The sequence below is a fragment of the Actinokineospora spheciospongiae genome, from assembly GCF_000564855.1.
GTDB classification, from domain to species: Bacteria; Actinomycetota; Actinomycetes; order Mycobacteriales; family Pseudonocardiaceae; genus Actinokineospora; species Actinokineospora spheciospongiae.
In genome coordinates this window covers 1-103,207 of record NZ_AYXG01000165.1, presented here as the reverse complement: position 1 = coordinate 103,207, position 103,207 = coordinate 1, and the positions used below count along the sequence as shown (strand labels likewise).

At 73.3% G+C, this 103,207-nt stretch carries 97 protein-coding genes, 2 pseudogenes and 1 CRISPR repeat array; of the genes and pseudogenes, 60 read left to right on the top strand and 39 right to left on the bottom strand.

Features of this window, described 5'->3' with window-relative positions; all coding sequences use genetic code 11:
* Positions 1-466: 466 nt before the first annotated feature.
* The 3 genes from UO65_RS21840 to UO65_RS21830 all read right to left on the bottom strand — a co-directional run bounded on the left by UO65_RS21840 (position 467) and on the right by UO65_RS21830 (position 4,207).
* Positions 467-1,867 (bottom strand): fibronectin type III domain-containing protein, encoded by a 1,401-nt coding sequence (locus tag UO65_RS21840; protein ID WP_035285649.1) that lies wholly within the window; start codon positions 1,865-1,867, stop codon positions 467-469.
* Positions 1,868-2,061: 194 nt separating this feature from the next.
* Positions 2,062-3,348 (bottom strand): helix-turn-helix domain-containing protein, encoded by a 1,287-nt coding sequence (locus UO65_RS21835; RefSeq protein WP_052021515.1) that lies wholly within the window; start codon positions 3,346-3,348, stop codon positions 2,062-2,064.
* Between the two features lie 427 nt (positions 3,349-3,775).
* Positions 3,776-4,207, bottom strand: coding sequence for a L,D-transpeptidase (locus UO65_RS21830; RefSeq protein ID WP_233427787.1), 432 nt, complete (start codon positions 4,205-4,207; stop codon positions 3,776-3,778).
* A 304-nt stretch (positions 4,208-4,511) separates the two neighbouring features.
* Between UO65_RS21830 and UO65_RS36040 the strand changes: the two genes are divergently transcribed.
* The 4 genes from UO65_RS36040 (at position 4,512) to UO65_RS21810 (ending at position 11,032) form a co-directional block, all read left to right on the top strand.
* Complete coding sequence (locus tag UO65_RS36040; RefSeq protein WP_035285647.1) at positions 4,512-5,705, top strand: MFS transporter; 1,194 nt, start codon at positions 4,512-4,514, stop codon at positions 5,703-5,705.
* The gene (locus UO65_RS21820) at positions 5,705-6,811 is read left to right on the top strand and encodes an aminotransferase class V-fold PLP-dependent enzyme (RefSeq protein WP_110082361.1); all 1,107 of its coding nucleotides are present in this window, start codon (positions 5,705-5,707) and stop codon (positions 6,809-6,811) included. Before UO65_RS36040 ends, UO65_RS21820 begins: the two co-directional genes overlap by 1 nt.
* Positions 6,812-7,079: 268 nt before the next feature.
* Entirely contained in the window at positions 7,080-9,599 is a 2,520-nt protein-coding gene (locus UO65_RS21815; protein WP_035285645.1) for a hypothetical protein, read from the top strand.
* The gene (locus UO65_RS21810; RefSeq protein WP_035285643.1) at positions 9,596-11,032 is read left to right on the top strand and encodes a leucyl aminopeptidase; all 1,437 of its coding nucleotides are present in this window, start codon (positions 9,596-9,598) and stop codon (positions 11,030-11,032) included. Before UO65_RS21815 ends, UO65_RS21810 begins: the two co-directional genes overlap by 4 nt.
* A gap of 22 nt (positions 11,033-11,054) precedes the next feature.
* On the opposite strand, the pseudogene UO65_RS21805 reads toward UO65_RS21810, so the two are convergent.
* Positions 11,055-11,633: pseudogene (locus UO65_RS21805) on the bottom strand (TetR/AcrR family transcriptional regulator); the annotation flags it as partial.
* A gap of 114 nt (positions 11,634-11,747) precedes the next feature.
* Between UO65_RS21805 and UO65_RS21800 the strand changes: the two are divergent.
* Genes UO65_RS21800 through UO65_RS21785 form a run of 4 tightly spaced genes read left to right on the top strand, consistent with a single transcriptional unit; the run spans position 11,748 to position 16,604 of the window.
* Positions 11,748-12,641 carry an SDR family NAD(P)-dependent oxidoreductase gene (locus UO65_RS21800; RefSeq protein ID WP_052021511.1) on the top strand — a complete coding sequence of 298 codons (894 nt, stop codon included), beginning with the start codon at positions 11,748-11,750 and terminating at the stop codon, positions 12,639-12,641.
* Positions 12,641-14,248: an AMP-binding protein gene (locus UO65_RS21795; protein ID WP_035285639.1), complete on the top strand. Its 1,608-nt coding sequence runs from the start codon at positions 12,641-12,643 to the stop codon at positions 14,246-14,248. Before UO65_RS21800 ends, UO65_RS21795 begins: the two co-directional genes overlap by 1 nt.
* Positions 14,245-15,132: a patatin-like phospholipase family protein gene (locus UO65_RS21790; protein ID WP_035285637.1), complete on the top strand. Its 888-nt coding sequence runs from the start codon at positions 14,245-14,247 to the stop codon at positions 15,130-15,132. The genes UO65_RS21795 and UO65_RS21790 overlap by 4 nt, the downstream gene beginning before the upstream one ends.
* On the top strand, positions 15,129-16,604 hold the full coding sequence (locus UO65_RS21785) for a flavin-containing monooxygenase (protein ID WP_035285636.1): 1,476 nt from the start codon (positions 15,129-15,131) through the stop codon (positions 16,602-16,604). The genes UO65_RS21790 and UO65_RS21785 overlap by 4 nt, the downstream gene beginning before the upstream one ends.
* Before the next feature lie 55 nt (positions 16,605-16,659).
* On the opposite strand, the gene UO65_RS21780 is transcribed toward UO65_RS21785, so the two are convergent.
* The 3 genes from UO65_RS21780 to UO65_RS21770 form a co-directional block, all read right to left on the bottom strand.
* Positions 16,660-17,508 (bottom strand): peptidoglycan-binding domain-containing protein, encoded by an 849-nt coding sequence (locus UO65_RS21780; protein ID WP_084176058.1) that lies wholly within the window; start codon positions 17,506-17,508, stop codon positions 16,660-16,662.
* 86 nt (positions 17,509-17,594) lie between these two features.
* Positions 17,595-18,368: a GAF and ANTAR domain-containing protein gene (locus UO65_RS21775; protein ID WP_152552202.1), complete on the bottom strand. Its 774-nt coding sequence runs from the start codon at positions 18,366-18,368 to the stop codon at positions 17,595-17,597.
* Positions 18,369-18,494: 126 nt separating this feature from the next.
* Complete coding sequence (locus UO65_RS21770) at positions 18,495-19,577, bottom strand: branched-chain amino acid aminotransferase (RefSeq protein WP_035285632.1); 1,083 nt, start codon at positions 19,575-19,577, stop codon at positions 18,495-18,497.
* Between the two features lie 704 nt (positions 19,578-20,281).
* Between UO65_RS21770 and UO65_RS21765 the strand changes: the two genes are divergently transcribed.
* Positions 20,282-21,220, top strand: a complete 939-nt coding sequence (locus tag UO65_RS21765) for an alpha/beta hydrolase (RefSeq protein WP_035285630.1) — start codon at positions 20,282-20,284, stop codon at positions 21,218-21,220.
* Positions 21,217-22,587 carry an aminotransferase-like domain-containing protein gene (locus UO65_RS21760; RefSeq protein WP_084176057.1) on the top strand — a complete coding sequence of 457 codons (1,371 nt, stop codon included), beginning with the start codon at positions 21,217-21,219 and terminating at the stop codon, positions 22,585-22,587. The genes UO65_RS21765 and UO65_RS21760 overlap by 4 nt, the downstream gene beginning before the upstream one ends.
* Here UO65_RS21760 and UO65_RS21755 read toward each other — a convergent pair.
* Positions 22,571-23,662, bottom strand: coding sequence for an alpha-hydroxy acid oxidase (locus UO65_RS21755; RefSeq protein ID WP_035285627.1), 1,092 nt, complete (start codon positions 23,660-23,662; stop codon positions 22,571-22,573). The two genes, UO65_RS21760 and UO65_RS21755, sit on opposite strands and share 17 nt — an antisense overlap.
* Positions 23,663-24,016: 354 nt before the next feature.
* On the opposite strand from UO65_RS21755, the gene UO65_RS21750 reads away from it, so the two are divergent.
* From UO65_RS21750 to UO65_RS21710, 9 genes are all read left to right on the top strand, one after another.
* Entirely contained in the window at positions 24,017-25,402 is a 1,386-nt protein-coding gene (locus tag UO65_RS21750; protein WP_233427786.1) for a class I adenylate-forming enzyme family protein, read from the top strand.
* 25 nt (positions 25,403-25,427) lie between these two features.
* The gene (locus UO65_RS21745) at positions 25,428-25,691 is read left to right on the top strand and encodes an acyl carrier protein (protein WP_035285623.1); all 264 of its coding nucleotides are present in this window, start codon (positions 25,428-25,430) and stop codon (positions 25,689-25,691) included.
* Between the two features lies 1 nt (position 25,692).
* The gene (locus tag UO65_RS21740; RefSeq protein WP_052021509.1) at positions 25,693-25,944 is read left to right on the top strand and encodes a hypothetical protein; all 252 of its coding nucleotides are present in this window, start codon (positions 25,693-25,695) and stop codon (positions 25,942-25,944) included.
* Positions 25,937-26,992 (top strand): beta-ketoacyl synthase N-terminal-like domain-containing protein, encoded by a 1,056-nt coding sequence (locus UO65_RS21735; protein ID WP_200873420.1) that lies wholly within the window; start codon positions 25,937-25,939, stop codon positions 26,990-26,992. Before UO65_RS21740 ends, UO65_RS21735 begins: the two co-directional genes overlap by 8 nt.
* Entirely contained in the window at positions 26,989-27,531 is a 543-nt protein-coding gene (locus tag UO65_RS21730; protein WP_200873419.1) for a beta-ketoacyl-[acyl-carrier-protein] synthase family protein, read from the top strand. Before UO65_RS21735 ends, UO65_RS21730 begins: the two co-directional genes overlap by 4 nt.
* The gene (locus UO65_RS21725; protein WP_035285621.1) at positions 27,528-29,150 is read left to right on the top strand and encodes a class I adenylate-forming enzyme family protein; all 1,623 of its coding nucleotides are present in this window, start codon (positions 27,528-27,530) and stop codon (positions 29,148-29,150) included. Before UO65_RS21730 ends, UO65_RS21725 begins: the two co-directional genes overlap by 4 nt.
* The gene (locus UO65_RS21720) at positions 29,147-30,421 is read left to right on the top strand and encodes a beta-ketoacyl-[acyl-carrier-protein] synthase family protein (protein ID WP_035285619.1); all 1,275 of its coding nucleotides are present in this window, start codon (positions 29,147-29,149) and stop codon (positions 30,419-30,421) included. The genes UO65_RS21725 and UO65_RS21720 overlap by 4 nt, the downstream gene beginning before the upstream one ends.
* A 64-nt stretch (positions 30,422-30,485) precedes the next feature.
* Entirely contained in the window at positions 30,486-31,505 is a 1,020-nt protein-coding gene (gene hppD / locus UO65_RS21715; protein WP_035285617.1) for a 4-hydroxyphenylpyruvate dioxygenase, read from the top strand.
* 15 nt (positions 31,506-31,520) lie between these two features.
* The gene (locus UO65_RS21710; protein WP_035285615.1) at positions 31,521-32,435 is read left to right on the top strand and encodes a phytanoyl-CoA dioxygenase family protein; all 915 of its coding nucleotides are present in this window, start codon (positions 31,521-31,523) and stop codon (positions 32,433-32,435) included.
* A 62-nt stretch (positions 32,436-32,497) separates the two neighbouring features.
* Here UO65_RS21710 and UO65_RS21705 read toward each other — a convergent pair whose 3' ends face one another.
* Genes UO65_RS21705 through UO65_RS21690 form a run of 4 tightly spaced genes read right to left on the bottom strand, consistent with a single transcriptional unit; the run spans position 32,498 to position 35,703 of the window.
* Positions 32,498-33,262, bottom strand: coding sequence for an ABC transporter permease (locus tag UO65_RS21705; RefSeq protein ID WP_035285613.1), 765 nt, complete (start codon positions 33,260-33,262; stop codon positions 32,498-32,500).
* Between the two features lie 37 nt (positions 33,263-33,299).
* Positions 33,300-34,256 (bottom strand): daunorubicin resistance protein DrrA family ABC transporter ATP-binding protein, encoded by a 957-nt coding sequence (locus UO65_RS21700; protein WP_035285610.1) that lies wholly within the window; start codon positions 34,254-34,256, stop codon positions 33,300-33,302.
* Complete coding sequence (locus UO65_RS21695) at positions 34,256-35,464, bottom strand: glycosyltransferase (protein ID WP_035285607.1); 1,209 nt, start codon at positions 35,462-35,464, stop codon at positions 34,256-34,258. The genes UO65_RS21700 and UO65_RS21695 overlap by 1 nt, the downstream gene beginning before the upstream one ends.
* A complete protein-coding gene (locus UO65_RS21690; RefSeq protein WP_052021507.1) occupies positions 35,461-35,703 on the bottom strand; it encodes a phosphopantetheine-binding protein in 243 nt (80 codons plus the stop codon). Before UO65_RS21690 ends, UO65_RS21695 begins: the two co-directional genes overlap by 4 nt.
* Positions 35,704-35,909: 206 nt before the next feature.
* Between UO65_RS21690 and UO65_RS21685 the strand changes: the two genes are divergently transcribed.
* Genes UO65_RS21685 through UO65_RS21645 form a run of 9 tightly spaced genes read left to right on the top strand, consistent with a single transcriptional unit; the run spans position 35,910 to position 44,413 of the window.
* Positions 35,910-37,256, top strand: coding sequence for a condensation domain-containing protein (locus UO65_RS21685; RefSeq protein WP_035285603.1), 1,347 nt, complete (start codon positions 35,910-35,912; stop codon positions 37,254-37,256).
* A complete protein-coding gene (locus tag UO65_RS21680; protein ID WP_084176054.1) occupies positions 37,253-38,272 on the top strand; it encodes a 3-oxoacyl-[acyl-carrier-protein] synthase III C-terminal domain-containing protein in 1,020 nt (339 codons plus the stop codon). The genes UO65_RS21685 and UO65_RS21680 overlap by 4 nt, the downstream gene beginning before the upstream one ends.
* Complete coding sequence (locus UO65_RS21675) at positions 38,269-38,541, top strand: phosphopantetheine-binding protein (RefSeq protein ID WP_035285600.1); 273 nt, start codon at positions 38,269-38,271, stop codon at positions 38,539-38,541. Before UO65_RS21680 ends, UO65_RS21675 begins: the two co-directional genes overlap by 4 nt.
* The gene (locus tag UO65_RS21670; RefSeq protein ID WP_052021506.1) at positions 38,541-39,416 is read left to right on the top strand and encodes a hypothetical protein; all 876 of its coding nucleotides are present in this window, start codon (positions 38,541-38,543) and stop codon (positions 39,414-39,416) included. Before UO65_RS21675 ends, UO65_RS21670 begins: the two co-directional genes overlap by 1 nt.
* Positions 39,413-40,066 (top strand): 4'-phosphopantetheinyl transferase family protein, encoded by a 654-nt coding sequence (locus UO65_RS21665; RefSeq protein ID WP_052021504.1) that lies wholly within the window; start codon positions 39,413-39,415, stop codon positions 40,064-40,066. The genes UO65_RS21670 and UO65_RS21665 overlap by 4 nt, the downstream gene beginning before the upstream one ends.
* The gene (locus tag UO65_RS21660) at positions 40,063-40,965 is read left to right on the top strand and encodes an aminoacyl--tRNA ligase-related protein (protein ID WP_052021502.1); all 903 of its coding nucleotides are present in this window, start codon (positions 40,063-40,065) and stop codon (positions 40,963-40,965) included. Before UO65_RS21665 ends, UO65_RS21660 begins: the two co-directional genes overlap by 4 nt.
* Positions 40,962-41,975, top strand: a complete 1,014-nt coding sequence (locus UO65_RS21655; protein ID WP_233427785.1) for a thiamine pyrophosphate-dependent dehydrogenase E1 component subunit alpha — start codon at positions 40,962-40,964, stop codon at positions 41,973-41,975. The genes UO65_RS21660 and UO65_RS21655 overlap by 4 nt, the downstream gene beginning before the upstream one ends.
* Positions 41,976-41,999: 24 nt before the next feature.
* Positions 42,000-42,983 (top strand): alpha-ketoacid dehydrogenase subunit beta, encoded by a 984-nt coding sequence (locus UO65_RS21650; protein ID WP_035285597.1) that lies wholly within the window; start codon positions 42,000-42,002, stop codon positions 42,981-42,983.
* On the top strand, positions 42,980-44,413 hold the full coding sequence (locus tag UO65_RS21645; RefSeq protein ID WP_152552201.1) for a condensation domain-containing protein: 1,434 nt from the start codon (positions 42,980-42,982) through the stop codon (positions 44,411-44,413). The genes UO65_RS21650 and UO65_RS21645 overlap by 4 nt, the downstream gene beginning before the upstream one ends.
* 184 nt (positions 44,414-44,597) lie before the next feature.
* On the opposite strand, the gene UO65_RS21640 is transcribed toward UO65_RS21645, so the two are convergent.
* A complete protein-coding gene (locus UO65_RS21640; protein ID WP_035285594.1) occupies positions 44,598-45,902 on the bottom strand; it encodes a condensation domain-containing protein in 1,305 nt (434 codons plus the stop codon).
* 202 nt (positions 45,903-46,104) lie between these two features.
* On the opposite strand from UO65_RS21640, the gene UO65_RS21635 reads away from it, so the two are divergent.
* The 7 genes from UO65_RS21635 (at position 46,105) to UO65_RS21605 (ending at position 52,213) form a co-directional block, all read left to right on the top strand.
* Positions 46,105-47,691, top strand: a complete 1,587-nt coding sequence (locus tag UO65_RS21635) for a CocE/NonD family hydrolase (protein WP_052021498.1) — start codon at positions 46,105-46,107, stop codon at positions 47,689-47,691.
* A 67-nt stretch (positions 47,692-47,758) separates the two neighbouring features.
* Positions 47,759-48,061, top strand: a complete 303-nt coding sequence (locus UO65_RS21630) for an urease subunit gamma (protein ID WP_035285592.1) — start codon at positions 47,759-47,761, stop codon at positions 48,059-48,061.
* Positions 48,062-48,072: 11 nt separating this feature from the next.
* Positions 48,073-48,384 (top strand): urease subunit beta, encoded by a 312-nt coding sequence (locus tag UO65_RS21625; RefSeq protein ID WP_035285677.1) that lies wholly within the window; start codon positions 48,073-48,075, stop codon positions 48,382-48,384.
* Entirely contained in the window at positions 48,381-50,096 is a 1,716-nt protein-coding gene (locus tag UO65_RS21620; protein ID WP_035285590.1) for an urease subunit alpha, read from the top strand. Before UO65_RS21625 ends, UO65_RS21620 begins: the two co-directional genes overlap by 4 nt.
* 14 nt (positions 50,097-50,110) lie before the next feature.
* Positions 50,111-50,779 carry an urease accessory protein UreF gene (locus UO65_RS21615; RefSeq protein ID WP_035285588.1) on the top strand — a complete coding sequence of 223 codons (669 nt, stop codon included), beginning with the start codon at positions 50,111-50,113 and terminating at the stop codon, positions 50,777-50,779.
* Positions 50,769-51,482, top strand: coding sequence for an urease accessory protein UreG (gene ureG / locus UO65_RS21610; RefSeq protein WP_035285586.1), 714 nt, complete (start codon positions 50,769-50,771; stop codon positions 51,480-51,482). The genes UO65_RS21615 and ureG overlap by 11 nt, the downstream gene beginning before the upstream one ends.
* Positions 51,482-52,213 (top strand): urease accessory protein UreD, encoded by a 732-nt coding sequence (locus UO65_RS21605; RefSeq protein WP_035285585.1) that lies wholly within the window; start codon positions 51,482-51,484, stop codon positions 52,211-52,213. Before ureG ends, UO65_RS21605 begins: the two co-directional genes overlap by 1 nt.
* A 64-nt stretch (positions 52,214-52,277) precedes the next feature.
* On the opposite strand, the gene UO65_RS21600 is transcribed toward UO65_RS21605, so the two are convergent.
* A complete protein-coding gene (locus UO65_RS21600; protein ID WP_035285582.1) occupies positions 52,278-52,532 on the bottom strand; it encodes a hypothetical protein in 255 nt (84 codons plus the stop codon).
* Between the two features lie 185 nt (positions 52,533-52,717).
* Here UO65_RS21600 and UO65_RS21595 point away from each other — a divergent pair, with 185 nt between their 5' ends.
* On the top strand, positions 52,718-53,497 hold the full coding sequence (locus UO65_RS21595; RefSeq protein ID WP_233427784.1) for a type 1 glutamine amidotransferase domain-containing protein: 780 nt from the start codon (positions 52,718-52,720) through the stop codon (positions 53,495-53,497).
* Positions 53,498-53,643: 146 nt separating this feature from the next.
* Here the strand turns inward: UO65_RS21595 and UO65_RS21590 are convergent, their stop codons facing one another.
* Together UO65_RS21590 and UO65_RS21585 are read right to left on the bottom strand one after the other, a co-directional pair.
* Complete coding sequence (locus UO65_RS21590; RefSeq protein ID WP_052021496.1) at positions 53,644-55,227, bottom strand: MFS transporter; 1,584 nt, start codon at positions 55,225-55,227, stop codon at positions 53,644-53,646.
* 496 nt (positions 55,228-55,723) lie between these two features.
* Positions 55,724-56,179, bottom strand: a complete 456-nt coding sequence (locus tag UO65_RS21585) for a MarR family winged helix-turn-helix transcriptional regulator (protein ID WP_035285576.1) — start codon at positions 56,177-56,179, stop codon at positions 55,724-55,726.
* 95 nt (positions 56,180-56,274) lie between these two features.
* On the opposite strand from UO65_RS21585, the gene UO65_RS21580 reads away from it, so the two are divergent.
* Positions 56,275-57,492, top strand: coding sequence for an amidohydrolase family protein (locus UO65_RS21580; protein ID WP_035285573.1), 1,218 nt, complete (start codon positions 56,275-56,277; stop codon positions 57,490-57,492).
* A 245-nt stretch (positions 57,493-57,737) separates the two neighbouring features.
* Here UO65_RS21580 and UO65_RS21570 read toward each other — a convergent pair whose 3' ends face one another.
* Positions 57,738-58,478, bottom strand: coding sequence for a DJ-1/PfpI family protein (locus UO65_RS21570; RefSeq protein ID WP_052021494.1), 741 nt, complete (start codon positions 58,476-58,478; stop codon positions 57,738-57,740).
* A 496-nt stretch (positions 58,479-58,974) separates the two neighbouring features.
* On the opposite strand from UO65_RS21570, the gene UO65_RS21565 reads away from it, so the two are divergent.
* Positions 58,975-60,348, top strand: a complete 1,374-nt coding sequence (locus tag UO65_RS21565) for a glutamate decarboxylase (protein WP_035285567.1) — start codon at positions 58,975-58,977, stop codon at positions 60,346-60,348.
* 4 nt (positions 60,349-60,352) lie between these two features.
* The gene (locus tag UO65_RS21560) at positions 60,353-61,516 is read left to right on the top strand and encodes a cytochrome P450 (RefSeq protein ID WP_052021492.1); all 1,164 of its coding nucleotides are present in this window, start codon (positions 60,353-60,355) and stop codon (positions 61,514-61,516) included.
* A gap of 73 nt (positions 61,517-61,589) precedes the next feature.
* Here the strand turns inward: UO65_RS21560 and UO65_RS21555 are convergent, their stop codons facing one another.
* The 3 genes from UO65_RS21555 to UO65_RS21550 form a co-directional block, all read right to left on the bottom strand.
* Complete coding sequence (locus UO65_RS21555) at positions 61,590-62,078, bottom strand: MarR family winged helix-turn-helix transcriptional regulator (protein ID WP_052021490.1); 489 nt, start codon at positions 62,076-62,078, stop codon at positions 61,590-61,592.
* Positions 62,079-62,292: 214 nt separating this feature from the next.
* Positions 62,293-63,236: a CRISPR direct-repeat array (repeat unit 28 nt; unit sequence GGAACAGCCCCGCTCGCGCGGGGAAGAC).
* Positions 63,237-63,635: 399 nt separating this feature from the next.
* Positions 63,636-63,806, bottom strand: a complete 171-nt coding sequence (locus UO65_RS39030; RefSeq protein ID WP_084176051.1) for a DUF397 domain-containing protein — start codon at positions 63,804-63,806, stop codon at positions 63,636-63,638.
* Entirely contained in the window at positions 63,784-64,644 is an 861-nt protein-coding gene (locus tag UO65_RS21550; RefSeq protein ID WP_052021488.1) for a helix-turn-helix domain-containing protein, read from the bottom strand. Before UO65_RS21550 ends, UO65_RS39030 begins: the two co-directional genes overlap by 23 nt.
* A 488-nt stretch (positions 64,645-65,132) precedes the next feature.
* On the opposite strand from UO65_RS21550, the gene UO65_RS21545 reads away from it, so the two are divergent.
* Entirely contained in the window at positions 65,133-65,930 is a 798-nt protein-coding gene (locus UO65_RS21545; protein WP_035285564.1) for a Scr1 family TA system antitoxin-like transcriptional regulator, read from the top strand.
* Positions 65,931-65,963: 33 nt separating this feature from the next.
* Here UO65_RS21545 and UO65_RS21540 read toward each other — a convergent pair whose 3' ends face one another.
* The 5 genes from UO65_RS21540 to UO65_RS21520 all read right to left on the bottom strand — a co-directional run bounded on the left by UO65_RS21540 (position 65,964) and on the right by UO65_RS21520 (position 69,637).
* On the bottom strand, positions 65,964-66,374 hold the full coding sequence (locus tag UO65_RS21540; RefSeq protein ID WP_035285561.1) for a DUF3037 domain-containing protein: 411 nt from the start codon (positions 66,372-66,374) through the stop codon (positions 65,964-65,966).
* Complete coding sequence (locus UO65_RS21535) at positions 66,358-67,116, bottom strand: HipA family kinase (RefSeq protein WP_035285558.1); 759 nt, start codon at positions 67,114-67,116, stop codon at positions 66,358-66,360. The genes UO65_RS21540 and UO65_RS21535 overlap by 17 nt, the downstream gene beginning before the upstream one ends.
* Before the next feature lie 102 nt (positions 67,117-67,218).
* Positions 67,219-68,001: a class I SAM-dependent methyltransferase gene (locus UO65_RS21530; protein WP_035285555.1), complete on the bottom strand. Its 783-nt coding sequence runs from the start codon at positions 67,999-68,001 to the stop codon at positions 67,219-67,221.
* Between the two features lie 77 nt (positions 68,002-68,078).
* Positions 68,079-69,293 carry an RNA polymerase sigma factor gene (locus UO65_RS21525; protein WP_035285552.1) on the bottom strand — a complete coding sequence of 405 codons (1,215 nt, stop codon included), beginning with the start codon at positions 69,291-69,293 and terminating at the stop codon, positions 68,079-68,081.
* Positions 69,290-69,637: a YciI family protein gene (locus UO65_RS21520; protein WP_035285550.1), complete on the bottom strand. Its 348-nt coding sequence runs from the start codon at positions 69,635-69,637 to the stop codon at positions 69,290-69,292. The genes UO65_RS21525 and UO65_RS21520 overlap by 4 nt, the downstream gene beginning before the upstream one ends.
* A gap of 276 nt (positions 69,638-69,913) precedes the next feature.
* Between UO65_RS21520 and UO65_RS33525 the strand changes: the two genes are divergently transcribed.
* The 3 genes from UO65_RS33525 to UO65_RS21505 all read left to right on the top strand — a co-directional run bounded on the left by UO65_RS33525 (position 69,914) and on the right by UO65_RS21505 (position 73,043).
* Positions 69,914-71,725: a DUF2637 domain-containing protein gene (locus tag UO65_RS33525; protein ID WP_052021486.1), complete on the top strand. Its 1,812-nt coding sequence runs from the start codon at positions 69,914-69,916 to the stop codon at positions 71,723-71,725.
* 71 nt (positions 71,726-71,796) lie between these two features.
* Complete coding sequence (locus UO65_RS21510) at positions 71,797-72,546, top strand: siderophore-interacting protein (protein WP_052021485.1); 750 nt, start codon at positions 71,797-71,799, stop codon at positions 72,544-72,546.
* A gap of 59 nt (positions 72,547-72,605) precedes the next feature.
* Positions 72,606-73,043 (top strand): MarR family winged helix-turn-helix transcriptional regulator, encoded by a 438-nt coding sequence (locus UO65_RS21505; protein WP_200873418.1) that lies wholly within the window; start codon positions 72,606-72,608, stop codon positions 73,041-73,043.
* Positions 73,044-73,166: 123 nt separating this feature from the next.
* Here the strand turns inward: UO65_RS21505 and UO65_RS21500 are convergent, their stop codons facing one another.
* The 3 genes from UO65_RS21500 to UO65_RS21490 form a co-directional block, all read right to left on the bottom strand.
* The gene (locus tag UO65_RS21500; RefSeq protein ID WP_035285543.1) at positions 73,167-74,267 is read right to left on the bottom strand and encodes a glycoside hydrolase family 3 N-terminal domain-containing protein; all 1,101 of its coding nucleotides are present in this window, start codon (positions 74,265-74,267) and stop codon (positions 73,167-73,169) included.
* A 105-nt stretch (positions 74,268-74,372) separates the two neighbouring features.
* Positions 74,373-75,914 (bottom strand): ArnT family glycosyltransferase, encoded by a 1,542-nt coding sequence (locus UO65_RS21495; RefSeq protein WP_052021483.1) that lies wholly within the window; start codon positions 75,912-75,914, stop codon positions 74,373-74,375.
* A gap of 445 nt (positions 75,915-76,359) precedes the next feature.
* A complete protein-coding gene (locus tag UO65_RS21490; RefSeq protein ID WP_035285541.1) occupies positions 76,360-76,995 on the bottom strand; it encodes an HNH endonuclease family protein in 636 nt (211 codons plus the stop codon).
* Positions 76,996-77,117: 122 nt separating this feature from the next.
* Here UO65_RS21490 and UO65_RS21485 point away from each other — a divergent pair, with 122 nt between their 5' ends.
* The 8 genes from UO65_RS21485 (at position 77,118) to UO65_RS21455 (ending at position 86,354) form a co-directional block, all read left to right on the top strand.
* Positions 77,118-77,972 carry an exodeoxyribonuclease III gene (locus UO65_RS21485; protein ID WP_035285539.1) on the top strand — a complete coding sequence of 285 codons (855 nt, stop codon included), beginning with the start codon at positions 77,118-77,120 and terminating at the stop codon, positions 77,970-77,972.
* Between the two features lie 243 nt (positions 77,973-78,215).
* On the top strand, positions 78,216-78,311 hold the full coding sequence (kdpF, locus tag UO65_RS34040; RefSeq protein WP_063935990.1) for a K(+)-transporting ATPase subunit F: 96 nt from the start codon (positions 78,216-78,218) through the stop codon (positions 78,309-78,311).
* Positions 78,311-79,924, top strand: a complete 1,614-nt coding sequence (gene kdpA, locus UO65_RS21480; protein WP_035285537.1) for a potassium-transporting ATPase subunit KdpA — start codon at positions 78,311-78,313, stop codon at positions 79,922-79,924. The genes kdpF and kdpA overlap by 1 nt, the downstream gene beginning before the upstream one ends.
* Positions 79,921-81,963 (top strand): potassium-transporting ATPase subunit KdpB, encoded by a 2,043-nt coding sequence (kdpB, locus tag UO65_RS21475; RefSeq protein WP_035285536.1) that lies wholly within the window; start codon positions 79,921-79,923, stop codon positions 81,961-81,963. The genes kdpA and kdpB overlap by 4 nt, the downstream gene beginning before the upstream one ends.
* Positions 81,964-81,968: 5 nt before the next feature.
* Positions 81,969-82,511 carry a potassium-transporting ATPase subunit C gene (locus UO65_RS21470; protein ID WP_035285655.1) on the top strand — a complete coding sequence of 181 codons (543 nt, stop codon included), beginning with the start codon at positions 81,969-81,971 and terminating at the stop codon, positions 82,509-82,511.
* Positions 82,501-84,978 (top strand): sensor histidine kinase, encoded by a 2,478-nt coding sequence (locus tag UO65_RS21465; protein ID WP_052021481.1) that lies wholly within the window; start codon positions 82,501-82,503, stop codon positions 84,976-84,978. Before UO65_RS21470 ends, UO65_RS21465 begins: the two co-directional genes overlap by 11 nt.
* On the top strand, positions 84,975-85,652 hold the full coding sequence (locus UO65_RS21460) for a response regulator (protein WP_035285531.1): 678 nt from the start codon (positions 84,975-84,977) through the stop codon (positions 85,650-85,652). The genes UO65_RS21465 and UO65_RS21460 overlap by 4 nt, the downstream gene beginning before the upstream one ends.
* Positions 85,653-85,820: 168 nt before the next feature.
* On the top strand, positions 85,821-86,354 hold the full coding sequence (locus tag UO65_RS21455; protein ID WP_161784492.1) for a PH domain-containing protein: 534 nt from the start codon (positions 85,821-85,823) through the stop codon (positions 86,352-86,354).
* Here UO65_RS21455 and lysA read toward each other — a convergent pair whose 3' ends face one another.
* Positions 86,355-87,650 (bottom strand): diaminopimelate decarboxylase, encoded by a 1,296-nt coding sequence (gene lysA, locus UO65_RS21450; protein ID WP_035285528.1) that lies wholly within the window; start codon positions 87,648-87,650, stop codon positions 86,355-86,357.
* Positions 87,651-87,929: 279 nt separating this feature from the next.
* Here lysA and UO65_RS21445 point away from each other — a divergent pair, with 279 nt between their 5' ends.
* Positions 87,930-88,586: a hypothetical protein gene (locus UO65_RS21445; RefSeq protein WP_035285525.1), complete on the top strand. Its 657-nt coding sequence runs from the start codon at positions 87,930-87,932 to the stop codon at positions 88,584-88,586.
* 84 nt (positions 88,587-88,670) lie between these two features.
* On the opposite strand, the gene UO65_RS21440 is transcribed toward UO65_RS21445, so the two are convergent.
* Entirely contained in the window at positions 88,671-89,636 is a 966-nt protein-coding gene (locus UO65_RS21440; RefSeq protein WP_233427783.1) for an amidohydrolase family protein, read from the bottom strand.
* Positions 89,633-90,331, bottom strand: coding sequence for an SDR family NAD(P)-dependent oxidoreductase (locus tag UO65_RS21435; protein ID WP_035285522.1), 699 nt, complete (start codon positions 90,329-90,331; stop codon positions 89,633-89,635). The genes UO65_RS21440 and UO65_RS21435 overlap by 4 nt, the downstream gene beginning before the upstream one ends.
* A 72-nt stretch (positions 90,332-90,403) precedes the next feature.
* On the opposite strand from UO65_RS21435, the gene UO65_RS21430 reads away from it, so the two are divergent.
* Positions 90,404-90,967: a TetR/AcrR family transcriptional regulator gene (locus UO65_RS21430; protein WP_035285519.1), complete on the top strand. Its 564-nt coding sequence runs from the start codon at positions 90,404-90,406 to the stop codon at positions 90,965-90,967.
* A gap of 110 nt (positions 90,968-91,077) precedes the next feature.
* Here the strand turns inward: UO65_RS21430 and UO65_RS21425 are convergent, their stop codons facing one another.
* A complete protein-coding gene (locus tag UO65_RS21425) occupies positions 91,078-91,665 on the bottom strand; it encodes a TetR/AcrR family transcriptional regulator (protein WP_035285517.1) in 588 nt (195 codons plus the stop codon).
* 78 nt (positions 91,666-91,743) lie between these two features.
* On the opposite strand from UO65_RS21425, the pseudogene UO65_RS21420 reads away from it, so the two are divergent.
* Positions 91,744-93,210: pseudogene (locus UO65_RS21420) on the top strand (FAD-dependent monooxygenase); the annotation flags it as partial.
* 294 nt (positions 93,211-93,504) lie between these two features.
* On the opposite strand, the gene UO65_RS21415 reads toward UO65_RS21420, so the two are convergent.
* Both UO65_RS21415 and UO65_RS21410 read right to left on the bottom strand, forming a co-directional pair.
* Positions 93,505-93,687 (bottom strand): DUF397 domain-containing protein, encoded by a 183-nt coding sequence (locus UO65_RS21415; RefSeq protein ID WP_035285513.1) that lies wholly within the window; start codon positions 93,685-93,687, stop codon positions 93,505-93,507.
* Positions 93,684-94,529 (bottom strand): helix-turn-helix domain-containing protein, encoded by an 846-nt coding sequence (locus UO65_RS21410; RefSeq protein ID WP_035285510.1) that lies wholly within the window; start codon positions 94,527-94,529, stop codon positions 93,684-93,686. The genes UO65_RS21415 and UO65_RS21410 overlap by 4 nt, the downstream gene beginning before the upstream one ends.
* 188 nt (positions 94,530-94,717) lie before the next feature.
* On the opposite strand from UO65_RS21410, the gene UO65_RS21405 reads away from it, so the two are divergent.
* Both UO65_RS21405 and UO65_RS21400 read left to right on the top strand, forming a co-directional pair.
* Complete coding sequence (locus tag UO65_RS21405; RefSeq protein WP_035285507.1) at positions 94,718-95,512, top strand: helix-turn-helix domain-containing protein; 795 nt, start codon at positions 94,718-94,720, stop codon at positions 95,510-95,512.
* 221 nt (positions 95,513-95,733) lie between these two features.
* Positions 95,734-96,204 (top strand): hypothetical protein, encoded by a 471-nt coding sequence (locus tag UO65_RS21400; protein ID WP_035285505.1) that lies wholly within the window; start codon positions 95,734-95,736, stop codon positions 96,202-96,204.
* Between the two features lie 10 nt (positions 96,205-96,214).
* On the opposite strand, the gene UO65_RS21395 is transcribed toward UO65_RS21400, so the two are convergent.
* Complete coding sequence (locus UO65_RS21395; RefSeq protein WP_035285503.1) at positions 96,215-96,664, bottom strand: VOC family protein; 450 nt, start codon at positions 96,662-96,664, stop codon at positions 96,215-96,217.
* Positions 96,661-97,044, bottom strand: a complete 384-nt coding sequence (locus UO65_RS21390) for a PPOX class F420-dependent oxidoreductase (RefSeq protein WP_035285502.1) — start codon at positions 97,042-97,044, stop codon at positions 96,661-96,663. The genes UO65_RS21395 and UO65_RS21390 overlap by 4 nt, the downstream gene beginning before the upstream one ends.
* A gap of 90 nt (positions 97,045-97,134) precedes the next feature.
* On the opposite strand from UO65_RS21390, the gene UO65_RS21385 reads away from it, so the two are divergent.
* Together UO65_RS21385 and UO65_RS33520 are read left to right on the top strand one after the other, a co-directional pair.
* Positions 97,135-97,590 (top strand): winged helix-turn-helix transcriptional regulator, encoded by a 456-nt coding sequence (locus UO65_RS21385; RefSeq protein ID WP_035285500.1) that lies wholly within the window; start codon positions 97,135-97,137, stop codon positions 97,588-97,590.
* A 368-nt stretch (positions 97,591-97,958) separates the two neighbouring features.
* Positions 97,959-99,152, top strand: a complete 1,194-nt coding sequence (locus UO65_RS33520; protein WP_052021478.1) for an ATP-binding cassette domain-containing protein — start codon at positions 97,959-97,961, stop codon at positions 99,150-99,152.
* On the opposite strand, the gene crcB is transcribed toward UO65_RS33520, so the two are convergent.
* The 3 genes from crcB to UO65_RS38705 are packed head-to-tail and all read right to left on the bottom strand — an operon-like array spanning position 99,106 to position 100,815.
* Complete coding sequence (crcB, locus tag UO65_RS21375; protein WP_035285499.1) at positions 99,106-99,453, bottom strand: fluoride efflux transporter CrcB; 348 nt, start codon at positions 99,451-99,453, stop codon at positions 99,106-99,108. The two genes, UO65_RS33520 and crcB, sit on opposite strands and share 47 nt — an antisense overlap.
* Positions 99,450-99,812 (bottom strand): fluoride efflux transporter FluC, encoded by a 363-nt coding sequence (locus UO65_RS21370; RefSeq protein ID WP_035285497.1) that lies wholly within the window; start codon positions 99,810-99,812, stop codon positions 99,450-99,452. Before UO65_RS21370 ends, crcB begins: the two co-directional genes overlap by 4 nt.
* Before the next feature lie 37 nt (positions 99,813-99,849).
* On the bottom strand, positions 99,850-100,815 hold the full coding sequence (locus UO65_RS38705) for a zinc-binding dehydrogenase (RefSeq protein ID WP_035285494.1): 966 nt from the start codon (positions 100,813-100,815) through the stop codon (positions 99,850-99,852).
* 105 nt (positions 100,816-100,920) lie between these two features.
* Between UO65_RS38705 and UO65_RS21360 the strand changes: the two genes are divergently transcribed.
* Together UO65_RS21360 and UO65_RS21355 are read left to right on the top strand one after the other, a co-directional pair.
* Complete coding sequence (locus UO65_RS21360; RefSeq protein ID WP_035285492.1) at positions 100,921-101,547, top strand: TetR/AcrR family transcriptional regulator; 627 nt, start codon at positions 100,921-100,923, stop codon at positions 101,545-101,547.
* A 205-nt stretch (positions 101,548-101,752) separates the two neighbouring features.
* Positions 101,753-103,174, top strand: a complete 1,422-nt coding sequence (locus UO65_RS21355) for an alpha/beta hydrolase domain-containing protein (protein ID WP_233427782.1) — start codon at positions 101,753-101,755, stop codon at positions 103,172-103,174.
* The last annotated feature ends 33 nt before the right edge of the window (positions 103,175-103,207 follow it).

Genomic DNA, 103,207 nt, shown 5'->3' with positions numbered 1-103,207 from the left:
GGCAGGCTTGCACATGATCGCTTCCCCCACCCAAGCACATCCACCCACCCGGGCGTTTTCGTAGCCGGGCCGGCGGTTGCGGGGGTGGTCGGTTTTCGCTGCGCCGATGAGGTTCGGCGTGGCGGGCCGCCCGGCCGGTGGTTGGTGGGGTGGTCGGCGGCTGCGCCGCTGCGGGTTCGACGTGGGGGCCGCCCGGCCGGTGGTTGGCGGCGGCGCCGCTGGCGGTTCGGCGTGGGGGCCGCCTGGCTGGCGGTTGGTGGGGTGGTTGGCCGCTGTGCCCGGTGGGATCGCGGGTGGCGGGCCGCCTGGCTGGCGGGTGGCGGGTGGTTGGCGGCTGCGCCGCTGAGGGTTCGGCGCGGTTGGGCGCCCGGCCGGCGGGTGGCGGGGCGGTCTGCGGCTGCGCGCGGTGGTGCTTTGCGTGGCTGGTTGTTGCTGCGCCGGTGGTTGCGGCTGTCGGGGACCGGGTCTACGACCCGGGGGTCGTCAGGGTGAGGTCGAGGGTGTTGCCGGTGCCCGCCGCCATGCTGCTGATCATCGCCGTCATGCCGCCGCAGCCCGCCAGGGGCGGGATGGTGTAGGTGCTGGAGAGGGTGCCGCCGTCGGCGAGGTCGAACGTGCCGTCGGAGTGCAGGGTGATGTCGGCCGGGACGCTGGTGCGGCAGGCGGGGCCGGTGCTGACCGGGTAGCCGAAGACGCTGATGCCGGGGAGGCGGATGGTGATCCGGGTGGCCACCGACAGGCCCTCCTCGGACAGGGTTCCGGTGGTGGCACCGGGTTCGAAGGCGACCGTGGCGGTGACCGGGAGCACCCCGTACAGCCGCACCCGCACCGTCGTCGGGTGCAGGCTCAGGTCCACCGTGGAGATGCCGGTGGCCAGGTCGATCTCCGCGTGGGCCTCGCCGGTGAAGCGCAGGGAGACGTCCGAGGCGACGTTGTGGGTGACCGCCGCGATGTCGTAGCTGCGGTTCACCGTCCCCCTGCGGGTCCGGGCGGTGACCGGGTCGCTGGTGCGGGAGCGGCCGCCGGTGTCGTCGCGGGCCTGGATGGCGAAGGTGTACTCGGTGCCGGGGGCCAGGCCGTCGACCGTCGCCGTGGTGCCGGTGACGGCGGTGACGACCTCGTCGCCGCGGCGGACGTCGAAGCCGGTGACCGGGCGGCCCGCCGGGGGCGCCCAGGACAGGGTGACGCTGTCCGCGGTCGTCCCGGTGACCGTGACGTCGGTGGGGGCGGCCCAGTCGACCGCCGCGGAGACCTCGGTGGTGCCCAGGGCGGTGGTGGCGCCCGCGTCCGGGGCGCAGGCCACCTCGACCGGGCCCGCGTCCACGCCCGCCCAGCCCGGCGCCGAGTCCGGGGCCAGGCTCAGGGTGATGGCCGCGATCGCGACCTCGGCCAGGCCGGGGACGGGCAGCACCTGCTCGGGGAAGGTGCCGGTGGCCACGACCGTCAGCTCCCCGTCGGCGGGGACGGCGACCTCGGTGATCGCCGCGGCCACGTGCACGGTCCGCGGCCCCTCCGGGCCGGTGACCGCGGTGTCGACCCTGGCGGAACCGGCGAGGCGGCCGGTGCCCGCCAGCACCAACGCCCGGGTCACCCCGTCGGGCACGGTGAGCGCCGCGGCGACCGCGAAGCCGTCGGACGGGGCGCCCAGCGGCACCGCGACGGGCAGGTCGGCGCCGACGACCACCCGCACCGGCTGCGCGCCGATCACCGGGAAGTCGCAGGTGTAGGGGATCGGCGCGGTCGGGATCGGCGCCCTGGCCACCGGGGCGGCCTGCTCGGTGGACGCCGGTGGCTCGGTGGCCGCGGCCGGGAGCGCGGGCAGCGCCAGCAGCGCCGCCGCGAGCAGTGTCGACAGTCGTCGACCCATCACACACCCCCCTCGGAGCCCGGGTGCGCACCGCCGACCGAGAGAGGTCGGGGTGGGGAAACCGTGCCGTCACGAATCGTATTTTCGGCTGTCACCGGTCGGCAATACCGCGCAGGGTAATTGTCAGCAAACAGCACCCGGATGTGGGGAACCACGTCGGGGAGAACAAACGAACGGAAAAAGGCGAATATGTCTCAGGCTTTGTCGGACGGTTCGCGCATCCGCCGTGACCGCAGCGCGATCTCGATGGTGAACCGGGCGTCCGGGTCGGTGAGCCGGTCGCCGAGCAGCGCCTCCACCTGGTGCATGCGGTAGCGCACGGTCTGCGGGTGCACGTCGAGCCGGGCGGCGATCTCGGCGACCCCGCCCCGGGTGTCCAGCCAGGCCAGCAGGGTGGTCTCCAGCCGCTCGCGCTGCCGCTCGGTCAGCGCGTCGAACGGGGCCAGCGCGGTGGTGGCGATGTGGTCGACCAGGAACTCGTCCGCGGTCAGCGCCAGCTCGGTGAAGTGCTCGCCGGAGCGCACCAGCGGGGTGGCGCCGCGCAGCAGCCCGCGCCCGGACAGCTCCAGCACCCGCCGGGCGACGGCCAGCGACCGCCCCGCCTCGGCGGCCGGGACGCTCGGGCCCAGGGCGCCGACGCCGCGGGTGGCCGGGGTGGCGCCGCCGAGCCAGCGGGACACCTCGGCCAGGGTGGCCTCGTCCGGGTCCGGCAGCAGCACGCACGGGACGTCGCTCTCCAGGTCCAGCAGGCTCTCCGGACCGAACGGGGCACCCTCGACCGCGGGCACGGCGCGCCGGTCGAGCGCGAGCACCGCGACCCGATCCGGCACGACCCAGTCGGCGGTCGCGGCGAACGAGGCCACCGTCGACGGCGCCGCGGCGGGGGAGCCGAGCAGCAGGTCCAGCAGTTGGCGGCGGCGGCGCTCGCGGGCGCCGGAGGCCTCGCCCTGCGCGTCGGTGTAGCCCTCGATGGCGATGGCCGACAGCTCGTCGACGTAGACGAACAGCGCGTCGGCGATGCCGAAGAGGGTGTCGGCGGGGACGCCCGCGTGCTGGCCCTCGACGCTGAGCAGCCGCCAGGCCACCCGGGTGCCGATGCGGACCGCGGTCTGCAGGGCGTCGCTGGTGCGGCCCTCCTGGAACTCGACGCGGCCCGCGCGGTGGAACTCCGCGCGCCAGCGGGCGTCCGGGGCGGTGGGGTCGATCAGGTGCTCGAAGGCCTGGCGCACGGCGAGTTCGACGCGGGCGGTGAACACGTCGCCGAAGCGGCCCTCCAGCGGCTGGCGGTAGGCGGGCACCGAGCGGCGGATCTCGCGCATGGCCTCGGCGGTCACCCGGCCGGTCAGCGCGCGCAGCCTGCCCGCGAAGGCCGGGGGCACGACCGCCCCGACCGGGGTCCGGTCCGGACCCGCCTGCGCCGGGACGCGCGCGAGGGCCGAGGTGATTCCCTGGCCGACGTCGACGATCCGTTCACTGCGCATTCAGGCCCGCTCCCGTGTGACAAATGGACGACGAATGTCTACTCGTGCTGGTGCTGTTCCGGGCGGCGACACTAGGGAAGTCGCCACGATCGTGTCAATGATGCACCGAACAGTAGTCGATCGCCTACTCGGTGCCGCTGTCCGGGTCTCGGTGAACGGACAACTTCTCGCAGGTCAACCCGAAAGTGGGACACCGTCCACAGCGGAACGTGAGGCAATCCGCCAAACCGGTGAACCTCCACCCCCAATGTACAGCCACAATGGCGGTGAATGCTCGGTGACGCGGATCATTGCGAACACCGGTGTCGAAATACCGCGAGCATTGGGATGCCCCGGATTTTCGGCGCCTTCCGTTTTCGAGTGCGATATGCAAGAAGCAGGCCGCAGCTTGCGCTGCGGCCTGCTCCCCGGATCGCCCCGCTGCCGGTTACGGCACCACCTGGACCACGTCACCGGGCTGCAGCGAATCGAAGTACAGCTTCGCCGCGGCCTGCGAGAGGTGGATGCAGCCGTGCGACGCCTGCGTCAGGCTGCCCTCGTGGAACGCGATGCCGCTCTCGGTGAAGAACACCGCGTACGGCATGGGCGCGTCGTAGGCCTTGCTCCAGTGGTCGATGTTCTTGAAGGTCACGTGGTAGGTGCCCGGGGGCGTCTCGTACCCCGGCTTGCCGCTGGTGATCGGCACACCGCCGTAGTAGGCGACCCCGTCGGCCATCAGCCACGTCGTCCGGGTGCTCAGCGAGACGCACGCCTTGGCCTCCGGCGCGCACACCCGGCCCTGCTCGGCGGCGCTCGCGGCCGGGGCCCCGAGCGTCACCGCGGTTCCGACCGCCGCCGTCGCGGCGGCGATCCCTGCCATCCTCCGCAGCGTTCCCATCGGATTCCTCCCATCCGCCCGCCGGGGCGGGCTCGTGATCGGTGCTGCTTGCCGGTTACCTACCACCGTGGAGCGGCGGCATAACGCCAAACTTTCACGCAGCGTGTCAGCGGACGCCGTCGCGGCGGACGACTCGCCGCTGTCGGTCGCACCGACCGGGGGTATCCGGATGATCTCCGGCAACGGGTGGTGATGATCGTGTCCACACCGGGCCGACGGGCGGAACGCCGGCCGGTTGTCGCGCGAAACCCTGTGCCCCGCGGCCGGTTGCCGGTTTGATGTGCCGATGACCTCCGCGGTGAAGGCCCGACCGGGCCGCGGGCAGCTCGGTGCGCTGCTGGCGGCCAAGGCCGTCTCGGACATCGGGTACGCGCTCGACTTCGTCTGCCTGTCGGTGTTCGTCTGGGAGCGCACGCGCTCGGCCCTGGCCACCGGCCTGGTCAGCGTGCTGCTCTACGCGGGCGCCATCGTCGGCGGCAGGCTCGGGCACGCCTTCGGCGACCGGTGGGACCGCCGCACCGCCATGATCACCGCCGACGTGCTGCGGCTGGTGGTGCTGGGGCTGCTCGCGGTGCTGCCGGACGGGGCGCAGCGGTGGTGGCTCTACCCGGCCGTGTTCGCCGTGGGGATCGGGCGGTCGGTGTTCGAGGGGACGCTGTCGGCGGCCACGCCGGTGCTCGCCGGGGAGCGGGCGCAACTGGTCAACAGCGTCCTGGCCGGGCTCAAGGGCGTGGCGTTCCTGCTCGGCATGGGGCTCTCGGCGCTGGTGGTGCCGCTCGTCGGGTTCCGCGGGGTGTTCGCCCTGGACGCCGCGACCTACGCGCTGTCGGCGGCGGTGCTGCTGGCGCTGCGGGTGCGGCTGCGCGAGGACGACCCCGGGGCGGTGGGCACCGCGCGGGTGGCGGCGTGGCCGGTGGTCGTGGCGGCCGGGCTGGTGCCGCTGTTCGCGCTGCGCGCCCTGGACGCCTTCGGCAGCTCCTCGCAGCACGTGGGCATCCCGATCCTCGGCGGCGCGCTGTCGGCGGACGGCGCCGAACGCGTCGCCGGGCTGCTCTGGGGCGGGTGGGCGGCGGGGCTGCTGCTGGGCAGCTTCGCGCTGCGACCACTGGCCAACCGGCTCATCGCCCGCGCGCCCGGACTGGTGTTCTGCCTGTCCACGGTGGTCATGTCGCTGGGGTTCATCGGGCTGTTCCAGGCGGACACCTGGGGGCTGCGGATCGCGGCGGGGGTGGCCGCGGGCATCGGGGACGCGTTCAGCGAGATCGCGTTCAAGCAGGCCGTGCAGCGGCTGCCGGACCGCGAGCGCGGGTCGGTGTTTGGGCTGTCGCAGGTGGTGGTCAACAGCGGGTTCATGGCGGGCCTGGTGGTCACCAGCGCGGTCCTCGCCCCGTCCCGGGTGGCCGAGTGGGTGCTGCTGCTGCACGGCGTGCCGCTGCTGGCGGCGCTGGGCGTCGCCCTGCTCCGGCGCCGGGCGGCGTGATGGAATCCTACTTGGACTACGCCGGTCTCGGGCGGCTGCGGGAACCGGCGCGGGTGGCCATGGCCGCGGCTCTGAACGACGTGTTCCCCTTCGGCAGTGCCGAGATCGGGCGGGTCTTCCCCGCGCGGCGCCGGGCGCGCGCGCTCGCCGCGGGCCTGCTCGACTGCCGGGAGGACGAGATCGCGTTCGTGCCCAACACCTCCACCGGGTTGCAGTTGGTGGCCGACGGGATCGACTGGCGCCCCGGCGACGAGGTGGTGGTGTTCGAGGGCGACTTCCCGGCGAACGTGCACCCGTGGCGGCGCCTCGACGGCGTGCGCCTGCGCTGGGTCCCGCTGCGCGGCAACGGGTACCGGCTCGACGACGTCGCCGCGGCGCTCGGCCCGCGCACCCGGCTCGTCGCGGTGAGCCACGTCCACTTCGCCACCGGGTTCCGGGTGGACCTCGACGCCGTCGTGGCGCTGGCGCACGCGGCGGGGGCACTGGTGTGCGTGGACGCCGTGCAGAGCCTCGGCGTGGTGCCGCTGTCGCTGCGGGCGACCCCGGTGGACTTCCTCGCGGCGGGCGCGCACAAGTGGCTGTGCGGTCCCACCGGCACTGGGATCTTCTTCTGCCGCGGGGAAAGGCTCGACGAGCTGCGGCTGCCCTGCGGGTGGGTCGGGTACGAGGGGGCCAACGACCTGTTCGACGGACCCGGCCTGCTGCGCTACGACCTGCGCCCGCGCCCGTCCGCCGCCAGGGTCGAGGGCGGCATGTACGACGTGCTCGCCATGGTGGGCCTCGCCGAGACCCTGGCCGAGCTGGCCGGGATCGGCCTGGGCGCGGTGGCCGCCCGGGTCCGCGGGCTCACCGCGAGGCTGCGCGCGGGGCTGCTGGAGGCGGGCTGCGAACTGGCCACCCCGGGCGAGCCGTCGGCGGACGAGTGGTCGGGGATCGTGGCGTTCCGGCACCCGGCGCGGACCGGCGGCGACCTGGTGGCCGCTCTGCTCGCCGACGGGCACCACGTGTCGCACCCGGACGGCTGGGTGCGCGCCGCCCCGCACCACTGGACCGGTGACGCGGAGATCGGACGATTCCTCACGGCCGTCACCCGCCGGGTTTCTTGACAGGACGGCCCCGGTGACCGTCTTGTCGGACGTGTTTCCCGCTGCTATGTTCCGCTCACGTTCGCCGTCGGGAAAAAGGAGCGCGAAATGTCCTACGAGTCCTGGGAATCCCTGGCCGACGAGGTCGAGATCAGCACCGGTGCCGCCGACTGCTGGGTCTGCCTCGTCGACGCCTGAGCCACCGCGCTCAAGAAGGCACAACACGTCCGGGAGCCACCGCGGCGGGTGCACCGCCGCGGTGGTCGAACCGGTCCGAGGGGGAGTCGTCGTGGACCGCTGGGAACGCGCCCGCGGCCGGACCGGGGTGCAGGCCCCGAGCTGGCTGACCTTCGAGCTGTACCGCCCGTACCTGGATGGATCGGACTCACCGGCGGCCCCGGTGCACGCCCGCTCGCCGCTGTTGGCGGCCCGCCTGTTCGAACTGCGGGCACCGCTCGCGCCGCGCTTCGGCATGAGCATGCCCGCGAGCTTCCGCACCCTGCTGCACCGGGAGTCGGGGCTGCGCGAGCACCGCGCGACCGACCCGACCGGCCTCCCGGGACCGCTCGCGGGTGCTGATTGGCGGAAACTCACCACCGCATTCGTCCGAAAAGACGAACTGGATTCCGTCGACCGCGTCGGTTTGGCCTATTGGCTGATCGCCGTCTGTCTGCATTCCGCCGTTCTGGACGTGGTTCCGGCGGACCTCGCCGACAATGAATGCGCCGACCCGGTGCTGGCGAACCTGCAATTGGCGCGGGCCACCGCCCTTTTCGCCGTCGAGGGCTTGGGCGAGCGCACCCGCGCCGCCTACGCTCGGCTCGTCGACCACCCGCTGCCCACCCCGGCGCACGCCCAGGCCCTCGCCGCGTACGGCTACCTGCTCGCCCGGCACGCCGACAGCGACGCCGACGCCCCGCTGCACCTCGGCCGCGCCGCCGACCTGCTCAAGCGGATGGTCACCGACCTGCCCGCCTTCGACCACACGCTGCTCACCGCCCGGCTGCGGCTGCGCGAGTCGCTGCACGCCGAGCGCGCCCACGACCTGGACAGGGCCACCGGGGTCCTCGCCGACGCCGCCGCGCTGACCGCCGCGCTCACCCCGGAGTCGCCGGAGGAGTCCCTGCTGGCGCTGGAGATGCGCCGCCGCGTCCTGGACCGCCGGGCCGACATCGCGGCGAAGTCCGGCGACCGCGCCGCCGAGGACGCGGTGCTCGCCGAGGCGGTGGCTCTGGACCCCACCGACATCAAGGTGCGGGTGCAGCTCGCCCAGGCCGCCGAGCGCGACGGCGACGACGAGACCGCCCTCGCCGGGTGGCTGCACGCCGCCCGGCTCGGCCCGTACGGGACGGCGTTCGCCCTCCTCGGCGCGGTCGGCGCGGCGCGGCGGCTGGGCCACGAGGAGTTCGCCAGGGTGCTCGCCGAGCGCGCCTTCCGCGCCGCCCCCCGCTCCACCCGCACCCGCGAAGTCCTGCTGGGCCTGTGCGCCGACGACGAGCCGCTGGCCGAGGTCGTCCGCCGCGCCGCCGCCCCGGACCCCGGCCGCCCGCACACCGGCAACTGGCACCACCGGATGCACGCGGCCTACTTCGACCTCGGGCAGTCCCTCTCACCCGGCCTCTACGCCGACCTGCCGACCCTGGCGCACGGGTTCGCCGAGCGCGGCACCCCGCCGGAACCCCACTGGCAGCGGCTGATGCCGCCCGCGTTCCGCGCCAACCTGGTCCGCGAGTCCGGCCTCGACGAGTTCGCCGTCGACCACCCCGCGCAGCTCCCCGCGCACCTGCGCACCCCCGCCTGGGACCGGCTCTGCGCGTGGGTCGAGGAGTTCCCGGGGGCCGACGCCGAGCGCCGGTACCTGACCGCGGCGGTGCTGTTCCGGCTGGGCTTCGGCAAGGTCGTGCTCGACCTGCTGCCCCCGGTCCCGGTGGCCGACCTCGGCGCCGACCCGGCGGAGCTGCGGCTGCGGCACTGGCGCGACGTCGTGGCCTACGTCGGCGGCGTCGGCACCGCCGTGGTGACCCCCACGGCGTCGTTCGAGATCGCCGGGCACCCCGCCTGCCCCACGCACCTGCGGTTCGTGATCGCGGTGTTCGCCGTGGTCTTCCACGCCCGCGAGACCCGTTCCCCCGACGAGGCCCAGGCCTGGCGCGACACGGCGGAGGCCGCGCTGGTGGAACTGCTCGCCGACGACGGGTACTCCGACTTCGAGAAGAAGATGATGGAGAGCCGCTTCTACCGCAGCGTCACCTACGTGCCGTTCCTGCGCGGGGACCGCGACCGGCTCACCCGGGAGATGGACCGCGCCGAGGAACTGGCCCGCGCCCTGGTCCCGAGCACCCCGTACGAGGAGTTCCTGGCCCGGGAGAACCTGCGCGCCTGCCTGGAGAGCCGGTCCAAGGAGGCCTTCGCCCTCGGCGACACCGCCCTGGGCGCGCGCCGGGTGGCCGAGGTCCTGGCCCTGGACCCGTACGAGCCCAAGACCCACATGGAGGTCGCCGAGGCCATCCTGATGGGGGAGGACCCCGACACCTACGCCGCCGCCGAGAGCTACCTGCGCACCGCCCGCCTCGGCCCGATCGCCACCGCCCGCGGCTACGCGCTGGCCGGGGAGTGCTTCGAGCGCGCGGGCCAGCCCGTCCTCGCCGAGGACTGCTACCTGCAAGCCCTGCGGGTCGACCCGTACGCGATCACCGCCGCCCGCGGCTGGCGGCGCGTCGGCGGCGCCTGCGGCATGGGTGGGCTGGCCGACGAGTACGCCACAACCCTGGAGGCATGGGGCGCGGGGAGGCAGACTCGACGGCCATGAGCATCGAGTGGGACCTGGTCCGGCGCCCGCCCGCCACCGCGGCGGCGGCCGTCGTCGGGGTCTTCGCGGGCGAGGGCGCCGACGCCGTCACCCCGGAATTCCTCCGCGCCGCGGGTTTCGACGCCTCGGTCGGGCAGGTCCTGCCGATCCCCGGTCTGGGCCGCACGGAGGTGCTGGTCGGCCTGGGGCCGCGCGGGCGGGTCGACGGCGCGGTCCTGCGCCGGGCGATGGCGGCGGTGGCCAGGGCCGTGACCGTGCCCAGCCTGGCCGTGACCGTGCCGGGGGAGGTGCCCGCCCCGGTCGCCGTCCGCGCCGTCGTCGAGGGCCTGCTGCTGGGCGGCTACCGCTTCACCCGCTACCGCTCCGACGCCGTGGAGCCGATCCTGGCCAGGGTGGACATCGTGGTCGCCGACGAGCGGGAGACCCGGGCGGCGCTGGCGGTCGCCCAGGTGCTGGGTTCGGCCGTGCTGCTGGCCCGCGACCTGGTCAACGAGCCGGGGGAGGACCTGACCCCGGGGGTGTTCGCCGACCGGGCCCGGTCGATGGCCGCCGAGACCGGTGTCCGCTGCGAGGTCTGGGACGTCGAGCGGATGACCGAGGAGGGGCTGGGCGGCCTGCTCGGCGTCGGCCGGGGCTCACCCAGGCAGCCGCGCCTGGTGCGGCTCACGCACGAACCCGAGTCGCCCCGGGCGACGGTGGCCCTGGTCGGCAAGGGGGTGACCTTCGACGCGGGCGGCCTGTCGCTCAAGCCCACGGCCCAGTTGGTCGACATGAAGGCCGACATGGCGGGCGCCGCGGTCGTGCTCGCGGCGGTGTCCGCGCTGGCGGTGCTGGACTGCCCGCTGCGGGTGGACGCCTGGCTGCCGCTGACGGAGAACATGCTCGGCGCCGACCCGATCCGCGTCGGCGACGTGCTCACCCTGCGCGGCGGGCGCACCGTGGAGGTCCGCAACGCCGACGCCGAGGGCAGGCTGATCATGGCCGACGCCCTGGTGCTCGCCGGGGAGCGGGAACCGGACGCGATCGTGGACATCGCCACCCTGACCGACGCCGCGGCGGTCGCGCTGGGGCGCGAGGTGGCGGCGGTGATGGGCACCTCGCCGGTCTGGACCGACGCCGTGCGCCGCGCCGGGGCGCGGGCCGGGGAGGGGATCTGGCCGCTGCCGCTGCCGGGTTCCTACCGCGCGCAGCTCGCCTCGCCGATCGCGGACCTGGTGAACTACACCACAGGGGTGCGGCACGGGACGGCGTTGCTGGCGGGGCTCTTCCTGGCCGAATTCGTCCCCGAGGGCATCCCCTGGGCGCACCTGGACATCCAGGGGACGGCCGTGGCGGACACCGACAACGGGGAGTGGGTGCGCGGCGGGACCGGTTTCGGCGTGCGCACCCTGGTGGAGCTGCTGATGGCACCCCTGCCGGACTTCGGAGTCTGACCCGCAGATCAGAGCCGGTGGATCAGTCCTTCACCGGGTGCCGGGGGATGACCGCCAGCGTGGTCCGGATGATGTCGACCAGGCTGTCCGCGGTCACCTTGGGGTCGATCACCCGCCGGGTGGCGAGCCCGATCGCCAGGTTGACCCCGGCCTCGACCAGCAGGCGGACCGGCACGGCCCCGGTGTCGGCCCCGATGGCGGTCAGCCGCTGCTCGATGACCTCGGTGAGGAAGTCCACCGTGGAGCGCTGCCGGTCGGCCTCGACCCGCACCAGCGCGTCCTCGGTCCGCGCGTCTAGGGCGAACTCCAGCTCCAGCCGGGGCCAGCCGCAGGTCATGGCGCCGTTGGCCCACTCGCGCAGCCGGTCGAGCTGCTCGTCGAGCTCCAGCGGTTCGGCGATCATCGCCCGCAGCGCGCCGAGTTGCTCGCCGTGGATGTCGCGCAGCACCAGCAGCGCGATCTCGGCCTTGCCCTCGAAGTTGGAGTAGACCGCGCCGGTGCTGAACCCGGCGGTCTCGGCGATCCGCGCGATGGAGGTCGCGTGGTAGCCGTCGGCGAGGAACATCTGCCGCGCGGTCCGCAGCAGCGACTCGCGGTTGCGGGTCTGGCTCTCGACCCGGGTCAGACGCGACATGTGCTCAACTCTACAGGTTGACAAGGAATGGATCGTACGGGTATTCAAATTCCCATATTATCCCAACGGCGGGCGGGGAACATGGCAGGCATCAACCCGGTGCTGGCGGCACTGACCCGGGGCCCGGTGGCGGATTGGCTGACCAATCCGCGCGGTGGGGTCGACGAGCGGGCATTGCGCGACGCGGTCCACGGCAAGATCGTACTGGTGACCGGCGCCTCCTTCGGGTTGGGTGAGGCCACGGCGCGCCGCCTGGCCCACGCGGGGGCCACCGTGCTCCTGGTGGCCAGGACCCGCGACGCGCTGCGGGAGGTGGTCAAGGACCTCGCGGACGCGGGCAGCACCGCCCACGCCTACCCCACCGACCTCACCGACATGGACGCCGTGGCGGCGCTCACCGAGCGGGTGCTGGCCGAGCACGGGCACGTGGACGTGGTGGTCAGCAACGCGGGCAAGTCGATCCGGCGGTCGATCTCGGACTCCTACGACCGGATGCACGACTTCGAGCGCACCATGGCGATCAACTACCTCGGCCCGGTCAAGCTCCTCCTCGGCCTGCTGCCGTCGATGCGCGCGCGCGGCGAGGGGCACCTGGTCAACATCTCCACGATCGGCGTGCGCATCCCGCCCGCCCCGCGCTGGGCGGCCTACCAGGCGTCCAAGACCGCCTTCGACGTGTTCTTCCGCAGCGTCGCCTCGGAGGCGGCCAGCGACCACGTCACCGCCACGTCCATCTACATGGCACTGATCAAGACGCGGATGTCCGCGCCCACCAAGACCTTCGACAACATCCCCGGCATGAGCCCCGAGGAGGCCGCGGAGATCGTCTGCCGTGCCATCGTGGACCGCCCGGCCAAGATCAGTCCGTGGTGGGCGGACGTGGCCGAGGTCGCCACCGCCGCGGTCCGCAGGCCGCTGGAAGCGGTCGTGAGCAAGCGGTTCGCGCTCGGCCGCAGGCGAAAGGAACTCCGCTGATGCCCCTCCCCCCGACCGCGGCGGTGCTGGGCAACGCCGTCGCCGCGCTCGCCTCCACCGGCCTGGCCCGGCAGGCCAGACCCCGGCACCTGCGCGCCTCGGCCCGCGCGCTGCGCACCACCGGCACCTCCGCGGCCACCCTGCTCGCCCTCGCCGCCGAGCACCGCCCGGACGCCCCCGGCCTGGTCGACGACGCCGGGTCGCTCACCTTCGCCCAGCTCGACGACCTGGCCGCCCGGCTCACCCAGGGCATCGCCGAGCGCTACCGCCCCGCCCAGGGCGCCACCGTGGCCATCCTGTGCCGCAACCACCGCGGCTGGGTGGCCGCCACTGTCGCCGCCGCCCGGCTGGGGGCGAACGTGGTCTACCTGAACACCGAGTTCTCCGGCCCGCAGCTCGCCGGGGTGTGGGAGCGGGTCAAGCCCGACCTGCTCATCACCGACGCGGAGTTCCTGCCGCTGGTGCCCACCGGCGAGGTCCCCACCCTGGTCGGCTGGCACGACGGCGAGGACCTGCCGGTGCCCACCATCGACGAACTCGCCGCCGAGCACACCCCGTTCGTGCCCCAGGGCAAGGTCCCCGCGGGCAAGGTCACCATCCTCACCTCGGGCACCACCGGCACCCCCAAGGGCGCCGCCCGCAAGCTCAGCCCGATGGCCGTGCTCAGCCCGGCGGTGACCATCATCCGCCGCACCGGCCTGCGCTCCGGGGACCCGGTGTCGGTGGCGGTGCCGCTGTTCCACGGCTTCGGCCTGGCGATCTGGGCGCTGGCGCTGTTCGTGCGCTGCCCGGTGGTGCTGCGCCGCCGGTTCGACCCGGAGCAGGCGCTGGCCGACGTCGCCGCGCACCGGGTCGCGTTCGTGGCCATGGTCCCGGTCATGCTGCAACGGGTGCTCGCCCTGCCCGAGCCGGTGCGCCGCGCGCACGACCGGCGCAGCCTGCGCACCGTCCTGTCCGGCGGGTCGGCGCTGCGCCCGGAGCTGGCCGAGCGGTTCATGGCCGAGTTCGGCGACGTGCTCTACAACGGCTACGGCTCCAGCGAGATCGGCATCGCCGCCCTGGCCACCCCGGCCGACCTGCGCGCCGGGGCGGGCACGGTGGGCAGGCCGACCATCGGCGTGCCGGTGCGCATCCTCGACGACAACCGCGTCCCGGTCCCCGACGGCCGCTCCGGCACCATCTTCGTCGGCGGGCAGGGCCACTTCGAGGGCCACACCACCGGGGCCACCAAGGAGGTCGTCGACGGCCTGATGGACACCGGCGACCTGGGCAGGCTCGACGCGGCGGGCAGGCTCTACGTCGAGGGCCGCGCCGACGACATGATCGTCTCCGGCGGGGAGAACGTGTACCCGCAGGAGGTCGAGGACTGCCTGGCCCGCCACCCCGCGGTCGCCGACGTGGCCGTGCTCGGCGTGGACGACGAGGAGTACGGGCAGCGGCTGGTCGCCTTCGTCGTGACCAGGGGCGAACAGCCCCCCGCCGAGGAGTTGACCGCGCACGTCAAGGCGAACCTGGCCCGGTACAAGGTGCCCAGGGAGATCCGCTTCCTGGGCGAACTGCCGCGAACACCCACCGGGAAGCTGCTGAAGAGGGAGCTGCCGTCATGACCCGACGCGGACTGGTGCTCGGCTGCGGCGGCACCCTGGGCCTGACCTGGTCGGTGGCCGCGCTGCACTCGCTGCGCCGGGAACTCGACTGGGACCCCGCCTCGGCGGAGGTCGTCGTCGGCACCTCCGGCGGCGCGGAGCTGGCGGCGATCCTGGCCGCCGGGTTCGACCTCGACGACGTCCTCGCCGCCCGGCTCGGCGACCCCGGTGCGCCCGCGCTGCTGCTGGAGCACTTCGCCGCGGGCCCGAGCGGGGTGCCGCCGCTGCCGCGCCCCGGGTTCGCCGCCCCCGGCCTGCTGCGCGCCCGCGCCCGCGGCCGGGTCGACGGCACCGCCGCCGCGGCCGGGCTGCTGCCCATCGGCACCGGCGACGCCTCCTGGCTGCTGCGCCTCGGCGAGGCGCTGGCGCCGTCGGTGCGCCACCCCAACCTGATGCTGGTGGCCGCCGACCGGCGCACCGGCAAGCGGGTGCCGCTGCGCGAACCGCTGGGCCACGCCATCGCCGCGTCCTGGGCCATCCCCGGCTGGTTCCCACCGGTGACCGTGGGCGGGCGGGAGTACATCGACGGCGGGGTGGTCTCACCCACCTCGGCGGACCTGCTCGTGCCGTTCGGGCTGGACGAGGTGGTCGTGGTCGCGCCGATGACCTCCTCCGGGCCGGTGCCCGCGCGCGGGATCGACCGGGTCGAGCGGGTGCTGCGGCGCCCGATGACCCGGCGGCTCGACGCCGAGGTGGCGGTCCTGCGCGAGACCGGGACGCGGGTGCGGCGGGTCGAACCGACCGCGGAGGCCCTGGCCGTGATGGGGCCCAACTTCATGGACCGGCGCCGCGTTCCGGCGACGCTGGAGGCAGCGCTGCGCACCACGGTCACGGGGGAGAGATGAGCCGGTCGTTCGAGGTCCTGGTCGTGGGCGCGGGGTGCTCCGGCATCGGCGCCGCCGTGCGGCTCAAGCGGCTGGGGGTCGACTTCGCCGTGCTGGAGAAGGCCGACGACTTCGGCGGCACCTGGCGGGCCAACACCTACCCCGGCTGCGCCTGCGACGTCCCCTCGGCGCTGTACTCCTACAGCGACGAGCCGAACGCCGACTGGTCCAGGGTCTACGGCACGCAACCGGAGATCCTGGCGTACCTGCGGGACGTGGCCCGCCGCAACGGGATCGCCGAGCACACCCGGTTCGGCGTGGAGATGTTCGGCGCCCGCTGGGACCCGGCGGCGGCGCGCTGGCGGCTGGAGACCACCGACGGCGAGTACGACGCCCGGTTCCTGATCGCCGCGCCGGGACCGTGGAACGAGCCGCTGGTGCCCGACATCCCCGGGCTGGCGGGCTTCCCCGGGGAGATCTTCCACTCCGCCCGCTGGAACCACGACTTCGACCTGACCGGCAAGCGGGTCGCCGTGCTGGGCACCGGGGCCTCAGCGGTGCAGTTCGTGCCGGAGATCGCGCCCAGGGTGGCCGCGCTGCACCTGTTCCAGCGCACCGCGCAGTGGGTGCTGCCCAAGCCGGACGTGCGGGTCGCGCGGGCGGTGCAGCGGCTGATGGGGGCGTTCCCGGTCGTGCAGCGGTGGCTGCGCGGGGCCGAGTACGGGGTGATGGAGGCCCTGGGCACCGGCTTCCGCCACCCCGGCCTCATGCGCGCCATCCAGGCCATCGGCCGCGCCCACCTCCGGGCGCGGGTGCGCGACGACGCCCTGCGGGCCGCGCTGACCCCCGACTACACCATCGGGTGCAAGCGGCTGCTGTTCTCCAACACCTACCTGCCCGCGCTGACCCGGCCGAACGTCACCGTGGTCCCCAGCGAGGTCGCCGAGGTGCGCGGCGGCACCGTGGTCGCCGCCAACGGCGACACCGCCGAGGTCGACGCGATCATCCTGGGCACCGGCTTCCACATCCTCGACATGCCCCTGGCCGACCTGCTCCGCGACGGCGGGGGCCGCACCCTCGGCGAGCACTGGCGGGGCAGCCCGCAGGCGTACCTGGGCAGCGTGACGGCCGGGTTCCCGAACGCGTTCACCCTACTGGGGCCGAACCTGGGCACCGGCCACTCGTCGGCGTTCATGATCCTGGAGGCGCAACTGGACTACGTCGGCGACGCCATCGCCCACGCCAGGGCGCACGGCTGGCAGACCATGTCGGTGCGCCCCGAGGTGCAGGACGCCTACAACGCCGAGGTCCAGGAGGCCGTGGCCACCACGGTCTACAACACCGGCGGGTGCCGCAGCTACTACCTCGACGCCAACGGCCGCAACAGCTTCATCTGGCCCTGGTCGACCCCGCGCCTGCGCCGCCGGGTCGGCACCTTCGACCCGCGCGCCTTCACCCCCACCACCGCCGACGAACCGGCCCAGGCGGGCTGATCCACCGTGGACGCGGGAGCGCCCGCACCGGCGAGCGGTGCGGGCGCGTCGGCGGTCAGCGCTGGTACTCCTCCCAGGTGACCTTCGGGGTGACCACCGGACCGTCGTCGGCGCCGTGGTTCGCCAGGCCGTTGAAGCCCAGGTAGTAGTCGCCGGACTGGTGCTGGGCGGGGGTCGACTGGTCCGGGTCGCCCAGGGCCACCGCGTGGATGTGGTAGGCCCAGTCACCCTGGGCGGGGGTGCGCACCCAGGCGGCGAAACCGACCTGGCGCAGCACCCTGGCCACCGAGGTGCGGGTCGCCGCGGTCATGCCGGACACCGACAGGTCCACCACACCGCCGCCGTCGTGGGTGCCCGCGGAGGTGGGGTCACCGCCGGGGTTGTACGAGCCCTGGGTGATGACCAACTGCCGGTTCAGCAGGCGCTCGGCCTCCACCAGCATGGCCCTGGTGCGGGTGTTCACCGTGGCGCCGCGGAAGGTGACCCTGGTGCCCGCGGTGACGACCCTGGTCACCGTGTACCGGTTGGTGCCCAGGCTCTTCAGCGAGGTCTGACCGGGCAGGCCGGAGGCGTCGATGCCGGTGTAGCCCAGCGAGCGCTGGTAGGCGGCGTACGCCTCCACCGTCTTCGTGCCGAAGTGCCCGTCGACGTACCCCGAGGTGAGCAGCCCCTTCGCGTTCAGCGCCCGCTCGACCAGCAGGACGCTGTCCTTGCTGCCCGGTGTCAGCGCCGAGTCCGGCCTGCGGGGGTCGATCTGCGCGGCCTTGAGCACCGCCTCCATGTCGACCACCCCCACGTCGACCACCCCCACGTCCACTGCCTTCACGTCCATCCCGGGCGGGGCCGCCTGGGCGGGCGTGCCCAGCCCCACCACACCCAGCAGCGCGGTCAACACCAGAGCCATCCGTCGTCCCGACATGTCCGCCAGCCAAGCGAGTCCGGCGGAGCCGGGCAAGGGGCCGTAGGGGTCACGCGCACCGGTTCAGTGGGTCACTGGAGTTCGCCGCCGCGGTGGGCGAGGGCCTCGGCGATCTCGAACAGCTTCACGTTGAGCTGCTGGGAGGTCCGCCGCAGCACCTCGTAGGCCTCGTCGGCGTCGATGCCCCTGCGCTGCATGAGGATGCCCTTGGCCTGGCCGATCACGTCCCGGGTCTCGATCGCCCGGGTGAGCTGGGCGACCCGCAGCTCGGCGAACTCCACCGCCTGGGTGTGCGCCAGGGCCAGGGAGGCGTGCGTGGCCAGCAGGAGACCGGTGTCGATGTCGGTCGGGGTCAGGGTGCCGCGGCCCCCGGAGTAGACGTTGAGGGCGCCGGACACGGGGCGGTTGTCGGTCAGCAGGGCCACCGCGAACATCGAACCGTAGCCGCGCTCCGCCGCCGCCCGCCCGAACCGCGGCCAGCGCGGCTCGTCGGCCATGTGGTCGCTGAGGGTGTAGGCGGGCCCCTCCGGGTCCGCCGCGTCCACGCAGGGCCCCTCACCCAGGGCGTACTGGAGTTCGTCGAGCTGCACCGCCACCGGGTCGGTCTCCACGGGGGTGTGGAAGCTCCCGTCCGGGCCGCGCAGCGTCACCGACACCACGTCCGCCGCCGGGATGACCTCCTTGGCGGCGGCCACCACCCGCCGCAGCACCTCCGCCACGCTCCCCGCCGCCACCAGCGCCCTGGTCAGCCCGGCGAACTGCACCGCCAGCATCCCGGCGCTGACCTCGGCGTCGTCCATCCCCGCGGTCAGCGGCATCCCGAGCACGCCCTCGTTCCCAGCCATCCTTCACCTTTCGCCCCCGCACACCCTACGTGCCCGCCCACCCGGAACCGCAGCGACGAGCGACACGCCCGCGCGCCCCGCCCGGCGCCGTCTGCGCAGGTGGGGGCGGTTCTCCCCGGGCAACGCTCAGACGACCCGGCGCAGCCACCCCCGGGTGTCCGCCACTCGGCCGTACTGCAGGTCCAGGATGTGCTCCCGCAGCGCCAACGTCGTCTTCCCCGGAGCGCCACCGCCCACCCGGACGTCCAGGTCGGCCCCCTTGAACCCGACGATCGGCGTGATCACCGCGGCGGTCCCGGCCGCGAACACCTCGGTGACCGACCCGTCCGCGCACCGCTCCCGCAACTCGGTGACGCTCACCGGCCGCTGCACGGCGGTCAGCCCGTGCTCACCGGCCAGCGCCAACACGCTGTCGCGGGTGACGCCCTCCAGGATCGTCCCCAGCGGCGGGGTGACCAGCTCACCGTCGGAGGTCACCAGGCAGACGTTCATCGTGCCCGACTCCTCCAACCACTCGTGCTCCACACCGTCGACGTAGAGGACCTGGTCGCACCCGTGCTCGTGCGCCTCGGTCTGGGCGGCCAGGCTCGCCGCGTAGTTGCCGCCGCACTTGGCCTCCCCCGTGCCCCCCGCCGCCGCCCGGGTGAAGGTCGTGCTGATCCACAGCGTCACCCCCGACCCGGAGGAGAAGTACATCCCCGCCGGGCAGGCGATCACCGAGTACTCCACCCGGTGCGCGGGCCGCACGCCCAGGAACGTCTCACTGGCGAACATGAACGGCCGCAGGTACAGGCTCTGCTCCCCGCCGAACGCGGGCACCCACGCCTCGTCGGCCCGCACCAGTTCCTCGACGCTCGCCAGGAACTCCGCCTCGGACACCTCCGGCAACGACAACCGCCGCGCCGACCGGGCGAACCGGGCGGCGTTGATCTCCGGGCGGAACAGCCAGACGCTCCCGTCGGCGTGCCGGTACGCCTTGAGCCCCTCGAACACCTCCTGCGCGTAGTGCAGCACGGCGGCGCCGGGGTGCAGGGTGTACGGGGTGACGGGGCCGATCCGGTGGCCGTGCCAGCCCGCGTCGGGGGTCCAGGTGGCGGAGGCCATGTGGTCGGTGAAGTGGGTGCCGAAACCCGGGTCGGCCAGGATCGCGTCCCGGTCCGGGGCGGGGGTCGGGCGGGTGGTGCGGTGCAGCGGGAAGACGGCGGTCATGGGCGAATCCTAGCGGTGGGGGTGGGCGGGGGATGCGAGCTGGTGATCGGTATTTTCTATTTCCTATCTTGATAGCCGGTGGTCCTGAGTGGGGTAGAGGTGGGGTGGGGTGATCCGCTCGGCGCAGCCGCAGCCGCAGCCGCAGTCGGGCGATTGGCGGGATGGTGGGTTGGCCGGGTGGGAGGTTGGCGGGGTGGGCGGTTTAGGAGTGGGAGGTTGGCCGGGTGGACGGTTCGGGGGGCGGGAAGTTGACCGGGTGGGCGGTGGCTGCGCTCGGTGGGGTTTCGGGTGGTTTGCCGCCGGGGCGGCGGTTCGGGGGTGGGATCGTCGGGTGGTCGGGCAGTGCCGGGGTGGTTGGGTGGCGACTGTTCGCGGGGTGGGTTGGTGGGGAGGTTTCGGGATTGTCGGTCCGGGCTGGTCCCCCTGGTGGAACAGATGGGGAAGGTGTGTCCACAATGGATGGATGGGCTGTTCGGCTCAGTGGTGGGGTTGCTGTTTTCGGCGTATCGACCGGGGTGTCGGGACCCGCATATACTCACGCGGCAGTTGACCGTGCTCCGGTGTGGGCGGGAGGTGTTGTCGATGCGCAGCGTCCGCGAGGTCTGAGTTCCCTTCGGTCCACACCACTTGTGTGACCGGGTGCGGTGTGGGTGTGGTCGCGGCGCACGCGTGGTCGCACCCGCACTTCTCCCGGGAGTTCTCCCATGCCTTTGGATTCGCAGGTTCTCCGCCACCGCGAGCTTCGGGCGGAGAACGGGGTCGTTCCGCTCTACGAGTTGTCGTTGGCCGAGGCGCGGGCGGAGGACCTTCGGTCCATTCGGGACAATGAGGGTGCTCGGGAGGCCGTGGCCGAGGTGGGGGAGCGGGAGATCGCGGGGCCGGGCGGGGCGATCCGGCTTCGGGTCTACCGGCCGGGGGCGGGGGTGCTCCCGGTGCTCGTCTACTTCTTCGGCGGGGGGTGGACGCTGGGGACGATCGAGACGGCGGACGCCATTTGCAGGCGGTTGGCGAACGCGGCGGGGTGTGTTGTCGTTTCCGTGGGGTACCGGTTGGCCCCGGAGCACAGGTTCCCCGCCGCTGTGCACGATTGTGCTGCGGCGACTGCCTGGGTGGGGGAGCACGCCGGGGAGTTGGGGGTGGATGCGGGCCGGGTGGCCGTGGGTGGGGACAGTGCCGGGGGGAACCTGGCTGCGGCGGTGACCCTGGTGGCTCGGGAGCGGGGGGTCGGGCTGGTGCACCAGTTGCTCGTCTACCCCAACACCGAGTATGGGGCGGACACCGCTTCCCTGCGGGAGAGCATCGATCGGTACCTGTTCAACCGGGACTCCGTGGCCTGGTACTGGGGGCACTACCTGGCTTCCCCCGAGGACGGGGAGAACCCGCTGGCCTCACCGCTCAAGGAGCCGGACCTCTCCGGCCTGCCCCCGGCCACGATCATCACCGCCGAGTACGACCCGCTGCGCGACGAGGGGGAGCGCTACGCCGAACGCCTGCGGGAAGCCGGGGTGGCCGTCGACCTGACCCGGTACGACGGGATGGCGCACGGGTTCTTCGCCATGTTCGGCACCGTCGACGCCGCCGGGCACGCCATGCGGGCCGCCGCCGACCGGCTGCGCGAGGCGTTCGCGGCGGACGCGGGATGACCGGCCTGGTTCCCGGCCCCGGCCCCCGCGCGGCCGACCCGCACCCCGACGGCAGGCCCACCGCCGATCTCCACGCCGCTGAACCCCGCGCCGCTGATCTGCGGCTCGCGGAGCTGCACCGCAGCCTGTCCGATCCGCTGCTGTCGGCCATGACCTTCCTCAACGAGGTCACCGCCCGCTTCCCCGAGGCCATCTCCTTCGCCCCGGGCAGGCCGTACGAGAAGCTCTTCGACCCGGACAGCATCGCTGAAAACCTCGCCGCCTACCGCGACCACCTGCACGCCCAGGGCCTGGACCGGGGGCAGGTGCGCACCGCGCTGTTCCAGTACGGCCGCACCAAGGGGCAGATCCACGACCTCATCGCCCGGACCGTGGCCAACGACGAGGGCATCCACGTCCCGGCCGACGCCGTGGTGGTGACGGTGGGGGCGCAGGAGGGGATGCTGCTGGTCCTGCGCGCGCTGTTCGCCGACCCGGATGACGTGCTGCTGGTCGCCTCCCCCTGCTACGTCGGGATCACCGGGGCCGCTCGGCTGTTGGGCATCCCGTTCGAACCCGTGCCGGAGACCGACGCGGGGTTGGACGTGGGGCGGGTGGCCGAGGCGGTCGGGCGGGTGCGGGCGGCGGGGCGGCGGCCGAGGGCGCTGTACGTGGTGCCCGATTTCGCCAACCCGTCGGGGGCGAGCATGTCGGTGGCGCAGCGGGAGCGGTTGCTGGCGCTCGCGGCGGCCGAGGGGCTGCTGGTGGTGGAGGACAACCCGTACGGGTTCTTCACCGGTGCCGACGTGCGGGTGCCGACGCTCAAGGCGCTCGACCGGGATCGGTCTGTGGTGCACATCGGGTCGTTCGCGAAGACCTGCTTCCCCGGTGCCCGGCTCGGGTACGTGCTCGCCGACCAGCGGGTGGTGGCCGCCGATGGGTCGACCTCGCTGCTGGCCGACGCGTTGGCGCAGGTGAAGAGCATGACCACGGTGAACACCCCGTCGTTGAGCCAGGCGGTGATCGGGGGGTTGCTGGTGCGGTCGGGGTGTCGGTTGCGGGAGGCGAACGCGGAGGGGGTCGCGTTCTACCGGCGGAACATGGCGTTGTTGCTCGCGGAGTTGGGGCGGCACTTCTCGCCGGGGTCGGGGGTGCGGTGGAACACCCCGGCGGGTGGGTTCTTCGCCGTGCTGACCGTGCCGTTCGCGGCGGACGCCGCCGCGCTGGAGGTGTCGGCGCGGGAGTTCGGGGTGCTGTGGACGCCGATGGAGTCCTTTCACCTCGACGGTGGTGGGCGGGACCGGTTGCGGCTGTCGTGCAGCTACGTCGACCCGGAGGAGTTGGTGGAGGGGGTGCGCAGGCTGGCGGCGTTCATCGGGTCCCGCTGACCGCGCTGCGGTCGAGGTCGGCGAGGGTCGGTCGGCCGGTGAGGGTCATGGCCTCGGTCAGCTCGTCGACGACCAGGTTCAGCACCGCGCGGACGCCGTCCGCGCCCGCGTGCGCCAGGCCCCAGACGACGGGGCGGCCCAGCAGCACGGCGCGGGCGCCCAGGGCCAGGGCGACCAGGGCGTCCCGGCCGCTGCGCACGCCGCCGTCGAGCAGCACCGGGAGTCCGGCTGCCGCGTCGACCACCTCGGTGAGGGCGTCGACGGTGGCGGGGGCGCCGTCGAGTTGGCGGCCGCCGTGGTTGGACACGATGACGGCGTCGACGCCGTGCGCGCGGGCGAGTCGGGTGTCCTCGGCGGTCAGGATGCCCTTGAGCACCAGGGGCAGCGGTGACCGCTCGCGCAGCCAGGCCAGGTCGGCCCAGGTGGTGGTCTGGTCGAACTGCTCGCGCGAGTGCCGTTCGATCGCGGAGCTGCCGTCCTGGGCGACGTGGCTGCTCGCCATCACCGACGCGGCCACGTTCACCGCCGCGACGCCCGGGGGCACGGTGAACCCGTTGCGCGCGTCGCGGGGCCGCCGGGCCACGGTGGGGGTGTCGACGGTCAGGACCAGGGCGTCGAACCCGGCGGCCTCGGCGCGGCGGACGAGGTCGAGCAGCACGGCCCGGTCGCGCAGCCAGTAGAGTTGCATCCACAGTGGACCGGACGCGGCGGCGGCGATGTCGGCGAGCGGGGTGCTGGCGAACATGCTGACGACGTGCAGCGCGCCCGCCGCGCCGGTGGCGGTGGCGACCTCGCCGTCCGGGTGGACCAGGCGGTGGTAGGCGGTGGGGGCGATGCCGACCGGGTGCGGCAGGGCCGCGCCGAGCAGGGTGGTGGCGGGGGACACTCGGGACACGTCGGTGAGCACCCGGGGGCGCAGGGTGCGGCGGGCGAAGGCGGCGGTGTTCTCCCGCAGTGTCCACTCCGCACCGGCCCCGCCGTCGAGGTAGTCCCACACCTCACCCGGCAGGGTGGCGGCCGCCGCGGCGGCGAAGTCGGCCAGTCGGTCGGGTTTCGCCTTTTTCCCGCCGCCCATTGCGCCGTTCGGACGCACAATGCCCTCCAGTAAAGAGAATGGTCGATATCCGGTTAATTCCACACGGTTGCGGGGGTCGGCCACGCACCGCTCCCCCCGGTCACTCTACGCTGCTCGGCGTGGGCGGGGTCGGACCGTGGACACCCTGCCGCAACTGGGAAAACGGTCGTACGGGCGAGTGTGGGCTACTCCTTACGGTCGACATTGACGCGGGCTGGTCGCTATGCGATTGTTCCTGCCAGTCGGACGGTAATTGAGTCGATGCGACATTCGGCCCACCCGGGTCAATGAAAGGTTTCGATGACGCACGCCGATTTATCCTCGGACCCGTCCCCGTTTTCCGCCGGGGAATGGGTGGACACCGTTCTGCTCGCCGGGGACCCCGGCGAGGTGTGCCTGCGGCTGGTGTCCCCGGTCGACCGGGCGGCGCTGCGCGCGGTGGTCGGTGAGCGGGAGGCGGCGCTGCGCGCGGCGGGGTTGGGCGCGGGTGGCACCGTCGCGTTGCGACTGCCGCCGTCGTTGGAGTTCGTGGCCGTGCTGCTCGCCGGGTGGCGGATCGGCGCCCAGGTGGCGCTGCTGGACCACCGGTTGACCGAGCACGAGGTGGCGGGCGCGCTCGACCGCGTCGCCGCCCAGTTCGTCGTGGGCGTCGTCAGTTCCCGGGGGCACCGGTTGTGCGGTTACGCCGAGGTCGTGTCCTCGGTCACCGCGCGCCCCGGCGGTCTGCCCGCGCGCATGCCGCACGCCCTGGTGCAGTTCAGCTCCGGGTCCACCGGCGCCTCCAAGGTCATCGCCCGCACCGCCGGGGACCTGGTGGCCGAACTCGACCGCTACGACCGGCTGCCGGGGTTTCCCCGGCGCGGTGAGCGGGTCGTGGTGCTGGCCTCCGTGGTGCACGTCCTCGGCCTGGTCGGCGGTCTGCTCAACGGGTTGCACGCGGGTGCCGAGCTGGTGTTCCCGCGCAGGCTCACCGCCGAGGGCATCCTCGCCGCGGTCGCAGGCGGGGACACGCCCGCGACGGTGCTCGGTGTGCCGTTCCACGCCGAGTTGCTGACCTCCGGCCCGGAGCCCGCGCCCGTGCCGCTGCTGCGCCGCATGGTCGTGGCGGGGGAGTTGGTGCGCCCGGAGGTGCCGCCGCGCTTCCGCGAGCGCTTCGGGGTGCCGCTGGGCACCATGTACGGGATGACCGAGGTCGGGGTGATCGCCACCGACCTCGACGGCGACCTGTGGCCCGCGGTGCGGCCCGCGCACGGCGTGGAGCTCAAGGCCGACGGCGGCGAGCTGTGGTTGCGGGTGCCCGCTTCCCCGTACCTCGGGCTGGCCGACCCGACCCGGTTCGTCGACGGCTGGCTGCGCACCCGCGACGCGGGCGCGGTCGACCCGGGCACCGGGGACGTGACCGTGCTGGGGCGGCTGGACTCGCAGATCTCCGTGGGCGGCCTCAAGGTCGACCTGACCGAGGTCGAGCAGGTCCTGTCCGGGGTGGACGGTGTCGCGGAGGCGGTGGTGCTGTTCGACGGCACCGTGCGCGCGTACCTGGCGCTGTCCGGGGGTGGCGCGGTCGAGGCGGTGGAGGCGGCGCTGGCCGGGCGGCTGGCGGCGTTCAAGCGCCCGCGCGAGCTGGTGGTGCTGCCCGTCCTGCCCAGGACGGCCACCGGGAAGATCGTCCGCGACCCCGTGGTCCTGCGCGCCGCGCGGGACCGGGCGGACGCGGTGGCGGCGACCGCCGCCCAGGCATGAGGTCCGGCACGAGGGAGGACACCCGATGAGGGACAAGGTGCGCGAGTTCGTCGTGGCCGCGCTGGCGGACATGAACTACGACGTCGGCGACGTGACCGGGGACAGCGAGCTGGGTCCGGCGGGCCTGGACATGGAGTCGCTGGGGATGGCCGAGCTGGCGGTGCGGGTCGAGGACGAGTTCGGGGTGGCCTTCGACGACGAGGAGGCCGAGGGGTTGGCGCTGATGACCCTCGACGAGTACGCGGCGGCGGTCGTGGCGCGGTTGCCGGTCGTCGAGGCGTCCGCCTGAGATGGCCGCCGCGCAGATCCCGCCCCCCGACCGCGACGCGGTGCTGGCCATGGTCGCCGGTTACCGCGACCGCGCGCCGGGCGAGGTCGGCGAGAAGCTGGACTCGCTGGAGCTGACCTGGCTGGTGGCGCAGGTCGAGCAGCGCTACGGCGTGGAGCTGGAGCTGACCGACGAGGTGTTCGCGGGCATGGCCACGGTCACCGGGGCGGTGCACGCGCTGCGCGCGGTGCTCCCGGCGGCGACCGGTGGCTGAGCGGGTGGCGGTGGCGGCGATGGCGGTGCGCACCGGCTTCGGCCGGGGCGGCGCCGGGCTGCTGGGCGCGGGGTTCGCGGGCACGCCCGCGTTCGCGCCGGTCACCCGGTTCGACACCGCGGGCCGCCGCACCGACCGGGCCGCCACCCTGCCCGGGTGCCCGGACCTGGCCGAAGAGTTGACCGGGGTGGTCGCGGAGGTCTGCGCCGGGCTCACCGCGGCGCAGCGGGCCGCCACCCCGGTCCTGCTCGCCGCGCACGCCGACGCGGCGAACGCCGAGGTGGCCGCCGCGGTGGTCGCCGGGACCGGGGTGGCGGGGGTGCCCAGGACCTACACCAACGCCTGCGTCGCGGCGAGCACGGCGGTGGCCGACGCCGCCACGGTGCTGCGCACCGGCCGGGCGGAGCGGGTGGTGGTGGCGGCGGGGTACCTGGTGGAGCCTGCCATGTTCGGCCTGTTCGACGCGGGCCGGGCGCTGGCCCGCGACGGCCGGGCGCGGCCGTTCAGCCGGGGCCGCCAGGGCATGGTCCTCGGCGACGGGGTGGCCGCCGTGTTGCTCACCCCGGACACCGGCAGTCCACTCGCGACCATCGAGGGCTGGGGGCGGACCGGGGACGGGCACCACGTGGTCAAGCCCGCCCCGGATGGCAGCGGGCTGGCCCGTGCGATCGGGACCGCCCTGGAGCGCGGTGGGGTCGACCCGGCGGAGGTCGGCTACGTCAACGCCAACGGGACCGGCACCGAGTTCAACGACGCCGCCGAGGTGGCCGCGCTGCGCCGGGTGTTCGCCCGCGCGCCGGTGCCGGTCAGCTCCACCAAGTCCGTGCACGGGCACGCGCTGGAGGCCTCCGGGCTGGTGGAGCTGGTGGTGACCGTCCTCGCGCTGGGCGAGGGCAGGCTGCCGGTGAACGCCGGGTACCTCGGCCCGGACCCGGCCTGCGAGCTGGACCTGGTCCTCGAACCCAGGACCGCCGCGCCGCGCTACGCGCTGACCCTGAACTCCGCGTTCGGCGGGGCCAACACCGCGCTGCTGGTCGGTGCCCCGTGACCGGCACCCGGAGCACCGCCGAGGCGACCCTGGGCGCCCGGGTCGTCGACGCCAGGTGGCCGGAGTCCGATGTGGACACCCTGCCGTCGATCCCCGGGTTCATCCTGTCGGACTTCACCCCGCTGGTGGCCGCGGTGGCCGAGCGCTGCCTGCGGGTGCACCACGGCGAGCCGCCCGCCGACCCGGCGCGGGCCGCGCGCACGGGGCTGGTGCTGGCCAGCGCGCGCGGGGACACCACGACCCTGCGGATCGTGACCGAGGCGGTGGCGGCCGGGCGCCGGGTGCCGCCGCTGCTGTTCTTCCAGTCCAACCCGAACGCCGTGCTCGGGCACGTCGCGGCCCGGTGGGGACTGGGTGGTCCGGTGGTGTGCGTGAGCCCCACCGGCGACCCGATGGCCGACGCGCTGGCGTGCGCGGAGCTGCTGATCGACGCCGGTGACGCGGACGAGGCGGTGGTCGTGGTGGCCGAGCTGGGCGAGGACGGGGATCAGACCGGTGGCGCGGAGGCGCTGCTGGTGACGGCGGAGGGACGGGCATGAGGAGCATCCGGGCGGCACTGGCCGCCGAGACCGGGTTGGGCGCGGGCAACGTGCTCACCACGCTGGTCGAGCGCGACCTCGACCTGGACCGGCCCGCGCTCACCTTCGACCGCGAGGTCGACGGGGTGCCCGCCGGGACGGCCGTCACCGTGCGCCGCCTCGACGAGCTGGTCCGCGCCCGCGCCGCCACCCTGCACGCCCGTGGCATCGGGATGCGCGACCCGGTGGGGGTCACCGCGAGCAGCGTCGGGGAGAACGTCCTGACCTTCCTCGCCCTCGCCCGCTTGGGGGCGATCCCGGCGCTGGTCAACGCCGGGGTGTCACCGGAGATCACCGCCCGGTACCTCAACCGGGTCGGCGTGGTCACCGTGCTGGCCGACGCCGCCCGCCGCGCCGCGCTGTCGAGCACCGAGCTGTCGACCTCTGCGCTGTCGGGGCTGACCCCCGTCGAAACCCTGGGCACCGGCGACCCCGCCGACGCCCCCGAGCCGTACCGGTTCCACGGGGACGACCCGGTGGCGATCACCCACTCCTCCGGGACCACGGGGGTGCCGAAGGCGGTCGCGCACTCGCACTCCAGCCTCTTCGCCGCGATCCGCCACCGCCTGCGGATGCCGAAGGCCCAGGGCATCGAGCGCGTCCTGTCTGCCCTGCCCGCCCCGCACGCGGCCACGCTGATCGCGCTCAACCTCGCCCTGTGCAGCGGCAGCGAGCTGTTCGCGCTCTCGGAGCAGACCGGCCGGTCGGTGGTGGAGGCGATCGAGCGGTGGCGCCCGAGCGGGGTGTTCGGCTTCGCCGCGACCTGGTCGGAGATGGCCAGGACCGACCTGCGCGGCCGGGACCTGGACTCGGTGGCGCTGTGGTGGAACACCGGCGACTGCGCGCACGAGGCGCACATCCGCAGGTTGATCTCCCACGGCCACCGCACGGTGTTCACCCGGGAGGGTCGGGTCCGGCTGCCCGGGTCGGTGTTCATCGACGGCCTGGGTTCCAGCGAGATGGGGCACTCGCACTTCCACAACACCCACACCACCGAGACCGACCGCTACGGCCGCTGCATCGGCCGCGCGCACGCCTTCGCCGAGCCGATCGTGGTGGACGCCCGGGGCAACGAACTTCCGCACGGGGAGGTGGGTGAGCTGGCGACGAAGTCGCCGACGCTGTCACTGGGGTACTGGAACGACTCGGTGAGCACCCACCGCACCCGCGTCCGCGGCTACTTCCTCACCGGCGACGCGGTCTACCGGGACGCCGAGGGCTACTTCTACCACGTGGACCGGGTCGTGGACTCGGTCGACCTCGGCGGCGGGAAGCGGCTGCACACCGCCATGTCCGAGGAGCGCGTCCTCAACGCCTGCCCCGACGTCGCCGACTGCACGGTGGTGGCGGTGCGGACGGGAACCGGGGTGGTCACCGACGTGCTGGTGCAGCTCGACGCCGCCGCGGACCCCGCGCTCGACCGCACCGCCGCCGTCCGCGCGGCCCTGGGCGAGGACGTCGCGGCCACGCTGCGCGAGGTGGTCGTGGTCGACGACGCGCAGATCCCGCTCGGCCCCACGGGCAAGGTGCGCAAGGTGGCGCTGCGCGAGCGGTACCTGGCCGACCTGGGCGCCCGGTGAGCCGAGCGGGGGCGGTCACCGGCATCGGGCTCGTCACCCCGGTCGGCCGCAAGCCGGGCGAGGTGTTCGACGCGCTGTGCGTCGGGCGCACCGGGATCGTCACCCCACCCGAGGGGCACCCGCTGGCCGGGCTGGTGGAGGCGGCCGGGATCGGGCCGGAGGTCGACGCCGCCGAGGTGCTGCCGCCCCGGGAGTCGCTGGCGGTCGACCGGTTCGTGCGCTACGCCATGGCCGCCGCCGACGACGCGCTCGCCGACGCCCGGATCACCGTGGGCACCGACGTCGACCCCGAGCGGGTGGCCGTGGTGGTCTCCACCGGCGGGGCCGGGTTGGAGACCTACGACCGGTACGCGCGGCTGCGGGCGGCAGGCGGTCGGGCCAAGGTGACCCCGTACCTGCTGCCCGGGATGCTGGCGAACATGGCCGCCGCCCGGATCGCGATCAAGCACGGCGTGCGCGGCCACAGCGCCTGCCTGGCCACCGCCTGCGCGGCCGGGACCCAGTCCATCGCCGAGGCGCTGCGGCTGCTGCGCTCCGGGGACGCGGACGTGGTGGTCTGCGGCGGTGTCGACACCCCGCTGCACCCGACGGTCGCCGCCGCGTTCGGCAACGCCCGCGCGCTCGCCCGGGGCTGGGCCGAGGACCCCGGCCGGTCCAGCAGGCCGTTCGACAGGCGGCGCAACGGTTTCGTGCTCGCCGAGGGCGCCGGGGTGCTGGTGGTGGAGCGCCCGGAGTTCGCCGACGCCCGCGGCGCCGCCGCCTACGCCGGGCTGCTCGGCTGGGGGGTGACCACCGACGCCCACCACCCGACCACCCCGCGCCCGGACGGCGCGGGCGCCGCCGCGGTGATGCGCCGGGCCCTGGCCGACGCGGACCTGCGACCGTCCGACGTGGACCACGTCAACGCCCACGGCACCTCCACCCCGCTCGGCGACGCGGCGGAGGCGCTGGCGCTGCGCGCGGTGTTCGGCGACGACGGGCCCGCGGTCAGCTCCATCAAGGCGCTGACCGGGCACATGCTCGGCGGTTCCGGCGCGGTCGAGGCCGCCGCCACCGCGCTGAGCATCGCCGAGGGCGTGCTGCCGCCGACCCACCACCTCGACGACCCCGACCCGGCCTGCCCGCTCGACCACGTGCGCGGCGCCCCGCGCACCGGCGCGGTCCGGGCGGCGCTGAGCAATTCCTTCGCCTTCGGCGGGCACAACGTGAGCCTGCTCCTGGGCGCCCCCACCACCACCCGCACCCGCACCACGGCACCGACCCCGGACTGACCCCGCCCGACCCCACCCGACCCCGCCACACCGACCGCAGCAGCGCAGAGCAAGAGGAACAGCCATGCACGTTCACACCATCGACCACGTCGAGTTCCACGTCGGCGACGCCGACGACGCGGCGGCCACCTTCTGCGCCGACTACGGCTTCCGGGTGCGCGGCGGGCTGACCGGGCCGGGCAGCCGGTCGGTGCTGGTGACCCAGGGCGCCATCCGCGTCCTGCTCACCGAGGCCACCGACGCCGGGCACCCGGCGGCGGCCTACGTGGCCCGCCACGGCGACGGCCTGGCCACCATCGCCCTCGCTGTGGACGACCCCGACGCGGCCACCGCCGAGGCGGTGCGGCTGGGCGCGGTCGTCGGGCCCGGCGGGCGGATGGGCGGCTTCGGCGACGTGGCGCACACCTTCGTCCGCGCCGACGCGCTGCTGGGGCGGGTGGAACCGGTCGACGGGGGCGCGGACAGCCCGCTGGAGCTGCTGGAGACCATCGACCACGTCGCGGTGTGCGTGCCCGCCGGTGAGCTGCTGTCCACGGTGGCCCACTACGAGCGGGTCCTCGGGTTCGGGCAGGTGTTCACCGAGCACATCCAGGTGGGGTCGCAGGCGATGAACTCCATCGTGGTGCAGAGCCCCAACGGCCAGGTGACGCTGACCCTGTTGGAGCCCGACACCACCGCCCGGCCCGGCCAGATCGACGCGTTCCTGGCCGCGCACGAGGGGGCGGGCGTGCAGCACCTGGCGTTCGGCACCGCCGACATCGCCACCGCCGTGCGCACCCTGGCCGGGCGCGGGGTCCGCTTCCTGTCCACCCCCGGCGCCTACTACGACGAGCTGGAGCGCCGGGTCGGGCGGGTCGCGGTGCCGGTGGACGTGCTGCGCGAGCTGAACATCTTGGTCGACCAGGACACCGAGGGTGAGCTGTTCCAGATCTTCGCCCAGAGCACGCACCCGCGCCGCACCCTCTTCTTCGAGCTGATCGAGCGGCTGGGTGCGCTGACCTTCGGCAGCGCCAACATCAAAGCCCTCTACGAGGCCGTCGAACGCGAGCGGGCCGCCGCCCCGACACCGACCGCGACCCGCTGACCGGGGAGGACCCCCATGACCGCAGACCTCACCGACACCCACGGCCTGTCCGACGTCGAGGCGGCGCTGCTGCCCACCGACGCCGAGGTGGCCGAGTACGCGCGGCGCGGCTGGTACCTCAGCCGCAAGCTGTTCACCGACGACGAGGTCGCCGCCCTCATCGACGCCAGTGAACGGTTCTACGCCCACGGCGCCGACCGCGAACTCCCCGTGCGCCCGCCGAACCTTGCCTACTGGACCCCGGAGGACGGCCCGGACGTGCAGCGGCACAACGACTACGTCCACCACCTGCACGACGAACTGGGCTCGATCCTGCGCAAACCGCTGATCGGCGCGGTCGCCGCCCGGCTGGCCGGGGCCCAGGAGATCCGCATCTGGCAGAGCACGCTGATCCTCAAGCCGCCGCGCCCGCACGAGCCGTCGAACCTGGTGCCCTGGCACCTGGACCGGCACTACTGGCAGACCTGCACCTCCGAGCGGATGCTGACCGCGTTCATCCCGTTCCACGACTGCGCGGTCGTCAACGGCACCATCACCATGGTCGACGGCAGCCACCGGTGGGCGGAGGTCCCCGGCGACGACTCCACCCGGCACTTCGCGGCCCGCGACAAGGCCGAACTGGAGGCGCTGCTGGCGGCCAACGCCGCGCACAACGGCGCCGAGGTGTCCCGGGTGCCCGTGCTCATCCCCGCCGGGCACGTGAGCTTCCACCACTGCCGCACCTACCACGGCAGCGGCCCGAACCTGGCGGCCTCCCCGCGCCGGGCGGTGTCGCTGCACCTGCAGGACGGCGACAACCGGTGGCGGCAATACCACCGGCCCGACGGTTCACCGGTCGTCTACAACCACGACGTCCTCGTCCGCCGCGACGCCGCCGGGAATCCCGACTACACCGACCCGGAATTCTGCCCCGTCCTCTGGCGGGCCTGACCCGGGAAAAGCGGAAAAGCCCGGCCGGAAGTCGGCCGGGCTGTTTCCGCGCGACAATTCCGCTATCGGATCTGCCTGGCGAACATCCGGGTCGCCCAGAACACCGAAAGGGCGGCCAGCGCGATCACGATCAGCATTCCCTGCCACACCACCGGGTCGCCGGGGGAGCCGGTGAACAGCGCCCGGGTGCCGTTGGTCGTCCAGTAGATCGGGTTCCACTCGGCGATGCCCACCAGCCACGCCGGGGCCAGCGTCAGCGGCAGCAGCACCCCCGACAGCAGCGACAGCGGCTGCGACACCGCGTTGATGATCGGGCCCAGCGCGGCCGGGCTGGGGATCAGCATGGCCATCGCGTAGGACAGCGCGCACGCCATCAGGGCCATCAGCGCCAGCATCAGGTACGCCAGCAGCAGCCAGCCGACGTTGACGCTGAGCCCGAACGGCAGCGCGATCACGGTGATCACCACCGCCTGCCCCATCAGGGTCGTGACCTCGGAGAACGCCCGGCCCAGGATCAGCGCGGGCCTGCTCACCGGGGTCACCCTGGACCGCTCGATCACCCCCGAGCGCAGCTCGGCGAGCAGGCCGAACCCGGCGAAGAAGCCGCTGAGCAGCACCAGCACCACCAGCAGGCCGGGCACGTAGACCCGGTACGCCTCGGCGTAGGTGGTGGCGCCGGTGGGGGCCAGCGCCGTCTTCAGCAGCGGGGCGAACAGCACCAGGTAGGTGATGGGCTGCACGAACCCGATCACCAGCCGCGCCGGGGTGCGCAGCACGAGCAGCATCTGCCGCTGGTAGACGAGCCAGGTGTCGCGGAGGAACTTCATGTCCGGGGGTCTCGCTTCCTCGTCGTCGTGCCCGCTGCTACTTGTCGCGCAGGGAGCGGCCGGTCTTGATCAGGAACACGTCGTCGAGGCTGGGCCGGTGCAGCTCCAGGGTGTCGAAGGCGATGTCGTCGGCGTCGAGGGCGCGCATGATCTGCGGCATGGCCGTGGTCGCGTCGTCGACGTAGAGGCGCAGCCCGCCGCGCTCGTCCAGGTCGAGCTTGCGCACGTAGGGGCGGTCGCCGAACAGCTCCCTGGCGCGTGGGCCGGAGCCGTTGACCCCGACGGTGACCACGTCACCGGCCACCTCGTGCTTGAGCTGCGCCGGGGTGCCGCCCGCCACGACCTCGCCGTGGTCGATGATCGCGATCCGGTCGCACAGGGCGTCGGCCTCGTCCAGGTAGTGGGTGGTGAGGAAGACGGTCATGCCCTCGTCGCGCAGCCTGCGCACCTCGTCCCACAGGTGCGCCCGGGACTGCGGGTCCAGGCCGGTGGTGGGTTCGTCGAGGAAGAGCACCCGGGGGCGGTGGATGATGCCCATGGCGATGTCCACCCGGCGCCGCTGCCCGCCGGAGTAGGTGCGGCAGAGCCGGTCGGCGAAGTCGGCCAGCTCGAAGGCCACCAGCGCCTGCTCGGTGCGCTCGACCGCCTCGGCCTTGCCGATGCCGTACATCCTGGCCTGCAGCACCAGTTCCTCGCGGCCGGTGACCTCGTCGGTGGTCGTGCCGCCCTGGGCGACGTAGCCGACCCGCCTGCGCACCAAGCCCGGCTCCCTGCGCAGGTCGGCGCCCGCGATGGTGACCGTGCCGCCGTCGGGTTCGAGCAGGGTGCACAGCATCCGCAGGGTCGTGGTCTTCCCCGCGCCGTTGGGGCCGAGGAAGCCGAAGACCTCGCCCTCGCCCACCGACAGGTCCACCCCGCGCACCGCATCGACCTCGCGGGTCTTGCCCCGCTTGCCGACGCTGAACGACTTGCGCAACCCGCTGACCTCGATCATCACGCGCTCCTGCTCCGGCAGGCCGCGGCCTGCTCTGTGGGTTCGGGTGGCGGTTCGGGTGCCGCCGCGCCCGCGAGTGCGGCCAGGTGCCGGGCGGCGGCCGGTGCCCCGCCCGCCGCGGCGAGGGTGTCGCGGACCGCCGCCGCGCCCGCCCGCGGCGCCGGGTCGTCGAGCACCCCGGTCAGCGCCGCGCGCAGCACCGGCGCGGTCGAGCGGGCGAAGTTGACCCGCACCCCCGCCCCGGCGCCGACGACCCGCGCGGCGTTGATCGGCTGGTCGTGCCGGATCGGGGCCACCACCAGCGGCACCCCCACGGCCAGGGCCTCGCTGACGGTGTTGAGCCCGCCGTGGGTGAGCACCGCCGACATGCGCGGCAGCAGGTCCAGCATCGGCACCCGGCGCCGGGCCAGCACGTGCGCGGGCAGCGGCGGCAGCGCCTCCGGCGGGGCGACCACCACCGCCCGCACCCGCTCGCCCAGCGGGGCCAGCGCCGCGACCGCCTCGCGCAGGAAGCGCGCGGTGATGTCGTCGGCCAGGGTGCCCATCGACACCAGCACCCCGGCCCGCCCGTCCAGCCACTCCCAGGGGAAGTCCGGTTGGTCCGGGCGGGTGCCCACGGTGGGGCCGACCAGGGCGAAGTGGTCCGGGAACGGGCCCGGTCCGGCGAGCGGGCCCGCCGCGCAGGACAGCACCAGGTGCGGGGAGAAGCGCGGGTCGGTGTAGGCGTGCGCGGGCAGGCCCGCCTTCGCCCACAGGCCGCGCAGCCGCTCCTCGATCCACGCGGTGACCTGCGGCATCGCTGAGAGCGGGTGCCCCAGGTCCATGGTGGAGGCGACCACGGTGGCCCAGGTCAGGCCCAGCCGGTGGGCCACCAGCGCGCCCGCCGGGCAGTGCTGGTCGACCACCAGCACGTCCGGGCGGAACTCGCGGGCGGCCCGCTCGACGGCGGGCAGGGTGAAGGTGGCGAACGGGACGATGAACCGCTCCCAGACCGACTTCACCGCCGCCAACCCGTGGTCGGACTGCGGGCGCAGCAGCCGCGACCCGGTCGGGAAGACCACCGCCCCGGCGCCCAGCAGCGGGCGCAGCACCGCCTCCGACCCGCACCAGGCCACCTCGTGCCCGGCGGCGAGCAGTGCGTCGGCGATGCCCTGGGCCGGGTTGACGTGCCCGGCCAGCGGCGGCACGACCAGCAGGAACCGGCTCATCCGGCGACCGCCGCGCGCACGTGGTCGACGACGTCGGCCACGGTCAGCCCGATGATCGCCTCCAGCGGCAGTGAGTTGACGTGCGCGGGCAGGTCCACCCCCGGCCCGAATCGGCGCGCCAGGGCCGCCTGGAGCGCGGCCAGGTCGACGCTGTCGAACCGCAGGTCGCCCTCCAGAGTGGCGTTCGGCCCAATCTCCGGCACCTGCCCGCCGCAGGACTGCGCGACCTGTCGGACCATTCCGGCGATCTCGTGGGAAATGCACACCGCCAAACCCTTTCCCTCGCTTGCGCGGAACGTACCCCAGGACTCGCGCGGCCGTCACGGGAAAGTTCACCGGCGCCGCCATTCGGCACTTCCCGGCTGGCGATCGGTGTATTGACACGGTCGGAGTCCGCTGCTGAGAATGCCCCGGAGAACGCATTGTCCGGCGGGGGAGAAATCACATGGCCGACACCATCCTCGTCGATTTCCACGGACCGGGCGCCGGGGTGGGGGAGCTGACCTGGGGGCAGCGCACGGTGTGGCGGGCGATCGCGCTCACCGGGGAGTCCGAGACCATGGGCGGCATCGTGGAGCTGCCGCCGGGGACCACCGTCGAGCACACCACCCGGGTCCTGCGCTACGTCATGGGCAGGCACCAGTCGCTGCGCACGCTGCTGCGGTTCGACGCCCCCGACGGCGGCCCGCGCCAGGAGGTCCACGCCCGCGGCACGATCGGCCTGGAGGTCGTCGACGCCGGGGGCCGCGACCCGGCGGCGGTGGCCGCCGAACTGCGCAAGCGCTACGAGACAACGGGTTTCGACTCCGCGAAGGAGTGGCCGGTGCGGATGGGCGTGGTCGTCGTCGACGGCGCCCCCACCCACTCGGTGGCCGTCTACAACCACCTCGCGCTCGACGCGCACGGCATGGAGGCGCTGATCGCCGACCTGGCCACCATGGACCCCGAGACCGGTGAGGCCACGGTTCCGCTGACCGCCGTGCAGCCGCTTGAGCTGGCCCGCCAGCAGCAGCGCCCGCACGTGCGCCGCAACAGCGCCTCCGCCCTGGACTACTGGGAGCGGGTGCTGCGCACCGTGTCCCCGCTGCGCGTCGAGGGCACCTCCGAGGACCCGCGCTCCCCGCGCTGGGGCACCGTCGAGTTCACCTCGCCCGCCGCCCTGCTCGCGGGCCGCGCGGTCGCCGCCCGGCTGGCCACCGACACCTCCCCGGTGCTGCTCGCCGCCTTCGCCACCGCGCTGGCCACCACGATCGGCAACAACCCGGTGGCACTGCAACTGGCCGTCGGCAACCGCTTCCGCGACGCCGTGCGCGACTCGGTGTGCACCATGGCCCAGACCTGCCCGCTGCTGATCGACCTCGCGGGCGCCACCTTCCCGGAGGCGGTCGCCCGCGCCCGGCAGGCGGCCGTGGTGACCTACAAGTACGCCTACTACGACCCCGAGCAGCGCGCCGCCATGGTCGCGGCGGTCAAGGAGGACCTGGGCGTGCCGGTGGAGCTGGACTGCTACTTCAACGACCGCCGCCCGCCCGGCAGGCAGGAGCGGTTCACCGAGGTCGCCACCCCCGCCGAGATCGAGGCCGCCCGCGCGCTGTCGATCCACGAGTGGACAGAGTGGACGGACGCGCCCAGTCCGCTGCTCTACCTCAACATCGACGAGGAACCCGGCGCGCTGCGCTTCGGCCTGACCGGCGACACCCACCGGGCCGCACCCGCCGCCCTGCTCGGGGTGCTGACCGAGGTGGAGTCGGTGCTCGTGGCCGCCGCCGATCCCGGCGGGGTCGGCGCGTGACGGCGCTGCTGGAGGTCGCCGCGCACCTGCCGTCGACCCGGTTCCCGATCGAGGACCTGGCCGAGCGGCTGGGCCTGCACGACCGGCAGGTCCGGCTGTTCCGCCGCTTCCACGGCCTGGCCGAGGTCCGCCTCGCCCCGGGCGGCTCACTGCTGGACCTGCTGCTCGCCGCCGCCGCGCGCCTCGACGGCCTGGCGGGCAACGAGCACCGGGTCCGGTACGTGGTCCACGCCAGGGGGATGCCGGTCGCGGTGCCCTACCCGCACAACCCGCTGCGCGAGCTGTGCCGCGCGCTCGGGCTCGAGCACGCCCTGTCGTTCACCCTGACCCACCAGGCTTGCGCCACCGGCCTGCTGGCCGTGGACGCGGTGGGCCGGATGCTCGCCGCCGACGGCGACCCGGACGCGCTGGCCCTGGTGCTGGCGGGGGAGAAGACCTACACCCCGGACGCGCAGCTCGTGCCGGAGACCGCGATCTTCGGCGAGGGCGCCGCCGCCGCCCTGGTGTCCACAGGGGACGGACCGGGGCGCGGTGACCGGTTGCTCGCCTACGCCACCAGCGCGCACGGCGAGTTCGACGGCAGGCTCCGGCTCGACCGCGACCTGGCCGTGCGGTTCCAGAACGAGTATCCGCGACTGCTGGCGGAGGTGCTGCTGGCCGCCGTGGACAAGGCCGGGCTGACCTTGGACGACATCGCGCTGCTGCTGCCGCACAACGTCAACGCCGTCTCCTGGCGGCGGGTGTGCAAGCGGATCGGGTTCCCGGTGCGGCGGGTGGTGCTCGACAACGTCGCCGTCGTCGGCCACAGCTTCGCCGCCGACCCGTTCCTCAACCACCGCACCGCCGTCGACGGCGGGCGGCTGGCACCGGGGGACCGGTACCTGGTCGGCGCCGCGGGCCTGGGCGCCACGTTCTCGGCCATGGTGCTGCAACACGACCCGACCGGACCGACCCACAACAGCACAGACCAGGACAACACAGACCAGGACGGCGTGAGAGCGAGAGGGAACCGATGACACAGGTTGCGGACCTGCGCGGGCAGGTCGTGGAGAGCATCGGCCTGCTGCTGCCCAGGGTGCTCAAGCGCGAGGTCCCCGACCTCACCCCGGACACCCGGCTGTTCAGCGAGCTGGGCCTCAGCTCGGCGGGCACGCTGGAACTGCTGCTGGAGCTGGAGGACACCCTGGAACTCCAGATCGACGTGGAGGAGATCGACCAGGCCGACCTGGAGACCGTCGCCACCCTGGCCGAGTACGTCGCCACGCACACCGTCGCGGACGAGTGATGCTGACCGTCGGCCCGCCCCCCGCGATGGCCGCCGCCGCGCCCCGGCTGTCCGGCGCGGTGGGCAGGGTGTTCACCGGCACCTCGCCGACGGCGTGGGACCCGGCGCTGCGCCCGTTCCTCGCCGACCTGGTCCGCCCGTTCGGCACCGGCCTGCGCGAGGACTTGCTCGTCGACGGCGCCGGGCACTCCTTCGGCGAGATGGCCGAGGCGCTGCTGCCCGACCTCGTCGACGACCGGGAACCGGTGGACCTGCTCGTCCTCGCCTACGCCCTGCACGACCTGCGGCTGGGCCGCTCCACCGCGACCCACCTCAGCGACCGCTGCCCCGGCCGCCCGGCCGCGTTCGCCGTGTGCGACCAGGGATCGGCCGCGCCCTTCACCGCCGTGCGGCTGATCGAGTCCTACTTCGCCGGCGGTGCCTGCTCCCGGGCGGTGCTGCTGGTGGTGGAGCAGTCCGCGCTGCACTACGAGCTGGCCGCCCCCGCGCCGCTGCCGGACCGGCACACCGCCGTCGGGCTGCGCTTCGACACCGACGGCGCCCCGCTGACCGTCCGCCAGCGCACGGCGGTCGAACCCGCGCACGTCGCGGCGGTGCTGGCCGCCGAGGTCGCGGCGCTGCGCGGCGACCGCGCCGACACCACCCTCATCGCCTGCGCCCGGCTCGCCGGGCTGCTGCCCCCGGGCATCGCGCACGTGGTCGCCGCCGAGGGGCAGCCCTGCACCGGGGTCTGGTACGAACTGGCCACCGGGCGCCCGGAGGGCCTGGTGCTGCTGGCCGAGTACACACCGGAAGTGGGCGTGCTCAGCCTGTCCGCGCTCGACGTGCCCGCCCCGGCCCGCCCACTGGCCGACGCGCGGGCGGTGGCCGGATGACCAGCGTGCACGTCTGGCTCGTCCCCGACCTCCCCGACGCCGTCCTGGACCGGCTGGAGGGCGTGCTCGACCCCGAGGAGCGGCGCCGGGCCGCGGCGCTGGACCGGCCGCACCGCCGGGAGTTCGTCGCCGCGCACGGCGCCGCGCGGGCCGTCGTCGGCAGGCGCCTGGGCCTGGCCCCGGCCGAGGTGCGCTGGCGGATCGGCGCGCACGGCAAACCGGAGGTGCCGGGGGTCAGCGTGAGCCTGTCCCGCTCCGCCGGGGTCGCCATGGTGGCGCTCACCCGCGACCGGCCGCTCGGCGTGGACCTGCAACGCCTGCTGCACACCGACGCGGTCCGCACCGCCGAGAGGTTCTTCGCCGCCGAGGAGGCGCACCGGGTGCGCGCCGCCGCCGCGGCCGAACGCCCCGCCCTGCTCACTCGCCTGCTCACCCGCAAGGAGGCCTGCGTCAAGGCCTCGGGTGGGCGGCTGTTCCCCGGCCTGCGCCGTCCGGTGCTCGACCGGGACGTGGTCGGGGAGGCGGACGGGGGCCGGTACCGGGTCCGCGACCTCACCGCACCCGCGGGCTTCGCCGCCGCCGTCGCCGTCGGGGGCGCGGCGCCGTACCGGGTGCGCGCACACCGATGGCACGAACGGGAGACCCCATGACCAGCACCATCCCCAGCGCGAACCCCACCGCCCCCGTGCCGCCCCGGGTTCCGGAGAGCGGTCTGCCGATCCCCACCGCCGTCCCCGGGGTCTTCCTCTACCCGGAGGCGTTCGAGCGGGTGGTCGACGCGCTGCGCGCCGGGGTGGCCCGGCTGGCCGCGACCGAGCCGTTCCAGCGGCTGGTCGTCCCGCCGGTGATCTCCCGGGCCACCATCGAGCGCGCGGGCTACGTCGAGGCGTTCCCGCAACTGCTCGGCACCGTGCACGGCTACCGGGGCACCGCGTCGGGCTGGGCCCGGCTCCGCCCGCTGGTCGGTACGGGCGGCGACTGGCACGCCCAGCAGGAGATCCGGGACCTGGTGCTGCTGCCCGCCGCCTGCTACCCGGTCTACGCCGCGCTCGCGGGGACCGCCGTCGACACCCCGGCCAGGGTCACCGTGCAGGCCACCTGCTTCCGCGACGAGGCCACCGGCGAGGCCGGGCGGCTGCGCTCGTTCCGGATGCTGGAGCTGGTCACCGCCGGGGCCGAGGAGCACTGCCTGCGTTGGCGGGCGGACTGGCTCGACCGGGTCGGCCGGTGGTTCACCGACCTGGGGCTGGCGCCGGTGGTCGAGGCCGCCGACGACCCGTTCTTCGGGCCGGGCAAGAAGGTCTTCCAGGCCGCGCAACGCCTCCAGGAACTCAAGTTCGAGCTGAAGGTCCCGGTGGCCGACGGCGTGGTGCAGGCGGTGGCGTCGGCGAACCACCACAAGGACCACTTCGGCGTCGCCTTCGACCTGACCGCCGACGCTGCCCCCGCGCACACGGCGTGCCTGGCCTTCGGCCTGGAACGGCTGGCCATGGCGTTGATCCACGCGCACGGCGACGATGCGGCGGCCGTGCTGGAGGCGACCACGTGAGCGTCCTCGACGAGGTGCCCGCCACCGAGGCCGACAGCGCGGTGCCGGACAGCGCGGCGCTCTACCGGACGATCCGGTTCATCCGCCGCTTCGAGGAACGCGCGGTCGAGTTGGTCAAGGCGGGGGAGATCCGCAGTGGCATCCACCCCTGCATCGGGCAGGAAGCCGTCGCCGCCGGTGCCGTCGCCACCCTCGACGCCGACGACGTCGTGCTCTCCAGCCACCGCGGCCACGGACACCTGCTGGCCAAGGGCTGCGACCCGGCCCGGCTCATGGCCGAGCTGGCGGGCCGCGCCACCGGGATCGACCGCGGCCGGGGCGGGTCGTTCCACCCCTCGGACTTCTCCGCGAACGTCTTCAACGCCACCGGCACCGTCGGCCACGGCGCCGCCATCGCCGCGGGCATCGGCTGGGCGGCGGCCACGGCGGGTTCCCCGCGCGTGGTGCTGAGCTTCTTCGGCGACGGCGCGGTCAGCCAGGGCGCGCTGCTGGAGGGCTTCAACCTCGCCGCCCTGTGGCGGCTGCCGGTCGTCTACGTGTGCGAGAACAACGGCTACGCCACCACCCTGCCCGCCGGGGCCGCCATCGCGGGCACGGTCGTCGGCCGCGGCGAGGCGTTCGGCATCCCCTCGTCCTCCGTGGATGGTCAGGACGCGGAAACCGTGTACGCCGCCGTGCGCGAGGCGGTGGTCCGCGCCAGGTCCGGCGGTGGTCCCTCGCTGCTGGAGATGCGTACCTACCGCTACCACGGGCACCACACGTTCGAGCTGAAAACCCGGCTCAGGTACCGCGAACAATCTGAAGTGGACTCGTGGCTGGGCAGGGACCCGCTGCTGATCCAGGCTGCCCGGGTCGCCGAGGACGAGCGCGCCCGCGTCGACGCCGAGGTGGAGGCGCGGCTCGACGAGGTGGTCCGGTTCGCCGTGGCGAGCCCGTACCCCGACCCGGCCACCGCCACCGACCACCTGCACGCCGACGGACTCCGCCCGCGCCCCGGGTCCGCCCGATGAGCCCCGCCGGGGAGGAGTGACGCCGTGCCCAAGCTGTCGTACCTCAAGGCCCTGCACCGCGCGCTCCGCGACGAGATGGACCGCGACGAGTCGGTGTTCGTGCTGGGCGAGGACATGAACTTCGCCCTCACCAACACCACCTCCGGCTTCCTGGACCGCTTCGGCGCCGACCGGGTGCTGGAGATGCCGCTGTCGGAGCAGGGCTTCACCAACTTCGCCACCGGCGCCGCGCTGGCCGGTCGGCGCCCGGTGGTGGAGTTCCAGATCCCGTTCCTGCTGCTGCTGGTGTTCGAGCAGATCACCAACCAGGCCAACAAGTTCCTGCTCATGAGCGGCGGGCAGCGCAGCGTCCCGGTCACCTACCTGATGCCCGCGGGCGGGCACCGGCCCGGCTGGGGCGCCCAGCACTCCGACCAGCCCTACAGCCTGTTCGCGCACATGGGCGTCAAGACGGTCCTCCCGGCCACCCCCACCGACGCCTACGGCCTGCTCACCACCGCGATCCGCGACGACGACCCGGTGGTGGTGATCGGCCCGCTGGCCTGCCTGGGTGTCCGCGAGGACGTCGACCACGCCGACCTGGTCCCGGTCCCGCTGGGGAAGGGCCGCATCCACCGCGCGGGCACCGACGTCACCCTGGTGGCCACCGGGCACCTGGTGCACGAGGCGATCGCGGTCGCCGACGACCTCGCCGGGGACATCTCGGTGGAGGTGTTCGACCCGCGCACGGTGTACCCGTTCGACTGGGACCTGCTGGCCGAGTCGGTCGGGCGCACCGGGCGCCTGGTCGTCGCCGACGACACCAACCGCTTCTCCGGCCTGGGCGCGGAGGTCCTGGCCACCGCCGCGGAGGAGCTGCCGCTGCGGGTGCCGCCGAAGCGGGTGAGCAGACCCGACGGCGCGGTCGTGGGCGCCGCCCCCGAACTGGACGCGGTGTTGCAGCCGACCCGCGAGCAGATCGCCGACGCCGTCCGCTCGGTGCTCAAGGAATCGGGGTGGGGCGCGTGAGGACGACACTCCCGGTGGTGGAGCGGGTGCCGGTGCCGTTCCGCGGCGACGGCGCGGGCACCGGACCGCTGACCTGGGGGCAGATCGGCATCTGGCAGGCCATCGCCGGGTCCGGCGAGTCGCGGACCATGGGCGGGTCCACCTCGATCGCGGGCCTCGGGCTCACCGTGGCCGACCTCACCGACCTGCTGGCCTACGTCATGCGCAGGCACCCGGCGCTGCGCACCCGGCTGGCCCTGCGCGCGGGCGCCGACCCGCTCCAGGTCTGCTCGGCGGAGGGCGAGGTGCCACTGGAGGTCGTCGACGCGGGCAGCGCCGACCCGGCCGAGGTCGCCGCCGCCCTGGAGGAGCGCTACGCCGCCGTCCCGTTCGACTACGAACACGAGTGGCCGGTGCGGATGGGCGTGGTCCGCGTCGGCACCGAGCTGACCCACATGGTCGCGGTCTACCTGCACCTGTCCATGGACGCCGGTGGCCTCGCCGCGCTCATCGCCGACATGGCCGCCCGCGACCCCGCCACCGGGGAAGGCCCCGACCTCGACGCCATGCCGCCGCTGGAGCAGGCCGCGCAACAACAGCGACCCGCCGCGCTGCGCCAGTCCGCTGCCGCGCTGCGCCACTTCGAGCGGGTGCTGCGCACCGCCCCGGTGAGCCGGTTCGGCCCACCCCGGCACACCGACCCGCGCCCGTACCGGATGGTCCGCTACCGCTCGCCCGCCACCCGGCTCGCCGTGGACGCGGTGGCCCGCCGCTCCGGGGTGAGCACGTCGGCGGTGCTGCTGGCCTGCTTCGCGGTCGGCCTGGCCCGGGTCACCGGGTCCAACCCGGTGCTGGCGATGCTCATGGTCGGCAACCGCTTCCGCCCCGGCTTCGCCCGGTCGGTGAGCACCCTGGTCCAGATCAGCCCGTACCTGATCGACGTCGGCGACACCACCGTGGCCGAGGCGGTCGCCAGGGCGGCGCGCAGCACGATGAACGCCTACAAGCACGCCTACTACGACCCCAACCACCAGGACGAGGTCCTGGCCCGGGTCAACGGCGAGCTGGGCACCCCGTTCGACTACTCCTGCTTCTACAACGACCGCCGCGCCGCCGACCGCGTCGCCGAGGACGCCCCCGACCCCACCCCGGAGCAGATCGCCGCCGCCCTGGCGCGGTCGGAGGTCCACTGGGAGGACGAGCCGGGGATGCCGAGGCAGAAGCTGTACCTGCACCTCGACGACCCGGTCGACCCGGTCACCGGGGAGGTGGTCGTCGACTTCGCGCTGTCGGTGGACACCCGGTACTTCACCGCCGCCGACACCGAGGCCGTGGTGCGCGCGATCGAGGCCGCCGCCGTGCAGGCCCACACCGACCCGGGAGCCCGCACGGGCGTTCCCGCCACCCCCGCCGAGCACCCCGGCCAGGCACCCGAGGAGGTGTCCGCATGATCGAGATCAAGTGACCCCGCCGCGCGGGCCGAACCCACCGTCCCCGCCGAGCACGCGGGCCAGATCCCCGGGAGGTGCGCACATGATCGAGATCAAGTGAGTCAGGCGAGCGCCGGGCGCAGGCCCGGCCCGTCGACACCGGTTGTGGGGGCGTGCCCCGCCCGCCCCCACAACACCCGGCCGCTCAACAGGTCCTGAGCACCCCGATCGCGGCCTCGGCGATCACCGTCTCCATGATGACCGGCAGTTCCAGCAGTTCCTCCGGGCTCAGGTGGTCGGTGTCGCCGCACACGGTGAACACCGTGCCCGCGTCGGTGTCGTCCACGTGCAGGTACAGCGTTTCCCCGGGAGGCGCCGGGAACGGCCAGGGCTCCCACTGCGCCGTCGCCCGCCCGAGGGCCGCCCGGACCTCCTCGGCGGAGGCGGTGGCCGGGGTGTCCCGGACGCGCCTGCGGTCGTTGAACAGCACGTCGGTGTGCACCTGCTCACCGCGTTCGGCGGACACCGAATCCAGCAGCGCCAACCGTTGCACCGGGTCGTGGTAGGCGTTCTTGTACGCGTGCAGCGAGGCCCGCCAGGCGTTGCCGACCACCGCGCGGAAGTCGGCGCCGGTGTCGATGGCGCACAGGCCGAACTGGCTCACCGCGCCGACCGACCCGGCCAGGTCCGGGCGGAACCGGTTGTGCACCACCAGCCGCACCACCGCCGTCGCCACCCCGGTCAGCCGGGCCACCGCCACCGCGTACGCCGCCAGCAGCACGTTGCCCGTGCCCTGCCCGGTGTTCTCGGCCAGCACGGCCGCCCCCAGCGCGGCGGCGGGGGAGGTGTGCAGCAGCTTGCGGTAGCCCACCCCCGGACCGCCGCGCCCGCGCGGGAAGCGGCGGGCGGGCGCCCCGCGCAGCAGGGTGCGCCAGCGCCGCAGCGCCCGGTCGCTCTGCGCGGTCCCGGCGGGGGAGTTCTGCCACCGCGCCTGTTCGCGCGGGGTCCGCCCGGTCGCGGGGTCCTTCCCGGCGACCTGGGCCAGGAGCAGGTCGAGGCCGCCGAGGTCGATGGCCAGGTGGTTGTAGAACGCCACCGCGTGGGTGAGCACACCGCCGTCCACCACCATCGCGGTGCGGATCGGCCAGTCGTTGACGCAGTCCACCCCGCGCTCGTCGTACCGGGCGAGGACGCCGCGCGCGGTCGCCTCCCCGTCCCCGTCCACGACGGGCACGACCTCCATCTCCACCTCACCTTCGGCGGCCACGGCCTGCTCGGCCAGCGAACCGCCCGCGCCGACGGTGAAGCGGGTGCGCATCGCCTCGTGCCGCACCAGGTCCCGCAGCACCCGGGCGCCGTCGTCGACGGTCGTGCCGGGCGGCAGCGGGACCAGCCCGCGCAACGAGATCACCGTCCCGGGGCCGCCGATGCACCACACCTCCCGCTGCCCCCACGACGACGGCGCGGACCCGCCCGGCAACCCCTCGAACGCGACCCGGACCGTCTCCACGGCGACCTCCGTCCTCCCCCGGTCACCCTCCCGCGTCCCCGGCGCACCGACAAGACTCCACTCAGCCGCAGCGGACCCGGGGCGCGGGCTCCACACCGGAGCGGTTCCCGGTCTCGAATTCCGGCGACCCGGCCGGTACCGTGGACCGGAACATTCCAGATAATGACACTATCTCGATGGTGCGTCGGTTTCGGGAGGTCCTGTGCGGGGACGGTTGGTCCGGGTCGCGGTGGCGGCGCTGGCGGTGCTCGGGCTGGCCTTCGCGGTGCCCACCGGGGGTCCGGCGTCCGCGCTCGGCTTCGACGCGAAGATCCAGATGATCCCGGTCGATGGCGGGGTGTCGCTGGAGGCGCTCGTGCTGCGCCCGTGGGGCAGCGGACCGCACCCGCTGGTGGTGTTCATCAGCCCGTGGTCGATGGACTGGACCGAGAACACCCTCCCCGCGCTCACCCTGGCGAACAAGGGCTACACCGTCGTCAGCTACGTCACCAGGGGCTTCAAGAACTCCGGCGGCGAGGTCGGCGTGGCGAGCCCGACCGACGTGCGCGACACCAGCACCGTTCTCGACTGGTCCCTGGCCAACACCGCCTCCGACGCCACGCGCATCGGCGTCTACGGCCTTTCCTACGGCGCGGGCATGGGCATCCTCGCCGCCGCCAAGGACAGCCGCATCAAGGCCGTGACCGCCCTCAGCGGCTGGTACGACCTGCCCGCCTCCTTCGCCCGCGACGACGTGCGCAGCGCCTCGGCCGGGAAGCTGCTCCACGACTCCGGCCGGGCGGGTGGGCGCCTCAGCGCCGAGACCGACCTGCGCCTGCGCCAGGTCATCGACCCGGCCCTGTCCGACGCCGACTACGCCGACCTGGTGGCGTGGGCGGAGATCCGCTCACCCAAGACGTACCTGGCCGAGCTGAACGCCAACAAACCGGCGATCCTCATCGAGCAGGCCTGGGGCGAGACGGCCTTCCCGCCCGGCCCCATGCTCGACTTCTACAACGCCTACCGGGGCCCCAAGCGCGTCGAGTTCCGCCCCGGCGACCACGCCACCCCGGAGATCCCCGCCCTGATGGGCCTGCCCACCGGCGTGCTCGACCCGGTCTACCGCTGGCTGGACGCGTACGTGGCGGGCACCGACAGGTCGATCACGACCGAACCGAACCTCCAGTACACCCCGCGCCCGGTGGCCCGCGGCACCGAGAGGTACACCGACACCGCCTCCGCCTTCGGCACCCCCAGGCGCTACCGGCTCACCGAGAACGCCCTGACCACCTCGACCGCGACCGGCCCCGCCTGGTCGAAGTCCATCGCCACCGACACCGACAGCGCGGTCTCCGGCGGGCAGGCCATGGTCACCGGCACCCTCCAGACCTTCCTCCTGGAACCCAGCCCGATCGACGTCAGCGCCCTGGACCGCACCGTCGCGGCGGTCTGGTCCGCCGAACCCACGTGGACGGCCACGACCCGCATCCGCGGCGCCGCCGCCCTGCACCTGCCCCACACCCCGTCGGCGGCCAAGGGCACCCTGATCGCCTACCTCCTCGACGTCGACCACCTGGGCAAGGCCCGCATCATCGGCTACGCCCCGCACGCCTGGGCGAACGCCGCCCCCGGCCAGCCCCGCGCGGCCGACTTCGCCTTCCAGCCCACCGCCTACGACCTGGACCCCGGCCACCGCCTGTCGGTCGTGGTGGACGGCAAGGACACCCTCTTCGTCGACGCCAACCAGCCCGGCAGCGGCGTCACCCTGACCAACACCGGCGGCGCCCACCTGGACCTCCCTGTGAGGTGAGCCGGGGCCGGTTAACAACATGTGTCCGGGACGTTCGCGGCGGCTCCGCGGTGATAGACCTTGGCCCATGCACCTGACGCCGCACGAGCGGGACAAACTGCTCGTCCACGTCGCCGCCGACGTCGCCAGGCGGCGGCTGGAACGCGGGGTGATCCTCAACCACCCCGAGGCGGTCGCGCTGATCACCGACCACGTGCTCGAAGGCGCGCGGGACGGGCGGTCGGTGGCCGAGCTGATGTCCAGCGGGCGGTCGGTGCTCTCCCGCGAGCAGGTGCGGGCCGGGGTGCCGGAGATGATCGACTCGGTGCAGGTCGAGGCGACGTTCCCGGACGGCACCAAGCTGGTCACCGTGCACGACCCGATCCCGTGATGGAGGGCCAGTTGATCCCCGGTGAGGTGATCCCCGGCGCGGAGCCGGTCGAGCTGAACCCCGGGCGGCCCCGGGTGCGGGTGACCGTCCTCAACGCCGCCGACCGGCCGGTGCAGGTCGGGTCGCACTACCACTTCGCCGCGGTGAACCCCGGGCTGGAGTTCGACCGCGAAGCCGCCCACGGCCACCGCCTCGACATCCCGGCGGGCACGTCCGTCCGGTTCGAACCGGGTGTGGACCGGGAGGTGGACCTGGTTCCGATCGCGGGCAACCGGGTCGTGCCGGGGCTGCGCCCGGAGTGGGCCGGGGAGCTGGACCGATGACCGGGCTGGACCGGGCCCGCTACGCCGCGCTGTACGGCCCCACCACCGGCGACCGCGTCCGGCTCGCCGACACGAACCTGCTCATCGAGGTCACCGAGGACCGCAGCCGGGGCCCCGCGGCGGGCGACGAGGTGCTCTTCGGCGGCGGCAAGGTCATCCGCGAGTCGATGGGCCAGGCCCGGGCCACCCGCGCCGAGGGCGCCCCCGACCTGGTCATCACCGGCGCGGTCATCCTCGACCACTGGGGCGTGGTCAAGGCCGACGTCGGCGTGCGCGACGGCCGGATCGTCGGCATCGGCAAGGCGGGCAACCCCGACACCATGGACGGGGTGGACCCGGCGCTGGTCATCGGCCCGTCCACGGAGGTGCTGGCGGGCAACGGCCGGGTGCTGACCGCGGGCGGCATCGACTGCCACGTCCACTTCATCACCCCGACCATCACCGACCAGGCGCTGGCCTCCGGCCTGACCACCCTCATCGGCGGCGGCACCGGCCCGGCCGACGGCACCAAGGCCACCAGCCTCACCCCCGGCGCCTGGAACCTGGGCCGGATGTTGCAGGCCATGGACCACCAGCCGGTCAACGTGCTGTTCCTGGGCAAGGGCAACACCGTCAGCGAGGAGGCCCTGCACGAGCAACTGCGCGGCGGCGCGGGCGGGTTCAAGCTGCACGAGGACTGGGGCACCACCCCGGCGGCGATCGACACCTGCCTGACCGTGGCCGACCGGTCCGGGGTGCAGGTCGCCATCCACACCGACACGCTCAACGAGGCCGGTTTCGTCGAGTCCACCCTGGCCGCGATCCGCGGCCGGTCCATCAACGCCTACCACACCGAGGGCGCGGGCGGCGGGCACGCGCCGGACATCATCCGCGTGGTCGGCGAGGCGAACGTGCTGCCGTCCTCGACCAACCCGACCCGGCCGCACACGGTCAACACCATCGACGAGCACCTCGACATGCTGATGGTCTGCCACCACCTGAACCCCTCGATCGCCGAGGACCTGGCCTTCGCCGAGTCCCGCATCCGGCCCTCCACCATCGCCGCCGAGGACGTGCTGCACGACCTGGGCGCCATCTCGATGATCGGCTCCGACTCCCAGGCCATGGGCCGGGTCGGCGAGGTCATCATCCGCACCTGGCAGACCGCGCACGTCAACAAGGCCCGCCGCGGCGCGCTCGCGGGCGACGGCGCGGCCGACAACCTCCGCGCCCGCCGCTACGTCGCCAAGTACACGATCAACCCGGCCATCGCGCACGGGATGGACACCCACATCGGCTCGGTGGAGGTCGGCAAGCTCGCCGACCTGGTGCTGTGGGAGCCCAAGTTCTTCGGCGTCCGCCCCCAGGTGGTCCTCAAGGCGGGGTTCATCGCCTACGCCGCGATGGGCGACGCGAACGCCTCCATCCCCACCCCGCAGCCGGTCCTGGCCCGCCCGATGTACGGCGCGGCCCCGACGCCCGCCGCCGCGAGCAGCCTGTACTTCGTCGCCGCCGAGGCCGACGATGACCTGGCCGACCGCTGGGGCCTGTCCACGCCGCTGGTCGCCGTCACCGACACCCGGCGGGTCGGCAAGCAGCACATGCTGGGCAACGACGCCACCCCGGACGTCCGGGTCGACCCGGACAGCTTCGCCGTGACCATCGACGGCGACCCCGTCGTGGCGGACCCGGTGGCGGAACTGCCCATGGCCCAGCGTTACTTCCTGTTCTGAGCCGGGATTCCACAATGGACATCAGCGCGCTCGTGCTGGCCGACTCCCGCTACCCCGGCGGCGGCCACGTGCACTCCGGCGGCCTGGAGGAAGCGGTGTCGCGCGGCCTGGTGCGGGGCGAGCGCGAACTGCCCGGGTTCCTCTTGGGACGGTTGCGCACCGCCGGTGAGCTGGCGGCCGTGTTCGCCGCGGCGGCGGCCCTGCTGCCCACCGACTGGGCCGGGCTGGACGCGGAACTCGACGCCCGCACACCCTCGCCCGCGCAGCGGACCGCGTCCCGGGCGCAAGGGCGCGGCACGATGCGCGCCGGTGTCCGCGCCTGGCCGTCGCCGGTGCTCGACGCCCTGCTCTCGGCGGTCCCCCGACCGCACCACCCGATCACCCTGGGCGCCCTGACCGGGGTCGCGGGCGGAAGCCCCGCCGACGCGGCGGCGGTCGCGGGCTACCTCGCGGTCAGCGGCCCGGCGAGCGCCGCCGTCCGCCTCCTGGGCCTGGACCCCTTCGCCGTCAACGCCATGGTCGCCGACCTGTCCGCCGAACTGCGCACCCAGGCCACCCGCGCCGCAGCGACGGCGGCGCTGCCCGCGGCGGACCTGCCCGCCCCCGGTTCCCCGGGCCTGGACCTGCTCGCCGAGGCCCACGCCCGCCACCACAAGGAAGAGGTACGGCTCTTTGCAAGCTGACCAGCACGGCCATGAACACAGCCACGGGCACGGCCATGGCCACACGCACACCGTGAACTTCGACCCCACGGCCACCGACCCGGACGCCCACGAGCCCACCCCGGCCACGGGCCGCGCGTTCCGCATCGGCATCGGCGGCCCCGTCGGCAGCGGCAAGACCGCCCTCACCGCCGCCCTGTGCCGGGCGTTGACCGAGGTCCGGCTGGCCGTCGTCACCAACGACATCTACACCACCGAGGACGCCGACTTCCTGCGCCGCGCGGGCGTCCTGGACACCGACCGCATCGAGGCCGTCCAGACCGGGGCCTGCCCGCACACCGCCATCCGCGACGACATCACCGCGAACCTGGACGCGGTCGAGGCGCTGGAGGAACGCCACCCCGGCCTGGAACTGGTCATCATCGAGAGCGGCGGCGACAACCTCACGGCGGTGTTCAGCCGGGGCCTGGTGGACGCCCAGGTCTTCGTGGTCGACGTGGCGGGCGGCGACAAGGTCCCCCGCAAGGGCGGCCCCGGGGTGACCACCGCCGACCTGCTGGTGATCAACAAGACCGACCTGGCCCCGCTGGTCGGCGCGGACATGGCGGTCATGGTCTCCGACGCCCACCGGATGCGCGGCACCCTGCCCGTGATCACCCAGTCCCTGGTCGAGACACCCGACGCGCCCGACGTCGCGGCCTGGGTCCGGGGCCTGCTGCGGTGATGCGCGCCCGGGCCCGCCTGGTGGTCGAGGCCGTCGGCCCCAGGTCGGTCATCCGGGTGCTGGAGTCCGCGGCGCCGCTGACCCTGCTCCCGCGGCGGGGGACCCGGGGCGCGGCGGTCGTCCACCTGGTCAACTCGGCGGCGGCGCCCCTGGGCGGCGACCACCTGACCCTGTCGGTGGAGGTGGCCCCGGGGGCCGCGCTCCGCCTGGTCGGCGTCGCGGCCACGGTCGCCCTCCCCGGCACCGGCCGCAGCGCCACCCACCTGCGCCTCACCATCGGCGACGGGGCGAGCTTCGAGCACCTGCCCGAACCGACGGTCGTCACCCGGCACGCGGACCACCACGCGACCCTGACCGCGGAGCTGACCGGCACCGCCCGCCTGCGCCTGCGCGAAACCCTGGTCCTGGGCCGGAAGTCGGAGGCCCCGGGGCACCTGACCACCGAAACCCACATCACCCACGACGCGCGCCCGCTGCTGCGGCAATCCCTCACCACCGGCGACCCCGCCACCGATCAATCCCTGGCGGGCCTGGCCGGGCACAAGGTCCTCACCACGGAGATCTCCGTGGGAACCCCACCGCCTCCCGCCCCGGTCAGCGGCGACTGGTGGTCCCTGGTGCCCCTCGGTCCCGCCACAGCCCCGCGCGGGTACCTGGCCACCGCCCTGGGCCCGGACGCGGTGACCGCGTCCGCCCGCCTGGGCGCCGCCCTGGCCGCCGCGACGGGCTGACCACCGCAACGGGGTGATCACCGCGATGGAGTGACCGCCGCCCGACCGGCGGCCACCTGGTGGGTCAGCGGTTCTGGAGGATGCGGCTGCCCAGCCACCCGACGTAGCCGAGGAGGCCGACGAGGCCGAGCTTGCGGGTCTTGGCGTTGCTCACCGCGAGGCCCAGGGCGAGTTCGGTCGCGCCGTTGCGCAGCACCCACTGCTTGGTGTCGCTCGGGAACGCCTTGACGGTGATCGGGACGAACGCCTTCGGTGCCACGAAGTGCGCCGCGCCGGTCCCCGCCAGCACCAGCCCGGCGGTCTTGGCCGACAGAGCCATCTCGGTCCCCTTTCCTCGACAGTGAGTCCACCCCGAACCCTACCCAGCAGTAGGTCCAAGTGGAAGGACCGGGTCGCCGCTCGTCGGCGGTGCCTGGACCTGCGCGTCCCAGGTTGCCGCGTCCCAGGTCGCACAGGGCGCGCTGTGCGCCCCCGGGGCGGGTTCCGGTGGGCCACGGTGGAGTCATGCCACCGGGCACCGCCCGGACGGCGCGGTCCACGACCCCCGCGAAGGGCGACACCATGAGCAAGGTCCTGATCGTCATGTCCGCCGCCGACACCTGGGAGCGCACCGACGGGTCGGCGTACCCGACCGGTTACTGGGCCGAGGAGGTCGCGGCGCCGCACCAGCGGTTCGTCGAGGCCGGTTTCACCGTCGACTTCGCCTCCCCGGGCGGGGTCCTCCAGCCGCTCGACCGGCACAGCGCCGACCCGGCGGTCGCCGGGGCGGACTGCGCCCGCCACGTGGAGCACGCCGAACGGGCCCTGCGCGAGTTCGGGCCGCTGCTCGACCTCGCCGAGGTCGACGTCGAGGACTACGCCGCGGTGGTGCTGCCCGGTGGGCACGGACCGGTGGTCGACCTGCACCGGGACGCCGACCTCGGGCGCCTGCTCACCGCGGCGGACGCGGCGGGCAAGCCCATCGCAGCCGTCTGCCACGGCCCGGCGGCCCTGCTGTCGGCTGTGGACCCCGAAGGCGGGTGGTTGTTCGCCGGGCGGCGGATGGCGGCCTTCACCGATGAGGAGGAGCGGCTGTTCGGCACCGCGGACGCCGCACCGTGGCTGCTCGCGACCCGGTTGCGCGAACTGGGCGCCGAACACCTGGCGGGACCCGCCTACGCGGCGTTCACCGTCCGGGACGGGAACCTGTTCACCGGCCAGAACCCCGCGTCGAGCGCCCCGATGGCCGAGGCCGTGATCGCCGCGCTCACCCACCCCGACCACGGGCCCGTCCACCCCGGCTGAGCCCGACCGCTGTGCCGGTTCCCCGACCCGCCGCCCGCACCGCGTTGTCCGGCTGACCGTGCCCGTGCGGGCGGCGCGGTGCCCGGACGCACCTGTGCCGCCGAGGTGTTCGGGCCTCGGCGGCACAGGCGTTCCGGGGTGGGGGGTCAGGCCCTGGCGGGCGCCGCCTCCTCGGTGCTTCCGGCCTCCTCGGTGGCCTTGGCGTCCTCAGTGGCCTCTTCCGCCCTCTGCCGCTCCATGCCGGTGGTGGTCAGCAGCGGCTTCTCCTTGATGAACAGGATCGCCACCACGGTGATGATCGACAGCGCCGCGGCCACCAGCAGGATGGTCGCCGTCGCGTCGCCGTAGGCGGCGCGCACGATCTCGGCGATCGGCCCGGGCAACTGGTCGAGGTTGCCGATCCCGGCCGACGAGGACCCCGCCGGGACCTGCACGCCCGCCGCGCTGAGGCCGTCGGTGGTCAGCGAGGAGACCCGGTTCGCCAGGACGGCACCGAGGACGGAGACGCCGATCGTGCCGCCCAGGGAGCGGAAGAACGACACGGTCGAGCTGGCCGCGCCCAGGTCGGTGGCGGCGACGGTGTTCTGCACCGCCAGCACCAGGTTCTGCATGGTCATGCCCAGGCCGACGCCCAGCACGAACAGGAACGCGCCGAGCAGCACCATGTCGGTGGTGTGGTCGATCGTGCCGAGCAGGCCGAAGCCCGCCACCATCAGGATCGAACCGGCCACCAGGAACGACTTCCACTTGCCCAGCCGGGTGATCAGGATGCCCGACCCGGTCGCCGACACCATCGAACCGATGATCATCGGCAGCGTCAGCAGCCCCGCCGCGGTGGGGGAGTAGCCCCGGGCGATCTGGAAGTACTGCCCGAGGAACACGGCGCTGCCGAACAGCGCGGTGCCCACGGCGATGCTGGCGATGGTGGCCAGCGCGGTGGTCCGGTCGCGGAACAGCCGCAGCGGGATGATCGGCTCGGCGGCCCTGGTCTCCACGAACACCGCGGCGGCCAGCAGCACCACCCCGAGCCCGATCAGCAGCAGCGAGGTCGACGACCCCCAGGCGAACTGGTTGCCCGCCAGCGTCACCCAGATCAGCAGCGCGCTCACCCCGGCGGCGATCAGCGCGGCACCCAGGTAGTCGATCCGCACCTGGCGCTTGACCAGCGGCAGGTTCAGCGTGCGCTGCACCACGAGCAGCGAGATGACCGCCAGCGGCACGCACACGAAGAAGCACCACCGCCACCCCAGCCAACTGGTGTCCACGATGACCCCGCCCAGCAGCGGCCCACCGACCGTGGCGACCGACATCACCGCCGAGATCGGCCCGGTGTACTTCCCGCGCTCCCGGGGGCTGATCATCGCCGCGATCACGATGACCACCAGCGACTGCAACCCGCCCAGGCCCAGCCCCTGCAACACCCGCCACGCGATCAGCGTGTCGACCGATTGCGACAGCCCCGCCAGCACCGAGCCGACGGTGAAGATCCCGATGGCGAGCTGCACGAGCAGCTTCTTGCTGATCAGGTCGGCCAGCTTGCCCCAGATCGGGGTGCTGGCGGTCGAGGCGAGCAGGGTCGCGGTGATGACCCAGGTGTACTGGCTCTGCGTGCCGTGCAGCTCGCGGATGATCGTCGGCAGCGCGTTGGAGACGATGGTGGAGGACAGGAACGCGGTCAGCATCGCCAGGAGGAGCCCGGTCAGGGCCTCGATCACCCGGCGGTGGTCCATCCGGCCGCTCTCCTCGGCGGTGAGCGGCCTGGCGGCGGCCGCTCCAGTGGACGTGGTCACAGACTTCTCCTACACGTGATCGCGGGATGGCCCCACCCGGAGCCGGACGCTCTGCGGGGCATTGATCCTGGTTCGGACCCTGGCGGGCCACTGCGGTGCCGCCGCTCGGCGTGCGCAGCTCGGCGGCGGGACGCTGGTCATCGGGACGTCATGGGAAGGCGGGTCGCCTACGGCCACCCGTCCGGGGTCCGCGGGGCCCCGGCCCGGTCGTGTGCCGCTGTCGTGGCGAGCATGGCACCCCCCCAATCGGTTGATAGGTGCAACTATAGGTTGATTGGTTGTGGAACACAACTACTCGGGGTGTGACGTGGCGGACGGTCGGGTGGCCGCGCGGGGTCACCCGGGCCGTGCTGTGTGAAGTCCGCCGCGACCTCGGTTGTCGCGGGGGTGGGTCGAGTGGTTCCGCGCGGCTCGCCCGGGCACCGCCGGGCGACCGTCAGCGTTCGCCCGGTGTCCGCCGGTGGGACCACGTGTCGGCGTCGGTGGTGTAGCGCACCAGGAGTCGGGCGAACTGCGCGCGGTCCTCCGCCGACCAGGCGGCGGTGATGTCCTCGAACGCCTCCCGCTGCTCGGCGGCGAAGCGGTCGCGCTCGGCCGCGCCGCGCTCGGTGAGTTCGAGCACGGTCCGGCGGCCGTCGACCTGCGAAGCGGCCCGCCGCAGCAGGCCGTCGGCGATGCAGGCGGTCACCGTGCGGCTGGCCACCGGCTGCGCGACGCCCATCTCCGCGGCGAGCCCGCCGACGGTCATCTCCCCCGGGGCGTCGGTGATCACGTTCAGCACCAGGTTGCGCGACAGGTCCCGGCTGGAGGCCGGGATGCGCCTGCGCAGCCGCGACAGCGCCGGACCGATCCGGTCCAGCGGGGAGTCCTCGGCGGAACGCGCGCTGCTCACCCGGCGAAGTGTAGTACCCCTGGTATTTGCATAGCAACTGGCAAATGCATAGCATCGGGTATGCAACTGCGAGCGAGGAAGCGAGGTGGGCCTCCGTGGCCGTCACCGCAATCACCGGGGCCAGGGTCTTCGACGGGGAGAAGGCGTTGGGGGTGCGGACCGTCGTCCTCGACGGCCGCAGGATTCGCCAGGTCGGCGGCGAGGTCCCCGAGGGGGCCGAGGTCGTCGACGGCCGCGGCGCGACCCTGCTGCCCGGGCTGATCGACGCGCACGTCCACGTCGCCCCCGGCGCGCTGGCCCTGGCCCTGCGGTTCGGCGTCACCACCGAACTGGAGATGCAGGGCATGAACACCCGGGAGAACCGGGCGCACATCACCGAGGACGACGCGGTCGCCGACGTGCGGTCGGCGGGCTTCGCCATCACCCCGCCCGGCGGGCACCCGAGCGAGCTGATGCCCGAGGGCTTCCGACCCGATTGGGAGCTGCCGCCCACCCCACCGCTGATGCCGTTCAGCACCACACCGGAGGAGGCGGTGGCGTTCGTCCCGCACCTGCTCGCCCGGGGCTCCGACTACATCAAGTTCATGATCGACGACGGCAGCGTCGAGGGCCACCCCGGGCTGCCCGTGCTCGACCAGGCCACCCTGAACGCGGGCGTGGCCGAAGCCCACCGCCACGGCGCCCTCACCGTGGCGCACGCCCTGACCCTCGACGCCACCCGCATGGCCGCCGAGGCCGGGGTCGACGGCGTGGTCCACGTGTTCATGGACCGCCCGCACACCGAGGAGGTCGTCGACCTGGTGGCGGAGGCGGGGATGTTCGTCGTGCCGTGCGTGTGCCTCAACGCGTCCATGATGGGCACCACCGGCGACGAACTCGCCGACGACCCGCGGGTCGCCCGCCGCCTCGACGCCAAGTGGGACGAAACCCTGCGGTCGAGCTACAACCGCCACCCGCAGGGGAAACTGGAAGACGTCCTGGACACCGTGCGGGCACTGGCCGCCGCCGGTGTGGACCTGCTGGCGGGCACGGACGCCTCCATGGCGGAAACGTTCTTCGGCGGCGTCGCCCACGGCGCCAGCCTGCACCAGGAGTTGCGGTACCTCGTTGCGGCAGGCCTGACACCGCAACAGGCGTTGCGCGCGGCGACGGCCACCACGGCCCGCCGCTTCCACCTCGGCGACCGCGGCCGCGTCGCCGAAGGCCTCCGCGCCGACCTCCTCCTGGTCGACGGCGACCCCACGGAGAACGTCGACGACACCCTCAACACCCGCGCGATCTGGCGGCGGGGGGCGCGCTTGGCCGGGGCGTGACCCGAACGGCCGCGACACCGCCGTGCGCCTGTGCGGGAACCCGGGCACGCGGTGGTCCGGTCACCGGTTCGGACGGACGACCGGGCGTGGGCCCGGACGATGACCATGCTCGGCGGCACGGACGACTTCGAGTCGCCCGCCGTCGCAACCCCCGCCGGGCAGGTCCTCGTCCGGACCGCCGGTGGCGGCGGCCCGGAGTGCGGGTCCTGAGCCTCGCAGGGCTCAGGACCCGCACCCCGTGGGGCTCAGGTGGTCGGGACCTTCCGCGCGCCACCCCAACCGCGCTCGGTGAGCCGGGTGACGGCGCGGATCATGTCGTCGTTGGTGCCGCTGGTGGCACCGCGCACCAGGTCGGCGAGCCGCGGCCCGGCCTTCTCCGGCGAACCCGCGTCGAAGGGCGGCTGGGGGTCGTACTCCATCGCGAGTTGGGCCATCTTCGCCACGTCCTCACCGAACATCCGCGCCAGGACGACCAGGCCGAAGTCCAAGCCCGCGGTGACCCCGCCCCCGGTGATCAGGTTCCCGTCCACCACCACCCGCTCACTGACGTTCTCCGCCCCCAACAACCCCAACACGTCCCGCCCCGTCCAGTGCGTCGCGGCCCGGCGCCCCCGCAGCAGCCCGGCGGCCCCCAGGATCAACGAGCCCCCGCAGACGGCGGTGAGGTAGCGGGCGCGCCCACCACGATCCTCCAGGAACTCCAACACCTCCTCGTCCTCGGCCGTCGCCGCCTGGTCGCGCCCACCGGGCACGAACAGCACGTCCACCTCACCCGGGCACTGGGCGAACGTCGTCGTCGGGTGCACCCGCACCCCGGCGTCAGAGGTGATCGGCCCGAGGTCCTTCCACACCAACAGCACGTCCATGACGGGGGAGAACGCGGTGTGCGGGGCAACCAGGTCGAGCAGGGTCAACCCCGGGTAGAGCAGCATCGCCACAATCGGCCGCCCCGAGTCGACGGGGTTGGTGAACGGCGCCTGACTCATCGGTTTCTCCCGTGGTGTGGTCGTCTCGTGGAAACGACCACGAAGCTATCCGCGCCGACCCGCCCGTGACAGCGGCGAAAGCGCCACCTTCCCCCGGAAAAGCGCCACCGCGCGGTGACTTTCGGTGATGTTCGGCAATTTCAAGTAGCTCGTCGGTGGGCATCCGAAGTACGGCAAGCGGATCGCGGGGACAGCGGGTGAAAGGGTTGTCAGTCGACCGGGACTTCGGCCTGCCCACCCGGGTTGTGCGCGGTCGATGAGGTTCCCTTGGCCGCGCGGGGCCTGGCAGGATGCGTGAAGACGGACAACGGCACCACGACCGGACTGCTCCAGCGTCGGTGAGGGCATCGACGCCTTTTCCCTCCTTCGATGAACAACGCGATGAGCGCGGAGTGCAGGCGTGCCCGGACAGCAGGCGTTCGGCCGCGATCGGCACCCCGGGCACGCGCCTGGATCGAACCACCCCGGAAACGTCTGAAGAATTCAGAGGTCGGCCATGAGTTTGCAGCGCGTGATCACCGACGACCAGGACTTGCAGATAGCGCCCGTGTTCGCCCAGCGGATCGACGAGGACGTGATCCCGAAGGGACGGTTGCCCGAGGACCCGATGCCCGCGGGGGTGGCGGCGGGCATCGTGCAGTCCCGGCTGCTGCTCGACGGGCGGGCGGCGCTCAACCTCGCCACGTTCTGCACCACGGCGGCGGAGCCGGAACTGGAGCGGATCTACGCCGAGACCGCCCCGATCAACATCATGAACCGCGAGGAGTACCCGGCCAGCTCCCGCATCGAGCAGGAGTGCGTCAACGCGCTCGCGCACCTGTGGCACGAGGACGACGGCCGGTTCATCGGCTGCTCCACCAGCGGCAGCTCGGAAGCGGCCATGCTCGCCGGTCTGGCCATGCTGCGCCGGTGGCGCGAGAGCGGGGGCACCGGCAGGCCCAACATGGTGTTCGGGACGCACGTGCACGTGTGCTGGCCGAAGTTCTGCAACTACTGGGACGTGGAAGCGCGGATGGTGCCGCTCGCGGAGGGCCGCACGATCCTGGACCCGGCGCTGACCGCGGCGGCGGTCGACGAGAACACCATCGGTGTCGTCGCGGTGCTGGGCAGCACGCAGGACGGGCGCTACGACCCGGTCGCGGAGATCGCGGCCGCGCTCGACGGCGTGGCGGCCGACCGGGGCGTCGACGTGCCGCTGCACGTCGACGCGGCGAGCGGCGGGTTCGTCGCGCCGTTCCTCGACGCGGACTTCGCCTGGGACTTCACGCTGCCCCGAGTGGTGTCGATCAACGCGTCCGGGCACAAGTTCGGCCTGGTCTACCCCGGCGCCGGTTGGTGCCTGTGGCGCGACCCGGAGCACCTGCCTGAGTCGCTCATCTTCGACTGCAACGTGCTCGGCGGCCACCACCCCACGTTCACCCTCAACTTCTCCCGGCCCGCCTCCGGGGTGATCGCGCAGTACTACCAGTTCCTGCGCAACGGGATCGCCGGCTACCAGTTGATCGCGCAGCGGTGCCAGGAGGTCGCCCGGTACGTCGCGAAGGGCGTCGCGGCCATCGGACCGTTCGAGGTCATCAGCGACGGCGAGGACCTGCCCGTGGTGGCGCTGCGCGTGCGCGACCCGGAACGGGAGGGCTTCACCGTCTACCACCTGTCCGAAGCCCTCAAGGGCGACGGTTGGCACGTGCCCGCCTACAGCCTGCCGCCCGACCTGGAGCACGTGGACGTGATCCGCGTGGTGTGCAGGCAGGGCTTCACCCTCGACCTCGCGGCGAGGTTCCTCGAAAGCCTCGTCAAGCACGCCGAACGGCTGGCGGGCCACCCGTTCCCGCTGCCCGAGCCCGCGGCCGTGCTCAGCTTCGCGGACTGACCCCGTGCCCACCCTCTCGGAGCTGGAGGCCGACCCCTACCCGGCCTACGCGCGGCTGCGGGCCGACGAGCCGGTCACCTGGGTCCCCGAGGCCCGCCAGTGGCTGGTGACCGGCTGGCAGGACGTGCACACCGTGCTGACCGATGTGGAGCGGTTCACCACGGACCAGCCCGGGTCGCCGATGATCGGCGTGTGCGGCGGGACGCCGCTGCTGATGCGGGAGGGCGAACCCCACCGGGACGTGCGGGAGGCGGTCCACCACGACTTCGCCCCCCACCGGGCGGACGACTTCGTGGACACGATCGCCCGACCCATCGCCGAGAAGGCCGCCGACCAACTCGCCCCGTCCGCCCACGCCGACCTGGCCGCGCACTACTTCGAGCCGGTCGCGGCCACCGCCGTGACCACCCTGCTCGGCCTCGACCCCGACGAGGGAGCCGACACCCTGCGCCACTGGGGAAACCTGCTCACCGACGTGGCGAACAACTTCGGCCGCGACCCGGCGCTGGACGGGACCGTGGCCGCCGAACTGGCCCAGGACACGGCCGTGACCGCGGTCGTCGAACGGTTGCGGGCGGAACCGGACGGCTCGGTGATCTCCCACCTGCTGCACGCCAACCGCCCACGCGGCCTGCCACGCCCGGACCCCGACGTGCTGCCGGTCCTCAAGCACCTGGCGCTGAGCGCGATCGAGCCCGGCTGGCTGGCGGGCTGGACCCTCGCGGCGCTGTGGTCGACCCCCGGCCACCTCACCGAGGTCCGCGCCGACCGGGCACTGCTCGGCGCGGCGGTGCACGAGGCCCTGCGGTGGAGCGGCCCGGTCGGCGTCCTGGGCAGGCGCACCACCCGCGCGGTGACACTGGGCGGACGGCAACTCCCGGCGAACAGCGTGATAGCGGCAGCCATAGCCTCAGCCAACCGCGACGAAGCGGTGTTCACCGACCCGGACCGCTTCAACCCACACCGCGACCTGCGCACGCACCTCGGGTTCGGCACCGGCCCGCACCGGTGCCCAGCGGCCCCCCTGGTCACCGCCCTGGCACACACAGCCCTGGACGTCCTGCTCGACCGGATGCCAGACGTGCGGCCCGCCCCGGGCAGGCAGGCGGCACCACACGGCTGGAAGCTGCGCCTGCCCGGCCCCCTCGACGCGGTGTGGGAGGTGTGACCCCGTGTCGTGAACACACCACGCCGCTGCGGACCGGGCCACCACCGAGGTCGTCCCACTCACTGCCGGTGGGCTACCCGGACTGGAGTTCGGGGTGCACCCCATGCCCTGGTGCAGGAGATGACTTCTCCTGCACCAGGTGCCCCCGCACGTCAGCGGACAGCCTGCGGAGCAGTGCCAACAACCGTGCGGCGTCGTCGTCGTCCCAGTGGGCCAAGGCGGTGGTGAGCCTGCCCGCCCACTGGGCCCGGTGCTGATCGAGGCAGGCACGGCCGGAGTCGGTCAACCCCAACAGGCTCGCCCGCCCGTCCTGCGGGTCAGGCCGCCGCGAAACCAACCCCGCAGCACACAGCATCGCCACCTGCCTGCTCACCACGGACGGATCGACATCCAGCGCCCCGGCCAGCCTGCCCATCCGCTGCTCACCCTCCCGAGCCAACAACCCGAGCAGCGCGGCGGGCGCGTTGTGCAGGTCGTCGTCGGCACTGTGCACCGCCCGCCCGGCCCGCACGATCCAGCGCAACGCCTCGACCAGGTCAGACGCCGTTGTCGTGGCGATCATGTCGCCTCCCCAATCGGTTGATATCTGCAACTATAAGTTCATTGGTTGCGGAACACAACTAGCTGGGGTGTGATGTGGGAAACGGCCCCGGACAGGGGTGAGCGCCCACTCGGCCGGCGGGTTGCAGGGCTGGGGCGGGAAAGCCGGGCGCCACCAGGTTGCCCGCTCGCGCGGGGAAGACGTCTTGCTGGACATGGCGGTCATGCTGCTGGCGGGAACAGCCCCACTCGCGCGGGGAAGACGCGGGAGAAGGCCAGGGCAAAATCGGGGTCCAGGGAACAGCCCCGCTCGAGCGGAGAAGACCGCCGCTTCGGCTTCGTCCCGCAGGCGCTTGGCGGAACAGCCCCGCTCGCGCGGGGAAGACGTCGCAGCAGTGGGTGGCATCGGCCAGCACGTTGGGAACAGCCCCGCTCGCGCGGGGAAGACGTGCGCGGCGTGTGGCCCCGCGAGGTGCGCAAGGGAACAGCCCCGCTCGCGCGGGGAAGACCTTTTGCGTAGCTGTGCGTATCTATGCAATGGGGGAACAGCCCCGCTCGCGCGGGGAAGACACCGCCTGGACCGCCTGGACGATGCGCGTGGTGGGAACAGCCCCGCTCGCGCGGGGAAGACGCCATCACGCGCGCCGAGGCGTTCAAGGCCGTGGGAACAGCCCCGCTCGCGCGGGGAAGACGGTCGCCACGGTGACGGCTTGGAGGATGCCGAAGGAACAGCCCCGCTCGCGCGGGGAAGACCACAGGTACGGGCTGTCCGCCCCCGGATGCGTCGGAACAGCCCCGCTCGCGCGGGGAAGACGTCAGTTTGTTGTCAATCGCGTCCACGGCTTGCGGAACAGCCCCGCTCGCGCGGGGAAGACGAGATGCACACCTCCTCCGGTTTGGCCCGCGACGGAACAGCCCCGCTCGCGCGGGGAAGACGAATGGTGGCCCGGGTTGAAACCGTCCGGGTTGGGAACAGCCCCGCTCGCGCGGGGACGACGGTCGCCTCGGTGTCCCAGCCGTCCGAGATGGAGGAACAGCCCCGCTCGCGCGGGGAAGACGACACCAACGGCGGCCTGCAGTGCCGCGTGACCGGAACAGCCCCGCTCGCGCGGGGAAGACGCCACCCGCCACCCCCTGGGTGTGGAGGGCACGGGAACAGCCCCGCTCGCGCGGGGAAGACCCTTCTTGACCTGGAGGTTTAGGTGGGCAAAGTGGATTTTAGCATCACTTTTGGCGATGGAACGAAATATTGTAGTTGACTGATCACTCTCTGTGTTTGTCGTGGTGGTGGGCTGGGTAGATGCCCTGGTGAGGACTGTGGCTGGCGGTTCTGTCGGTGATCGGGGGCTGAGCGGGAGTCGGTGCCGATGGGTGGCGTGGGGTCGAGGTGTCGAACAAGCCGGTCCGTGCGGTGGGGCGATGAGTGTGCGGCTGGAGATCGACCAGGGGTACGCCGGGGCGGAGGTTGGGCGTGGAGCCGCCCAGGTCATCACAGGTCCGGGTACGCCTCTGCCTCGAAGGTCCGCTGATGGATGGCGCGCGCCGGGTGCCCGCTGTCGAGGCACCCGGCGCGGCGGTATCAGCGGGTGAGTCGACTGGTGCGGGTTGCTGCCAGCAGGGCTTGGAGGTCGACCGCGATGGGGCGGTGGTGGGGGTCCTTGCTGTCTCGGACCCAGCCGTCCGGGTGGATTTCCACGCAGTTGTTCGCGCCGGTGCTGCACGAGGCTTTACGCCACCGTGTCTGATCCATGTGCTTCTCCGATGTCGTCGATGCGCCTGCCGAGGATTCTCATCGATTCTGCGTGGTCGGCGGCGGCGGTGTCCCACAGGTGCTCGAAAGCCGCTCGGTAGACGGCCACTTCATCGTCGTGGTGCAGGTAGGTGGCGCCGGTGACGCCTTCGCTGTAAACCTGCCCGAGGCGTGCGGGCCGCTCCAGGTGCAGCAGGGTGAAGCTGTTGCCCAAGCCCGTGTGCGCCCCCGCTGACCACGGGATCAGGCGTACCTCCGTGGTGTCCGTCGCGGCGGCCTCCACCAGGCGGGTCAGTTGGGCGCGCAGCACCCCGGGACCGCCTACGGCCTGCATGGTCACATGTTCGCCGAGCAGCACTCGCAGGTGCGGGGGCTCGGCGGCGCCGAGAACGCGCTGCTGGCGGGACAGGCGCTCCTGGACGCGCAGTTCGGCGTGTTCGACGCCCTCCTGGGTCACCAGCGCCCTGGCGTAGTCCTCGGTCTGCAAGAGGCCGTGGACCAGTACGTCGTCGAAGTAGCAGATCTCGGCGGCCTCGCGTTCCATCGTAAAGTAGGCGTTGGCGTGCTCGGCCGTATGCGACACCGCCTGCCTGCGCCTGGCCATCTCCAGCAGTTCCAGCAGCTCTTTGCGCTTGGCGGCGGGCACGCGGTAGAGCTTGAACAGCTCCTGCAACTCGGCGCGCACCGGCACGCGGAACCCGCGCTCGACCCGGTTCGTCTTCCCCGGGTGCCAGCCGAAGCGGTCTTCCACCTCCTCGGCCGTCAGTGCCGCCGCCTTGCGGTAGCGGCGCAGCGCTTCGCCGAGCGCGCGCCGCTGCGGGGTGATCGTCGTGGGCACGACGCTCCTTTCGTGGGACTAGTCCTCTTGGATGGGACTTTTCTGCCGTTCGCCGACTCGGGCGGCATTCAACTGGTCATTTCGTCGCGGCAAAGCTTAGTCTCCTTGGTGTCGGGTTGAGGGGAAGTGGAGCGAACCGCTGATCGCGTTTCAGCACCCAAACCCTTTGCCTGCAAGGACATCCTTTTGCGCAAAATTCCTCGACCACGTGAATACCTTGGGAGAGAACATGTTCCTCTACCGCATCCGCAAGCGGTGGCAGACACGCCGATGGTTGGTTGCTTTGCGCGCGCGGTGTCCCGCACCGCTTCCCCGCCCCCGGCCGCACGACTACGGCCGGTTGGCGACCCCGGAACGTCCCCTGTGGACTGATTGCCCCCGCGCCTGAGCGCGGCGGTGGGGCCGGTCGATGCCCCGGCCGGTCCCACCGCCATGAACCCCACGGTCCCCGCCTGCCGCACCGTTCACTCCGACCACCCAGGACCACCATGGCTGCCAGGACACCCGAACCCGACTTCCGCGCGCGGACCGTGCGCGCGCTGCTATTGAGCCGCGAGCTGGACCACAACCGCAGGCGCGTGGGGCTGAGCACCCGCCAGGCGGCGAGTGGCATGGACATGTCGCCCGCGATGTTGAACCGGGTCATGACCGGCCGCAGGTTGCCCACCGCGCTGGAGGTCGGCGGGCTCTGCGCGCTTTTCGACGTCCCCGCCGAGCGGCGGCCCGTCCTCTACGCCCTGGCCCGCGAAGGGGACCGCACCCAGTGGCTGACCCACCACGACCCCGGTGACCCGGACCGGTTCGCCGTCCTGCGCGAGCTGCACGCCGTGGCCGAGTCCATCACCGGTTACGACACCGCGACCCTCCCGCTCGCGCTGCGCACCGCCGACTACCACCGGGCGGTGCTGGCCGCCACTGGCGCCGCCCCCACAGCCCGCGGACCCGATCGGGTGGAGGCCTACACCGCCCACTACGTGCACGCCCACGCCCTGCGCGCACCCTGGGTGGACCCGGCCGTGATGACGGCGCAACTCGCCCGGCTGCGCGACGACCGGCGGTTGCGGGTGCTCCCGGACCGCACCCCGCCCCCGGCCGCGCACCCGTTCCAGGTGATCACCACCCGCCACTTCCCGCCGGTGGTGTTCTTCGACCTCGGCGCCGCGACCCTCCTGCTGGAGCTCGACGCCGCCGCGCCCCACCTCGCCGCCCTGCGGGCTGTGGAGCGCGGGGCGCTGTCCGTCGGGGAGACCCGGGCGTTCCTGGACGACCTGCTCTTCTCCCGCTGAGGCCGCGTTCGGGAACCGGTCCGGCAGGCCTGGTCAGTCGACGGGGTCGAGCCGGGGGGTGTTCGCGGGCGTGATGAGGACCAGGGCGCGGAACATGCGTTCCAGTTCCGCCTCCGGGTCGTCGGTCAGGCCGGTGTGGGTGGGGGAGGTCTGCACGAGGGTGCTGCGCGGTGCGGTGAGCCAGCGGAAGCGCTGGCCGGGGGGGATTCGGGTCACCGGGCCCGCCGAGCCCGCGCACACCGACGTCAGGCCGCCCAGCATCTCCGCCAGCACCGCCAGGTCGATCGCCGGGTCGAGGGCGCGTAGGCGGGTGTCGTCCACGTGGGTGCGGCAGCCCAGGTAGTCGAAGGCCTTGCAGTGCACCAGGACACCGATGTTGAGCGCTTCCCCCCGGTCCTGGCGGGGGACGGCGCGCAGCAGGGCGTACTCAAACACGTGCGGCACGGGCGGCCTCCAAACCCTCGGTCCACTCCGCGGCCGCGGCCAGCCGGGCGGTGAAGAAGGCCCGGTAGGCGCGGCGGGTGTCCGCCGGGTCCGGGAAGCCCAGCAGCCACTCGTCGGGAACCTCGGCCAGCACCTCGTCCAGCGCGTCCAGGTCGACCTCCGCCGCCAGGTTCTCGATCGGGCCCGCGACCGGCAGCATGACGTGGTCGGCCGGTTCCCAGCGGTACTGCCTCGCGGGTTGCCACCCCGGTTCCCAGCGGTGGTGGAAGTACAGCGAGGCGCCGTGGTCGATCAGCCACATCCGGCGGTGCCACAGCAGCAGGTTCGGGTTGCGCCAGCTCCGGTCGACGTTGAGCACCAGCGCGTCGAACCACAGCAGCCGGGCCGCCTCGACCGGGCCGGGGTCGCGGACCAGCGGGTTGAAGTCGAACGAGCCGGGGAGGTAGTCCAGGCCCAGGTTGCGGCCGTCGCTGGCGCGCAGGAGTTCCTGCACCTCCTCGTCCGGTTCGGTGCGGCCCAGTTCCGGGTCCACCTCGACGAAGACGATCTCCGGGACCCGGAACCCCAGTGCCCTGGCGAGGCCGCCGACCACGAGTTCGGCGACCAGCGCGCGCGGGCCCTGCCCGGCGCCGCGGAACTTGACCACGTACATGCCCAGGTCGTCGGCCTCGACCAGGCCGGGGAGGGAGCCGCCCTCGCGCAGCGGGGTCACGTACCGGGTGGCGGTGACGGTTCTGAGCACCGCCGCATCATGCCGGGTGCCGCCCGGCCCACGCGCGGCGGGCGCCCAGGATGTCCTCCCGATTCCACCACCCGGGGGTTCCGGCTTCCTGCCGCGAACCCGTCACAGCCGCCGGACACGCAGCACGCAGGTCAGCATCGGGAGGGTGAACTCGCCGTCGGCGGTCTCCGACTCACCTGCGAGGAAAGCGCGGATGCGGTCGAGCGTGACCTGTCGTTCCCGTTCCGGCATGACCAGCACCCCCGCCCGCGTCGCCAGTGCCGCGACGAGGGAGTCGGCGGTGCGGCGCTGCCCGTGCGGGAACTCGGCCTGCTCCGGCGAGCCGAACCGGGCGGCCCCGCCCGTCCCGGGCAGGTGCGCCTCGGCCGTCTCGGCGCGCCAACCGGTGGGCGTGTCACGCGGGCCGATGGCCGCGCTCCCGCTGACCCGCGCCAGCCCGGCAACCCAGTCGACCCGGTCGTCCACGACGTTCCACAGGCCGGCCAGGGTGCCGCCCGGCACCAGGACCCTGGCGATCTCGGGTCCCGCGACGGTCATGTCGAACCAGTGCATGGCGTTGCCCGCCAGCACGGCGTCGACGGACGCGTCCGGCAGCGGTATCGCCTCGGCGCTGCCCGGCAGTGCGCGGACCCCCGGCAGTGCGCGGCGCAGCTCGGTCAGCATCGCCGGGTCGGGTTCGACCGCGGTGACGTCGGTGCCCATCGCGGCCAGGGTGCCGGTGAGCTTGCCGGTTCCGGCGCCGAGGTCGAGCACCCGCATACCGGGCGCCGGATCGTCGAGCGCCCAGCGCACCGCGGCCCGCGCGTAGTCCGGGCGGTTCTCGGCGTACGAGGTCGCCGCCGCCCCGAACGATGAGGCGTGCCGAAGCCGTTCGTCATGTTCCATGTGATCACTCTATTGACACCGCGCATGCCGAAGACCGTTTTCCCGCAATAAAACCGGTCTTCGGCAGCGAAAACTGTTCACTCCACTGTGGACTCCCAGAGTGCGGTGAGCCGGGCCCGCTCGACCTCGTTCTCCGTGAGCGAGGCGGCGGTGGCGTAGGCCTCGGCGGCCTCCGCCTGCCGGTTGAGGCGGCGCAGCATTTCCGCGCGCAGGGTGTGGGCGGGGCCGTAGGTGTCCAGGCCGATCCGCTCGACCTCGGCCAGCGCCGCCCCCGGCCCGTGCACCTCGCCCACCGCCACCGCCCGGTTGAGCGCGACGACCGGGGTCGGGGTGAGCGCCAGCAGGTGGTTGTAGAGGGCCAGGACCTGCGCCCAGTCGGTGTCCTCGGCCCGCCGGGCGTCGCTGTGCACGGCCTGGATGGCCGCCTGGACCTGGTAGGGGCCGGGGCGGGCGCGGCGCAGGCAGCGGCGGACCAGGTCCTGGCCCTCGGTGATCAGCGCGCGGTCCCAGCGGGAGCGGTCCTGCTGCGCCAGCAGCACGGCCCGCCCGTCGGCGGTGGTGCGGGCCGGGTGGCGGGAGCGGGTGAGCAGCATCAGTGCCAGCAGGCCCAGTGCCTCCGGTTCGTCGGGCATCAGCTCGACCAGCAGCCTGCCCAGCCGGACGGCCTCGGCGCACAGGTCCTCGCGCACCAGCCGCCCACCCGCCGACGCCGTGTGGCCCTCGGTGAAGACCAGGTACACGACCGCCAGCACGCCGCTGAGGCGGTCGGGCAGGTCGGCGTCGCGCGGGACGCGGTAGGGGATGCCCGCTTTCTTGATCTTCGCCTTGGCCCGGACCAGCCGCTGGGCCATGGTCGGTTCGGGCACCAGGAACGCGCGGGCGATCTCGGCGGTGGTCAGGCCGCCGAGCAGCCGCAGGGTGAGCGCCACCCGGGCGGGCGCGGCCAGCGCCGGGTGGCAGCAGGTGAACAGCATCCGCAGGCGGTCGTCGTGCACGGGGCCCTCCTCCTCGGCCGGGCTGTCGTCGGGTGCCTGGAGGGCGTGCGCGGCGGCGTGCCGGGTGTCGCGGGTCGACTCGCGGCGCAGGCGGTCGATGGCGCGGTTGCGGGCGGTGGTGATGATCCACCCGGCCGGGCTGGGCGGTTCGCCCGATTCCGGCCAGCGGCGGACCGCCTCGGTGAAGGCGTCCTGGACCGCTTCCTCGGCGAGGTCGATGTCGCCGAGGGAGCGGACCAGCACCGCCACCGCCCGCCCGTACTCCTCGCGGAACACCCGGGCGATGCGCTCGGTCACCCCTGCGGCACGAACGGGCGGACCTCGACCGGCAGGCCCAGGACCCCCGCCAACCTGCGACCCCAGCCCAGGGCGTCGTCGAGGTCCTCGGCGTTGATGATGGTGAACCCGCCCAGGTGCTCCTTCAGCTCCACGAACGGGCCGTCGGTCACCAGGACGTCGCCGCCTTCGGCGCGCAGGACGGTCGCGGTCTCCGGGGCCTCCAAGCCGTTGCCGAAGACCCAGGCGCCCGCCGCCCGCATCTCGTCGTTGAGGGCGCCGACCTCGGCCATGATGGCGGCCAAGGCCTCGTGGTCGGGCATCTCGCCGGGCGGCTGGAAGATGCTGAGCAGGTACTGCCGCATGGTGTTCTCCCTGTTCGGTGGTGCTTGGTCACCCCCCATACGAACGAGTGACCCCCGAATCGACAGGGTCCCCGAAAGTTATTTCGAGGCGACGTCTACTGTGACCCTCGGTGTGCCGCGCCGAGGCGGAGATAACAGGCCGGGAACGAAAACGTCAAGATCGGGGCCGCAGGGTAGCCCGATAGTGCTCGGTACTCACCCGTCCGACACAGTGCACGTACTCAAAAGCAGTTCCGCCCCACTCGTCAGCCGTCTATATCCAGGAGGACCGCGCAGGTGAGTCCGGAGAGCGCCATCGACCCCGCCCACGCCGTCGCCCTGGCCGGGCGTGCCACCATCGCGGACAAGATCCGCTACGCCTGCGAGCACGTCGACCCGCCCACCACCCTCGAGGTCCAGCAGTGGCTGGACACCTACGGGGTGACCACGGCCCGGTCGTACGCCACCAATGTGATCGACACCTGGCGCCGCGAGCACCAGGTGGGCGACACCGGTGACCTCGTCGCGCTCAGCCCCGGCCTGCTGGCCGAGCTGGACGCGCTGCGCACCGGCTCCGGCGGCACCGACGGCTCGGCCGCCCCCGGCGGCACGACCGGCGCGAACGGCACCAACGGGTCGGCCGCCACCAACGGTTCGGCCGCGAATGGTTCAGCCGCGAACGGTTCGGCCGCCGCGAACGGCTCGACCAGCGCGAACGGCTCGGCGGCCCCCAACGGCGCGACCGCCACCAGCGGGTCGACCACCAACGGCTCGGCCGCCGCGAACGGCTCGGCCGCCGCGGGGTCGACCACCGTCAACGGCTCGACAGCCTCCAACGGCGCAGCGGCCACCAACGGCGCGGCGGGTGCCAAAGGCTCGACCGGTGGCAAGAAGGCGAAGCGCCTGACCGGCGCGGCGGCGCGCAGCGCCGCGGCCAAGGCCGCGCGGGACGCCGCGAAGAACGGCGCCACCGACGGCGGCACCGCGAACAGTGCTCCCGCGAACAGTGCTCCCGCGAACGGCGCCACCGCGGCGGGCAGCGGCGGGGCGGTCGTCGAGCGGTCGGACGAGGGCGGGGCAGCAGCACCCGGCGTGGACACCCTGGCAGACAAGGACAGCACAGAGAACATGGACACCGCGGTCGAATCGGGCAGAGCGGACGCCCCGAAGGCGGACGCCGAGGACGCCACGCAGATCTTCGAGGTGGACCCGGCCAAGCGCGCCGCCGCCGACGAGGACTCCCCGACCCTGGTCACCTTCACCCCGGTCCGCGACGACGCCGACACCGCCGCCACCGTCGAGGCGAACACCGTCGAACCGGACCTGTCCTGGCTGGACCAGGTCGAGGTGCCCGACGAGGCGGCCAAGGGCGACACGGACAAGGGCGGCGCGGACGACGCGGGCAAGGCCGAGGCCGCGACCACCGAGGCTGGACCGGAGGAGCGGGTGGGCAAGGACCTGGTCGTCGCGGAGGCCCCCGAGCCGCCCGCGGAGCCGGTGACCGCGCACGCGGAGCGGATGGCCGCCCCGGTCGACCCGGAGCCGCTGCCGCCCGCGCTGCCCCGGGTGCCGGTCGTGCTGTCCTGGTCGGCGAACATGGCCTGGATCGTGGTGCTGATCGCCGCGATGGGCATCTCCTGGTGGTCGCTGTTCGAGTACGCCCGCGGGTTCAGCATCCCGACCCCGCTGGCGGCCGTGGTGTCGCTGGTGTTCGACGCGTCGGCGCTGATCGTGGCCGGGCTCGCGCACCGCTACGCGCTCTCGCCGTACTCCGGTGCCGGGCCGCGGATCGCGCTGCTGCTCCTGCTCGCGGGCAGCGTGTACCTGAATTGGGAGCACGCCGCGGGCAAGGGCTACGGCATCGAGGCGTCGATCATGTTCGCCGCTCCCGCCGCCGTCGGCATCCTGCTCTTCGAGCTGCACATCGGTTGGCACTCGCGCAGCGAGCGCCGGGCCCGCGGCCGGGTCGCCCGCTCGCTGCCGGTGATCGGCGCGTGGGGCTGGTTCCTGCACCCGTTGCAGAGCATCACCACGCTGTGGCGCGTCACCCACGCCCGCGGTCGCTCGGTCCGGACCGCGGAGCTGACCAGCATCGATCAGTCGCGCTAGCGATCGCACTCGCGCACCGAGGCCTCCCAGGAGTAGCTTAGGCTTACCTAAGTCTTCTGGGAGGCCTCGTCGTGTCTGCTCCACAGCGCACCCGCCCGGTGCACACCCTCACCGTCACCCGCACCGAGTGGATCACCCCGCACATGGTGCGCGTCTGGGCGGGCGGGCCCGGCCTGGCCGCGGTGCCGGACAACGGGTTCACCGACAACTACGTCAAGCTGCTGTTCTTCCCCGAGGGCCGCCCGGAGGGCGTGGACGTCGCCGAGCTGCGCGCCCAGGGCAAGGTCGTGACCCGCACTTACACAATCCGCCGCCGCGAACCGTCGGAGCTGGCGATCGACTTCGTGTACCACGGCGACGTCGGCCTGGCGGGTCCGTGGGCCGCGTCGGTCCAGCCGGGCACCGAGTTCTCCTTCCAGGGCCCCGGCGGCGCGTACTCCCCGGCAGCCGACGCCGACTGGCACCTGTTCGTCGGCGACGCGTCGGCCTTCCCGGCGATCGGCGCGGCCCTGGAGTCCCTGCCCGCCACCGCCGTGGCCATCGCGGTCCTGGAGGTGCAGGACCCGGCCGACGAGCAGAAGTTCCTCACCGACGCGCGGCTCGACCTGCGCTGGGTGCCCGCCGGGACGCTGGTCTCCGCCGTCGAGGAGCTGGAGCTGCCCGCGGGGTCGGGCCACGCCTTCGTCCACGGTGAGACCTACGTGATCCGCGACCTGCGCAAGGTCCTGGCCGGGGTCGACCGGCTGTCGATCTCCGGGTACTGGCGCAGGGGCATGGCCGAGCCGGAGTTCCAAGCGGCCAAGCGCACAGACCCCGTCTAGGCCGATCGGACTAGGATCGGGGGCCAGTGCCACTACACCGTGGAATGAGGCTCCCGGCTTTGCCCACCGAAGACGTCCTCCCCGGCCTCGAAACCGAACTCACCGCCCTGTGGCGCCGTGCGCGGGCGTCGGTGCGGGACTCGGCCAGGACCCTGCACCCCCGCCTCGACCCCACCGTCTACCCGCTGCTGGTCCTGGTGCTGCACGCCGGGTCGCTGCGCATGTCCGAGGCCGCGAACCGGCTGTCGCTGGACAAGTCGACGCTGAGCAGGCAGGTCGACGCCGCGGTCCGCCTGGGGCTGCTGGAGCGCGTGGTCGACAGCACCGACGCCAGGGCCCGGCTGCTGCGGCTGACCCCGTCCGGCCACACAGGACTGACGGCGCTGCTGACCGAGCAGCGCGACCGCTGGCGCGCCTCGCTGGCGGAGTGGGACCGCGAGGACGTCGTGCGGCTGACCGAACTGCTGAACAAACTGGGCGAATCCGGCGTCGCGTAAGGGAATCCGGGCGGGGAGTTCTCCCCGGGCGTTCAGGGCAGCCCCCGAATCGATCCAAGCACGCGGGGGTGACAGTTCCGCCGCGCTGGGCCGAGTTGTCCACAGGGTTGGGTTGTCCGCGGGTCAGGGCAGGGAGCCGCGCAGGGTCAGCACGCGGTCGGTGGCGGCGGTGAACGCCTGCCGGTCGAGGGTTCCGGCGGTGTAGGCGGTGGCGAGGGCGTCGAGGACCTGGTCGCCCTGGGTGGTGTCGCGGGCCGAGGCGAGGATGAGGTCCATGCCCGCCGCGGCGGCGAGGAGCGCGCGGTCGCCCGTGGTCCCGTAGGGCTGGAGGGCGCCCGCTTCCAGGGCGTCGGTGATGGTGACGCCCCGGAAGCCGCGGTCGCGGCGGAGTTCGTCGCGGACCACGGTGGGGGACAGGCCCGCGGGGCGGGAGGCGTCGAGGGCGGGGTAGACGGCCCAGGAGAGCATGACCAGCTTGACCCCGGCGGACACGGCGAGGTCGTAGGGCGGCTCGTCCCTGGTGCGCAGGTCCGACAGGGATGTGGTCAGGGTGACCGGGCGCAGGTCGGTGTTCTCCGCCGCCCCGGCGGGACCGAGCCCGGGGAAGTGCTTGGCGGTGGCGGCGACACCGGTGGCCTGCTGGGCCTGGACGAAGGCGCGGCTGAGCACGCCGACGGTGCCCGAGTCGGTGCTGTAGGAGCGGCCGTACTGGTCCATGAGGTCACCGGGGGTGCGGTACACGTCCGCCACCGGCGCCAGGTTCACGTTCATCCCCACACCGCGCAGGTTCTGCCCGGCCGAGGTCCCGGCGTCGCGGGCGGCGGTGGCGCCCTGGGCACCCACCTGCTTCTGCGACAGCAGCGGCGCGCCGGGCAGGCGGCGGATCTGCCCGCCTTCCTGGTCGGTCATCAGCAGCAGCGGCGCGGGGACCGGGCTCTGCGCGGCGGCGGCCCGGAGCTGGGCGACGACGCCCGCGATCTGGGTGGTGCCGGAGATGTTCTCACCGAAGAAGATCACGCCCGCGGCCTCGCCCGCGCGGATGCGGTCGAGCAGGCTCTGCGGTGGTGTGAGGCCGGGGTAGGAGTAGACCACCCGCTGGCCCGCCAACTGCCGGGTGGTCAGCGCCGGTGCCGCGGAGGCGGTGGGGAGGGTGGCCAGTGCCGCGGTCAGGAGCAGGCCCACCGCGGAACCCGCCCCCCACCTGCGCCGCATCGGTGTCCGCATGACCGACCTCCTCACACCCGGGTCCCCAGTCAACGAGACCCGGGTGTGATTGGTCAATCATTCACGAAAAGGTTCAGCCCAACGGCCCTCGGCGGGGGCAGGAGGTCACTGGTCGTCGTCGATGTTCATGTGCAGCCACTCCGGCCAGGTCTTCGACCACGGTCGGACCGGGTCCGAGACCAGCCAGACGGTGGGGGAGCGCAGGACGACGTTCTCCAGGCTGGAGTGGTCGTCGGCGCGGCCGACCGCCTGGACCGAGCGGAAGCGCGCGCGGAGGAAGGCCGGGTCGCCGCCGACGATGATCGCGGTGGTGGCGTCGTCCGGTGGGGCTCCGAAGAACCAGAAGCCGCGGTGGCCGCTGTAGACCTGTGGCAGGCCGTGGGCGGGTCCCTCGTAGGCCAGGGCGGAGGCGTGCGGGTAGACGTCGGCCATGACCACGGTGTGGGCGCGCTGCTCGGGGGGCAGCGACCGGTAGATGTCGCCGATGTCCTCGGTGAACGCGGGCCAGCCGACCTGGCCGCGCAGCAGCGGGTTGGGCACCAGCGCCGGGTGTCGCTCGACGACGCCCTGCGGCACCACCGGCAGCAGGCACACCACCGCGATCACGCCCAGCGCCCCGGTCAGCCCGAACGCCCACGGCCCCCGCCACCAGGCGGGTCCGCGGTCCTGCAACGCCACCACACCCGCGGCGAACCCCAGCGGGAACAGCCCGACCAGGTAGTAGGGGCGCCCGTTGAACACCAGCATCAGCACGAACAGCATGGGCAGGGCGACGCCGAGGAACCGGTACGGCGGCGTGCGCAGCAGCTTGCGGATGCCGAGCACCATGAGCACCAGCCCGAGCGGGCCGATGTAGAGGGCCAACCAGGCGGAGAACCCGACCCGGCCGCCCTGGAACGAGTCCTGCTCGGCGCTGACCGCGTCCAGCATCGCCACGTACGGCCACCCGTTGGCGTTCTGCCACAGCAGCCCCGGCAGCGCGGTGACCACGGTGATCCCGGCGCCCACCCACAGCAGCGGGCGGCGCAGCAGGTCGCCGCGGCCGGTGCACAGGGCCGCCACGCCGATGGCCACCCACAGGATCGGCACCAGGTACTTGATCTGCAGCGCGACCGCCGTGCACAGCCCGGCGGCCAGCAGCAGCCGGTCCTGGCGGGTGCGCACCCACCTGGTGACCAGGTAGGTGATCGCCGCCCACAGGGTGGTGTCGAAGGTGGTGGTGGCCAGCAGGTGCCCGGTCCAGAGCACGAACGGGGCCGCGCCGAACGCGGCGGCGGCGAGCAGTTGGGCGCGCGGCCTGCCGCCGAGTTCGCGGGCGATCAGCCCGGCCAGGACCACGCCGACGGCGGTGACCAGGGCGGACGGGGTGCGCAGGGCGAGCAGGTTGCCGGGGAACAGCAGGTCGATGCCCTTGGCCAGCAGCGGCACGAGCGCCGACTGGTCGACGTAGCCCCAGGACGGGTGCCCGCCCGCGATGACGAAGTACATCTCGTCGCCGTCGTGGCCGTAGCGGCCGCTGACCAGCAGCAGGAGCACCCCGACGCCCGCCGCCAGCGACAGCAGCGGACCCCACCGCACCGGGGGGACCGCGGGCTCGAGCGGCACGGCCGGCGGTCGCGCCTGCGCCCGCTCCTCGGTCGCGCTCATCCACTCCTCCTCGACTGTCCACCCCGGATCGGACCATTCACCGGTGCGGTCAATCTAGAAGATCGGCGCCGTGATCGGAAATAGCGGGGGCACAATTTGCGGGATTTGTTCACAATCGGTGTCGTGGGCCGCTCATGGCGAATCCGCGACAACTGTACCGGTGCGCCAAAGTGTGGATGAGAATGTGTCGTGCGTTTGACAAAGATGCCTGACCGCTACGCAGGGCGACGATCGGACTCGCGGGTCGTGGTTCGGATAACTCTGCGTACCTGGTCGGACCTGGGGTTCAATCCGAGATGGTTGAAGGTGAAAAATCTTCGATTTATCTGCCGGTGATGTGTCCGATCTTGGCGTCCCGCAATTTCCGGGCAGGTATTTCCGCTGCTCGGAATGCGTTTGCGGGATAACGCGCCGTTGGTGTACGGAACTGTTCATCAAGTAGGGGTCAGCGCGGGCAGCGGGAGAGCAGCGATGCCAGGGTGTCGTGTTCGGCCTGATCCACGGTCAGGTTGTACTTCGCCTTCACCAGGACCCAGCGGACCGCGTAGTCGCAGCCATAGGCCGCGTCGGGCAGCCAGTGGGCGGGGTCCTGGTCGCCCTTCTGCCGGTTGCTGCGGGCGGAGACCACGATCAACTGGTCGAGGTCGTTGGCGAAGGCCCGGCGCTGCTCGCGGGTCCAGCCCCGGGTGCCGGAGCGGTTGGCCTCGGCCAGCGGCACGAGGTGGTCGAGGTCGGTCTGGCGCGCGTCGGTGATGGTGGCGCCGTCGTACGGGCTGGTCCAGGTGCCCTCCATCGCCTTGCACTCGACGTCGGTCCGCACGCTCCTGCCCTGGGCCTTCAACGCCTCCTCGCGGGTGTCGCAGCCATCGCCCTGGGCCGACCAGTGCGGCCAGTCCTCGCGGTTGTAGGGCAGGCCGGTGTCCTCCACGGCCACGGTCAGCTTCGCCAACTGGTCGATCGCCCGCTGCGCGTCCGCCCCGGTCGGGGTGTCCTCGTCCAGTTGCGACCACCAGATGCCGACCACCAGCACGACCAGGGCCACCACCAGCGACACCCAGGTCGTCTTCCCGCGCTTGGCCACCGCAGGTCCCTCCACTTCCTCATCACGCTTCGCACATGATTGTCGGTGGCGCCCGACCATCGGGTGAACGGGGGCGCCCCACCACCGAGCCGGTCCCGGCGGGCCGCACTAGGGTCGGGCGGGTGCGGATCGCCACCTGGAACGTCAACTCCGTCAAGCAGCGCGTCCCCCGCCTGCTGCCCTGGCTCGACGAGCGCGCCCCGGACGTCGTCTGCCTCCAGGAGACCAAGCTCGCCGACGACGCCTTCCTGGAACTGCTGACCGACGACCTGTCGGCGCGCGGCTACGAGGTCGCCAGCCACGGCGAGGGCCAGTGGAACGGGGTGGCCCTGCTGTCTCGGGTCGGCCTCGACGACGTCGTGCGCGGCCTGCCCGGCGGCCCCGGCTTCCCGCACCAGGAGGCCCGCGCGGTCTCCGCCGTCTGCGGCGGCCTGCGCGTGCACTCCCTGTACGTCCCCAACGGCCGCAGCCCCGACTCCGACCACTACCGCTACAAGCTGGAGTGGTTGCGCGCCCTGCGCGACACCGTCGCCGCCGACGTCGACACCGCCGTGGTCTGCGGTGACATCAACATCGCCCCCGCCGACGCCGACGTGTTCGACCCGGCGGCGTTCGAGGGCCACACCCACGTCACCGACGCCGAGCGGGCCGCCCTGCGGGAGCTGCTGGACCTGGGCCTGCACGACGTGGTCCGCGACCGCTGGCCCACCGAGACGGTGTTCAGCTACTGGGACTACCGGGCGGGCATGTTCCACCAGAACCGGGGCATGCGCATCGACCTGATCCTGGCGGGCACCCCCGTGGCCGCCCGCCGCCGCGCCGCCTGGGTCGACCGGGCCGCCCGCAAGGGCACCAAGCCCAGCGACCACGCCCCGGTCGTCCTGGACCTCGACGAGGCCCCCGACGGCGACGTCGGCCCGATGGTCCCGCCGCCGTCGGTCGCCGCACCCCGGCGCGGCGGCAAAGTCCCCCGATGAGGTGACCCGGGACGGTCCCGCGCCGGGGGTCAGGATCGCGTAAAGATCGCCGGTGGCGTCGTCAAGACGGCGTCAGGCCCGGCGGCGACCGCACGGATCTGCTGCACGCTCCTCCCGGCGTGCCCGCCAGCGGGGTGGGCACCGGTTCGGAGAGGGGTGCGGCGTGGCTGACCTGGCCTACGCGGTGCTCATCGTCGTTGTCTTCGTCGGGCTGGCTCTGGCCGTTCGCGGGCTGGAGCGGTTGTGAGCGGCTTGGTCGGCAACGTGGTCGGGGGGATCGTCGCGGCGGGGTTGCTCGGGTACCTCTTCGCCGCCCTCATCCGGCCGGAGAAGTTCTGATGTGGGCCGGGGTGGCGCAGGCCGCCTTGCTGGTCGTGGCCCTGGCGGTCGTGTACCGGCCGTTCGGTGACCACATGGCCCGGGTCTACCAGCGCACCGAGCACTCCGCCGTGGAGCGGGCGATCTACCAGGTGGTGCGCGTGGACCCGGGCACCGAGCAGAAGTGGTCGACCTACGCGCTCGGGGTCGTCGGGTTCTCGGCGGTGGGTGTCGGGTTCCTCTACCTGCTCCAGCGGGTGCAGTCGTGGCTGCCGTTCGACTTCGGGCGCGGGAACGTCGAGCCCGGGACGGCGTTCAACACCGCGATCAGCTTCGTGACCAACACGAACTGGCAGTCCTACGTGCCGGAGAACACGATGGGGCACAGCGTGCAGCTCGTCGGGCTCACCGTGCAGAACTTCGTCTCCGCCGCCGTGGGCCTGGCGGTGGCGATGGCCCTGGTGCGCGGGTTCGTGCGGGTCAAGACCGACCGGCTGGGCAACTTCTGGGTCGACCTGACCAGGGGGACGCTGCGCATCCTGCTGCCGGTGGCGTTCGCGTTCGCGCTCGTGCTGCTCGTGACCGGCGTGACCATGAGCTTCAAGTCCGGGGTCGCCGTCGACGGGCAGACCGTCGCCCAGGCGCCGACCGCGAGCCAGGAGGCGATCAAGGAACTCGGGACCAACGGCGGCGGCGTCTTCAACGCCAACTCCGCGCACCCCTTCGAGAACCCCAACGCCTGGTCGAACCTCGTCGAGCTGTTCCTCATCCTCGTCATCCCCGTCTCCCTCACCCGGACCTTCGGCACGATGGTGGGCGAGCGCAGGCAGGGGTACGTGCTGCTCGGTGTCATGGGCACCCTGTGGACCGCCGTGCTGGCCCTGATCTGGGCGGCGGAGGCGAGCGGCGTGCGTCCGCTGGAGGGCAAGGAGCTGCGGTTCGGCGTGGCCGGGTCCGCGTTGTTCGCCAACACGACCACCGCCACCTCCACCGGTGCGGTGAACTCCGCGCACGACAGCTTCTCCGGCCTCGGCGGCGGTGGGGCGCTGCTCAACATGCTCTTCGGGGAGATGACGCCGGGCGGGGTCGGGACCGGCCTCTACAGCATCCTGGTCATGGCGGTCATCGCCATGTTCCTCGCCGGGCTGATGGTCGGCCGCACCCCGGAGTACCTGGGCAAGAAGCTCGGCCGCCGCGAGGTGACCGCCGCCGCCCTGTCCATCCTGGCCATGCCGACCGTGCTGCTGGTCGGCGCCGGGATCGCCGCCGTGCTGCCGTCGACGCCCGGTGCGCTCGGCAACGACGGGGCGCACGGGCTCTCGGAGATCCTCTACGCCTACGCGTCCGCCTCGAACAACAACGGCAGCGCGTTCGCGGGCCTCACCGCCACCGGCGACTGGTTCCAGGCATCCCTCGGGGTGTGCATGGCGCTCGGGCGGTTCGTGCCGATCATCGCCGTGCTGGCGCTGGCCGGTTCGCTGGCCGCGCAGCGCAGGGCCCCGGTCACCGCCGGGACGCTGCCCACCACCGGGCCGCTGTTCGCCGGGCTGCTCGGCGGGGCCGTCGTGCTGGTCGCCGCGCTGACCTTCGTCCCCGCCCTCGCCCTCGGACCCATCGCGGAGGCGATGCTGTGAGTACGACCGTCGAAACCCCGCCTGCCGCCGCCGATGCCCCGGCGCGGCAGGTGTCGGCCGGGGTGTTCAGCCCCGGGCAGCTACTGGAGTCCTTCCCGGACGCCCTGCGCAAGTTCCACCCGCGCCACCAGGTGCGCAACCCGGTCATGTTCGTGGTCTGGGTCGGGTCGCTGCTGGTGACCGCGTTCGCGGTCGGCGACCCGAGCACCTTCACCGTCACCGTCGCGGTGTGGCTGTGGTTCACGGTGCTCTTCGCCAACCTGGCCGAGGCCGTCGCCGAGGGGCGCGGCAAGGCGCAGGCCGACTCGCTGCGGCGCACCAAGCAGGACGCCGTCGCGCGGCGGCTGCGCGCGGACGGGACCGAGGAGCGGGTGCCCGGCACCGAACTGCGGGTCGGTGACCGGGTGGTCGTCGAGGCCGGGGAGGTGGTCCCCGGCGACGGCGACGTGGTCGAGGGCATCGCCTCGGTCGACGAGTCCGCGATCACCGGGGAGTCCGCGCCGGTCGTGCGCGAGGCCGGTGGGGACCGCTGCGCGGTCACCGGCGGCACCACCGTGCTCTCGGACCGGGTGGTCGTGCGGATCTCCACCAAGCCGGGGGAGTCCTTCGTGGACCGGATGATCGCCCTGGTGGAGGGCGCCCAGCGGCAGAAGACGCCGAACGAGATCGCGCTGACGATCCTGCTCTCCACGCTGACGGTCATCTTCCTGCTGGCCGTGGTCGCCCTCCAGCCGTTCGCGATCTTCTCCGGCGGCGAGCAGTCGGTGCTCGTGCTGACCGCGCTGCTGGTCTGCCTGATCCCGACCACGATCGGGGCGCTGCTCTCGGCCATCGGCATCGCGGGCATGGACCGGCTGGTGCAGCGCAACGTGCTGGCGACCTCCGGCAAGGCCGTCGAGGCCGCCGGGGACATCGACACCCTGCTGCTGGACAAGACCGGCACCATCACCTTCGGCAACCGGCGCGCGACGGACTTCCACCCGGTGGACGGCGCGGACCTGGCCGAGCTGGCCGCCGCCGCCCGACTGTCCAGCCTGGCCGACGGCACCCCGGAGGGGCGCAGCGTCATCGACCTGTGCGTCGAGCGCCACGGGTTGCCCGCCGAGGCCTCCGAGCACGAGAAGACCGGCGAGTTCGTCCCGTTTACCGCGCAGACCCGGATGAGCGGCATCGACCTCGACGGCCGCGCGGTGCGCAAGGGCGCCGCGAGCGGGTTCGCGCTCAGCGCCGAGGCGTCCGCGATCGTCGACGACATCGGCAACGAGGGCGGCACCCCGCTGGTGGTGGCCGACGGCGACCGGGTGCTGGGCGTGATCCGGATGTCCGACGTGGTCAAGCCCGGCATGGCCGCACGGTTCGCCGAGCTGCGCGCCATGGGCATCCGCACGGTCATGGTCACCGGGGACAACCCGCTGACCGCCCGCGCCATCGCCGCCGAGGCCGGGGTGGACGACTTCCTCGCCGAGGCCAAGCCAGAGGACAAGCTGGCGCTCATCCGCGCCGAGCAGGAGGGCGGGCGGCTGGTCGCCATGACCGGCGACGGCACCAACGACGCCCCGGCGCTGGCCAGGGCGGACGTCGGCGTGGCGATGAACACCGGCACCTCCGCGGCCAAGGAGGCCGGGAACATGGTGGACCTGGACTCCGACCCCACCAAGCTGATCGAGGTCGTGGAGATCGGCAAGCAACTGCTGATCACCCGGGGCGCGCTGACCACGTTCAGCGTGGCCAACGACCTGGCGAAGTACTTCGCGATCCTGCCCGCCATGTTCGCCGCGATATATCCGCAACTCGGCGGCCTCAACGTGATGCGGCTGGCCACCCCGGAGTCGGCGATCCTGTCGGCGGTGGTGTTCAACGCGCTGATCATCGTGGTTCTCATCCCGCTGGCGCTGCGCGGTGTCCGCTACCGGCCCTCCGGGGCGAGCGCGCTGCTGCGGCGCAACCTGCTGGTCTATGGGGTCGGCGGCATCGCCACGCCGTTCCTCGGGATCTGGCTGGTCGACCTCCTCGTCCGACTCATCCCCGGAATCGGGTGACCCGCGTGTCCACTCTCGTCAAGCAGGCCCTGGCCGGGCTGCGCCTCCTGCTCGTGCTGACCGTCGTCACCGGCGTCCTCTACCCGGCGGGCGTGTGGGCGGTCAGCAGGCTCCCCGGCCTGCACGACAACGCCGAAGCCGTCAACACCACACTGGTGGGTGTCGCCCGGGAAGGCGACGGCTGGTTCCACTTGCGACCGTCCGCCGCGACGTTGCCCGCATCGGGTGGTTCCAACAAGTCCCAGGTGAACCCCGACTACGACCGGGTGGTGGCCGACCGCCGCACCGAGGTGGCCCGGCGCGAGGGCGTGGCCGAGGACCGGGTGCCCCAGGACGCGGTGACCGCGTCGGCCTCCGGGCTCGACCCGCACATCAGCCCCGCCTACGCCGACCTGCAGGTTCCCCGGGTTGCGCGGGAACGCGGCCTGTCCGAGCGGTGGGTGCGCAAGCTGGTCGCCGAGCACACCTCCCGGCGCGGTCTCGGCTTCGTCGGCGAGGTGACGGTGAACGTCACCGCCCTGAACCGGGCCCTGACCGATGGTGGCTGAGCGGGGCGCGCAGACTCGGGGCGTGGAGCGAGTCAAGCGCGGTGAGCTGCGCATCTACCTCGGGGCCGCGCCCGGTGTCGGCAAGACGTTCGCCGCGCTGGGCGAGGCGCGCCGCCGCCGCGAGCGCGGCACCGACGTCGTGGTCGGGCTGGTCGAGGCGCACGGCCGGGAGAAGACCGCCGAGCTGGTCGCGGGCCTGGAGGTGCTGCCCCGGCGCCCCGGCGGCCCCGGCGCCGGGGAACTGGACCTCGACGCCCTGCTGGCCAGGGCACCGGAGGTGGCCGTGGTCGACGAGCTGGCGCACACCAACGCCCCCGGTTCGCGCAACGCCAAGCGCTGGCAGGACGTCGAGGAACTCCTCGACGCGGGGATCGACGTCCTGTCCGCGGTCAACGTGCAGCACCTGGAATCCCTCAACGACGTCGTCACCCGGATCACCGGGGTGCCGCAGCGCGAGACGGTGCCCGACGAGGTGGTGCGCCGGGCCGAGCAGATCGAGCTGGTGGACCTCACCCCGCAGGCGCTGCGGCGCAGGCTCGCCCACGGCAACGTCTACGCCGCGGACAGGGTCGACGCCGCGCTGGGCAACTACTTCCGGGTCGGCAACCTCACCGCGCTGCGCGAACTGGCGCTGCTGTGGGTCGCCGACCAGGTCGACGTGGCGTTGCAGCGCTACCGGGCCGAGCAGGACATCACCGACACCTGGGAGGCCCGCGAGCGGGTCGTGGTGGCGGTCACCGGCGGCCCGGAGAGCGAGACGCTGATCCGCCGCGCCCGCCGGATCGCGCTGCGCGCGGGCGCGGACCTGCTGGTGGTGCACGTGCTGCGCGGCGACGGCCTGGCCGGGGCGGCACCGGACGCGCTCGCCGGGTGCCGCCGCACCGCCCTGGACCTGTCGGCCACGTTCCACTCCGTGGTCGGCGACGACGTGCCGACGGCGCTGCTGGACTTCGCCCGCGGCGTCAACGCCACCCAACTCGTGCTGGGAACCTCGCGCCGCCCACGGCTGGCCAGGGTGTTCGACGAGGGGATCGGCGCGGCCGTCATCGCCGCCTCCGGCTCGATCGACGTGCACATGGTCACCCACCCGCGGGCCCGGCGGACCCGGGCGCGGCCCGCGCGCCGAGGCAGGCCGCTGGGGTGGGTCGCCACGATCGCCCTGCCGGGGCTGGTGACCCTGCTGGGGCTGCTGTGGCAGGAGTCGGTGGGGTACTCGACGGACCTGGCGGCGTTCATCCTGGCGACCTGCGCGGTGGCGGTGCTCGGCGGCGTGTGGCCCGCGCTGCTCTCGGCGTTCCTGGCGGCGGGTCTGCTCAACTACTTCTTCACCCCGCCCTACCGCAGCCTGCTGGTGGCGAGCCCGGAGAACGTGGTCGCGCTGGTCGCGTTGGTGGTCGTGGCCGGGTTGGTGGCGGTCGTGGTGGACCGGGCGAGCAGGCTGGCCACCCAGGCGGCCAGGGCGCGCACCGAGGCGGCGCTGCTGGCCTCCTACGCCAGGACCGTGCTCGCAGGCCCCGACCCGGTGAACCGGCTGCTGGAGAAGGTGCGGGAGAACTTCGCCCTGGAGGCGGTCGCGTTGCAGGAGTGGCGCGAAACCGGGTGGGTGCGGATCGCGGGCGACGCGTGCGAGGGCGACCCGGACGCGGACGTGCCGGTGCGCGAGGACGTGCGGCTGGTGCTGCGCGGACGCGCCCTGCCCGCGCACGACCAGCGGGTGCTCGCCGCGGCGGCGGGTCAGGCGTTCCTGGCGCTGCGGCAGCAGCAGCTCACCGAGGAGAAGTCGCAGGCCCAGCGCAAGGCCGCGGACACCGAACTGCGGACGGCACTGCTCTCGGCGGTCGGCCACGACCTGCGCACCCCGCTCACCTCCATCAAGGCCGCCATCGGCAGCCTGCGCGACCGGTCGCTGACCCTGTCCGAAGAGGACACCGGAGAACTCATGGCCACGGTGGAGGAATCGGCCGACCGCCTGACCGGCCTGGTGGACAACCTTCTCGACTCCACCCGCCTCGCCACCGGCACGGTCCGGCCGACCCTGCGCCCGGTCGGGTACTACGAGGTCGTCGCCCGGGCACTGGCGGGCATCGACGAACGCGCGGCGGTCACCGTCGACGTCGACGAGGGACTGCCGCTGGTGCTCGCCGACCTGGGGCTGCTGGAGCGGGTGGTGGCCAACCTGGTCGACAACGCCCTGCGCCACGGCCGCACCGGGGTCGCGGTGCGGGCCAGCGCCCACGGGTCGCGGGTCGAGCTGCGGGTCACCGACTCCGGCCCCGGCCTGCCGAAGAAGACGGGAGACGTGGTGTTCGCACCGTTCCGGCGATTGGGGGACCGGGTGAGCGGCACCGGCCTCGGCCTCAGCGTCGCCAAGGGCTTCGTCGAGGCCATGGCGGGCGACATCGCCCTGGAGGACACCCCCGGCGGCGGCCTGACCGTCGTGGTGTCCCTGCCGGTGGTGACGTCGTGACCCGAGTCCTCGTCGTCGACGACGAACCGCAGATCGCCCGCGCCCTCCGGATCAACCTGGCCGCCCGGGGCTACGACGTGCTGGTGGCCCACACCGGCCGCAGCGCCCTCGACCTCGCCGCCGACAACCGCCCCGACCTGGTCCTGCTCGACCTCGGCCTCCCCGACCTCGACGGCGTCGACGTCATCACGGGCCTGCGCGGCTGGAACCCGGTCCCCATCATCGTCCTCTCGGCGGGCACCGACTCCACCCGCAAGGTCGCCGCCCTCGACGCTGGCGCGGACGACTACGTGACCAAACCCTTCGGCATGGACGAACTCCTCGCCCGCCTCCGCGCCGCCCTCCGCCGCTCCACCCACCTCCCCGGCGGCGAACCCGTGGTCGAGGCAGAAGCCTTCACGGTGGACCTGACCGCCAAACGGGTCCACCGCGACGGCGCGGAGGTCCACCTCACCCCGACCGAGTGGGGCATCCTGGAGATCCTGGTCCGCAACCCGGGCCACCTCATCGCCCAGCGCAGGCTGCTGACGGAGGTCTGGGGCCCGACCTACACGGCCGAGACGCACTACCTGCGGGTGTACCTGGCCCAGTTGCGCCGCAAGCTCGAACGCGACCCGGCCCACCCCCGCCACCTGATCACCGAACCCGGCATGGGCTACCGCTTCCAACCCTGACCCCACCCACCCACCCGACACGGCGGGCGGGCACCCCGCGAACGCCTGCCCGGCTGCGCAGACGGGGTGTGCTCGGGTGGCGATCACGTGCGAGGCTGTTCGGGCCGTGAGGCGCGTGTCCGACCCCACCGGCAGAACCCGACCGACAGCGCAGCAGGAGGGATGCCGATGCGGGACGGCGAGGTCATCACCGTGGTGCGGCGCAAGCTCGAACACCGCTTCGCCATCGCCTGCGTGATCGGCACAGCCGCGGGAACCCTGTGGCTCGCGGTCAACCCGCCTGAGGGCGTCGGCTTCTCCTACATGGCCCAGGCGACGCTCGTCCTGTCGCTGGCGTGCTGGGGCATGTGGCTCGCCGCGGGCCAGTCCCGGGTGGTCGTGCGCAGCACCGGCCTGGAGGTCGTCAACATGGCCCTCCGCCACCGCATCCCCTGGGCGGCGGTGATCGCCGTCGTCGCCAAGGAAGACGTGCTGATCCACGTGCGCGGCTCGGCGAACGTGCGCCCCGCCGCCGCCGGGTGGTCGATCGCGGGGAACCTCCGGGGCAACCCGCAGCAGCGCTTGCTGGCGAGGGAGATCGAGGCGGCGCAGCGGGCGGGCGACCCGACCGACCTCGCGGTCACGAGGTCGGTCGAGTTGACGCCGCTGCCGTTCCTGGCGCTCTACGCCGCCGCCCTTCTCGTGTGCTGGTTCTCCACCTGATCAGCCCAGGTCGCGGCGCAGCAGGTCGCTGATCGTCTCCCGGCGGACCCGCAGGTCCGTTTGCCCGTCGCGCACCGACACGACCGCCGCGCGAGGCGTCATGTTGTAGTTGCTGGCCATCGCGTAGTGGTAGGCGCCGGTGGCGGGGACGGCGAGGACGTCGCCGGGGTGCACGTCCTGCGGCAGGGCGACGTCCTCGGCGATGAGGTCCCCGGCCTCGCAGTGGCGGCCCACGACCGCGGTCGGGACGCGGCGGGCGCCGCTGGCGCGGCCGATGAGCCGGGGCGCGTAGCGGGCGCCGTACAGGGAAGGCCGGGGGTTGTCGCTCATGCCGCCGTCGACCGCGACGAACCCGGGTTTCACCGCCACCACCCGGTACAGGGTGAGGCCCGCGTTGGCGATGACCGCGCGACCCGGTTCGATCAGCAGGTTCGGCACGGGCAGGCGCCGGGCGGCGCACTCCTGGCGCAGGGCGATGCGCACCCGGTTGGCCAGGCCGGTGATGTCGAAGGTGGATTCACCCGGTCGGTACGGTGCCGCGAAGCCGCCGCCCAGGTCCAGGGTGGTGAGCGGGCCGGGGAACAGCGACACCATCCGGCGCACCGCCTCCTCGTACGCCGCGACCCTGCCCACCTGGGAACCGATGTGGCAGTGCAGGCCGACCAGGCGCAGGTTCGGGTGCGCGGCGATCCGGTCGACCACCGCGGGCAGCGCTTCCGGGGCCACACCGAACTTCTGGCCGCTGACCCCGGTGGTGATCGCGCGGTGCGTCCGCGCGTCCACGCCGGGGATGACCCGGATGAGGACTTCCTGCCCGGCCGGGCACAGCGCCCCGAGCGTGTCGACCTCGGCGGGGGAGTCCACCACGATCCGGCGGACGCCGTGCGCCAGGGCGGCCTTGAGGTCGTCGTCGGTCTTGGCGTTGCCGTGCAGCAGCACCCGCGCGCCGGGCACCCCCGCCGCCCTGGCCACCTCGACCTCCCCGGCCGAGCACACGTCCAGCGACAGGCCCTCCTCCGCCATCCACCGGTAGACCGCGCGGACCGGGGACGACTTGCCCGCGAACAGCACTTCCGCCTCGGGCAGCGCGGCCCGGAACTCCCGGGCCCGGGCCCGGGCGTGCGGCTCGTCCAAGACGTGGCACGGGGTGCCGAACCGGGCCGCCACCCCGCTCATCGACACCCCGCCGACCAGCAGGTCCCCGTCGGGGCCGACCCGGGTGCCCTCGGGCCACAACCCGCCGCGCGGCAGCGGGTCCAGCGCGCCCAGGCTGGGCAGTATTTCCGCCAGTGTCACCGTGTTCCCTCCTCCGTGTGCCTGCCGACAGCACACGCCCGCGACCCGTCCCCCGGCGACTGTCGCAATGCGACCTTGACGCCGGGGCGGCTCATCTTGTCGCGTTCCTGACGGTGGGGTGACCCGGACGACACGGGGGTGAAACCCCAGGCGGGAAATCATGGGTTGCACGCGTGTGACACATCACACCGGCACTGCACCCTTCCCGTCCGTGGCCGTCTTTCTTCATGTCAGCACTTCCGGGCAAGAAATCACCACACGGAGAGGAAGGCAGAGTTCATGGACCGCACCGGACTCATCCGCACCGCCACCATCACCGGCTTCGCCGCCGCACTGGGCCTGGCCACCGTCGTCCCGGCCGGGGCCGCCCCGCTCGCGGACCCGGTCACCACGGTCGCCGACCTGGACGGCGACGGGGAGATCGAAAGCGTCAACGCCCAGTTGACCGGCGATCACGAGCAGGTCATCTGGGCGACGGTGGACGGGGTCCGCGCCTCGATCACCCTCCCCGCCGACAGCACGGCCCCCTTCGAGGCCCCGCGCGTGGCCGACCTCAACGGCGACGGCCGGGCCGAACTGGTCGTCACCCGGTCCGTCGGCGCCAACACCACCCACTTCACCGCCGTGCACTTCGACGGCCACGCCCTGAGCCAGGTCGTCGGCGACGACAACCAGCCCTTCTCCTTCGCCGAGGGCGGCGGCATCGCCACCCACCTGGGCTACCGCTGCACCGCCGACGACGAGGCCCGCACCTTCGACACCGTCGCCGCCGAGGCCGACGACCTCGGCGCCCCGGCCGACCGGCTCACCTACTCCGGCACCCGCACCGCCCACACCCTCCGCGACGGCGCGCTGACCACGCGGGACACGGTCGAGTTCACCGGTCGTCCCCGGACGGACCCGGTGCTCGCCGTCGACCCCGCGACCTGCGCCTGACCCGGTCGACCGGTTGTGCGACCGGGTCCCCGGACCCGGTCGCACGCGGTCGTGCCCGGCCCGCCCACCTCGGCGTTCCCCTCCTCAGAGGTCGAGGTCGAACAACGAGGCCGCGTTGCGCGTCGTGAACAGCGCGCGCTCGTCGTCGGGGAAGAGGTCGAGGAACGCCGAGATCTCCGTGCGGGTCGGCTGCTGGAACGGGTAGTCGGTGGAGAAGATCAACCGGTCCGGCGTCGTCACGGTCTGGACGTGGTGCAGCAGGGCGGGGTTGAGCATGCCCGACGCGGTCAGGTGCACGTTCGTGCGCACGCAGTCCGACACCGTCCGATCCAGGCCCGCGACGCGCGACAGGCTGTCGGCGCGGTCGAGCCAGAACGGCAGCAGTTCGCCCCAGTGGCCCAGCACGATCCGCAGGTCGGGGTGCCGGTCGAACATGCCGCGCAGGATCAGCCGCAGGGCGGCGAGCCCGGCGTCGACGTGCCAGCCCCAGCCGAAGGTGGCGAGGGCGAGGTCGGTGGTGGCGTCGAACCCCCGGTAGGCCGCGTCGCGCTGTGCCGGTGAGGGGAGTTGGGGGTGGATGAACACCGGTTGCCGCAGGCGTTCGGCGGTGGCGAGGAACGGTTCGTAGACCGGGTCGTCGAGCAGCAGGTCGCCGGAGCGGCCGTAGACCATCGTGCCGACGTGCCCGAGGTCGGCGGCGCGTTCGAGTTCGGCCGCCACGGCCTCCGGTGCCGACATCGGCAGTGTGGACAGTGCGCGCAGCCGGGTCGGGTTGCGCCGCACGGCTTCGGCGGCGGCGTCGTTGGCGGCCCGGCTCAGCCGCACGGCGTCGTGGGCGGGCAGCGCCTGGGTGCCGGGTGGTGTCAGCGCGATGATCGAGACGTCGATGCCCTGGGCGTCCATGGTGGCGATGCGCCCGGCGTCGAGGTCGGCGAGGCGCTGGGCGGTGTCGCCGCGCTCGTTGAAGGCCAGGCTGTCGTCGCGCCCGGCCAGCGCCGCCGCCAGCTCCGGCGGCATCCAGTGCTCCTCGATCGCGATCAGCGGGTTCACCACGCCACCACCTCACCGCGGTAGTCGAGGAACCGCAGCCCCCCGTGCCCGCGCTGGGAGTCCACAACGGACACCAGTCGCGGGATGCTCTCCCGCACGGTGAGGACGGCGTCGGGTCCGCCGAGTTCAGTCCGCACCCAGCCGGGCGCCAGGAGCAGCAGGGTGCGCGGGTCGTCGCGGTGGCGTGCCGCGTAGCTGCGCATCAACTGGTTGAGCGCCGACTTGCTGGCCCGGTAGACCTCGAAGCCGCCGCGCTCGTTGTTGGCGACGCTGCCCTGCCCGGAGGACATGACGGCAATGGTCCCGTCGGCGGGAACGAGGTCGCCCAGTGCCTCGACCACGCGCAACGGGCTCAGCGCGTTGGTGAGCATCAGCCGGGTGAACACCTCGGTGCTCACGTCGGCGCTGGTCTCCTCGCGCGCGTTCGTCACGCCCGCGTTGACGAACAGCAGGTCGAAGGTCCGGTCCGCCAAGCGCTCGCGCAGTGCTCCCACCTGCCCCTCGTCGGTGATGTCCACGTGCTCGATCTCCAGCCGCCCGTCCGCGCCGTCGCGCAGGTCGTGCAGCGCGGTGCGCCCGTCGCCCCGGACGGTGGCGACGACCCGCGACCCGCGCTCGAGGTATTCGGCGGCGATCGCCAGGCCCAGACCGCGCGAGGCGCCGATCAGCAGGACCTCGGTGTGCTTGTCAGCCATGAAGAGCCCCTTTCGCTCATGCTCTGTTGAGCGAAACTACCAGACTCGCTCAACGCTTGTAGAGTGAGCGCTGTGAACGAACCCACGACCCGCGCGGCCAAGCGGGCCGCCACCGCCGAGCGCATCCGCAAAGCCGCCCAGGCCGAGTTCGGCGAGCGCGGCCTGGAGGCGACGACGGTGCGCGCCATCGCGCAGCGCGCCGGGGTCGACCCGTCACTGGTCATCCAGCACTACGGGTCCAAGGCCGCCCTGTTCGCGGTGGCGATCGAACTCGACGACGGGGCGGTCGACGACATCGAGCAGCACCTGTTCGACGTGCTCGACGTCCGCCTCGACGAGCCGCCCCCCGAGACCCGCGCCCTGGTGCGGTCCATGCTCACCGCACCGGAGGCCACGGCGGCGATGAAGGCGTTCCTGGACGAGCGGACCCGCAACCTCGCGCGCGCCAGTGACGCCCCCGACGCCGAGTTGCGCGCCGGTCTCGCCGTCGCGGGCATCCTCGGCCTGACGGTCGCGCGGCACTTCCTCAAGCTGGACGCGTTGACCCGCATCTCCGCGGAGGACATCCGGGCGGTCGTGCGCCCCTGGCTGGTGGAGACCTTGAAGGTCGACGGGGACGGGCCCACCGCGCCCTGAGGGCGTCGGCCCACCGTTGCCACCTCCGCGGATCGACTCCTAGGGCGTCGCGTCGGTCAGGCGAGTGTCGATCGACGGCGGTTCGTGCGAACACGAACACCGGGGGAACCTCACCTGCCGCCTCGCCCGATCGCGGACGCGAAGCCGTGCTCGATGAGGTCGAAGGATTCCTCGACCGCGGCAGTCGGGTCCTGGGCGTCCCGGGCCAGGGAGTGGACGTCCAGGGCGAAGCGGGCGAGTGCCCGGCAGGCGATGGCGGACGCGGGCGCCTGGGGGTCGGCGGCGATGGCGGCGACGAGGGCTTGTTCGTGCCGCGCCCGCATGTGGGCGGCGTAGCCGCGCAGCGCGGCCGAACTCTCGACGAGGGCCCAGAACGTGGTGGACTTCGGTGTCCGGAACCACTGGGCCGAGTGCAGGGCTTGGGCGCGCAGCGCGTCGAGCAGCGACTGGTCGGCGCTCCGGTTCACCACGGCGCCGACCAGTTGTTCTTCGTGGGTCTCATCCTCGTCGAAGACCAACGCCTCCTTCGACGAGAAGTGCGCGAACACGGTGGTCACGGCGACGTCCGCCTCCCGGGCCACGTCGCGCAGGCCCACCTCGTCGTACCCGTGTTCCGCGAACAGGCGCAGCGCGACCTCCGCGATGTGGCTCCGCGTCGCCGCCTTCTTGCGCTCACGGCGCCCCACCTGCGAGTCCATCGAACCAGAGTAACAACACTAACGTGTTATGAAAAACTAACGTGTTAGTGTTACGTTGGGGGCACGACCGCCACTGTCGAAGTTCTCGTCGTGGGAGCAGGCCCGACCGGCCTGATCGCCGCGGCCACCCTGGCTCGCCGAGGTGTGCGGGTGCGCCTGGTCGAAGCCCGATCCCGACCGCAGGTCGGGAGCCGCGGCAAGGGCGTGCAGCCGCGCACGCTCGAACTCCTGGACGGCTTCGGGGTGGCAGGGCGCTTGCTCGCCGCGGGCCGGTCGCGCCTGGTGATCCGCCGCGTGGACCCCGACGGCACCGTGCACGAGCACGACATGGGCAAGGGGGCCGACCAGGCGCCGACCACACCGTTCGCCCGCTCGATGGTCCTGCCGCAGTGGCGGCTGGAGGAAACCCTGCGCGCCCTGCTCGCGGGATACGGCGTCAGCGTCGAGTTCGGCACACGCCTGACCGGGATGCGGCCCGGCGAGGACGGCGTCACCGTCGAACTCTCCTCCGGCGAGCACCTGCGCGCCGACTGGCTCATCGGCGCGGATGGCGGGTCCAGCACCGTCCGCAAGCTCGCGGGGGTGTCGTTCCTCGGCGTGACCCGCGAAGAACAGCAGATGCTGCTCGGGGACTTCCGACTCGACGGCGTCGACCGCGACTGGTGGCACGCCCGGCACCGCTCCGGCGGTCAACGCCTGTCGCTGGTGCCGCTGCCCGCGACCGACTCGTTCGTGCTCCAAGCCGAGATCAACGAGAGCGACGGCGACGTCGAGCCGACCCTCGCCACCTTCCAGGCGCTCGTCGACGACGCGTGCGGCCCGGGAGTCGTGACCCTCCGCGAAGCTCTCTGGACGTCGCGGTGGCGCTACAACGAGCGGATGGTGGACCGCTTCCGCGTCGGGCGCGTCCTGCTCGCCGGAGACGCGGCCCACGTCCACGCGCCTGCCGGGGCGCAGGGCATGAACACCGGCGTCCACGACGGGATCAACCTCGGCTGGAAGCTGGCCTCGGTCCTGCGGGGCGCACCCGAACTCCTGCTGGACACCTACGAACAAGAGCGGCTGCCGGTGGCGGCGGCGGTTCTGGGCCTGTCCAGGGAACTGTTGACGCGCTTCGCGCAGTTCGAGGTGTCCGACTCCGACGCGATGTCCGGCCTGGGGATCACCTACCGCGGCGGCCCGCTCAGCCCCGCCTGGAACGGCGCGGGTCCGCACCCGGGTGACCGCAGCCCCGACGCCACCTGCGCCCGGCCCGACGGACGCCCGGTGCGGTTGTTCGAGTTGCAGCGCGGCGGCGACTGGACGCTCTACCGGTTCGGCGGCGGCCCACTGCCCGACATCGCCGGGGTCAACGCCCACTCGATCGGCACCGACCTGCTCGACCCGCACGCGGCGGCACGCTCGGCGTACCAGGCGCGCGACGGTGAGTTCGTCCTGGTCCGCCCGGACGGCCACATCGGACACCGCACGGAGGACGCAGCCACTGTCACCGCGTACCTGGCCGCCTTCTGCGGAAAAGCCGACCCCATCCGCACTGTCACGTAGGATGGTTGGCGCCTTCTGCGACTGCGGCTTGTTCCGGCCCCGTACGGGGTGCGTGGCCAGGTCGGCCAGGTCGGTGATCTCGCCGGGCTTCAGCGCGGTTGCCCGGTGATCAGGAACGACACGGCGGCATCCCGGGTGGTCGGGTCGTTGAAGAAGGCGGTGTGGCCGTCCCCGTCTACGCGGCGTTGTCCGCATCGGTGGGGAAGGCGGAGAGGTCACCGGTGAAGGCCGCCCGCCGGATGGGGGCGAGCGGGGCATCACCCGGTCGGTGGTGCCCCGCCCGCCGTGCGGGGGCTAGCGGGTGAGCAGGTCGGTGGTCACGGCGCGCAGGAGGGCGCGGGTGTCGATGCCGTGGAGTTGGTCGTGGTTCTTGCTGTCGCGGATGCCGTGGCCGTGGTGGGCCAGTTCGACGCAGGTGTTGTTGGTCGTGCTCGCCGTGCGCCAGCGAGTCGCATCCGAGCCGTGCGGGGTGTTCATCGGTCTCCGTTCAGTGCCAGGTCATCGCCGAGCTTGGCGATGATTTCCAGTGATTGGTCCGGTGTATGGGCTCGCCGAGTGATCTCCTCGACTGCGGATTGGTACGCGCTGACATCTGGCGTGCGCCACAGCGAGGAAGAAGCGGCGAAGTGCTCCAGGTGCACGATCGGCGGTGCGGTGGCGAACTCCAGCAGGATGAAGATCCCGGCGAGGTGGCGCGAGTAACCGGGCGCTGCGGACGGCACCACCTGGATCGTCACGTTCGGCAGGTGCGCCAAGGTGATGAGGTGTTGCAACTGCTCTGCCATGACCGCGCGGGAACCGATCGGCCGGACCAAGGCGGTGTCATCGATCAGGGCGCAGAACTCCAGTGGGTTGTCACGGGTCAGGATGCGCTGCCTGTCCATCCGGAGGCGGATCTTGGTCTCCGACTCAGGCTCGCTGCCGAGGACCGCACGGGCATAGGCTTCGGTCTGCAACAGGCCGGGCAGGAGGGCGAGGCTGACCTCGGTGACGCGGCGGGCGGATTGCTCCATGTCCACAAACTTGGCCAACTGCGGGCCGATGGTGGGGGAGCCCGCGACCAGTTCCCCCGGCGAGGCGGCCTGCTGGCGCAGTCCGAGCAGGCGGTCCCGCTCGTCGGCCTCGACCCCCAGCACGGTCAGCACCATGGTCAGGTCGTCGACGGCGGGCAGGCGGGAGCCCTGCTCCCAGAACGACAGCTTCGTGTCGGAGAACCCGACGACGTCCGCCAGGGAGCGCAGCGTGTGATCGGCCGCCGTGCGGAGTCGCTTCAGGTCGGCGCCCAGCTCGCGGGCCGCCGCGGTCGTGCTTTCAGACATGTAAGCAGCCTAGGCCCTGGCTGATGCAGGCCGACCATGCCCTGATCGGGTGGTTCCCATTGCTTACGTGAGCACATTGTGCTTACGTAAGTCACCTCCCGTACGGGAGGTGGGACACCCGACCCGCGCGGTCGCGCCGGTGTCCGCCGCCGGGCACGAACCCACCGAGGAACAGCACCATGTCCACAGTGAACACAACCAGCCGACCGCAGGACAACGACCTCTCCCGGGCCAAGACCCTGCGCGGCCTGCTGCTCGCGCGTGAACTCGACGAAGCCCGGCGGGCGCGCGGGTTCAGCACCCGGGACCTCGCCCAGGCCATGTCGATGTCCCCGGCGATGGTCAACCGGGTCATGACGGGCCGCCGGGTGCCGACCGCCCTGGAGATCGGTGGGCTGTGCGCGGTGCTGGACGTCCCCGCCGCCCGCCGCCCCGTGCTCTACGAGCGGCGGGCCACCGCCGACCGCACCGAGTGGATCATCCACCCCGGCGGCGGCCGGACCATCGTGCACGACGTCGAGGCCATCGCCGACGCCATCACCTGGTTCGCTTCCGACCTGATCCCCCGACCGCTGCGCACCGCCGCCTACGACCGCGCCGTCGAGCAGTCGGCCGACCCGCGGCCCGGGCACCAAGCCGCGCTGCGGATCAGCCGGTTCCTCCTGCACCCCCGGGTGCTGCGCCACCCCGCCCTCACCGGCGAAGTCCTGCGCGACCAACTCCACCACCTGCTGGACGACCACCTGCCGAGAATCCGCCTGCTCCCAGGCTCCACCGCTCCGCACCCCGGCTTCCGGGTCCTGACCACCGGCCACTTCCCGCCGATCGTCCACATCGAACAGCTCGGCACCGACCTCCTGCTGGAGAACCCCACCGCCACCGCCCGGCACGCCGAGTTCCTGCGCCACCTCGACGCCACCGCCCTCACCACCCCCGCGACCCGGGACACTCTGCGCCACCTGCTCGCGGCCGGGGGCGCTTGAGCCGGTGGGCGGACGCGGAGTGCTCGGAGGCGGTGATCCGCAGCACCGGTCAACGCCTCCGCCGGGTCGGGAAGAGGCGTGGGCAAGGCGGTGAACACAGGGTGAATTCCGTTGGGGATGAACCCCGTTGCGTCTTTCAGAGGTACCTCCCCGACGCGCCTGGTGATCGACTGGCTCCCGGCGGCGGCAGGTCGCCGGGAGGATCGGACGAGGGGAAGACGATGGGGCGCGAGAAGCGGTTCGCGGGCATGCTGGTCGCCACCCTGGCCGCCGGGTTCTCGGTCCTGCTGGGCGGTTCCGCCGACGCGGCCGGGACCACGAGCCTGCACGGCACCCAGGCGTGCTGGGTGCCGTCCGGGTACACCTACTCGCGCGTTTCCTGGTCGACCAGGTGCGGCACCTCGCAGTACGCCACCGAGTTCACGCTCTCGGACTACACGAACCTCGACATCAGCAACTCGACCGTGTGCTGGGTCCCGCCGAACTTCGCCATCGCCCGCATGACGAACACGACCGCCTGCGGCACCTCGCAGTACGTCGCGGAGTTCACCGTGCTCGACCCGGTCCGCCGCAACCTGACCGGGGTCTGGTCGTGCAACGTGCCCCCCGGCTACACCTACTCGGCCACCACGAACACCACCAACTGCTCGACGAACTCCCTCCAGACCTACTTCCTCCTCCAGAAGTACTGACCAACCCCGCTCAGGCCGCCGCCTCGACCCGCTCGGCCAGTTCCACGATGAGCCCCTCGGGCCCGCCGACGTAGCAGAGGCGGAAGGTGTTCTCGTGGTCGACGACGTCGCCGACCGTGCCCCACCCCTTGTCCCGCAACCGTTCGACAACACCGTCGAGGTCGTCGACGACGCAGGCGACGTGCCGCAAGCCCAGGCGGTTGGCCTGCGGGCCCTGCGCGGGCGCCGGGTCGACCGGCCGGTGGAACTTGGTCAGCTCCAGCCACCCGCCGCCGTCCGGGGCGTTGACGGGCACCATGTCCGCCCGGACCCCGTCGAGGCCGACGATCCGGTCCACCCACCCGCCCTCGACGCGCATCGGGTCGCCGCGCTCGAACCCGAGGTCGACGAAGAACCCCGCGACCAGGTCCAGGTCGTCCACGACGACGCCGACGTGGTCGAACCGCCGCACGCCGCTCATCCGACGCCCACCGCCTGGCGGTCGGGGGCGATGACCGCGACGACGCGGTCTTCGTCGCGCGAGTACGGCTGACCGGTGTACTTGGTGGCGATCCGGTCGATGATCGCCCAGGCCGCGTCGCCGTCGAGCCAGGTGGTGACGCGGCCGCGGACGGTGATGGGTTCGTAGGGGTTGTCCGGGGTGGTCAGGGACAGCGCCACCCGGGGGTCGCGGCGCAGGTTGCGGGCCTTGCGGGAGTCCGGGCCGGTGAAGAAGACGACGTGGTCGTCGTGGGTGCCGATCCAGAGCGGGGTGGTGTGCGGCGATCCGTCGGGCAGGACGGTGGCCAGGTGGGCCAGCGAGGTGCCGTCGAGGGCTCGGCGCACGGCGGGGGTCAGCATCGGGGGTTCTCCTTCGGGGTTCCTTGAGAAGACTCCGTTACCGTAGCAGTCGGAGTTCCCTCAGGGAACCCTGAACGTTAGACTGCTCCCATGCAACGGACGGACTTCAGCGGGATGGCCTGCTCGATCGCGCGGACGCTCGACGTCATCGGGGAGCCGTGGTCCCCCTTGATCCTGCGCGACGTCTGGGTCGGCCTCTCCCGGTTCGAGCAACTCCAGGCCGACCTCGGCATCTCCCGCAAGGTGCTGACCGAACGGCTCAACCACCTCGTCGACCGCGGCGTCCTCGAACGCCGCCCCTACGACCGGCGGCCGCGGTACGAGTACGTCCTCACCGACAAGGGGACCGAACTCGTCGACGTGCTCATGGTGATGGTCGGCTGGGGCGACAGGTGGCTCGCGGGCCAGGCGGGCCCGCCGGTCCTCTACCGCCACCACGCCTGCGGGCAGGTCGCCGCCGTCGACCTGCGGTGCGCGCACTGCGGCCTGCCGATGCACGCGGGCGACATCGACCTGCTCCCCGGTCCGGGCGCGGCCCGGCCGTAGGCGGTGGACCGGCTCCGCCCGCTCAACCCGCGCCCCGGCCGCGCCGCGCGGGTCGGGCCGGGCGCCGGAAAAGTTCCGGCGGTTATCGGAATGGAAGCGGAATCCCACTGTTTCACCTGGACGGTGTGATCCACAACACTTCACCGTGCCGATTCCAGGGAAGATCGTCATCATTCGGTTGAACCCGGCCGAAATTCCCTTGGAAGGCCCTTTGTCATGCCGTGCAACGCATCCGTGCGCGTCGCCGCTTCACCCGGTGGGGCGGTGACAGTGTTGGAATGCGATTCCGTCACTCCGGGCGCAATTCCCGGGAAAGCTTTATCGAGCGCTTTCCCGGGCCAACCGCGTCGAGCAACGGAATGTGTGGCATGTGCGTTCACCTGATAAACCTGACCGTCGGGTACGACGACCACGTCCTCTTCAGCGGGGTCACCGCCCACGCCAGGGCGGGCGCGGTCACGGTCGTCCTCGGGCCCGCGGGCGTGGGCAAGTCGACCCTGCTGCGCACGCTGGCGGGCGGCAGCCCCGCCCTCGCCGGGCGCGTGTGCCTCGACGGCGCCGACCTGGACGCGCTCGCCCCGGCCGAACGCTCCCGCCTGGTCGCCCTGCTGCCCGGCGACGAGGTCCCCGCCTGCCCCGGCCTGCTGCTGCTGGACCAGTCGGACCCCGCCCTCGACGGCCCGGCCCGGGCCCGCCTCACCGCCCGCCTGCGCGAGCTGGCCGCCCGGCACGACGCCGCAGTGGTGGTCGGCACCCGTGACCCCGACCTGGCCGTGGCCGCGGGCGACACGCTGTGGCTGCTGACCCCCGACGGCCTCGTGCGCACCGGCACCCCCGCCCGCCTCACCGAGGCGGGGCACATCGCCGCCGCCTTCGCGCCCGGCGCCGGGGCGCGCCGGGCGGACCCGGGGCGGGTGCGGGCGGCGGTGACCGACGCGGCCACCCGGTGCCGCTACGTCAGCGATACCGACACCGACACCGGGGACGGCGTCGCGCTGCGGGCGCTGCTGGCCGACCGGGCGCTGCTCGCCGCGCACGTCGACGAGGTCGCCGGGGAGCTGGGGGTGCGCGAGACCCGGGTGGCGGCGTCGCTGCTGCACTACCGGCTGGTGGCCGGGGTGTGGTCGCTGGCGCTGGCCGCGCCGGGGCTGGTGCCCGACCTGGACCGGCTGCGGGTGCGGCTGGACCCGACCACCACCCTGCGGTTGAGCCTGCCCGACCCCAGCGGCTGGACGGCCGCCGACCCGGTCCCGCTGCTGACCCGCGTCGTCGTCGACGACCTGCTGCGGCCCCTGCACGACGCCCTGCACGCCACGACCCGGATCGCGCGGGGGTTGCTGTGGGGCAACGCCGCCTCGTCGCTGGCCTCCGCGCTGCGGGCCGTGCCGAACGCCCCCGCCGAGCGGTTGACCGCGATCCCCGAGCTGGCGGCGGCGCTGGCCGAGGACGGGAGGCGGCGTAGCTGCTGCCTGCACTACCGCACCCCGGCCGCCACCGCGTGCAGCGGTTGCGTGGTCAAGCCAGCGACAACCCCAGGAACGCCGCCCCCAGCCCGAGGGTGAGGCTGACGGCGGCGTTGCCGACCGCCGCCACCCACCGGCCGCCCTGGAGCAGCCGGAACGTCTCGAAGCCGAACGTGGAGTAGGTGGTCAGCGCGCCGCAGAACCCGGTGCCCAGCAACGCCATCAGCGGTGTCGACACCGGCAGGCCCACCAGGAAACCCAGGACCAGGCTGCCCACCACGTTGACCACGAGCGTCCCGAGCGGGAACCGCCCCCCGCTCCGGCGCTGCACGGCCTGGTCGACCAGGTACCGCAGCGGCGCCCCGACCGCCGCCCCCAGGGCCACCAGCAGCGCGGTCACCGGAGCACCTTCGCCGCCGCGGCCCAGCCCAGCGCCACCGCGGGCACGGCGGCGAAGAGGGTGCCGAACAGGTAGAGCAGCGCGGTCGGCGGCGGCAGGTGCACCGTGTCGACCACGGCGGTGGAGAAGGTCGTGTAGCCGCCGAGGAACCCGACCCCGAGGAACGGGCGCAGCAGCGGGCTGTGCGGGCCGGTGCGGGTGATCACCGCCATCAGCGCGCCGATCAGCAGGCACCCGCTCACGTTGACCAGCCAGGTGGCCCAGGGCGCCGGGAGCAGCGTGCCCAGCCCGTACCGGGCCAGGGCGCCGAGCACCCCGCCCGCCGAGACGGCCGCCAGGACGGCGGCGTTGATGCGCATGGCTGCCTCTTACCAGTTCCGAGACCGCGCGGGTGGTTCAGGGGGTGAGGACCACGGTGCCGATCGTCCGGCGGGCCTCCAGGAGCCGGTGGGCGGTCGCCGCCTCGGCCAGGGGCACGGGCGGGGCGGTGATCGGGTTGAGCAGCCCCAGGACACCCAGGCGCATGGCCTCGGTGCGCAGACCCATGGCGCGGGCCGGTTCGTGGGCCACCCGGGGGCCGAAACCGGTGACCGTCAGGCCGTGCACGAGGACGTCCGCGGCGGTGAACCCGGGGGAGTTCGACGCCGCCGTGCCGTGCACGACCGCGCGGCCGGTGCCCGGGGCCAGCAGGCCCATCGCGGTCGCGCTGAGGTGCCCGCCGACGCCGTCGAAGAGCAGGGCCACCGGGCTGACCAGGGCCCGGACCCGGTCCGCCCAGTCCGGGCGCGAGTAGTCGACGACGTGGTCGGCGCCCAGGGCCGCCGCGGTCGCGCACTTCTCCGGCCCGCCCGCCGCCCCCACCACGACCGCGCCCGCCCGCTTCGCCAACTGCACCACCAGCCCGCCGACGCCCCCGGCCGCCGCCAGCACCAGCACCACCTCACCGGCGGCGGGCAGCCCGGTCTCCATCAGCCCGACCGCCATCGCCCCGTGCCCGTTGAGCGCCACCGCCCGCTCGACGCCCACCCCCGGCGGCAGCCGCACCAGCGACGCCACCGGCACCGCCGCCAGCTCCGCGTACCCGCCGCCGCACAGGCCCGCCACCACCCGGGTGCCGATGAGCCCGGGGTCCGCCGCCGCGACCACCGCGCCCGCCACCTGGAACCCCGGGCTCCACGGCAGACCGGGCATCGGGAACCACCGCGTCGCGGCCGACCCCGCCCGCAGTTGCGCGTCCAAGTAGGACGTCCCCGCCGCCTCGACCCGGACCAGCACCTCGTCCGCCGCGGGCACCGGGTCCGCCACGTCCTCCAGCCGCAGCACCCCCGGGTCGCCGAACTCGTGGAACCGCACTGCCCGCACTCCGGTGCCTCCTCGATCCCCTGGTGCCGGGGTCCGCTCCGGGCGCTCCCGACCCGGGGGGAATCCCCGCCCGCCCGGCCACGCTACCGGCGCTACCGTGGGCCCATGGCCGACACCCGCGGGCGCCTGATCGACGGTGCCATCGAGACGATCCGCGCGCACGGCTTCGCCGGGACCTCGGCCCGCACCATCGCCGCCACCGCGGGGGTCAACCAGGCGCTGGTCTTCTACCACTTCGGCACCGTGCACGACCTGCTGCGGGCCGCCTGCCTGGCCAACACCGAGGCCAGGGTCGCCCGGTTCGCCGACCGGATCGCCGCCGTGGCCGACCTGCGCGGCCTGCTCGCCCTGGGCCTGGCCCTGCACGCGGAGGAGCGCGCGGCGGGCAACGTGGCGGTGCTGGCGCAACTGCTCGCGGGCGCGCAGACCGACCCGTCCCTGGCCGAGGCGACCGCGGCGGCGCTGCGGCTGTGGATCGACCCGATCGAGGCGGCGCTGGTGCGGCTGCTGGCCGACTCGCCCGCGGCGGAGGTCCTCGACACGGCCGGGCTGGCCAGGGCGGTGAGCGCGGCCTTCATCGGCCTGGAGCTGTACGAGGGCGTCGACCCCGGCGGCGCCGCGGCCGCCCTGGACGCCCTGGACCGGCTGGCCGTCCTGGTCGAGGTCGTCGACGACCTGGGGCCGGTGGCCCGGCGGGCGCTGCGGGGCAGGCTGCGCAGGGTCTCGCGCTGATCCGGCCCGCGGTTGTCACGCTCCTGCCAGGTCCCGCGCGGCGAGGTGTCAACCGGGGGCGAACCCGCTCGCGCGATGCGGGAAAACACCGCCGGACCAAGCACGAAATGACAACTTTCCTTGGCGCACAACGATTGCGGCGCGGTATCGGGGGTGCAACACTTCGATGACCAACCAGTGCGGCGACCCGGAGGTCGGAGAAGGCATGGGTGCGAGGTTCCGCTCCAAGTGGCCGTGGGCAGCGGCCGTGGTGTCCTGCGTGGCGGCGGGCGTGGTCGCCGTCGGGGTGCCGGGTGCCGACGCGGCGCAGGCGGCCGGGGAGCCGACCGTCACCAGGATCGCCCCCGGGGCGGGCGGCGGGCACCCGCTCAGCGGAGCCGAGGGGATCGTCGACCTCGACCGGCTCGGGTACACCGAGGACGAGTACCTGATGTCCGGCACCGCCACCACCTACGACCAGTCGGGGCTGTGGACCGACGACGGCCGGTGGAACACCAAGGTCACCGGGACCGGGACCGCCTACACCACCCGGCTCCTCGTCGAGCGGCCCAGCGACCCGGCGAAGTTCAACGGCACCGTCGTCGTCGAGTGGCTCAACGTCAGCTTCGGCGTGGACATCCCCGTCGACCTGTCCCAGTCCTACGAGCACTTCGCCCGCGAGGGCTACGCCTACATCGGCGTCACCGCCCAGAAGCGCGGCGCGGACAAGCTGACCCAGCTCGACCCCGACCGCTACGCCGGGGTGGACCTGCCCAACGACACCATCTCCTACGACGTGCTGTCGCAGGCGGCCCGCGCGGTCCGGGCGAACCCGTCGATCATCGGCGGCGGCACCCCGCGCACGGTCCTGGCCTCCGGGCACTCGCAGTCCGCGGGCAGGCTCGTCACCTACGCCAACGCCATCCAGCCCAAGGACGACGTGTTCGACGGCATCATGGTCCACGGGCGCAGCGGCGGCGCCGCGGCCATCGCGGGCGGCCTCCCGCCGATCTCGGCGAAGATCCGTGCCGACCTGAACGTCCCGGTCTTCGTCCTCCAGTCCGAGACCGACGTCCCGCTGTCGTCCTCGGCCCGGCAGAACACCGACCGGGTGCGCACCTGGGAGGTGGCGGGCACCGCCCACGCCGACCAGTACGGGCTGGACACCTACAACCCGGTCAACGCCCGCGACAAGGCGATCAACGACGGTGCCGCGACGTACTGCGACACCCCGATCAACTCGATGACCTTCCGCTACGCCGAGAACGCCGCCTTCTCCCACCTGGAGTCCTGGGCACAGGGCGGGCCGCCGCCGCCCAGCGCCCAGCCGATCGACGCCTGGTTCGGCACCCTCATCCAGCGCGACAAGGACGGCAACGCCCTCGGCGGCGTGCGCCTGCCCGACCTGGTGACCCCGGTCGCCGCGTACGGCCCCAACAACAGCGGCGGCAACGTCACCGGCGCCTGCCTGCTGCTGGGCACCACCAAGCCGTTCACCGCCGACCGCCTCAAGCAGCTCTACCCCACCCACGAGGCGTACGTCACCAAGTTCACCGACGCGGCCGACGTGGCCGTCCGGTTCGGCTTCCTCCTCCCCGAGGACCGCGCGGAGGCAGTCGCCCGCGCCCAGGCCGCCGCCATCCCCTGATCGGGAGCCCCGGCCGAAGGTCCTCCATCCCCG

What these genes read in the sequence shown, in the direction of transcription:
- UO65_RS21840 (WP_035285649.1), bottom strand. Translation starts at nt 1,867, where the DNA reads ATGGGTCGACGACTGTCGACACTGCTCGCGGCGGCGCTGCTGGCGCTG.
- UO65_RS21835 (WP_052021515.1), bottom strand. Translation starts at nt 3,348, where the DNA reads ATGCGCAGTGAACGGATCGTCGACGTCGGCCAGGGAATCACCTCGGCC.
- UO65_RS21830 (WP_233427787.1), bottom strand. Translation starts at nt 4,207, where the DNA reads ATGGCAGGGATCGCCGCCGCGACGGCGGCGGTCGGAACCGCGGTGACG.
- UO65_RS36040 (WP_035285647.1), top strand. Translation starts at nt 4,512, where the DNA reads ATGACCTCCGCGGTGAAGGCCCGACCGGGCCGCGGGCAGCTCGGTGCG.
- UO65_RS21820 (WP_110082361.1), top strand. Translation starts at nt 5,705, where the DNA reads ATGGAATCCTACTTGGACTACGCCGGTCTCGGGCGGCTGCGGGAACCG.
- UO65_RS21810 (WP_035285643.1), top strand. Translation starts at nt 9,596, where the DNA reads ATGAGCATCGAGTGGGACCTGGTCCGGCGCCCGCCCGCCACCGCGGCG.
- UO65_RS21800 (WP_052021511.1), top strand. Translation starts at nt 11,748, where the DNA reads ATGGCAGGCATCAACCCGGTGCTGGCGGCACTGACCCGGGGCCCGGTG.
- UO65_RS21795 (WP_035285639.1), top strand. Translation starts at nt 12,641, where the DNA reads ATGCCCCTCCCCCCGACCGCGGCGGTGCTGGGCAACGCCGTCGCCGCG.
- UO65_RS21790 (WP_035285637.1), top strand. Translation starts at nt 14,245, where the DNA reads ATGACCCGACGCGGACTGGTGCTCGGCTGCGGCGGCACCCTGGGCCTG.
- UO65_RS21785 (WP_035285636.1), top strand. Translation starts at nt 15,129, where the DNA reads ATGAGCCGGTCGTTCGAGGTCCTGGTCGTGGGCGCGGGGTGCTCCGGC.
- UO65_RS21780 (WP_084176058.1), bottom strand. Translation starts at nt 17,508, where the DNA reads ATGGCTCTGGTGTTGACCGCGCTGCTGGGTGTGGTGGGGCTGGGCACG.
- UO65_RS21775 (WP_152552202.1), bottom strand. Translation starts at nt 18,368, where the DNA reads ATGGCTGGGAACGAGGGCGTGCTCGGGATGCCGCTGACCGCGGGGATG.
- UO65_RS21770 (WP_035285632.1), bottom strand. Translation starts at nt 19,577, where the DNA reads ATGACCGCCGTCTTCCCGCTGCACCGCACCACCCGCCCGACCCCCGCC.
- UO65_RS21765 (WP_035285630.1), top strand. Translation starts at nt 20,282, where the DNA reads ATGCCTTTGGATTCGCAGGTTCTCCGCCACCGCGAGCTTCGGGCGGAG.
- UO65_RS21760 (WP_084176057.1), top strand. Translation starts at nt 21,217, where the DNA reads ATGACCGGCCTGGTTCCCGGCCCCGGCCCCCGCGCGGCCGACCCGCAC.
- UO65_RS21755 (WP_035285627.1), bottom strand. Translation starts at nt 23,662, where the DNA reads ATGGGCGGCGGGAAAAAGGCGAAACCCGACCGACTGGCCGACTTCGCC.
- UO65_RS21745 (WP_035285623.1), top strand. Translation starts at nt 25,428, where the DNA reads ATGAGGGACAAGGTGCGCGAGTTCGTCGTGGCCGCGCTGGCGGACATG.
- UO65_RS21740 (WP_052021509.1), top strand. Translation starts at nt 25,693, where the DNA reads ATGGCCGCCGCGCAGATCCCGCCCCCCGACCGCGACGCGGTGCTGGCC.
- UO65_RS21725 (WP_035285621.1), top strand. Translation starts at nt 27,528, where the DNA reads ATGAGGAGCATCCGGGCGGCACTGGCCGCCGAGACCGGGTTGGGCGCG.
- hppD (WP_035285617.1), top strand. Translation starts at nt 30,486, where the DNA reads ATGCACGTTCACACCATCGACCACGTCGAGTTCCACGTCGGCGACGCC.
- UO65_RS21710 (WP_035285615.1), top strand. Translation starts at nt 31,521, where the DNA reads ATGACCGCAGACCTCACCGACACCCACGGCCTGTCCGACGTCGAGGCG.
- UO65_RS21705 (WP_035285613.1), bottom strand. Translation starts at nt 33,262, where the DNA reads ATGAAGTTCCTCCGCGACACCTGGCTCGTCTACCAGCGGCAGATGCTG.
- UO65_RS21700 (WP_035285610.1), bottom strand. Translation starts at nt 34,256, where the DNA reads ATGATCGAGGTCAGCGGGTTGCGCAAGTCGTTCAGCGTCGGCAAGCGG.
- UO65_RS21695 (WP_035285607.1), bottom strand. Translation starts at nt 35,464, where the DNA reads ATGAGCCGGTTCCTGCTGGTCGTGCCGCCGCTGGCCGGGCACGTCAAC.
- UO65_RS21690 (WP_052021507.1), bottom strand. Translation starts at nt 35,703, where the DNA reads ATGGTCCGACAGGTCGCGCAGTCCTGCGGCGGGCAGGTGCCGGAGATT.
- UO65_RS21685 (WP_035285603.1), top strand. Translation starts at nt 35,910, where the DNA reads ATGGCCGACACCATCCTCGTCGATTTCCACGGACCGGGCGCCGGGGTG.
- UO65_RS21675 (WP_035285600.1), top strand. Translation starts at nt 38,269, where the DNA reads ATGACACAGGTTGCGGACCTGCGCGGGCAGGTCGTGGAGAGCATCGGC.
- UO65_RS21670 (WP_052021506.1), top strand. Translation starts at nt 38,541, where the DNA reads ATGCTGACCGTCGGCCCGCCCCCCGCGATGGCCGCCGCCGCGCCCCGG.
- UO65_RS21665 (WP_052021504.1), top strand. Translation starts at nt 39,413, where the DNA reads ATGACCAGCGTGCACGTCTGGCTCGTCCCCGACCTCCCCGACGCCGTC.
- UO65_RS21660 (WP_052021502.1), top strand. Translation starts at nt 40,063, where the DNA reads ATGACCAGCACCATCCCCAGCGCGAACCCCACCGCCCCCGTGCCGCCC.
- UO65_RS21630 (WP_035285592.1), top strand. Translation starts at nt 47,759, where the DNA reads ATGCACCTGACGCCGCACGAGCGGGACAAACTGCTCGTCCACGTCGCC.
- UO65_RS21620 (WP_035285590.1), top strand. Translation starts at nt 48,381, where the DNA reads ATGACCGGGCTGGACCGGGCCCGCTACGCCGCGCTGTACGGCCCCACC.
- UO65_RS21615 (WP_035285588.1), top strand. Translation starts at nt 50,111, where the DNA reads ATGGACATCAGCGCGCTCGTGCTGGCCGACTCCCGCTACCCCGGCGGC.
- UO65_RS21605 (WP_035285585.1), top strand. Translation starts at nt 51,482, where the DNA reads ATGCGCGCCCGGGCCCGCCTGGTGGTCGAGGCCGTCGGCCCCAGGTCG.
- UO65_RS21600 (WP_035285582.1), bottom strand. Translation starts at nt 52,532, where the DNA reads ATGGCTCTGTCGGCCAAGACCGCCGGGCTGGTGCTGGCGGGGACCGGC.
- UO65_RS21595 (WP_233427784.1), top strand. Translation starts at nt 52,718, where the DNA reads ATGCCACCGGGCACCGCCCGGACGGCGCGGTCCACGACCCCCGCGAAG.
- UO65_RS21590 (WP_052021496.1), bottom strand. Translation starts at nt 55,227, where the DNA reads ATGGACCACCGCCGGGTGATCGAGGCCCTGACCGGGCTCCTCCTGGCG.
- UO65_RS21570 (WP_052021494.1), bottom strand. Translation starts at nt 58,478, where the DNA reads ATGAGTCAGGCGCCGTTCACCAACCCCGTCGACTCGGGGCGGCCGATT.
- UO65_RS21565 (WP_035285567.1), top strand. Translation starts at nt 58,975, where the DNA reads ATGAGTTTGCAGCGCGTGATCACCGACGACCAGGACTTGCAGATAGCG.
- UO65_RS21555 (WP_052021490.1), bottom strand. Translation starts at nt 62,078, where the DNA reads ATGATCGCCACGACAACGGCGTCTGACCTGGTCGAGGCGTTGCGCTGG.
- UO65_RS39030 (WP_084176051.1), bottom strand. Translation starts at nt 63,806, where the DNA reads ATGGATCAGACACGGTGGCGTAAAGCCTCGTGCAGCACCGGCGCGAAC.
- UO65_RS21545 (WP_035285564.1), top strand. Translation starts at nt 65,133, where the DNA reads ATGGCTGCCAGGACACCCGAACCCGACTTCCGCGCGCGGACCGTGCGC.
- UO65_RS21530 (WP_035285555.1), bottom strand. Translation starts at nt 68,001, where the DNA reads ATGGAACATGACGAACGGCTTCGGCACGCCTCATCGTTCGGGGCGGCG.
- UO65_RS21520 (WP_035285550.1), bottom strand. Translation starts at nt 69,637, where the DNA reads ATGCGGCAGTACCTGCTCAGCATCTTCCAGCCGCCCGGCGAGATGCCC.
- UO65_RS21500 (WP_035285543.1), bottom strand. Translation starts at nt 74,267, where the DNA reads ATGCGGACACCGATGCGGCGCAGGTGGGGGGCGGGTTCCGCGGTGGGC.
- UO65_RS21495 (WP_052021483.1), bottom strand. Translation starts at nt 75,914, where the DNA reads ATGAGCGCGACCGAGGAGCGGGCGCAGGCGCGACCGCCGGCCGTGCCG.
- kdpA (WP_035285537.1), top strand. Translation starts at nt 78,311, where the DNA reads ATGTGGGCCGGGGTGGCGCAGGCCGCCTTGCTGGTCGTGGCCCTGGCG.
- UO65_RS21465 (WP_052021481.1), top strand. Translation starts at nt 82,501, where the DNA reads ATGGTGGCTGAGCGGGGCGCGCAGACTCGGGGCGTGGAGCGAGTCAAG.
- UO65_RS21455 (WP_161784492.1), top strand. Translation starts at nt 85,821, where the DNA reads ATGCGGGACGGCGAGGTCATCACCGTGGTGCGGCGCAAGCTCGAACAC.
- UO65_RS21445 (WP_035285525.1), top strand. Translation starts at nt 87,930, where the DNA reads ATGGACCGCACCGGACTCATCCGCACCGCCACCATCACCGGCTTCGCC.
- UO65_RS21435 (WP_035285522.1), bottom strand. Translation starts at nt 90,331, where the DNA reads ATGGCTGACAAGCACACCGAGGTCCTGCTGATCGGCGCCTCGCGCGGT.
- UO65_RS21425 (WP_035285517.1), bottom strand. Translation starts at nt 91,665, where the DNA reads ATGGACTCGCAGGTGGGGCGCCGTGAGCGCAAGAAGGCGGCGACGCGG.
- UO65_RS21415 (WP_035285513.1), bottom strand. Translation starts at nt 93,687, where the DNA reads ATGAACACCCCGCACGGCTCGGATGCGACTCGCTGGCGCACGGCGAGC.
- UO65_RS21410 (WP_035285510.1), bottom strand. Translation starts at nt 94,529, where the DNA reads ATGTCTGAAAGCACGACCGCGGCGGCCCGCGAGCTGGGCGCCGACCTG.
- UO65_RS21400 (WP_035285505.1), top strand. Translation starts at nt 95,734, where the DNA reads ATGGGGCGCGAGAAGCGGTTCGCGGGCATGCTGGTCGCCACCCTGGCC.
- UO65_RS21395 (WP_035285503.1), bottom strand. Translation starts at nt 96,664, where the DNA reads ATGAGCGGCGTGCGGCGGTTCGACCACGTCGGCGTCGTCGTGGACGAC.
- UO65_RS21390 (WP_035285502.1), bottom strand. Translation starts at nt 97,044, where the DNA reads ATGCTGACCCCCGCCGTGCGCCGAGCCCTCGACGGCACCTCGCTGGCC.
- UO65_RS21385 (WP_035285500.1), top strand. Translation starts at nt 97,135, where the DNA reads ATGCAACGGACGGACTTCAGCGGGATGGCCTGCTCGATCGCGCGGACG.
- UO65_RS33520 (WP_052021478.1), top strand. Translation starts at nt 97,959, where the DNA reads ATGTGCGTTCACCTGATAAACCTGACCGTCGGGTACGACGACCACGTC.
- UO65_RS21370 (WP_035285497.1), bottom strand. Translation starts at nt 99,812, where the DNA reads ATGCGCATCAACGCCGCCGTCCTGGCGGCCGTCTCGGCGGGCGGGGTG.
- UO65_RS21360 (WP_035285492.1), top strand. Translation starts at nt 100,921, where the DNA reads ATGGCCGACACCCGCGGGCGCCTGATCGACGGTGCCATCGAGACGATC.
- UO65_RS21355 (WP_233427782.1), top strand. Translation starts at nt 101,753, where the DNA reads ATGGGTGCGAGGTTCCGCTCCAAGTGGCCGTGGGCAGCGGCCGTGGTG.